98 protein-coding genes, 1 tRNA gene, 1 other RNA gene, 1 pseudogene and 1 riboswitch are annotated in these 106,153 nt (G+C 35.7%); of the genes and pseudogenes, 65 read left to right on the top strand and 36 right to left on the bottom strand.

From position 1 onward, the window contains the following. Nucleotides 1–205: 205 nt before the first annotated feature. Genes D1003_RS09415 through D1003_RS09400 form a run of 4 tightly spaced genes read right to left on the bottom strand, consistent with a single transcriptional unit; the run spans nt 206 to nt 3,306 of the window. A complete protein-coding gene (locus tag D1003_RS09415; protein ID WP_153936707.1) occupies nt 206–976 on the bottom strand; it encodes a TIGR02757 family protein in 771 nt (256 codons plus the stop codon). Then, nucleotides 976–1,890: a ribonuclease Z gene (locus D1003_RS09410; protein WP_311710053.1), complete on the bottom strand. Its 915-nt coding sequence runs from the start codon at nt 1,888–1,890 to the stop codon at nt 976–978. The genes D1003_RS09415 and D1003_RS09410 overlap by 1 nt, the downstream gene beginning before the upstream one ends. A 13-nt stretch (nt 1,891–1,903) precedes the next feature. Then, nucleotides 1,904–2,479, bottom strand: a complete 576-nt coding sequence (gene rdgB / locus D1003_RS09405) for an RdgB/HAM1 family non-canonical purine NTP pyrophosphatase (protein WP_153936705.1) — start codon at nt 2,477–2,479, stop codon at nt 1,904–1,906. Nucleotides 2,480–2,493: 14 nt separating this feature from the next. Then, entirely contained in the window at nt 2,494–3,306 is an 813-nt protein-coding gene (locus D1003_RS09400; protein WP_153936704.1) for a CPBP family intramembrane glutamic endopeptidase, read from the bottom strand. A 136-nt stretch (nt 3,307–3,442) separates the two neighbouring features. Between D1003_RS09400 and D1003_RS09395 the strand changes: the two genes are divergently transcribed. From D1003_RS09395 to obgE, 4 genes are all read left to right on the top strand, one after another. Continuing rightward, nucleotides 3,443–4,459, top strand: coding sequence for a hypothetical protein (locus D1003_RS09395; protein ID WP_153936702.1), 1,017 nt, complete (start codon nt 3,443–3,445; stop codon nt 4,457–4,459). A gap of 50 nt (nt 4,460–4,509) precedes the next feature. Next, nucleotides 4,510–5,067, top strand: a complete 558-nt coding sequence (gene hpt, locus D1003_RS09390) for a hypoxanthine phosphoribosyltransferase (RefSeq protein ID WP_153936699.1) — start codon at nt 4,510–4,512, stop codon at nt 5,065–5,067. Nucleotides 5,068–5,134: 67 nt separating this feature from the next. After that, nucleotides 5,135–5,716 carry an adenylate kinase gene (locus D1003_RS09385; protein ID WP_004919201.1) on the top strand — a complete coding sequence of 194 codons (582 nt, stop codon included), beginning with the start codon at nt 5,135–5,137 and terminating at the stop codon, nt 5,714–5,716. A 98-nt stretch (nt 5,717–5,814) separates the two neighbouring features. Further along, nucleotides 5,815–6,798: a GTPase ObgE gene (gene obgE / locus D1003_RS09380; RefSeq protein ID WP_107046446.1), complete on the top strand. Its 984-nt coding sequence runs from the start codon at nt 5,815–5,817 to the stop codon at nt 6,796–6,798. 23 nt (nt 6,799–6,821) lie between these two features. Here obgE and D1003_RS09375 read toward each other — a convergent pair whose 3' ends face one another. From D1003_RS09375 to D1003_RS09350, 6 genes are all read right to left on the bottom strand, one after another. Continuing rightward, nucleotides 6,822–7,589: a TatD family hydrolase gene (locus D1003_RS09375; RefSeq protein ID WP_153936697.1), complete on the bottom strand. Its 768-nt coding sequence runs from the start codon at nt 7,587–7,589 to the stop codon at nt 6,822–6,824. A gap of 13 nt (nt 7,590–7,602) precedes the next feature. Then, entirely contained in the window at nt 7,603–8,562 is a 960-nt protein-coding gene (locus D1003_RS09370; protein WP_153936695.1) for a GSCFA domain-containing protein, read from the bottom strand. A 12-nt stretch (nt 8,563–8,574) separates the two neighbouring features. Next, on the bottom strand, nt 8,575–9,882 hold the full coding sequence (locus D1003_RS09365) for an FAD-binding oxidoreductase (protein ID WP_153936693.1): 1,308 nt from the start codon (nt 9,880–9,882) through the stop codon (nt 8,575–8,577). Continuing rightward, nucleotides 9,882–10,772: a UbiA prenyltransferase family protein gene (locus D1003_RS09360; protein WP_153936690.1), complete on the bottom strand. Its 891-nt coding sequence runs from the start codon at nt 10,770–10,772 to the stop codon at nt 9,882–9,884. Before D1003_RS09360 ends, D1003_RS09365 begins: the two co-directional genes overlap by 1 nt. 80 nt (nt 10,773–10,852) lie before the next feature. Further along, nucleotides 10,853–11,545 (bottom strand): OmpA family protein, encoded by a 693-nt coding sequence (locus tag D1003_RS09355; RefSeq protein ID WP_014938883.1) that lies wholly within the window; start codon nt 11,543–11,545, stop codon nt 10,853–10,855. Between the two features lie 8 nt (nt 11,546–11,553). Continuing rightward, entirely contained in the window at nt 11,554–12,045 is a 492-nt protein-coding gene (locus tag D1003_RS09350; protein WP_153936688.1) for a lipocalin family protein, read from the bottom strand. A gap of 146 nt (nt 12,046–12,191) precedes the next feature. On the opposite strand from D1003_RS09350, the gene dacB reads away from it, so the two are divergent. Both dacB and D1003_RS09340 read left to right on the top strand, forming a co-directional pair. Further along, nucleotides 12,192–13,592, top strand: coding sequence for a D-alanyl-D-alanine carboxypeptidase/D-alanyl-D-alanine-endopeptidase (gene dacB / locus D1003_RS09345; RefSeq protein ID WP_153936686.1), 1,401 nt, complete (start codon nt 12,192–12,194; stop codon nt 13,590–13,592). Between the two features lie 12 nt (nt 13,593–13,604). Next, the gene (locus D1003_RS09340; protein WP_153936684.1) at nt 13,605–14,765 is read left to right on the top strand and encodes a HAMP domain-containing sensor histidine kinase; all 1,161 of its coding nucleotides are present in this window, start codon (nt 13,605–13,607) and stop codon (nt 14,763–14,765) included. 15 nt (nt 14,766–14,780) lie between these two features. Here the strand turns inward: D1003_RS09340 and D1003_RS09335 are convergent, their stop codons facing one another. Next, nucleotides 14,781–15,902, bottom strand: a complete 1,122-nt coding sequence (locus tag D1003_RS09335) for a DNA polymerase III subunit delta' (RefSeq protein WP_079208307.1) — start codon at nt 15,900–15,902, stop codon at nt 14,781–14,783. A 141-nt stretch (nt 15,903–16,043) separates the two neighbouring features. Between D1003_RS09335 and D1003_RS09330 the strand changes: the two genes are divergently transcribed. The 8 genes from D1003_RS09330 to D1003_RS09295 all read left to right on the top strand — a co-directional run bounded on the left by D1003_RS09330 (nt 16,044) and on the right by D1003_RS09295 (nt 24,028). Next, nucleotides 16,044–17,315 carry a hypothetical protein gene (locus tag D1003_RS09330; protein WP_153936682.1) on the top strand — a complete coding sequence of 424 codons (1,272 nt, stop codon included), beginning with the start codon at nt 16,044–16,046 and terminating at the stop codon, nt 17,313–17,315. 18 nt (nt 17,316–17,333) lie between these two features. Next, a complete protein-coding gene (locus D1003_RS09325; RefSeq protein ID WP_014938877.1) occupies nt 17,334–17,927 on the top strand; it encodes a hypothetical protein in 594 nt (197 codons plus the stop codon). Nucleotides 17,928–18,611: 684 nt separating this feature from the next. After that, nucleotides 18,612–20,222: an FISUMP domain-containing protein gene (locus D1003_RS09320; RefSeq protein ID WP_260393389.1), complete on the top strand. Its 1,611-nt coding sequence runs from the start codon at nt 18,612–18,614 to the stop codon at nt 20,220–20,222. Nucleotides 20,223–20,328: 106 nt separating this feature from the next. Beyond that, complete coding sequence (locus tag D1003_RS09315) at nt 20,329–20,724, top strand: HU family DNA-binding protein (RefSeq protein ID WP_153936680.1); 396 nt, start codon at nt 20,329–20,331, stop codon at nt 20,722–20,724. Nucleotides 20,725–20,927: 203 nt separating this feature from the next. Beyond that, nucleotides 20,928–22,319: a decarboxylase gene (locus D1003_RS09310; protein WP_004919458.1), complete on the top strand. Its 1,392-nt coding sequence runs from the start codon at nt 20,928–20,930 to the stop codon at nt 22,317–22,319. 26 nt (nt 22,320–22,345) lie between these two features. Then, nucleotides 22,346–23,203: an agmatinase gene (gene speB, locus D1003_RS09305; protein ID WP_013447170.1), complete on the top strand. Its 858-nt coding sequence runs from the start codon at nt 22,346–22,348 to the stop codon at nt 23,201–23,203. A gap of 97 nt (nt 23,204–23,300) precedes the next feature. Further along, the gene (locus D1003_RS09300; RefSeq protein WP_153936678.1) at nt 23,301–23,669 is read left to right on the top strand and encodes a DUF1304 domain-containing protein; all 369 of its coding nucleotides are present in this window, start codon (nt 23,301–23,303) and stop codon (nt 23,667–23,669) included. A gap of 5 nt (nt 23,670–23,674) precedes the next feature. After that, the gene (locus D1003_RS09295; protein WP_153936676.1) at nt 23,675–24,028 is read left to right on the top strand and encodes an MmcQ/YjbR family DNA-binding protein; all 354 of its coding nucleotides are present in this window, start codon (nt 23,675–23,677) and stop codon (nt 24,026–24,028) included. A 3-nt stretch (nt 24,029–24,031) separates the two neighbouring features. Here D1003_RS09295 and D1003_RS09290 read toward each other — a convergent pair whose 3' ends face one another. Further along, complete coding sequence (locus tag D1003_RS09290) at nt 24,032–24,952, bottom strand: bifunctional riboflavin kinase/FAD synthetase (RefSeq protein WP_153936674.1); 921 nt, start codon at nt 24,950–24,952, stop codon at nt 24,032–24,034. 140 nt (nt 24,953–25,092) lie between these two features. On the opposite strand from D1003_RS09290, the gene atpD reads away from it, so the two are divergent. Continuing rightward, nucleotides 25,093–26,601, top strand: coding sequence for a F0F1 ATP synthase subunit beta (gene atpD, locus D1003_RS09285; RefSeq protein ID WP_038693403.1), 1,509 nt, complete (start codon nt 25,093–25,095; stop codon nt 26,599–26,601). A 73-nt stretch (nt 26,602–26,674) separates the two neighbouring features. Beyond that, entirely contained in the window at nt 26,675–26,956 is a 282-nt protein-coding gene (locus D1003_RS09280; RefSeq protein WP_014937238.1) for a F0F1 ATP synthase subunit epsilon, read from the top strand. 96 nt (nt 26,957–27,052) lie between these two features. Here D1003_RS09280 and D1003_RS09275 read toward each other — a convergent pair whose 3' ends face one another. Further along, on the bottom strand, nt 27,053–27,472 hold the full coding sequence (locus D1003_RS09275; RefSeq protein WP_013447171.1) for a nucleoside-diphosphate kinase: 420 nt from the start codon (nt 27,470–27,472) through the stop codon (nt 27,053–27,055). Nucleotides 27,473–27,743: 271 nt separating this feature from the next. Beyond that, nucleotides 27,744–28,817, bottom strand: coding sequence for a branched-chain amino acid aminotransferase (locus tag D1003_RS09270; RefSeq protein ID WP_153936672.1), 1,074 nt, complete (start codon nt 28,815–28,817; stop codon nt 27,744–27,746). Between the two features lie 84 nt (nt 28,818–28,901). On the opposite strand from D1003_RS09270, the gene mnmD reads away from it, so the two are divergent. Both mnmD and ffs read left to right on the top strand, forming a co-directional pair. Further along, nucleotides 28,902–29,576, top strand: a complete 675-nt coding sequence (gene mnmD, locus D1003_RS09265; protein ID WP_153936669.1) for a tRNA (5-methylaminomethyl-2-thiouridine)(34)-methyltransferase MnmD — start codon at nt 28,902–28,904, stop codon at nt 29,574–29,576. A 62-nt stretch (nt 29,577–29,638) separates the two neighbouring features. Next, nucleotides 29,639–29,736: signal recognition particle sRNA small type (gene ffs, locus D1003_RS09260), an RNA gene on the top strand. Nucleotides 29,737–29,751: 15 nt separating this feature from the next. Here the strand turns inward: ffs and D1003_RS09255 are convergent. The 5 genes from D1003_RS09255 to D1003_RS09235 all read right to left on the bottom strand — a co-directional run bounded on the left by D1003_RS09255 (nt 29,752) and on the right by D1003_RS09235 (nt 33,083). Continuing rightward, on the bottom strand, nt 29,752–30,393 hold the full coding sequence (locus D1003_RS09255; RefSeq protein ID WP_153936667.1) for a uracil-DNA glycosylase: 642 nt from the start codon (nt 30,391–30,393) through the stop codon (nt 29,752–29,754). 10 nt (nt 30,394–30,403) lie between these two features. Beyond that, nucleotides 30,404–30,889: a TrmH family RNA methyltransferase gene (locus tag D1003_RS09250; protein WP_153936665.1), complete on the bottom strand. Its 486-nt coding sequence runs from the start codon at nt 30,887–30,889 to the stop codon at nt 30,404–30,406. A gap of 15 nt (nt 30,890–30,904) precedes the next feature. Then, nucleotides 30,905–32,242 carry a UDP-N-acetylmuramate--L-alanine ligase gene (gene murC / locus D1003_RS09245; protein ID WP_052910308.1) on the bottom strand — a complete coding sequence of 446 codons (1,338 nt, stop codon included), beginning with the start codon at nt 32,240–32,242 and terminating at the stop codon, nt 30,905–30,907. Between the two features lie 120 nt (nt 32,243–32,362). Then, nucleotides 32,363–32,893, bottom strand: a complete 531-nt coding sequence (locus D1003_RS09240; protein ID WP_153936663.1) for a DUF4136 domain-containing protein — start codon at nt 32,891–32,893, stop codon at nt 32,363–32,365. A 4-nt stretch (nt 32,894–32,897) separates the two neighbouring features. Continuing rightward, nucleotides 32,898–33,083 (bottom strand): DUF5522 domain-containing protein, encoded by a 186-nt coding sequence (locus D1003_RS09235; protein ID WP_153936661.1) that lies wholly within the window; start codon nt 33,081–33,083, stop codon nt 32,898–32,900. 40 nt (nt 33,084–33,123) lie between these two features. Between D1003_RS09235 and D1003_RS09230 the strand changes: the two genes are divergently transcribed. The 10 genes from D1003_RS09230 to D1003_RS09185 all read left to right on the top strand — a co-directional run bounded on the left by D1003_RS09230 (nt 33,124) and on the right by D1003_RS09185 (nt 44,394). Continuing rightward, on the top strand, nt 33,124–33,450 hold the full coding sequence (locus D1003_RS09230) for a hypothetical protein (protein ID WP_153936659.1): 327 nt from the start codon (nt 33,124–33,126) through the stop codon (nt 33,448–33,450). Beyond that, complete coding sequence (locus D1003_RS09225; RefSeq protein WP_153936657.1) at nt 33,450–34,364, top strand: 1-aminocyclopropane-1-carboxylate deaminase/D-cysteine desulfhydrase; 915 nt, start codon at nt 33,450–33,452, stop codon at nt 34,362–34,364. The genes D1003_RS09230 and D1003_RS09225 overlap by 1 nt, the downstream gene beginning before the upstream one ends. Before the next feature lie 110 nt (nt 34,365–34,474). After that, on the top strand, nt 34,475–35,533 hold the full coding sequence (locus tag D1003_RS09220; protein WP_153936655.1) for a glucosaminidase domain-containing protein: 1,059 nt from the start codon (nt 34,475–34,477) through the stop codon (nt 35,531–35,533). A 30-nt stretch (nt 35,534–35,563) separates the two neighbouring features. Next, nucleotides 35,564–36,844: a glutamate-1-semialdehyde 2,1-aminomutase gene (hemL, locus tag D1003_RS09215; protein WP_153936653.1), complete on the top strand. Its 1,281-nt coding sequence runs from the start codon at nt 35,564–35,566 to the stop codon at nt 36,842–36,844. A 110-nt stretch (nt 36,845–36,954) separates the two neighbouring features. Further along, on the top strand, nt 36,955–39,087 hold the full coding sequence (locus D1003_RS09210) for a S9 family peptidase (RefSeq protein WP_153936651.1): 2,133 nt from the start codon (nt 36,955–36,957) through the stop codon (nt 39,085–39,087). A 281-nt stretch (nt 39,088–39,368) separates the two neighbouring features. Beyond that, nucleotides 39,369–40,664, top strand: coding sequence for a site-specific integrase (locus D1003_RS09205; RefSeq protein ID WP_153936649.1), 1,296 nt, complete (start codon nt 39,369–39,371; stop codon nt 40,662–40,664). Nucleotides 40,665–41,198: 534 nt separating this feature from the next. Continuing rightward, nucleotides 41,199–41,474: a helix-turn-helix domain-containing protein gene (locus D1003_RS09200; RefSeq protein ID WP_153936646.1), complete on the top strand. Its 276-nt coding sequence runs from the start codon at nt 41,199–41,201 to the stop codon at nt 41,472–41,474. Between the two features lie 2 nt (nt 41,475–41,476). After that, nucleotides 41,477–41,785 (top strand): hypothetical protein, encoded by a 309-nt coding sequence (locus D1003_RS09195; protein WP_153936645.1) that lies wholly within the window; start codon nt 41,477–41,479, stop codon nt 41,783–41,785. A gap of 16 nt (nt 41,786–41,801) precedes the next feature. After that, complete coding sequence (locus tag D1003_RS09190; protein WP_153936643.1) at nt 41,802–43,322, top strand: hypothetical protein; 1,521 nt, start codon at nt 41,802–41,804, stop codon at nt 43,320–43,322. Between the two features lie 727 nt (nt 43,323–44,049). Beyond that, the gene (locus tag D1003_RS09185; RefSeq protein WP_153936641.1) at nt 44,050–44,394 is read left to right on the top strand and encodes a hypothetical protein; all 345 of its coding nucleotides are present in this window, start codon (nt 44,050–44,052) and stop codon (nt 44,392–44,394) included. Nucleotides 44,395–44,746: 352 nt separating this feature from the next. On the opposite strand, the gene D1003_RS09180 is transcribed toward D1003_RS09185, so the two are convergent. After that, nucleotides 44,747–44,828: transfer RNA gene (locus tag D1003_RS09180), tRNA-Leu, on the bottom strand. Nucleotides 44,829–44,894: 66 nt separating this feature from the next. Beyond that, entirely contained in the window at nt 44,895–45,680 is a 786-nt protein-coding gene (locus tag D1003_RS09175; RefSeq protein WP_153936638.1) for an MBL fold metallo-hydrolase, read from the bottom strand. Nucleotides 45,681–45,717: 37 nt separating this feature from the next. Here D1003_RS09175 and D1003_RS09170 point away from each other — a divergent pair, with 37 nt between their 5' ends. From D1003_RS09170 to D1003_RS09100, 16 genes are all read left to right on the top strand, one after another. Then, on the top strand, nt 45,718–47,151 hold the full coding sequence (locus tag D1003_RS09170) for a TonB-dependent receptor (RefSeq protein ID WP_153936636.1): 1,434 nt from the start codon (nt 45,718–45,720) through the stop codon (nt 47,149–47,151). A 16-nt stretch (nt 47,152–47,167) separates the two neighbouring features. Then, on the top strand, nt 47,168–48,553 hold the full coding sequence (locus D1003_RS09165) for a serine hydrolase (protein ID WP_153936634.1): 1,386 nt from the start codon (nt 47,168–47,170) through the stop codon (nt 48,551–48,553). 184 nt (nt 48,554–48,737) lie between these two features. Beyond that, nucleotides 48,738–49,247, top strand: a complete 510-nt coding sequence (locus tag D1003_RS11110; protein ID WP_221410927.1) for a type I restriction-modification system subunit M N-terminal domain-containing protein — start codon at nt 48,738–48,740, stop codon at nt 49,245–49,247. After that, the gene (locus D1003_RS09160) at nt 49,159–50,793 is read left to right on the top strand and encodes an N-6 DNA methylase (protein WP_221410926.1); all 1,635 of its coding nucleotides are present in this window, start codon (nt 49,159–49,161) and stop codon (nt 50,791–50,793) included. Before D1003_RS11110 ends, D1003_RS09160 begins: the two co-directional genes overlap by 89 nt. Nucleotide 50,794: 1 nt before the next feature. Further along, a complete protein-coding gene (locus D1003_RS09155) occupies nt 50,795–52,024 on the top strand; it encodes a restriction endonuclease subunit S (RefSeq protein WP_153936632.1) in 1,230 nt (409 codons plus the stop codon). A 1-nt stretch (nt 52,025) separates the two neighbouring features. Beyond that, on the top strand, nt 52,026–55,106 hold the full coding sequence (locus D1003_RS09150; protein WP_153936630.1) for a type I restriction endonuclease subunit R: 3,081 nt from the start codon (nt 52,026–52,028) through the stop codon (nt 55,104–55,106). Further along, entirely contained in the window at nt 55,106–55,762 is a 657-nt protein-coding gene (locus D1003_RS09145; protein WP_153936629.1) for a M48 family metallopeptidase, read from the top strand. The genes D1003_RS09150 and D1003_RS09145 overlap by 1 nt, the downstream gene beginning before the upstream one ends. Nucleotides 55,763–55,999: 237 nt before the next feature. Beyond that, on the top strand, nt 56,000–57,070 hold the full coding sequence (locus D1003_RS09140) for a response regulator transcription factor (protein ID WP_153936627.1): 1,071 nt from the start codon (nt 56,000–56,002) through the stop codon (nt 57,068–57,070). A gap of 84 nt (nt 57,071–57,154) precedes the next feature. Beyond that, the gene (locus D1003_RS09135; RefSeq protein WP_153936625.1) at nt 57,155–58,819 is read left to right on the top strand and encodes a hypothetical protein; all 1,665 of its coding nucleotides are present in this window, start codon (nt 57,155–57,157) and stop codon (nt 58,817–58,819) included. A 158-nt stretch (nt 58,820–58,977) separates the two neighbouring features. After that, nucleotides 58,978–60,003: an alpha/beta hydrolase gene (locus D1003_RS09130; RefSeq protein ID WP_153936623.1), complete on the top strand. Its 1,026-nt coding sequence runs from the start codon at nt 58,978–58,980 to the stop codon at nt 60,001–60,003. A 167-nt stretch (nt 60,004–60,170) separates the two neighbouring features. Further along, nucleotides 60,171–62,234, top strand: a complete 2,064-nt coding sequence (locus D1003_RS09125) for a DUF262 domain-containing protein (protein ID WP_153936621.1) — start codon at nt 60,171–60,173, stop codon at nt 62,232–62,234. Between the two features lie 142 nt (nt 62,235–62,376). Further along, nucleotides 62,377–62,787, top strand: coding sequence for a hypothetical protein (locus D1003_RS09120; protein ID WP_153936620.1), 411 nt, complete (start codon nt 62,377–62,379; stop codon nt 62,785–62,787). A 205-nt stretch (nt 62,788–62,992) separates the two neighbouring features. Continuing rightward, the gene (locus D1003_RS09115; protein ID WP_153936618.1) at nt 62,993–63,553 is read left to right on the top strand and encodes a hypothetical protein; all 561 of its coding nucleotides are present in this window, start codon (nt 62,993–62,995) and stop codon (nt 63,551–63,553) included. Between the two features lie 156 nt (nt 63,554–63,709). After that, nucleotides 63,710–64,540, top strand: a complete 831-nt coding sequence (locus tag D1003_RS09110) for a GLPGLI family protein (protein WP_153936616.1) — start codon at nt 63,710–63,712, stop codon at nt 64,538–64,540. A 46-nt stretch (nt 64,541–64,586) separates the two neighbouring features. Next, entirely contained in the window at nt 64,587–65,270 is a 684-nt protein-coding gene (locus D1003_RS09105; RefSeq protein ID WP_153936614.1) for a TlpA disulfide reductase family protein, read from the top strand. Between the two features lie 249 nt (nt 65,271–65,519). Then, nucleotides 65,520–65,990 carry a hypothetical protein gene (locus D1003_RS09100; protein ID WP_153936612.1) on the top strand — a complete coding sequence of 157 codons (471 nt, stop codon included), beginning with the start codon at nt 65,520–65,522 and terminating at the stop codon, nt 65,988–65,990. A gap of 536 nt (nt 65,991–66,526) precedes the next feature. Here the strand turns inward: D1003_RS09100 and D1003_RS09095 are convergent. After that, nucleotides 66,527–66,739, bottom strand: a complete 213-nt coding sequence (locus D1003_RS09095; protein WP_153936611.1) for a hypothetical protein — start codon at nt 66,737–66,739, stop codon at nt 66,527–66,529. Nucleotides 66,740–66,959: 220 nt separating this feature from the next. Here D1003_RS09095 and D1003_RS09090 point away from each other — a divergent pair, with 220 nt between their 5' ends. The 4 genes from D1003_RS09090 (at nt 66,960) to metF (ending at nt 73,171) form a co-directional block, all read left to right on the top strand. Beyond that, entirely contained in the window at nt 66,960–68,132 is a 1,173-nt protein-coding gene (locus D1003_RS09090; protein WP_153936609.1) for a proline dehydrogenase family protein, read from the top strand. A 177-nt stretch (nt 68,133–68,309) separates the two neighbouring features. Beyond that, nucleotides 68,310–68,412: riboswitch (SAM riboswitch) on the top strand. A 68-nt stretch (nt 68,413–68,480) separates the two neighbouring features. Continuing rightward, a complete protein-coding gene (locus tag D1003_RS09085; protein ID WP_153936607.1) occupies nt 68,481–69,494 on the top strand; it encodes a homocysteine S-methyltransferase family protein in 1,014 nt (337 codons plus the stop codon). Further along, nucleotides 69,491–72,181 (top strand): methionine synthase, encoded by a 2,691-nt coding sequence (gene metH, locus D1003_RS09080; protein WP_153936605.1) that lies wholly within the window; start codon nt 69,491–69,493, stop codon nt 72,179–72,181. Before D1003_RS09085 ends, metH begins: the two co-directional genes overlap by 4 nt. Nucleotides 72,182–72,214: 33 nt before the next feature. Further along, nucleotides 72,215–73,171 (top strand): methylenetetrahydrofolate reductase [NAD(P)H], encoded by a 957-nt coding sequence (metF, locus tag D1003_RS09075; RefSeq protein WP_153936603.1) that lies wholly within the window; start codon nt 72,215–72,217, stop codon nt 73,169–73,171. A 46-nt stretch (nt 73,172–73,217) separates the two neighbouring features. Here the strand turns inward: metF and D1003_RS09070 are convergent, their stop codons facing one another. Next, the gene (locus D1003_RS09070; RefSeq protein WP_153936601.1) at nt 73,218–74,402 is read right to left on the bottom strand and encodes a beta-ketoacyl synthase N-terminal-like domain-containing protein; all 1,185 of its coding nucleotides are present in this window, start codon (nt 74,400–74,402) and stop codon (nt 73,218–73,220) included. A 107-nt stretch (nt 74,403–74,509) separates the two neighbouring features. On the opposite strand from D1003_RS09070, the gene D1003_RS09065 reads away from it, so the two are divergent. The 4 genes from D1003_RS09065 (at nt 74,510) to D1003_RS09050 (ending at nt 78,059) form a co-directional block, all read left to right on the top strand. Further along, on the top strand, nt 74,510–75,667 hold the full coding sequence (locus D1003_RS09065) for an 8-amino-7-oxononanoate synthase (RefSeq protein ID WP_153936599.1): 1,158 nt from the start codon (nt 74,510–74,512) through the stop codon (nt 75,665–75,667). Nucleotides 75,668–75,671: 4 nt separating this feature from the next. Then, nucleotides 75,672–76,310 (top strand): dethiobiotin synthase, encoded by a 639-nt coding sequence (gene bioD, locus D1003_RS09060; protein ID WP_153936598.1) that lies wholly within the window; start codon nt 75,672–75,674, stop codon nt 76,308–76,310. After that, on the top strand, nt 76,286–77,566 hold the full coding sequence (gene bioA / locus D1003_RS09055; protein ID WP_153936596.1) for an adenosylmethionine--8-amino-7-oxononanoate transaminase: 1,281 nt from the start codon (nt 76,286–76,288) through the stop codon (nt 77,564–77,566). Before bioD ends, bioA begins: the two co-directional genes overlap by 25 nt. Before the next feature lie 196 nt (nt 77,567–77,762). After that, entirely contained in the window at nt 77,763–78,059 is a 297-nt protein-coding gene (locus D1003_RS09050; RefSeq protein ID WP_153936595.1) for a hypothetical protein, read from the top strand. Here D1003_RS09050 and D1003_RS09045 read toward each other — a convergent pair. The 6 genes from D1003_RS09045 to D1003_RS09020 all read right to left on the bottom strand — a co-directional run bounded on the left by D1003_RS09045 (nt 78,056) and on the right by D1003_RS09020 (nt 84,664). After that, nucleotides 78,056–80,086, bottom strand: a complete 2,031-nt coding sequence (locus D1003_RS09045; protein WP_052911194.1) for a recombinase — start codon at nt 80,084–80,086, stop codon at nt 78,056–78,058. The genes D1003_RS09050 and D1003_RS09045 overlap by 4 nt on opposite strands. Nucleotides 80,087–80,091: 5 nt before the next feature. Then, complete coding sequence (gene mtgA, locus D1003_RS09040) at nt 80,092–80,736, bottom strand: monofunctional biosynthetic peptidoglycan transglycosylase (RefSeq protein ID WP_153936593.1); 645 nt, start codon at nt 80,734–80,736, stop codon at nt 80,092–80,094. A 188-nt stretch (nt 80,737–80,924) separates the two neighbouring features. Further along, nucleotides 80,925–82,130, bottom strand: coding sequence for a metallophosphoesterase (locus tag D1003_RS09035; protein WP_153936591.1), 1,206 nt, complete (start codon nt 82,128–82,130; stop codon nt 80,925–80,927). A gap of 419 nt (nt 82,131–82,549) precedes the next feature. Further along, nucleotides 82,550–83,314, bottom strand: a complete 765-nt coding sequence (locus D1003_RS09030) for a porin family protein (RefSeq protein ID WP_153936589.1) — start codon at nt 83,312–83,314, stop codon at nt 82,550–82,552. A gap of 45 nt (nt 83,315–83,359) precedes the next feature. After that, complete coding sequence (gene ubiE, locus D1003_RS09025) at nt 83,360–84,082, bottom strand: bifunctional demethylmenaquinone methyltransferase/2-methoxy-6-polyprenyl-1,4-benzoquinol methylase UbiE (protein ID WP_153936588.1); 723 nt, start codon at nt 84,080–84,082, stop codon at nt 83,360–83,362. 12 nt (nt 84,083–84,094) lie between these two features. Beyond that, the gene (locus D1003_RS09020) at nt 84,095–84,664 is read right to left on the bottom strand and encodes a hypothetical protein (protein WP_153936587.1); all 570 of its coding nucleotides are present in this window, start codon (nt 84,662–84,664) and stop codon (nt 84,095–84,097) included. Between the two features lie 142 nt (nt 84,665–84,806). Here D1003_RS09020 and D1003_RS09015 point away from each other — a divergent pair, with 142 nt between their 5' ends. Then, nucleotides 84,807–85,874 (top strand): 3-oxoacyl-ACP synthase III family protein, encoded by a 1,068-nt coding sequence (locus D1003_RS09015; protein WP_153936585.1) that lies wholly within the window; start codon nt 84,807–84,809, stop codon nt 85,872–85,874. Nucleotides 85,875–85,886: 12 nt separating this feature from the next. Continuing rightward, nucleotides 85,887–86,231 (top strand): phage holin family protein, encoded by a 345-nt coding sequence (locus D1003_RS09010; protein WP_153936582.1) that lies wholly within the window; start codon nt 85,887–85,889, stop codon nt 86,229–86,231. Nucleotides 86,232–86,236: 5 nt separating this feature from the next. On the opposite strand, the gene D1003_RS09005 is transcribed toward D1003_RS09010, so the two are convergent. Next, nucleotides 86,237–87,523, bottom strand: a complete 1,287-nt coding sequence (locus tag D1003_RS09005) for a M64 family metallopeptidase (RefSeq protein WP_153936580.1) — start codon at nt 87,521–87,523, stop codon at nt 86,237–86,239. A 123-nt stretch (nt 87,524–87,646) separates the two neighbouring features. On the opposite strand from D1003_RS09005, the gene ychF reads away from it, so the two are divergent. Further along, nucleotides 87,647–88,738 carry a redox-regulated ATPase YchF gene (ychF, locus tag D1003_RS09000; protein WP_052911185.1) on the top strand — a complete coding sequence of 364 codons (1,092 nt, stop codon included), beginning with the start codon at nt 87,647–87,649 and terminating at the stop codon, nt 88,736–88,738. A gap of 76 nt (nt 88,739–88,814) precedes the next feature. On the opposite strand, the gene fsa is transcribed toward ychF, so the two are convergent. Continuing rightward, nucleotides 88,815–89,468, bottom strand: coding sequence for a fructose-6-phosphate aldolase (gene fsa, locus D1003_RS08995; RefSeq protein WP_014938906.1), 654 nt, complete (start codon nt 89,466–89,468; stop codon nt 88,815–88,817). A 124-nt stretch (nt 89,469–89,592) separates the two neighbouring features. Here fsa and D1003_RS08990 point away from each other — a divergent pair, with 124 nt between their 5' ends. From D1003_RS08990 to D1003_RS08960, 7 genes and pseudogenes are all read left to right on the top strand, one after another. Beyond that, the gene (locus D1003_RS08990; RefSeq protein WP_153936578.1) at nt 89,593–90,411 is read left to right on the top strand and encodes an enoyl-ACP reductase; all 819 of its coding nucleotides are present in this window, start codon (nt 89,593–89,595) and stop codon (nt 90,409–90,411) included. A 165-nt stretch (nt 90,412–90,576) separates the two neighbouring features. Then, nucleotides 90,577–91,581 (top strand): peptidylprolyl isomerase, encoded by a 1,005-nt coding sequence (locus D1003_RS08985; protein ID WP_014938904.1) that lies wholly within the window; start codon nt 90,577–90,579, stop codon nt 91,579–91,581. Between the two features lie 221 nt (nt 91,582–91,802). Continuing rightward, nucleotides 91,803–92,252 carry a MarR family winged helix-turn-helix transcriptional regulator gene (locus D1003_RS08980; protein WP_004919230.1) on the top strand — a complete coding sequence of 150 codons (450 nt, stop codon included), beginning with the start codon at nt 91,803–91,805 and terminating at the stop codon, nt 92,250–92,252. A 24-nt stretch (nt 92,253–92,276) separates the two neighbouring features. Next, nucleotides 92,277–94,682: a 3-hydroxyacyl-CoA dehydrogenase/enoyl-CoA hydratase family protein gene (locus tag D1003_RS08975; RefSeq protein WP_109474944.1), complete on the top strand. Its 2,406-nt coding sequence runs from the start codon at nt 92,277–92,279 to the stop codon at nt 94,680–94,682. 51 nt (nt 94,683–94,733) lie between these two features. After that, nucleotides 94,734–95,113: pseudogene (locus D1003_RS08970) on the top strand (four helix bundle protein). Nucleotides 95,114–95,134: 21 nt separating this feature from the next. Beyond that, nucleotides 95,135–96,313 (top strand): acetyl-CoA C-acyltransferase, encoded by a 1,179-nt coding sequence (locus tag D1003_RS08965; RefSeq protein WP_079208320.1) that lies wholly within the window; start codon nt 95,135–95,137, stop codon nt 96,311–96,313. Between the two features lie 51 nt (nt 96,314–96,364). After that, nucleotides 96,365–98,143 carry an acyl-CoA dehydrogenase family protein gene (locus D1003_RS08960; protein ID WP_153936576.1) on the top strand — a complete coding sequence of 593 codons (1,779 nt, stop codon included), beginning with the start codon at nt 96,365–96,367 and terminating at the stop codon, nt 98,141–98,143. A 410-nt stretch (nt 98,144–98,553) separates the two neighbouring features. Here the strand turns inward: D1003_RS08960 and D1003_RS08955 are convergent, their stop codons facing one another. From D1003_RS08955 to D1003_RS08945, 3 genes are all read right to left on the bottom strand, one after another. Continuing rightward, nucleotides 98,554–99,273 carry a DNA-binding domain-containing protein gene (locus D1003_RS08955; protein WP_153936574.1) on the bottom strand — a complete coding sequence of 240 codons (720 nt, stop codon included), beginning with the start codon at nt 99,271–99,273 and terminating at the stop codon, nt 98,554–98,556. A 59-nt stretch (nt 99,274–99,332) separates the two neighbouring features. Further along, nucleotides 99,333–100,256, bottom strand: coding sequence for a hypothetical protein (locus tag D1003_RS08950; protein WP_185148344.1), 924 nt, complete (start codon nt 100,254–100,256; stop codon nt 99,333–99,335). Nucleotides 100,257–100,814: 558 nt separating this feature from the next. Beyond that, nucleotides 100,815–101,597 carry a hypothetical protein gene (locus D1003_RS08945; protein ID WP_153936567.1) on the bottom strand — a complete coding sequence of 261 codons (783 nt, stop codon included), beginning with the start codon at nt 101,595–101,597 and terminating at the stop codon, nt 100,815–100,817. 750 nt (nt 101,598–102,347) lie between these two features. Between D1003_RS08945 and lptB the strand changes: the two genes are divergently transcribed. The 3 genes from lptB to D1003_RS08930 are packed head-to-tail and all read left to right on the top strand — an operon-like array spanning nt 102,348 to nt 104,316. Then, entirely contained in the window at nt 102,348–103,076 is a 729-nt protein-coding gene (gene lptB / locus D1003_RS08940; protein ID WP_153936566.1) for an LPS export ABC transporter ATP-binding protein, read from the top strand. Between the two features lie 16 nt (nt 103,077–103,092). Then, nucleotides 103,093–103,665, top strand: coding sequence for a cob(I)yrinic acid a,c-diamide adenosyltransferase (locus D1003_RS08935; RefSeq protein ID WP_153936564.1), 573 nt, complete (start codon nt 103,093–103,095; stop codon nt 103,663–103,665). Nucleotides 103,666–103,671: 6 nt separating this feature from the next. Then, nucleotides 103,672–104,316: a thiamine diphosphokinase gene (locus D1003_RS08930; protein WP_153936561.1), complete on the top strand. Its 645-nt coding sequence runs from the start codon at nt 103,672–103,674 to the stop codon at nt 104,314–104,316. A 358-nt stretch (nt 104,317–104,674) separates the two neighbouring features. Here D1003_RS08930 and D1003_RS08920 read toward each other — a convergent pair whose 3' ends face one another. Continuing rightward, the gene (locus tag D1003_RS08920) at nt 104,675–105,367 is read right to left on the bottom strand and encodes an LrgB family protein (protein ID WP_153936559.1); all 693 of its coding nucleotides are present in this window, start codon (nt 105,365–105,367) and stop codon (nt 104,675–104,677) included. Between the two features lie 2 nt (nt 105,368–105,369). Next, complete coding sequence (locus D1003_RS08915; RefSeq protein ID WP_153936556.1) at nt 105,370–105,717, bottom strand: CidA/LrgA family protein; 348 nt, start codon at nt 105,715–105,717, stop codon at nt 105,370–105,372. Nucleotides 105,718–106,153 lie beyond the last annotated feature (436 nt).

Raw genomic sequence — 106,153 nt, 5'->3', positions numbered from 1 at the left:
TGTGTGTGTGTGTGTGTGTGTGTGTGTGTGTGTGTGTGTGTGTGTGTGTGTGTGTGTTTACGAAATTATTTGAGATAGCCAAATAATTTTGCAACTTTTTTATATTTTCTTGTATGTGGTTGATAACGTATTGCATAAATTGGGGGCAAACATATTACCTTTTGGGGAAGTATGCAAATTTTAGTGGCTAAAAAATAAAATTTACTTATTTAAACTCTCCAGAAACGCCTAGCCCAAAGAGAGCAAAATCGTACTTTGCGGGGTCTTTAGCGTCCCATTTTCTAATGGTGTGGTCTAGTTCTTCCACGGTTTTCCAATCGTTTTGGGTTCTTGTAATCAGTTGGAGCTGCCTTGCGATGTTGCCCGTGTGCACATCTAGTGGGATAGATAGTAGGGCAGGATCTAGCTGTTCCCAAATACCAAAATCTACGCCTTTGTTGTCCTTTCTTACCATCCATCTTAGGAACATCATCAGCCGTTTAGCCGCAGATTTCTTGTAGGTAGAACTGATGTGTTTGTGGCTACGGTGCTGGGTGGTGATATCTAGGAAAGCATTTCTAAAGCGTTCTAGTGCGTGGTAGAAATTGGTTTCGCCGTCTTGGGGGAGTAGTAGCTCTTCCATAGACGAGTGGTTTTGGTAGAGATGCCTAAATCTTTGGATAAAATAGATTAAATCTTCCGAGTTAAAAGTGCGGTGTATGGCTCTAGTGCCTATCTTTTCTAAATCTTTATCGGTATGGTTCAGTACAAAATCCAATGGCGACTGCCCCATGAGCTCCATAATATGGTTAGCACTTTTGATAATAGATTTTCGGTTGCCCCAAGCAATGGTAGCCGCTATAAACCCCGAGATTTCAATATCCTGCTTTAGAGAAAACCTATGCGGTATTTGTATAGGGTCTTGCTCTATAAAATTGGGGTGGTTGTATAGGTCTGCCTTTTCGTTTAGGAAGTCTTTTAACTCGTTGGAATCCATTAGATTTTTATGGTTTCTAGCATTTTGGGTAGAAAGGTATTAGGGAATACCGTTCTTGCTTCATCGGTAAAAACATTTAAGTCGGCATAGCGGTTAGAGAAGTGTCCTAAAATAAGTTTTTTAACCCCTGCTTTTTGGGCAATAGTAGCCGCTTCTAGGGCGGTGGTATGCCCTGTATAGTCTGCCATTTCCTTTAAATCGTGTAAGAAAGTTGCCTCGTGGTAGAGTACATCTACACCTTTGATAATTGGGACGATGCTTTCCAAATAGCGGGTATCACTACAGAAGGCATAAGACACAGAAGGCTGCGGTGGGGTAGTAAGCACCTTATTTTTGAGTACAAAACCATCGGATAGGGTAAAGTCTTTTCCTTTTTTAAGGTTGTGGTAGTCGCAAGTTTCTATTTCAGGATATTTGCTGATTTCCTCCATATTCAGGTGGCGTTCCTTTGGTTTTTCTCTAAAGAGGTAGCCGTTGCAGTAAATTCTATGGTTGAGCGGAATGGTAAAGACTTCCACTTTATGGTCTTCGTAGATTTTTACCGACTGATTGCCTTCTAGCTCGTGGTAAATCACTTCAAAGCCTCTTTGGGTTTCTGTAATTCTAAAAATAGTTTCTAGCATCTCTTGTATTCCCTTCGGACCATAGATGTGCAAAGGGGTTTCTCTCCCCAACAAACGAAACGATGCAATAAGCCCTGGTAAGCCAAAACAATGGTCGCCGTGTAGGTGAGAGATAAATATATGATTGATTTTAGAAAACTTGGCTTTAGCTCTTCTTAGTTGTACTTGTGTCCCTTCGCCACAATCGATTAAGAAGTAGCGTTCTTGCACCTCTAAAAGTTGAGAGGTGGTGGACGAGTTTACGGTAGGAATTGCAGAATTGAAGCCTAATATGGTTAAATGTACACTCACTGCTAGATGAAATTTATTGGGTAATGGTGGTTAAAAACTGGTCTAAGGCGTTTTTTCTGTGGCTAATGGCGTTCTTTTCCTCTGGAGCCATTTCGGCAAAGGTGGTTTCATAGCCGTTAGGTACAAAGATAGGGTCGTAGCCAAAGCCTTGGTGTCCTCGGTCTTCCTCTAGAAGATGTCCATGTACCTTGCCTTCAAAATAGGAGGCTCCGTTTTCATCTACCAAACATAATACAGTAATGAAGTGTGCCGCTCTATTGGTTTTGCCTTGCATTTCTTCTAAAACTTTAGCAATATTGGCTTTAAAATCGTGGTTGCCAGCATATCTCGCCGAGTAAATACCCGGTCTTCCGTCTAAGGCATCTACTACAAGTCCACTATCATCACCCAAACTCGGAATGCCTGTTTTTTGGAAACAATAAGAGGCTTTAATGAATGCGTTTTCCTCAAAAGTGTTGCCGTCTTCTACGATTTCATCATTGAGTTGATAATCGGAAAGGCTTTTTACTATGAAGCCATTACCTAAGATTTGTTGGATTTCTTCTTTTTTATGTTGATTGTGTGTCGCTATTAAGATTTCTTTTTTCATTAGAGTATTGGTTTTTATTTGGTAAAATAGGTTTTTCTATGCATAAATAGATAATAGGCAATTCCGAAGATAACCATACCTATAATAAATGATACTATTTTGTTGATACCTAAAAGTTCATAAGAGTGTTCTGTATCGGCATAGACTAGTATCAGATAAGAGATGAAATTGTTAAAAGCGTGTAGTAAAATAGGGATTACAATAGATTTGGTTTTGAAATAAACTAATCCCAATACTAGCCCCAACAAAAACGCTCCTACAAATTGCCAAGGATTGGCGTGTACAATACCAAACACTAAAGCAGAGATAACAATGGCTTTCTTAGGAGCAACGCCTTTGTTTGTAAGTCCACCTTGTATAATGCCTCTAAATAAAACCTCTTCTAATAGAGGAGCAAGGCATACTACCATAATGGCAAGTCCTACCTTATCGCTAAGCATTCCTTTAAAAACTCCCATAAAAGTATCGTAAAGCTCTCCTAATATGCCGCCTTCCGTTGGGATAAAAGAAGTGAGGACTTCTGCCATCAGTACCATACCTATCATCATCATTAGAGATAAAAGAATATTTTGAGCCGTTACATTACCTACACCTAAACGGAGTGGTTTTTTGGTCTGTGGTCTTACAATAAAAATATCAAACGCTGCAATAGGTAGCCCCAATGAAAGTACAAATGAGACTAAACTCAGCCCCATAGAAGTGGCAACTTCTTCTTTTAAAATAAAGACATTAGCGATAGTGTACACAGCGAGTATAAGCGAAGCAACGATGTAACTCCCTATAAGTACAGCAATGCCGTCAAGCCCTAATTTGAATTTTTGATTCATCTATTAAATATAAATAGGTTTGGATTTCGCAAAGATAATGGATTTAGAATCAAAACACCTAAATATTCCGTTTTGGCTTAGGCTATTTTTATATATTTGTTGGGTGATAAAGAGAGAGAATCTAGAGTAAAAGGTAATGACTAAATATAAAATAGCTTATGTGGAGCTAGACACTCATGCAGAAATAGCTCTTAATTTTAAAGCATTGATGGAGGCATCTAGCAGGGTAGAGGTAGATTATTTTTTTTCTAATAAAATAAAGAAGTTGTTGGGTGAAAATACGCCTAACACTGTAGAAGCAAGTCCTAATACCATACTTAAGTTATTATCAGCCAAAGAGTATGATTTGGTGGTGGTGGGGACGGTGCACCGTTATTTTAATACCTTTGATAAAATAGTTAAAAACTATAAGACCGCCATCATTTGCCATAATCTTAATTTTATTAAAGCGAGTAATATAGACTTGTTAAAAGTCTTATTGAAAGAAGATACTGTTTATAGGCTAAAACTCCTTTTAAAGGAAGGTCTGATGCTGAAAAATAACGTTTACCAAAATTCGGAAAGCTGTTGGGTATTGTCGGAAGATTTGGCTTCTTCTAGATATCAGCATATTCCGCTTTTTTATACAGAATATCAGCAGGAGCTTTCTAATAATAAGGGTTTAACATTGGTTATTCCGGGTATTGTATCACAAAAACGAAGAGATTACAAAGCGGTAGTGGAAAGTCTAAGTAATCACTATTTTAACGAACCTACTGAAGTAGTTTTCTTAGGAAAAGCAATGGGAGAGGAGTTAGGTTGGCTTAAGAGTTTAGAACAAAAAAATCTAAATAATCTGAAAGTAACCTACTTTACAGAGAAAGTACCGCAAGAATTGTTTGATGAGTATTTACTGAAGGCTAGTCTGATTTGGGCACCCATACAGCAGAAAACACACTTTTTTAACATTGCAGAATATTACGGTAAAACGAAGGTAAGTGGTAATAATGGTGATGCGATGAAGTACGGTAAAAAGATTGTTTTTTCTAAAAATATGGAAGAAGTATTAAACTCTCAAAACATTAGAGAAGTGGAGCGTATTTCAAAACAAAAAGCATTAGAAATTACTGAAAACTTAATAGAAAGTGCTATAAACCCAAAAAAACACGAGTGATACAAAGATGAACCACTAAAAATTTCTTAAATTTGCATTTTGGAAAGACAATGGAAAAAGTAAAAATTCACGACAAAACTTTTGTTCCTTATTTAAAGAACGAAGAAATACAAACTTACATAAAGGCATTAGCTCTAAAAGTTTACGAAGATTATAAAGACGAAACTCCTGTATTTATAGGAGTGCTTAATGGGGTAATTATGTTTTTCTCAGACTTTTTAAAACACTACCCAGGGAAGTGTGAGGTAGCCTTTGTTCAGGTAAGTTCTTATCACGGAGGTTTGCAATCTACGGGGATTGTTTACACTAAAATGGAACTTACTAAAGAGGTAGAAGGGCGTCATATTATCCTTATGGAAGATATTGTAGATACAGGAAATACCATAGAAAGTCTTTTTGAATATTTTAAAAATACACACCGCCCTAAGTCGCTTAGAGTGGCTTCTCTTTTATTAAAACCAGAAGTATTTAAGAAAGACTTTACTATAGACTATGTGGCAAGAGAAATTCCTAACAAGTTTGTGTTAGGCTACGGTTTAGACTATGATGAGTTAGGAAGAAATTTACCAGATTTATACCAATTAGAAGAAGGTAGAATTAACCATTAACAAAGAAAACTAACATTGATAAATCGTGTTTTAGCGATTTTAGATATACTAAAAATTAGAAGTAAAGATGATTAACATTGTATTATTTGGTCCTCCGGGAAGTGGTAAGGGTACTCAAGCTCAAAATCTGATTGAAAAGTTCAATTTGAAACAAATATCCACAGGAGATTTGTTCCGTTATAATATGAAAAACGATACTGAGCTAGGGAAATTGGCAAAATCTTATATAGATAAGGGAGAGCTAGTTCCAGACCAAGTTACCATAGATATGCTGATAGACGAGGTGAGAAAACCTACGGATACCAAAGGATTTATATTTGATGGTTTCCCCAGAACAGCAGCACAGACAGAAGCCTTAGAAAAGATTGTAAAAGACGAACTTAATGAGGAGATAAGCATCTGTTTGTCGCTAGTGGTAGAGGACGAAATTTTGGTTCAAAGACTTCTTAAGAGAGGTGAAACTAGTGGTAGAACAGATGATGCAGATGAGTCTATCATTAGAAACAGAATTAAAGAATACTATGCAAAAACTGCTGAAGTGGCAGAACTTTACAAGCAACAAGGAAAATATGTAGAGATAAATGGAGTAGGCGAAATTTCCGAAATTGCAGAAAAACTTTTCTCAGAAGTAGAGAAAATTTTAAAATAATAACAATAGAATGATAATCAAAAAACTATCAGAGTTTTAAGCTTTGATGGTTTTTTGGTTGTTTTATATCGTGTAATAAGCATTTAATTAAATAAGATATGTCAAATTTTGTAGATTATGTAAAAATCCATTGTAAGTCTGGGCACGGAGGTGCAGGGTCAGCTCACCTCAGAAGGGAAAAATACATTCCTAAAGGCGGTCCTGATGGTGGAGATGGTGGGCGTGGTGGTCATATCATTATGAAAGGAAATGCACACGAATGGACTTTATTACCATTGCGTTACACAAGGCATGTTAAGGCAGAAAACGGTCAGCCAGGTGGTAAAAATCAGTTGACGGGTCGTTATGGAGAAGATGTTTATATAGAGGTGCCCATTGGCACTATCGCTAAAAATGAAGAGGGAGAAATCATAGGCGAAATTTTAGAAGATGGGCAAGAGATTATCTTAATGCAAGGCGGTAAGGGTGGTTTAGGAAATGAGCATTTTAAGTCGGCTACTAACCAAACACCTCGTTATGCACAACCGGGGCTTCCTGGGGAAGAAGGGTATATCGTGTTTGAGCTAAAAGTATTAGCAGATGTAGGTTTGGTAGGCTTTCCTAATGCGGGTAAATCCACACTATTGTCTGCAGTATCTGCCGCTAAACCTAAAATTGCCGATTATGCTTTTACAACGCTTACACCTAACTTGGGTATTGTAGATTATCGTAATTACAAGTCTTTTGTGATGGCAGATATACCGGGTATTATAGAAGGAGCTGCCGAAGGTAAAGGGCTAGGGCATCGTTTTTTAAGGCATATAGAGAGAAACTCAATTCTTCTTTTCTTAATTCCTGCAGATGCAGAAGATTATTTCCAAGAGTTTAAAATACTTGAAAACGAGCTTAAAGAATACAATCCTGAGTTGCTAGATAAAGATTTTATCATCTCTATTTCAAAGTCAGATTTATTAGACGAAGAACTCAAAAAAGAAGTTGCAGCCAAATTCCCTGAAAACAGACAACCTTTATTTATTTCTGGAGTTACAGGAGAGGGGCTTACGGAACTTAAAGATGCAATATGGAAAAAATTACACGGATAGATTTTCTACCCGTGTTTTTTTATTTAAGCTAGTCCAAAAATTTGCTTAGCATTGTTAGTAGTTATCTTATCTATTTCGTTGATAGGCATTTGGTAAATATCTACTAATTTACCAATGATTTGTTCTAGATAGGCAGATTCATTTCTTTTTCCTCTGTACGGTACAGGTGCTAGGTAAGGCGAGTCGGTTTCTAAAACGATGTGTTCTAGAGGTATTTCATCTAAAAATTGGTCTATTTTACCATTTTTGAAAGTAACCACACCGCCTATTCCTAAACTGAAATTGAGGTCTATGGCTTGTTTGGCGTGTTCTAGTGTTCCAGTAAAACAATGAAAAATACCTCTTAATTTAGGGTGTCTTTTTTCTTCTAAAACCTCAAAAGTTTCATCAAAACTTTCTCTAGAATGTATCACGATAGGCAAGTCTTTTTCTATTGCCCAATCTATCTGTAGTCTAAAGGCTTCTTTTTGCAGTTCTAGATGGCTTTTATCCCAATAGAGGTCTATCCCAATCTCTCCGATGGCACAAAAATCCCTTTGCTCCAAATAATCTTTTACCAATTTTATTTCTTGGTCATAAGTTTCAGGATTTATATAAGTTGGGTGTAAGCCCATCATTACTGATATTTGGTTAGGATATTCTGCTTCTAGATGGAGCATTTTTTCGTGATATTCAGAATTGATAGCTGGTAGAAAAAAATGAGTAACTCCTTTATCTAATGCTCTTTGTATCATTAAATGTCTATCTTCATCAAATTCCTCTGAATATAAATGAGTATGCGTGTCTATCATAAATAATTGAAAGTTAGAAGTTTGAAAATATTTTAAAATTAACTTTAGCTTGTTGCTCCTTTATTTTCTGTTTGATGTTTTCTGTAAACTTTAGATAATCAAGGTGTTCGGTATGGATTGGACGATGCTTTAAAGCCGAAATAATTTTCTGATTGTCAATGATAAATTTTTGTGTGTCTTCTGTGCAGTAGGCTTTTATAAATTTATCAAAGATGTAATCTATGGCTTGTTCGTTAGGGTGGATTAGGTCTGATTTATAAAATCTGTAATCTCTTAAATCGTCCATTAAAATCTCATAAATAGGCAGATAATGAGCATTTGGGCACATTGCTACCACTTGATGCAGTGCATTGATGAGCCTTGATTTGCTAAGCTGATTTTCAACCATACCATCTTTAGTATGCCTTACGGGAGAGACTGTAAACAAAATATTTACAGTATTAAGACTGTGTTGATTGATGAGTTCTATCGCTTTTTTAATGTAAGTTTGTACTTCTTCATCAGAGAGCATTCTTTTACTAAAAAGAGTGTTTGGTATCTTATGGCAATTAGCCACCTTTTGCCCTTTAGGAAGGTACTCATAAATAAACGAAGTCCCTAAAGTGATAATAACCCAAGAAGCATTTTTTAAAAATAAATGAGCATTGGCTAGCTCTGTGTTTATTTTATCTAAAGTAGCGGTTTCAGAAACACCGTCAAACGAGGTATGATGGTCTAACGAAAGGTAATAACCACGATGATTAACCAAATCTTTCTCGTGATAACATTCAGAATGAACGATTTTTTCTAAAGCATTGGCAATAGAAAACGGATTAAATAGCGTCCCAAAAGGATTATTCAAACATCTTATTTGTCCCTCTGACAGTCGGTTACTCATTTCCGAAGCAAAGCAAGAGCCGATAGAAAAAACTTGATCTGTAATTTCTATTTTTTTTGAGGAAGGCGTAAGATTAACTTCAGTTCTGAAATTCAATTTAGTAAGATTTTAATTCGTAATTCTTTTTCTTTGTAAAGACCTAAATTTATGATTATCTACATTTTTGAGATAGTTAGTCAGTTGAGGATTACTCATACTATCTTTGGTAAGGTAAATTCTGCCACCCAAATCCAATACAATTTGGTCTAAATCTTCAACGAGTTTTTTGAGCTTTTTATTCACTTTAAAATCGAGTGCGAGCGTATAACCTTCAAAAGGGAAGGAGTTGTATGCCTCTGGATTATTCTTTCCAAATAACTTTAGTACCGCTAAAAAAGAGCCATTACCACTATGAGCAATGGTTTTTAAAATTCGTTCCATACCTTCTTTGCCTTTGTCTTTCGGGATTACCATTTGGTATTGTATAAAACCATTTTTACCATAGATTTTATTCCAATTATTGATGACATCTAAAGGGTAGAAAAAGGTTTCATAATCAATGATATTTTTGACGATTTTTTTAGACTGTTTTTTGTAATAAAGCCAATTGAAGATCTTTACAGTCCATTGGTTTAGAATAAAATTTGGAAAATAAAAAGGAACACTTGGTTTTAATTTAGGCTTTAGAACTAAAGGATTTTTAGCTAGCTTAGAAGCAAGTTCGTCTTTTAGAGCGTGTTCTCCTCTCATAAGTATAGATTTACCAATGTCATCTCCTTTCTGTAAACAATCTATCCACGCTACGGTGTAAGTCCAATCTTCACTTTCTTCAAATAGTTGAAAGATTTCGTCTAGGTTTTTTGCTTTGATGCTTTCTTGTCGGATATAAGCCGTATCTATATTTTTAAGCTGAAATTTTGCAGATAAAATAATACCTGTAAGTCCCATTCCGCCAATGGTTGCCCAAAATAGGTCTGTGTTTTGAGTTCTAGAGCATGTTATTACTTGAGCGTTGGCATTCAGTAGTTTAAATTCTAAAACATATTCTGAAAAACAACCTTCTGAATGATGGTTTTTGCCGTGTACATCAGAAGCTATGGCTCCTCCAATGCTAATGTATTTAGTACCTGGAGTTACATACAAAAAGTAACCTTGTGGTACAATAACTTCCAAAACCTCAGAAAGAAGAACACCTGCTTCGCACTCAATAATTCCGTTCAGTCTATCAAAACTAACAAATTTGTTCAGTCTTTTGGTTGAGAAGATATGTTCTCCTAAAGAAGCATCTCCGTAACATCTGCCATTTCCTCTGGCAATAACTTCGGGACGACTTTTAACAAAATCTTTAATTTTTTCAAGATTGTCTTCTGTAACTATTTCCTTTTCTACAATGGGAAAATTTCCCCAGTTAGAAACTTTTTGTATACGATTTTTCATTATTGTTTAGCGTAAATTTGGTAAAGAAAAACAATAATCCATAATACCAATGTAATTTGTATATATCTATCTCTGTAGACTATTTTCGTTGGAGATTCAGTTCTATTGTAGACTAGAGTTTGCTGTAAATATCTTAAGAACGCAAATAAAACAAAAATTACCGTATAGAAAACTCTAGGATGAAACCTAGCCTGTACTTCTGGAGATAAGGTAAACATAAGATAGCAAACAATAGCTAAAGCACAACTAATAGAAAGAGCAATATCTGCAAACTGGATATTATAACCATCTAATGCTTTCCTAGTTTTGCCTGTTAGTTGAGCATTTACCAATTCACCTCTTCTTTTCCCAATGGCTAGAACTAAAGCGAGAACAAAAGTGAGTAAAATGGCCCATTGAGTGATAATAAGTCCTGTAATATAACCTCCTGCTAGTACTCTAAGTACAAAACCAATTGCAATAATGGTAATGTCTAGAATGGCAATATGTTTAAGTTTGAAGGTATAAGCCAAATTCATTACGAAATAAAATAAAATAATACTTCCAAATTTCCATATATTACCAATATTAAATACCGAAAGTCCTATCCATAAACTTCCCAAGATTGATAAAATAAGTCCACTGAAAAGTATTTGAGCTGTAGTTTTTGAAATAGCTCCACTGGCTAGAGGTCTGTTTTTTTTTTCAGGATGTTGTCTGTCAGAATCTATATCCATATAATCGTTGATGATATAGATACTACTTGCAGTAAGTGAAAAAATAAGAAATGCAAAAAAACTAAGATAAAATAAATCCGTTTCAAGTATTTTACCTGAAAATAAAAGAGGAACAAATATAAAAAAGTTTTTTACCCACTGCTCTACTCTAAGTAGATTAAAATATTTCTTCATAAGTTTTGCAAAGCACAAAGATAACCATAAAATAAAAAAACCGCAATTAAATGCGGTTTTGATTTTACATAGAACTTGGATTAGTTCCCTTTTTGAGCCTCTTTTATCATATTTTCATTAGCAGTGATAGCGAACTCTACTCGTCTATTTTTTGCTCTTCCTTCGTCTGTATCGTTACTAGCAATAGGTTCTGCTTCTCCTACACCTTTAGCAATCATTCTGTTAGAAGCTATACCAAGAGAAGAAAGATAGCTTACTACAGCATTAGCTCTTCTTTCAGAAAGCCTTAGGTTATAATCATCAGCACCTCTGCTATCTGTGTGTCCATAAACATTGATGTTGGTATCAGGATTATTCTTAAGAACTTGGGCTAATTTATCCAAATTGGTTTTTGCTACAGAAGTAAGGTTAGCAGAGTCGAACCCGAAATTAACCGTATTTTCATTAAGGGTAATTTTAATACCTTCGTTTACCCTTTCTACTTCCGCACCAGGTAAGGCTTCTTTAATTTCTTTGGCTTGTTTGTCCATCTTGCTACCGATAACATTACCAGCAACACCTCCAATGATACCGCCTAAAACAGCACCAGCAGGAGCGTTTCTGCCATTACCTATATTATTACCTAGTATACCACCTATAACTGCTCCTGCAGCAGCACCTATAGCCGTTCCTTTTTGTTGATTATTAGCGTTTTGAACAGATTCACAACTTGTAAGTAGCAAACTTCCCGATAAAAATAATGCTGCTACATTGGTTTTATTAAATATTTTCATTTTATAGTTTATTTAGATTGATTTACTTTTTGAAATTCATAATACACTTTTATATAGTTACCCTCGAATGGAACATTCTGAACTAATGTAAATGAGTTATCTGTTTGGTTTTGGAATTCTAATACATACCCAGAAACGTTTTGTTTAGCTTTTTCTCCAGAGTGTATTTTTTTAAACTGAAACTGATTTCCGTTTACCACTTCAAATTTGATAGGTTGAGATATCGCAGGACAACCATTATTTCCATTAAGAGTGTAGTTACCAGTCCAATTATTAGGTACTAAAGACCAAGTACTTCCCAAAAAACATTTAGCATCTACACCTTCATCAAAGGGTTTAATTTTATAGTTTTTATCGTAATTAACACTCGAAACTTCCCAAATTCCTTTAAGTTTCATAAAGTTGGAACGCTGATTTTGAGCCTCTTGACCTTTCTGTACTGTGGAGCATGCAGACAAAGATAAAGCTCCTATAAGCCCAGTAAAAAGTAGTTTTTTCATTATTATATTATTTTATACTCTGTTGAGTAGTAAAAATTGTGCCAATTAGCTTTTGAATATTAAAAAAATGGTTTTGTAGGTTGGACTTTTGGGAAATTAAAGTAATTTTTAAAATGATTATCTTTGAAAAACATTAAAATATGAAGATGACTAAATTTTTAATTTTTGTATTAACATTTTTCTACTCTTTAGGAATAGCTCAAAGTATTAAAGATAAGTTAGATAAAGCGACTAAAGCATTTTTAAATTCTCCTAAAATGTACGCGGCTAATATATCTTTTTATGTAGCTGATGAAAATGGAAATTTCATCTATGAATATCAAGGAAATAAAGGGCTTTCTACGGCTAGTACACAGAAGATATTTACTGCTGCTACGGCTTTGGAGCTTTTAGGGAAAAATTATAAATATAAGACTAAAGCCGTTTATGATGGGATTTTAGAAAGGAATATTTTAAAGGGAAATATTTACATTACTTCCAATGGAGACCCTACTCTTGGAAGCTGGAGATATGACGGTTATAAACCCGAAGATTTTCTAGAAAAATTTTATGCAGCTTTAAAAAATCAAGGTATCAAGAAGGTAGAAGGTAATTTAATTATAGATGATACTTATTTTGATTTTCAAACCACGCCAGGAGGTTGGGCTTGGAACGATATAGGTAATTATTATGGTGCAGGCGTTTGGGGTGTTAATTGGAGAGAAAACCAGTTTGATATAGATATTGAGGGAGGAGCTTCTATTGGTAAACCTACAAAAATTAAGTCTTTTTCTTATCCTTTGGTACAGGTAAAATGGTTTAATGAGTTAACTTCAGCGGCTTCAAATTCAGGAGATAAAAGTTTAATTTATACCGCTCCATACAGTACGGTGGCGAGTATTAACGGAACACTTCCTGCTCAAAAAACGACTAAAATTTCGGGAGCAACGCCTAATCCACCGGTTCAGTTGGGGGCAGAAATGGTTAATTGCATTAAATCTAAAGGGATAGAGTTTTTGGGAGAAGTCATAACGGGCAGACAATTACTTTTAGATGGAAAATCTGTTCCGTCTGTTACAGGGAAGTCTTTTTTTGAATACGAATCTCCTGAGTTGAGTAAAATAGTCTATTGGTTTTTGAGAAAAAGTGTTAATCTTTACGGAGAAACTTTTATTAAAACTCTAGGAAAAGAGCAAAATAATGACTCTAGTTTTTCCAGTGGTGTTTCGGTGCTGAAAAACTTTTGGAAGTCTAAAGGTATTCATCCTGCAATGATTAACTTTACAGATGGCAGTGGGTTGTCACCTCAGAACTATGCTTCGGCTAGGGCAGAAGTTCAGGCTTTACTTTGGGCTCAAAAGCAACCTTGGTTTAATGAATTTTATAATGCACTGCCTATTTACAATGATATGAAAATGAAGAGCGGTACAATAAAAGATACCAAAGGATATACAGGTTACCATACGGCTAAAAATGGTAAAAAGTATGTCTTTTCTATTATCGTGAATAATTATGATGGAGATGGAATCAATAATGAACTGTTTTCAATTCTTAATAATCTTAAGTAAGCATTGTATTTGATGAAAAAAAGTAAAAACTTATTCTCTAAAGTTAATTTTTTAGTGGTTTTTCTGCTGTTTAGTTCGGTTGTATTTGCTCTTATCATTTACTCTGTGGTTATCGTGAAAGATTTAAGGCAGAAAGAAACGGCTAATATGACGGTTTTTGCTAAAGCTATGAGGTTTTTACAAGATGAAAATCAGGGAGATGTAAGAATGTTGGAGCTGATTCAGGAAATTATTACCACTAATGATAATATCCCAATTATTGTAACTAATCACCAAGGAGAGCCAATTAAAGAATTTGTTAAAAATATTCCTGATAAAATTAAAGATAATCCAAAGGCTCTTAAGGTTCGCTTAGAGGAGATGAAAGAAGGATACCCTCCTTTTGAGTTGCAAATTTCGGAAGGTAATATACAATATCTTTATTTTGATAATTCAGATTTGATGAATAACCTTAGATATTATCCTGCATTGCTTGGCTTTTTCATTTTATTGTATCTGTTGTTTGCCTATTGGTTTTTTAAAATCGTAAAAAAAACAGACGAAGGTTACCTTTGGGCAGGACTGGCTAAGGAGACAGCCCATCAAATAGGAACGCCACTTTCCTCTATGATAGGTTGGATAGAAATTCTAAGAATGGAGCATGAAAACAGCGTTGGAGTACAGGAGATAGAAAAGGATATACATAGACTTACCACAATATCAGAGCGTTTTTCTAAGGTAGGTTCTGTTCCAGAACTTAACGATTTTAATCTCAATGAAACTTTACAGCAAAACTATGATTATCTTAAAACTCGTATTTCTAAGAAAGTGGAATTCAATATAGTTTTACCATCTAAGGAAGTGCTGATACCTCATAATCGTATTCTGGTGAGCTGGGTTATAGAAAATCTTATTAAAAATGCGGTAGATGCAATGAAAGGTAACGGCAAATTGGAACTAAAACTCTATCAAAAAAATAAAAAAATCATTATAGATATACAGGATACAGGTTGTGGTATGTCTGCAAAACAAGTAAGGAATGTTTTTAATCCAGGATATTCTACTAAAAAGAGAGGTTGGGGATTGGGGTTATCTCTATCTAAAAGAGTGATTAAAGACTACCATAAAGGCGATATAAAAGTTGCCCATACAGAGATTGGTAAAGGAAGTATTTTTAGGATAGAAATGGCTTAGATTTATGACTTTATTCTAAGAACTACTTTTATGAATGTACCTTGTTAGTTTAATTCCCATATCTGTCCATAGAATTTTCGCGTTGGCATTCCTGCTAAGATGATAATCCGCATTAGAAATCTCAGAAAGGATATCCTCTATGTTTGCACCGTGGATAAAGTTAGAAAAAGCCTCCCAATTAAAATTGTTTTTCATTAGTCTTTTATAAACTAAATTTTGGACACCATAATTCTGTAACATTGCCAAACGAAACATCTCGGTACAGTATTCTAAGAAGTTTTTTTGTTTCTCTCTGTTCCATTCGGAAATGCTTTTAGCCCATATAATAAGGTCTTTTAATACTTTAGGATTTTTCTTCGCTTGAAAGGCTAATCTTACCCATCGTATAAAATAGTCTTCATACTCCTCGTCAGAATTTTCTGCGGTAATGAGCTTTAAGGCTGTGTTATAGTTGCCTTGAGCTTGGTGTAGGACTTCTTTAATTTTATCCTCGTTAGAGGTAAGATGCCTGATGCCTTCTTCTAAATCTTGCTCTTCAATCCTAGGAACTTGAATGATTTGACAACGAGAAAGTATCGTTTGGAGCATCACCTCCGAAGAGTTGGCTGTAAGGATAATAATGGTCTTTTCAGGCGGTTCTTCTAAAAATTTAAGGAACTTGTTTGCTGCGTCTTCACGCATTTTATCGGCATTCCAAATGATGAGTATTTTGGTGCCACCCTCAAAACTTTTAAGGCTAAACTTTTCACTTTTATCTAGAATTTCATCTACAGAAATGTAGAGTTGTTTATTTTCAGCATTTAGTTGGTTTACCCAGTTGTGATGTTCGGAGTAAGGGTTTTTAAGCATCATCTCTCGCCAGGTATCAAAGAAGAAACTACTTACAGATTTCCCCTTATCATCTCTAAACACAGGAAAACTGAAATGAATATCCAAATGGTTAAGATGCTCCACTTTGGTAGCGGCGTTTTCGTTTTCTCGTTTTAAGATTTCTTGGGCATAGGCTAAAGCTAGAGCTAAAGTCCCGTAGCCACTTTCTCCTAAAAATAGCTGTGCGTGGCTCACTCTGTTATTATCAATGCTTTCTAGTAGAGTTTGCTTAATTTTATTTTGACCAATAACCGCTTCCCAATTCATGTTCCAAAGATACTAAAATCTCTCTATTTTCCAATTTTTTTAAGTTCTGTAACGCCTTAACAAACTTTAACGCCCTTTAAATTTTCTCATTTCATTTATAATTAGGATATTTGCGTTCTGATTAAGATATTTATATAGATAATGAAGAAAATCATTAACGCATCGTTCATCATTTTTGCAGGATTATTGTCTGCACAGAATATAGGTAATTCGCCCTATGCTGCCTTTGGAATAGGAGATACTAAATATGATAATACTGCGGAAATAAGTGCTATGGCAGGGATTTCTACGGCTTATGTTTGGGACTTTAATAATAGTTTTAACTTTAGCAACCCAGCCGCAAATACCAATTTTGGTTTAACGGCTTTTAAAGTACAGGTAAATAATGACAATCAGTACCTCAAGTCTAACTATAACAACCTAGATGTTACTAAGCATTCTTCTTATTTATCCAACATCTCTATAGCATTTCCACTTTCGGAGAAGGTTAAGTTTGGTTTAGGTTATCAGCCCTATAGTTCTAAGCGTTATGATATTCTTTCTCAAACCACAGAAAACGGAAGCGTAACACAGGCTAATTCTTTTACAGGAGAAGGTACGCTCAATACCATTCAGTCTGCCATAGGGTATCAGATTACGCCGTCTTTCTCTTTAGGTTTAAGAAGTAATTTCTATTTTGGGAAGATTATAGATAGAGAAGAAGTGGCTATTTCTGGAGCAGAACTCATCAACGGTTTTGAAACTTCTAGAAAGATAAAAAGTTGGAACTTTACTTTAGGTTCTGTATATCAAAAGAAATTACCTAAAGATAAAAAAATGACGATAGGGGCTACCTACACTTTCGGAAATATGGGAACTATAGATGCTTCTTACCTCAATAGTACCTATTACTACTATGGTAAAGAAAAGGTGGACGAAACGGTGATTTCTAAGGAAAGCTATAAGGAAAACGATATTATCCCACAAAGAGCCTCATTAGGGCTTGGTCTAGGGCATGATGCTAAGTGGTTTATTTCAGCTCAAATGGATTATACCAAAGGTGGAGCAGTAAAGTTTTCGGGAGCTCCTGCTACGTTTAAAGATGCTTACCGTATAGCAGTGGGAGGGTGGTATCTACCGAACCATAACGATTTTAGAAACTATTTTTCTAGAGTTATCTATCGTTATGGAGCTTACTATGAAAAAGGCAATCTTAACATCAATAATACCAATATCAATGAGTATGGTATCAGCCTTGGAGGGACATTTCCGTTCCAAAATTCTAATGTAATGAGAATGAACGGAATTGATTTAGGAATTGATTTAGGTAAGAGAGGGTCTTTGAGCAATAATCTTATCTCTGAAAGATTTATCAACTTCAAAATAGGGCTTAATTTTGCCGATAAATGGTTTAACAAACGCCAGTACGACTAATATTGGAGTTGGCTATCAATGAAACAAACAATAGCTAAAATATTAACTAAAAGTATAGCTACCCTATCTATGGGGGCTATATTTTTTGTTTCAACCTCTTGCGAGGAAGACCTTACCAAGTACAATCAGAACAAACCGACCAACTTTGCCTCTAGGATTATCTATAACGCAGATATTGTGCAAAGAGATTCTGGAGCGGTAAAAATTAGGTTTAAAGCCCCTCTTTTAGAAGAGTACGAGTTTATAGACACGCCTTATGTGGAAATTAAGAAAGGGCTTTACCTAGAATTTTACGATAAAAAGAAGCCTAAAGTACCAGGTAAATTATGGGCAAACTATGCCAAAATAATACAAAAAAAGGATTTCTACGAAGCTAAAGGTAATGTAAAAGTCATCAATAACGAGGGCCAAACATTTGTAATGCAGTCTATCTATTGGGATAAAAAGAACAATAAAATGTACACCAAAGACACCGTGTTTATTACCGATAAAGACGGCAATACCTTTGTGGCTTCTGGTGGAATGAATGCCAAAGACGACTTCTCCGAATATGTTTTGTATAACAATTCTGGAAACTTTAGTGCTAAGGCTATCCCTGAAATGGGGAAATAGGATAAAAGGGGTTAAGTTTAAATATAGCTTCTACTTTATGGGGGCTATTTTGCTAGGGTAAAAATAATTTTCTTACAAAAACTTGCACACTTCCGTAAAAGATGATAAGTTTGCTCCAGTTTTATGCAACACGATACCAGTAACATACAAAAAATTGAAAAAAAGTGGCACAAAAATTTGGTAGTTCCAAATAATTGTGTAAACACACACACACACACACACACACACACACACACAGAATAGTTACACGCGTACGCGTATTATACTACTTTTTATCTAGATTTTTATCATCAATCATAAATAATGTTCCTTTAGCTTCCGTTGGGGGCGTTTGGTATTTAGCACACGCTAAGTTTTGTTTTCATAAATATCCGCTAGAAGCCCATCTTTTTCATAAGTTAAATTGCTTGTTTGGGTTTAGGGCTTCTAGCGTACAGGAGGAGCGTTCTGTTCTTTCTATTTTAGCCTTTCCTCTCGTTTTGTGTGTGTATAGAGGGGGAAGGCGTTTTCTTATTGGTTTCAGGTTTAAAGTTCAAAGTTTAAAGTTCAAATATTCAAGGTTGAATAAGCGTACATATCCCTTAAACCTTAAACATAGAACCTTGAACAGCTTCAGCTCCTTGAACTTTAAACTTTTTTACAACTTCACAATTTCACAACTTAACATCTATAAACTTTAACATTATGAAAAAAACTTTGTTATATGCGATGTTTCTGCCGATGGCATTACAGGCACAAGAAGATTACAGAAGCAGAGTGGGCATCAATACCACTACGCCCCAAGCCACTCTAGATATTTCTAAGGTGGCAGTAAGTCCTACGATGCCAGCAGATAAGCCACAAGGGGTGTTATTCCCTGAATTGACTACGGCGGAACGCCTTGCCTTTTCGTCTAACACCAAAAAGGGAACTCTAATTTACAATAAGGACAAAAATTGTATAGAAATGTACAAAGGTCTTATCAATGGAGTACATGAGTGGATTTGTACCAACACGAATGCAGGTAGTGAGGTGAGTAACCCCTCTGCCCCAGCAACGGCCACTCTAGGAACGGTACAAGATGTTAAGCTGGTGGTCTTTAAGCACAACGGAAAAGACTACTTGGTACAAGGGAGTAACTTAAAAGAAACAGGCATAGCCAATGAAGAAGAAATCACTGTAAATATCCCTTACAGCGGTGCATTGCCTACTGATGGGGCTTATACCGCTTACGAGCAAACCTTAGCCCTAAAAAATGGGAGTGGCTATATGCAAGACTTTAAGCTGTACTATCCAGCGGGTAATTTTACGGGGACATCGGGTACTATACCCGCTAAGCTGAAAAATGTAAGTGGGGCTACTTACTATCCTGCCTTAGACCCAGAAGATGGTATATACCGCAATGCCATTAGCAATGCCAATTTTTACACCATCAGTCTAAATGGGAGCAGTACTACCACGCTCAAAGTACAAACGATTACAGGCGTTCCTGACCGTTGCTTTGATAAGACCACCTTGGACTGTGTAGGCTATGGAGCGAATGAGAAGGAACACGAGTTTATTTATGTCCCAATAAAAGGTCCCGATGGTAGGGTTTGGTTTAGTAATAATTTAGGTGCAGATTATGCTAGAGTAGGTTCGCCTTGGTTTACCCCAACTTATCAAGCGGGAGCTTTAGATTATACAGACACCTCCTCCGCAGTGCTGCTATCTAATCCAACTGCCGACCAGATTAAAAAAGACTGGCGTGCGTATGGTTCGTTGTTCCAATGGCAGCGTAATCCTGATGGACACGAACTCATCAATTGGTCCAATACTAATACTACAAGTGCATCTAAATATACAAGTACAAATGTTTTATCTAATTCTTGGACAACCCCTGGTCATAACAATTTTATAGTAAATAATAGTGATAGTGGCGCTTGGGTTACTGATACCTTAAATAGTGAAGCTACTAATAAGAACTTATGGAAGTCAGGACAATCTAATAACCCTTGTCCTATGGGGTATCACGTTTCCACTCACGCAGAGCAGGTAGCTTTACATAATGTGATTTTAACATATGATGCAGGTAATGATTATGTTAACTCCAATAAAATGTGGAACGAGCAAGTGCTCCGCCTGCCTGCTAGTGGTTTCCGCGATACCATCCACGGCATGTTCTATACTCATAGCGACTATGGCCTCTTGTGGAGCAGCGATCAGTACAATAGCTACTACTCGATGTACCTATGGTTCCATAGTTACGATAGCAGTGCTGGAGGCGGCAACTACAGGCGTGCATTCGGTATCAGCGTTCGCTGTATTAAGGATTAGTCCAATGGGCTTAGCTTAAGAGGACAGCAAAAAGCAAAAGGATAACACACACCTTATATGTAAAAGTAAATAACTAAAATATATAACTCATAAAAACAAAAGTATTATGCCAGTAAAATTCACAGTGATACAAAAAGGCAATCCTAGTAAGCCCGAAGAGCCTAAGAAGTATTATGCTTCGGCTAAAGCCAGTGGGGAGGTTACTTTCCGAAGTTTAAGTAAAGAGATTGCACAGGGCAGTACCACCGTAAGTGATACCGATGTGCTTGCAGTACTTAACGACCTCACTAAGGTATTGTCTAAACATCTGTCAGATGGTAAAATTGTTCGTTTTGGAGATTTTGGTTCGTTCCAAATTTCTATTTCTTCCGAGGGAGCAGAAACCGAAGACAAGGTAACTGCGGCTAAGATAAAGAGCAATAAAATCCTCTTTCGCCCAGGTATAGAGCTTAGAGAAATGCTGGCGGTAGCCAAATATGAGAAGGCTGCCAAAGGAGAGTAAAATCGTCTAAACGAATGGAGCAAATCGTCTAAAGGTTTTTATAAAATCGTTTAGACGATTTTTTTATGAGGTCTATATCATTTTTTTAGAGCGGGACTGTATTGTTTTTTGGGGAAACTTTTTTACAATAGGTGCTTTTATATCCATTCTTTTTTTGCATTTTTGCACTTAGTTTTAGTAAAATCCAAAGACTTAATAATAGAATGAAAATTAAATATTCGGAACTGATAGACCAAACGCTTTATTTTCCACAAGAAGAGTTTAGCTATGAGAATGAAAGTCTTCATTTTCACGGGATTAACCTAATGGAAGTGGTAGAGAAGTTTGGGACACCTCTAAAGATAAGTTACTTACCAAAGATTTCGCAAAATATCCAAAGGGCAAAAAAATGGTTTTCGGAAGCCATTGCTAAAAACGAGTATCGCAATACGTATCGCTACTGTTACTGTACTAAGTCTAGCCATTTTTCTTTTGTGCTAGAGGAAGCTCTTAAAAACGATATTAGTATGGAGACTTCGTCTGCGTTTGATATGGATATTGTACGAAAACTCTACGATAAAGGCAAAGTAACCAAAGATATAGAAGTGATTTGTAATGGTTTTAAAACCGATGATTATTTAGAGAAAATATCAGATTTAATCAATGAAGGTTTTGAGAACATTACACCTATCCTAGATAATTACAGAGAGCTGGATAAACTTACAGAAAGTATAGACACTACCTTTAATATCGGGATTAGAATTGCTTCCGAAGAAGAACCGAAGTTTGAATTTTATACCTCTAGATTGGGGATAGGTTATAAGGATATTATCCCATATTACAGTCAGAAAATAGCGGAGCACCCTAATGCAAGGCTAAAAATGTTACACTTTTTCATCAATACAGGGATTAAAGACACCGCTTATTATTGGAACGAACTCTTTAAGTGTCTACGAGTGTATGCAAGGCTTAAGAAAATTGCACCAGAGGTAGATTCGCTTAACATAGGTGGTGGGTTTCCTATTAAAACCTCGCTCAACTTTGATTACGACTATGAGTATATGGTGAATGAGATTGTTTCTCAAATTAAAAAATTCTGTGAAGAAGAAGGGGTAGAAGAGCCTAATATCTATACCGAATTTGGGTCTTTTACCGTGGGCGAAAGTGGTGCTAATCTGTACCAAATTATCAGTCAGAAAAGGCAAAACGACCGTGAGAAATGGGATATGATAGACAGTAGTTTTATGACGACTTTGCCAGATACTTGGGCTATTTCTAGACACTTTATTATGTTGCCACTCAACCGTTGGGAGGACAGTTATGAAAGGGTGTTTTTAGGAGGTCTTACTTGTGATTCTGATGACTACTACAACTCCGAACAGCATACTAATGCCATCTATCTCCCTGTATTTAGCGATACCAAGCCTCTTTATATAGGGTTCTTTAATACGGGGGCTTATCAGGAGAGTATTAGTGGCTACGGAGGGGCACACCACTGTTTAATTCCTCAACCAAGACACATTTTAATTACTAAAGATGAAGAAGGCAACTTTGTTTACGAGCTATTTAGAGAAAAACAAAGTCCAGAAGATGTACTTAAGCTGGTAGGCTATTAAGAAATAATAACACAAAATTATATTAAATGAAAACATACGCAGGTATTCCAGAGGAAAATGCAAGTTTAGAAAACTCAAAAGTAATGTTAGTTACCGTTCCTTATGACGGGACATCTACTTGGGGTAAAGGAGCTGATAAAGGTCCAGAACTATTTTTAGATGCTTCCGAAAATATGGAGCTTTATGATATTGAGACAGGTACAGAGCCTTATTTAGAAGGCGTGTATTTAGCAGGTGAGGTAACGGAAGATAGCTCTCCAGAAGCTATGACGGAGGCGGTGTACCAAAAAACAAAAGAACTCCTAAAGCACGAAGATAAATTATTTACTCTTTTTGGTGGGGAGCATTCGGTATCTATAGGCTCTATCCGTGCGGTAGGAGAGAAATATGAGAACCTTACGGTATTACAATTAGATGCTCATACAGACCTTCGCCCAGAGTTTCACGGGTCTACATCTAACCACGCTTGTGCGGTGTTTGAAGCTAGTCAGAAGCATAATCTAGTGCAAGTAGGTATCCGTTCTATGGACGCAGAAGAGATGCAATATGTACCAAAAGGACAGTGTTTTTGGGCTCACGAAATCGCTCAAAATCCTAATTGGATAGATGAGGTATTAGAAAAGGTGTCAGGAAATGTTTACATTACGATAGATTTAGATGCGTTTGACCCTTCTATTGCTCCATCTACAGGGACGCCAGAGCCTGGAGGTTTAGCTTGGTATCCTACTTTAGAGCTTCTAAAAAAGGTGTTTGAAAAATGCAATGTAGTAGCTTTTGATATTGTAGAGCTAATGGATTCTCCAATGGCGAAACCTACGGCATTTTTAGCAGCAAAGCTATATTATAAGATGTTGGCTTATTATCATTTGGCTAATAAGAAATAAATCTATATCTTAATCTAATAATAAAGAGGTTGTCTTTTGAATTTAAGATGACCTCTTTGTTTTATCAAATTTAAGCTCAATAAATAAAAGGTTAAATATGAAAGTAATAGGAGAAATTTTAACGGTTTTAGTAGCAGTAGAGCATCTTTATATTTTGTGGATGGAAATGTTTGCATGGGAAACAGCAGGGAAAAGAGTTTTTGGTAAAAGCCTACCGAAAGAATTATTTAGACCCACTAAGGGGTTGGCAGCCAATCAAGGGTTGTATAACGGGTTTTTAGTCGCAGGTTTGGTGTGGTCTTTTTTGATAGAAAACCCAGAATGGAGTTTTAATGTAAGGGCTTTCTTTCTTGGTTGTGTTATTGTAGCGGGAATTTACGGAGGGCTTACGGCTAGTAAGAAAATTATTCTATTACAAGCTGTACCTGCAATGTTGGCGTTGTTGTTTTGTCTGTTGGCTAGATAAAAATTATGGATATAGAAACTATAAGAGCCTATTGTCTAGAGAAGAAAGGTGTTACCGAAAGTTTTCCTTTTAATGATGAAACTTTGGTATTTAAGGTTTCAGGTAAAGTCTTTTTGTTACTTTCTTTAGATAAAATTCCATTGGCATTTAATGTAAAAACCAATCCCGAATGGAGCGAAGTGTTGAGGGAACAATATCCTCAAATATACGGGGCTTACCACATGAATAAAAAACATTGGAACACGGTGGTGGTAGAAGGTTTACCAAAATCATTATTGTTGGAGTTGTTAGATCACTCTTACGACTTGGTTTTTAGCAAACTCACTAAAAAACAAAAAGAAGAAATATTGAGTTTATAGCTTTTAGAACTCAAAACTTTCGGTTAGAGCTTTATCTTCGTCAAGTTTTTTGATAAGAGCTTCTAGTCCGTCAAACTTAATTTCTTCATGTAGAAAATCTCTAAATTTGATGGTGATGTCTTGGTCGTAAATATCTTTATTAAAGTCTATAATATACACTTCAACAGATAATTCCGTGCCTGATACTGTGGGATTAGTACCTACGCTTAGCATTCCCTTATAGAATAGATTGTCTATCCAAACTTCTACAATATAAGCCCCTTTTTTAGGTAATAATTTAATATTATCAATACTGATATTAGCGGTAGGATAGCCAATGGTTCTTCCTATTTTTTTACCGTGTATCACCTTGCCACTTAGTGGGTAATGGTAGCCCAGCATATCATTAGCACTTTTAAAATCACCACTGGCAATTGCATTCCTAATTTTAGTAGAACTGATGTTTTGGTTTTCTAGCTGTATGGCATCTAATTGCTGAACTTCAAAATCAAATTCGGTTGCCATTTTTTGGAGCAGATTGAAATCTCCTTTTTTATCTTTTCCAAAACGATGGTCGTAACCTATAATAAGATACTTTACATTAAGTTTATCTACCAATATTTTCTTTACAAAATCATCTGCGGAGAGGTTTCTAAAGTCTTCGTCAAAGTTTTGCAAAAAAAGAAAATCCACACCCAAATTCTCTATTAAAGAGGTCTTTTCGGCTAAAGTATTTAGAAGTTTTAAATTTTCATTAGGATTAAATATAGTTCTAGGATGTGGCCAAAAAGTCAGTAGTCCAGAACTGAGATTTTTCTCGTCTGATATTTCCTTTAAATTTTTGATAATGCTTTGATGTCCAAGATGAACACCATCAAACATTCCTATTGAAAGAGCGGTGGGAGAGGTGTTTTTATATTCGGATATGGAGCTTATAACTTTCATAAAATAGGTTTACTGGAATTATTTTAGAACAATAAAATCTTTCCAAATACTTGTTTTGCAAATATGATAAAAATCTTTTTTTTAAGCAATTGGAAATTTGTTAATAATCATTATATTTGCACACAAGAAAAAAATTAGCAATGGCAAACCAAATTAAAGGAAAAATTTCTCAGATTATTGGTCCAGTAATAGATGTCGTTTTTAGCGAAGTAGAAGAGCTTCCAAAGATCTATGATGCACTGGAAATTACTAAAAAAAATGGTGAAAAGCTTGTGCTTGAAGTAGAGCAACATATTGGTGAGGATACAGTAAGATGTATCGCTATGGACGCTACAGATGGTCTTCAAAGAGGGCAGGAAGTAGTAGGGCAAGGTCGCCAAATTACAATGCCTATAGGTGATGAAGTTAACGGAAGACTATTTAATGTAGTGGGTGATGCTATCGATGGATTACAGGATTTATCTAAAGAAGGCGGTTTGCCAATCCACAGAGAAGCACCTAAGTTTGACCAACTTTCTACTTCAGCAGAAGTACTTTATACAGGTATTAAAGTAATTGACCTTATTGAGCCTTATGCAAAAGGAGGTAAAATTGGTTTATTTGGAGGTGCGGGAGTAGGTAAAACAGTACTTATTCAAGAGCTTATCAATAACATTGCAAAAGGGCACGGTGGTCTATCTGTGTTTGCAGGAGTAGGTGAAAGAACCCGTGAGGGGAATGACCTTCTTAGAGAGATGTTAGAGTCTGGTATTATTAAATATGGAGAAGACTTTATGCACTCTATGGAAGAAGGAGGTTGGGACCTTTCTAAGGTAGATACCGAATTAATGAAGGAGTCTAAAGCTGCTTTCGTTTTCGGACAGATGAATGAGCCACCAGGTGCGAGAGCAAGAGTAGCACTTTCTGGTCTTACTTTAGCAGAGTACTACCGTGATGGTGGAGAAACAGGACAAGGTAGAGATGTACTTTTCTTCGTTGATAACATTTTCCGTTTTACACAGGCAGGTTCAGAGGTGTCAGCACTTTTAGGTCGTATGCCTTCTGCGGTGGGTTATCAGCCAACATTAGCATCTGAGATGGGTGCGATGCAGGAGAGAATTACTTCTACTAAAAATGGTTCCATTACTTCAGTACAGGCGGTATATGTTCCTGCGGACGACTTAACTGACCCAGCTCCAGCAACTACCTTCGCTCACTTAGATGCGACTACGGTACTTTCTAGAAAAATTGCTTCTTTAGGTATTTATCCAGCGGTAGATCCACTAGATTCAACTTCCAGAATATTAGCTCCAGAAATTATTGGAGAGGAGCATTACAACTGTGCTCAAAGAGTAAAAGAAATTTTACAAAGATATAAAGCACTACAAGATATCATTGCTATCCTTGGTATGGAAGAACTTTCTGAAGAGGATAAATTGGTGGTTTATCGTGCAAGAAAGGTACAGAGATTCTTATCTCAGCCATTCCATGTAGCGGAACAATTTACAGGTATTCCTGGAGCATTGGTAGATATTAAAGATACTATCAAAGGATTTAATATGATTATTGATGGTGAACTAGACCATTTACCAGAAGCAGCATTTAACCTTAAAGGTACTATAGAGGAAGCTATAGAGGCTGGAGAGAAAATGTTAGCAGAAAATAAATAATTCAGATTTTAAGTGTTGAGTTTTGGAGATTATTCTAGAACTCAACACTTGAAATTTTAAACTGTCTTTTAAAATGAATATAAAAATATTAACACCAGAATATGTAGCTTTTGAGGGAGAGGTAGACTCTGTACTACTTCCAGGGAAGAATGGAGAGTTTCATATTATGAAAAATCACGCAGCTATTGTATCGTCTTTAGTTGGGGGAAAGGTAAAACTTTACCTTGATAAAGTATCAGCAGATTATGCGAAGTATTTTTCTAAAGAAGATGGTAAAGACTCTGTTTATTCGCTTCCGATAAAGAGTGGCGTTATAGAATTTAGTAACGATAAAGGGATTATCCTTTGCGAATAAGAAAGAAGAAAAGTTAGTTTGTTATTGATTTAATGATACAAAAAAGGCTATTTCAGAGATGAGATAGCCTTTTTTGTGATATTGTTTTTATTCTTCTTAGAAAATTTCTCTTCCAGAGAAGTGGAATGCTGATTCTATTTGTGCATTTTCGTCAGAATCAGAGCCGTGTACTGCATTTTCTCCTACACTTCTAGCAAACATTTTTCTTATAGTACCTTCAGCTGCTTCTGCAGGGTTTGTAGCACCAATTAGTTTTCTGAAATCTTCAACTGCATTTTCTTTTTCTAAAACAGCAGCTACAATAGGACCAGAAGACATAAACTCTACTAACTCTCCGTAGAAAGGTCTTTCAGCATGAACTTCATAAAACTTCTTAGCATCTGCTACTGTGAGTTGAGTAAGTTTCATTGCTTTAATTTTAAATCCAGCTTCAGCTATTTTCCCAAGTATAGCTCCTATGTGTCCATCTGCTACTGCATCTGGTTTAATCATCGTAAAAGTAATGTTTCCTGACATTTTATTTTAATTTTAACCGTACAAAAATACGAACTTATTTCTAGTTTTAAAACTTTTTTTGGCACAGCTTTTGATGTAATGATAACGATTCTCATGTTTAATTTGAGTTTTCATGGTTATTAGTTTTTACCCTGATGCTTTCTAAAGTGTCAGGGTTTTTTATTTCAATTTAAAGAGCTGAACTTGAAAATTTGTGTACTTTTAGTCATCATAAAAAAGAGAAGACTATTCTGTTAGTCTTCTCTTTCTTATAACTTATATTTAGATGTTATTATAAAGTATCTACAAATCCTTTCTCTACTTTATATCTCCATCCAAATGGGTCTTCACTTGTATTAGTTTGAATACTTACTAATTGGTTTTTAAGTTTTATTGCAAAACTTTCTTCTTCGCTTAACTGTGGTAAAACCATTTTCTCCTCTTTGTAACCTAACGCTTGGAATACACTTAAAACTACTGCTGTCCCAACACCCCAAACTTCTTTTAAAGTACCTTCTTTGTGTGCTTCAATCACTTTCTTTACGCTAACGGGTTCTACTTTTACCTTTATATTATTGTGTTTGGCTAGTTGTATAAAGCTATCTCTAGTTACACCGTCTAATATTTTATCAGATGTAGGAGGTGTGTAAATAGTATCTCCTATTCTTACAAATACATTCATAGTGCCACTTTCTTCAAAATACTCGTGAGAAGCGTCGTCTGTCCAAATAATCTGCTCATAACCTTCCTCATTAGCTAATTTAGTTGGATAGAAAGAAGCGGCATAGTTTCCAGCTGCCTTAGCTGAACCAACTCCACCACTAGCAGCACGAGAGTAATAGTCTGCGATTTTTACAGAAACAGGTTCTGTATAGTAAGATTTTGCTGGTGCTGCCACTATAGCAAACATATATTTGTCGGCTATTCTTGCTTTAAGAGCTTCTTCTGTAGCAAATAATAAAGGACGAATATATAAAGAGGAGTTTTCTCCGTAAGGAATCCAATCTCTATCAATATCCATGAGTGCTTTTAATCCATTCATGAAAACTTCTTCATGGAGTTCAGGTATTGCTAGTCTTTTTGCAGATTTGTTAATTCTTGCAAAGTTTTTCTCTGGACGGAATAAGTAAACCTCTCCATCTTTATCCTTATAAGCCTTCATACCTTCAAAACAAGCCTGTCCATAGTTAACCCCCATCATAGCGGGAGTAAATGGTAAGGGGCCATAAGGCATAAGTTTAGGTTCTCCCCACTTTCCATTTTCATATTCACATATTACCATATGGTCTATAAAGGTATTCCCGAAAGAAAAATTTTCTGGATTGAAACTATCAATTCTAGGATTTTCTGATTTTTGAATTATCATTTTTGAAAAATTTACTCGTTGTTCACAAAGATAATATAATTTTTGGAATATCCAAATTTTGGTTTATTTTTGAAAAAAAATAGAATGAAAAGAGAGGTTAAATTAACGGAAGATGGTTCTAAAACATTGTTTATAAATGATTTAAGTGAGGGGTATCATTCTCATCATGGAGCACTTCAAGAAGCAAGGCATGTGTTTATTAAGAATGGTTTAGATAGAGTTAATGATTTGGAAATAAATATATTAGAGCTTGGTTTTGGGACGGGGCTGAATGCTTTAGTAACTATGGAAAAAATAAGGGCTTCTAATGATATAAAGAAAATAAATTATTTTACTCTAGAGAAGTATCCTGTGAATTTAAAAGAAATTAAGGAACTATCTTTTCATAATTTATTTAATCTTCCTGATATAGATGTTATCAACACAACTTTACACGAATGTGAATGGGAGCAACCTTGCGAGATATTGCCTAATTTTAATATCACAAAAATTAATACAGATTTTTATGAATTAAAAAACATTGAGTTGCCAAAGATAGATTTGGTGTACTTCGATTGTTTTGGAGCTAGAGTTCAGCCAGATTTGTGGGAGCTACCTCTTATGGAAATGGTGGCAGAGAAAATGAAAGTAGGAGGTTTGTTAACTACATACTCTTCTAAAGGGAGTTTTCAGAGGGTGTTAAAATCGCTTAATTTTAAAGTGGAAAAATTAGAAGGTCCTAAAGGGAAAAGAGAAATGATAAACGCATGGAAAATGTAGTTCTACTGAAGCTATAAATTTTCTGATGTTTTGTATTTTCTGAAAAAGTTGTATATTTGCAACGGCAAGTCCTAAACAACCAGCTCCTGAAAATCCTCCAGGGTGGGAACGCAGCAAAGGTAATCGGTTGTAGCGGTGTGATTTAGGTAGCTTGCCATTTTTTTATTCACTCAAGTTACCATTTAATTTCCTCCTTATTTTTTGATAGAAGATAGCTGTTTATCTTAGAGAAAGGTCTACTACCTAAAAAACCTCTGTGGGCGGATAGAGGAGAAGGGTGAGCGGTCTTTATAATATGATGTTTGTGTGCGTCTATAAATTGAGTTTTCTTTTGTGCAAAAGAACCCCAAAGCACAAAAACAACATTTTCTTTCTTATTTGATATTTCCTTGATGATAAAATCTGTAAAGGTTTCCCAACCTAAATCTTTATGAGAGTTCGCTTCGTGAGCTTTTACGGTAAGAGTAGCATTTAGTAGAAGTACGCCTTGCTTTGCCCAAGAGTCTAGCTCGTTGCTGGTTTTAATTATACCTAAGTCGTCTTGTAATTCTTTAAAAATATTTCTTAGTGATGGTGGTGCGAGTACTTGGTCTGATACAGAAAAACATAATCCATTAGCTTGAAAATCATTATGATAAGGGTCTTGCCCTAAAATTACGACTTTCACTTCTTCAAAAGGAGTAAGTTCAATCGCTCTAAATATTTGTTCTTTGGGAGGAAAGCATTTATACTGATGATATTCCTGTTTTACTTTTTGCCATAAATTTTTAAAATAAGAGGAATTTTTTATAGGTGCTAATACTTCAGTCCAAGTCATATTCTATTTTTTAGGAAACTATTTTTGAAAGTAAAATACCAGTAGCAATAGCTACATTTAGAGAAGTGTTTTTTCCATACATATTGATGTGTAGATGGTCGGTACACTTTTCTAGAGCTTTTTCGGAAACCCCATTTTTTTCGTTACCGCATACGATGGCACAAGGGAAATGGTATTCAAAAGTTGCATAATCTACACTTTTACTTGTTTTTTCTAGTGCGTAAAAACGAGTGTTCTTTTCAAAATGATTGATAGCCTCTTCCCAACTATTTACAAAGATGATATTGAGATTATTTTCTGCACTTCTTGTGGTTCGTTTTATTCTAGGGGAAAGTTGGTGGAAGTTATCAGAAACTATCACAACTTTTTGCACTCCCATAGCTTCAGCCGTTCTAAGGATAAGCCCTATGTTTTCTGGAGATTGTAGGTGCTCCAAGATAAGGCTTATCTCTTTGTGGTGTTTTGGGTTGATGATTTCGTGGTGTTCTAGTTGCATTAAACGCCGAAAGTATTACTGAGTTAAATCTAATCCGCCAAAATTACCACTACTCATCATAAGAAAAGCTCTTTGGGTTTTATCCAAACTTTGCCAATATTGGTGTAATTCTTCCGCATTGGTAAACACTTTTAGATTAGGATTTTTAAATTTCTCCTTGATAAGCTCTGGAGAAATAGTGTCCATTCTTTTTATTTTTAAAGCTTCCTCCGAGTAGAAAACTACCGCTTGGTCTAATAAATCTAAGCTGTGAGCATATTGTTCTAAAAACTCTGGATTTAGAGAAGAGTAAGTGTGAAGTTCTAAGAAACCATATTTAGTGGTGTTAGAAAATTGCTCCGAAAACGCTTTTGTGGTCGCTTTTACTTTGCTAGGAGCGTGGGCAAAATCTTTGTAAAGAATGCCATTATCGTTTCTTTCTACTTTTTCTAATCTTTTAGAGGCACCTTTAAAATTGATAATGGCTTCATAAAAATCTTCCTCCATAATGCCTAATTGTTGGCAAATATGCCTAGCACCTTCCATATTCAGTAAATTATGAGCACCAAAAACAGACAACGGAACTTCTCCCATCTCGGTTTCTAGATAAACTTTTTGGTCTGTGATTTTATATTTTGGAGTTTTGTAAGGGATTTTTCTGAAGTAATTTTCGGCAGCTTCTACTACTTTTACTACTTCTTCGTCTTCTTCATTGTATACCAATACACCACCAGGAGTAATACTTGCCACAAATTTTCTAAATTGCTCTATGTAATCATCAAAAGTTTTAAATACATTGATGTGGTCCCACGCAATCCCAGAAATAAGAGCGATGTTAGGTTGGTACAAAAGAAACTTTGACCTTAAATCTATAGGTGAGGATAAATATTCATCTCCTTCCAAAATCATAAAATCGTTATCTTCTGTGGTTTTTACCATACAATCAAAGCCTTCTAGTTGTGCTCCCACCATATAATCCACCTCTTTTTGATGAAAATTGAGGACATGAAGAATCATAGAGGTAATGGTAGTTTTACCGTGTGAGCCACCAATTACAACACGAGTTTTATCTTTGCTTTGCTCGTATAAAAATTCTGGGTAAGAAAATATTTTAAGTCCCAGTTCTTTAGCTTTAGCTAGTTCGGGATTATCGGCATGAGCGTGCATACCTAGTATTACGGCATCTATATCTGATGTTATTTTTTCTGGAAACCAACCAAGACTTTCAGGGAGTAATCCTTTTTTTTCTAATCTTGATTTTGAGGGTTCAAAAATAGCATCGTCTGAACCTGTTACTACATAACCTTTATCTTTAAGAGCGATGGCAAGGTTGTGCATAGCACTTCCGCCTATAGCAATGAAATGTGTTCTCAATGTTAAAAAATTTATACTCACAAAAGTAAGAATTTTATATTGTTTTTTTAGAACTATTTTGAATTAGACTTGGCCTCTCTAAAAAAAGAGGCTACCTTAAAAAGATAGCCTTATGAATTATTATTTTTTCTGGGGAGGATAGTTCTTTAAAATTCCTTCTACAATTTGAGGTATTTGTTTTTGCTTAGACTTAGGAGCATCTACATTGATGCCACTCCCGATGCCCTGCCAAACCAATTTGTTAGTCTTGGCGTCTATAATGTCTATTACTAAAGTACCTGTGTTGTAGTTAGAAACCCAAGTGCGGTTCATACCCCAACCCCAGCCCCAAGGGCCTCCCCAACCCCACATACCATAAGGGTTGGTGCTTTGTATATCTTCTACCTTTTTATGAGAAGCCTTTACATTGACTATTAAATCTGGGTTTTGGTTAGTACTAAGACCTTTAGCGTTGAATTGCTTTGCAATTTCATTAAGCACTCTGTCCTTGTCCAAATCATTGATTTTTAGATCATCAGTTCGGAACATATAAGTTTTATACTGATTAAACTGAGCAGTTTCTGCATAATCAGTTCTGATGTTAAAAGGACTACAAGAAGTGATACTTAGTGTAGTAGCGGCTGCTAGGATTAAAAAAACATATTTTTTCATTTTGCTATTGTTTTAAAGGTTTTTTACTCTTTATAAATGTGTCAGTTTTCTTGTCATATCCGTATGGGCAATGTTTACAGCCACTTTTGCAGCAGTAGCCTCTTTTGAGGTGGTATTTTTCTGTAAATACCTTGTAGCCTTGTTCGTTATAATAGAAATCTTCATTTTTATTACTGTTGTGTGATGGCATAAGTTAGAATTTATATCTTTGCTCTACTAATTTTATCCTAATGATAATAGTGTGCCAAAAACTGCTTAAAAATACAAAAATTACTGGAATTGCTATTTTTCCATTCATTTTTTTACGCACAAGGGCAGATAAAACTAATAAAAAGTTAGTTAATCACGAGAAAATACACTTAAGACAACAGTTGGAGTTAGGACTTATTTTCTTCTATCTATGGTATGTGTTAGAGTTCTATTATAGATTATATCAATACAAAAATCCTCATTTAGCCTACATCAATATTTGTTTTGAAAGAGAGGCTTATACTAATGAATCTAATTTACATTATCTTAAAGAGAGGAGTTTTTGGGCATTTTTAAAATACAAATAATGAGCAAAGTTGAAATTCCGATAACAAAAATTCCTCATCTTAATAAACAAATTGAACTCTATATTAAGAGAGAGGATTTGGTACATAAAGAAATATCAGGTAATAAATACTGGAAACTACTTTATAACATAGAGAATTACAGGAAAAAACAGGTCGAAAATCCACTGATTATTACTTTTGGCGGTGCTTTTTCTAACCATATTGCTGCAACGTCAGCCTTGGGAAGAGATTTAGAAGTTCCAACTTTAGGGATTATAAGAGGAGAGGAGCTGGTCTATAAGTGGGAAGAAAATCCTACATTAGTAAAGGCTAACGAAGACGGAATGGCTTTTGACTTTGTAACTAGAGAATCTTATAGAGATAAAAATCACCTTACAGAAATTTATCAGGAGCTTTTTCCTAACGCACTTATCATTCCCGAGGGAGGCAGCAATGCTTTAGCGGTGGAGGGTGTTCAATTTATGTTGGATGAAAAGACAATAGAATTTGATTATTTATGCACGGCAGTAGGTACAGGTGGAACGATAGCAGGGCTTTCTAAATTTGCTGAAAAATATCAGAAAGTTTTGGGCTTTAAAGCTGTAAAAGATGATTCTTTAGACGGTAAAATTTTAGAATGGAGCGGAAGAAATAATTTTCAATTGATGGAGACAGGTCAAGGAGGTTATGGTAAAATAACAGACGAAGTAGTGGCTTTTATCAATAAATTTTATCGTAATTATAATATTTTATTGGAACCTATCTATACAGGCAAGATGATGAAACGTTTATGGGAGCTGATAGATGAGGGCTTTTTTGCTTCTGGTAGTAAAATTTTAGCTTTTCATACAGGTGGTTTACAAGGGATAAAAGGAGCTAATGAATTCCTGAAAAACCAAGGCAGACCTACTATTGTTGAGGAAGATGTGGTATAGGTGAGATAGGCTTACATCTACAAATAAAAAGATTATTGTATCTTTGTTGAGTGGCAAGCTGGATTGGTTTGCTGCTTTATTTTTAATAAAAACATAATTTATAAGATATTATGAAAAAGTTTTTGATAGCTTCGACGGTTTTAGTTGTTTCTCAATTTAAGGCTCAGACGTGGGCAACAGATGACCAATATATCCAGCGTTTTGCAGGATATGCCGTAGAAGAAATGGAAAAATATAAAATCCCAGCAAGTATTACTTTAGCACAAGGGATATTGGAAACAGGAGGTGGGCAATCTCGTTTGGCGAAAGAAGGTAATAATCATTTTGGAATTAAATGTAAGGAAGATTGGACAGGCAAAACAATGAGGCATACTGATGATGCTCCTAACGAGTGTTTCCGTGTGTATAACGACCCAAAGGAATCTTATGAAGACCACTCTAAGTTTTTAGCTTATCGCAAATACTATACTAATCTATTTAAACTTGACCCAAAGGATTATAGAGCTTGGGCTCATGGGCTTAAAAAAGCAGGATATGCTACCAATCCTAGGTATGCTTATATTTTGATAGATAAGATAGAAAAGTATAAACTTTACGAGTTTGATAATATTTCGTCCAAAGAAGTTTCTTATACATTATTAAAACTTTATCCAGAGTTGAATGATGATAAGGAGTTTATGGCGAAAATAAACCCTCAAAAAGAGGTTAAAAAGAAGGAAAATGTAACAGTATATGTTCCTTATAGGCAAACTTCTTATGCAGAGCAACAAAAAACAGCAGAGCAATTAAGAAAGGAAAAGTTAGCATTGCTAGAAGGTATGGCAGTACAATCTCATCCTAACGAAGGGTTGAAATATGTAGTGATTCCTGCAGATACTGATGTGGCTTACATTGCCAAAAAATTTGATATGAGAGAAGGAAGATTGTTAAAATGGAATGATTTAAGCGGGAGTAAATTAAAAGCAAACGATATCTTATTTTTGGAACCCAAATCTTCAACAGGAAGTGTAGAAACATACAAGGCTGAAAAGGGAGATACAATGCATAAAATTTCCCAAAAGTTTGGTGTTAAGTTAAGAAAACTTTACTCTAAAAATAGAATGGAGCAGGGAGAACAGCCTAAGGAAGGGCAAATTATTTATTTGCAAAAGAAAGCTCCACGTAGATAATATTTGATAATTAGGAAAAATAAAATTAAAATGTTATATCAAAGAAGTAGTGCTTTATTTCAAGAGGCTAAAAACTATATTCCTGGCGGTGTAAACTCTCCTGTAAGGGCGTTTAAATCGGTGGGTGGGACTCCTGTATTTATGAAGTCGGCCAAAGGGGCTTATCTTACAGATGCAGACGATAAAACTTATATAGATTATATCAATTCGTGGGGACCAGCCATATTAGGGCATACTCACCCCGAAGTGCTGGAGGCTGTAAAGTTACAAGCTGAAAAAGGCTTCTCATTTGGAACACCTACCGAATTAGAAACCGAAATTGCTAAATTCATTACAGTAAATGTACCTAATATAGACCAAATAAGAATGGTGTCGTCTGGTACAGAGGCTTGTATGAGCGCTATTCGTTTGGCTAGAGGTTACACAGGGAGAGATAAAATTATTAAGTTCGAAGGTTGTTATCACGGACATTCAGACTCGTTTCTGATAAAGGCAGGAAGTGGTGCGGCAACTTTTGGAAACCCTAACTCTCCAGGAGTTACACAAGGTACGGCTAAAGACACCTTACTAGCAAGATATAACGATTGGGAACAAATCCAAGATTTATTTCGCCATAACGAAGGGCAAATTGCGGCGGTTATCATAGAGCCAGTGGCTGGTAATATGGGTTGTGTACTTCCTGAAAATAACTTTTTACAAAATCTGAGAGAAATTTGCGACCTTAATGGAACTCTTTTAATTTTTGATGAAGTGATGACGGGCTTTCGTCTAGGATTTGGTGGAGCTCAAGAGGTCTATGGAGTGAGGGCGGACTTGGTAACTTATGGTAAAGTTATCGGTGGAGGTATGCCTGTGGGTGCCTTTGCTGGGCGTCGTGAAATTATGGAATGTCTAGCTCCTAAAGGTGCTGTTTATCAAGCAGGAACGCTTAGTGGTAATCCTATTGCGATGAGAGCGGGACTGACGACACTGCAACTTATTAAAAATGATGAAAACTTTTATCAAAACCTTGATAAGACCACAGAAAAATTAGATTTTGAAATTGCTAAAATCCTTAACGAAAAAGGGATTGAACACCGTATCAATAGAAAAGGCTCTATGATGTCTGTGTTTTTCCATACTAATAGAGTAGCTAATTTTGATGAGGCACAACAGGCCAATCATTCGTTATTTAATACCTTTTTCCATCACTTGTTGGAGAGAGGTGTTTATCTTCCACCTAGTGGGTACGAAACTTGGTTTATTTCTTCTGAAATAAAAGATAATGAGATAGATAAAACTTTAGAAGCAATAAGAAGTTTTCAGTACTAAATACCTAAAATCACTCTAGAACATTGGGGTGATTTTTTATTTTTGATGAAATGTTAAATAGAATAGTTAGTTTTTTTATCTTTGGGACGATTTGTAATAATTATTATGATATGAAAAAAATAGTGATACTAGCATTAGGTTTATTTTTGTCTGTTAATGCCTATAAAGGGCAAGAAATTACATTGGATAAAATCTACTCGGGCTACTATAGAGGTAAAGGTATAGCGGGGATTTCTCCTTTGAAAACAGATGATTATTACGCTGTAATAGAACCAGCAGGAATTGCAAAATATTCTTATAAAACTTTACAAAAAGAAGGTTATATAGTAGAGGGAAGATACGAAGATTATCAACTTTCTAACGATGGTCAAAAGATTTTGTTACAAAAAGCTAGTGAGCCTATTTACAGACATTCTTTTTTAGGTGTTTTTGAAATTAAAGACTTATCAAACGGAAAAATCATTTCTTTATTTGAAGGTAAACCTGTTCAGGAACCTACATTCTCGCCTAATGGTAGTAAAGTGGCTTTTATTTCAGAGAATAACTTGTATTACCAAGACTTAGCATCGGGGCAGGTGGTTCAAATTACAACGGACGGTAAGAAAAATGAAATTTTGAACGGATTGGCAGATTGGGTTTATGAAGAAGAATTTGGTCACGCCAAACAATATGTATGGAATAGTGGCGGTGATGCCATTGTTTTTGTAAAGTCTGACGAAACATCTGTTCCTGAAATGAATATGCCTATCTACGGAAACAATCTATATCCACAAGATTTTAAATTCAAATATCCAAAAGCAGGCGAAAAAAACTCTGAAGTTAGTTTGCACTATTATCAGTTGGATACAAAAAAAATAGCTAAGGTAGATTTAAGTGCTTTTGAGAACTATTACATCCCGCAATTATTTGTGTCTAAGGCATCTGATGAGGTTTTGGTGGCTACAGCTAATAGGCATCAGAACAAGTTAGATATACTAAAACTAAAAACTTCTAGCGGAAAAATAGAAAAACTATTTACGGAAACAGATAAGGCGTGGATAGAAACTGATAATTTGACTTTAGAATTTCTTTCTGATGGAGGTATGTTATGGGCTTCGGAGAGAGATGGTTACCGTCATTTGTATTGGTATGATGCTAAAGGTAAGTTGAAAAAACAAGTTACAAAAGGAAATTGGGAAATTACAGATTATTACGGTTTTGATGCTAAAAATCAAGAGGTTTTTGTGCAAACTACTCAGAATGGAAGTATCAATAAAGTGGTGTCTAAAATCAATATCAATACGGGTAAATCTCAAATTGTTTCGGATTTAGAAGGTAATAATACGGCTTCTTTTAGTCCTAATTTTAATTATTTTATCAATACAACCTCTTCGGCTAAAACACCACACAAATATGTGTTGAAAGATAGAAATGGAAAGATTTTGAAAGAAATACAAAATAATGATGAGCTTTTAACTAAGTTGAAAACGGATAATTGGGTAGAAAAGGAGTTTTTTACTATACCTAATAATGCAGGAGACCAAATGAATGCGTGGATTATGAAACCTAAAAATTTTGACCCTAATAAAAAGTATCCTTTGTTTATGTTTCAGTATTCAGGACCAGGGTCTCAACAGGTAAGTAATTCTTGGGATTCTGGGAATGGCTTATGGTTTAATCACTTAGTTCAGAAAGGATATATTGTAGCCTGTGTAGATGGTAGAGGAACAGGATATAAAGGAACGAAGTACAAAAAATCAACCTATCTTAATTTGGGTAAATACGAAATAGAAGACCAAATAACCGCTGCAAAATGGTTTGGGAAACAGTCTTATATAGATGCGAATAGAATTGGAATTTTTGGTTGGAGTTTCGGAGGCTATATGGCGAGTTTAGCAATGACTAAAGGGGCTGAGGTCTTTAAAATGGGAATTGCAGTAGCACCAGTAACCAATTGGCGTTTTTATGATACGGTTTATACAGAAAGATTTTTGAGAACACCACAAGAAAATACAAAAGGTTATGATGAAAACTCTCCTACAGAATATGCTCATTTATTAAAAGGTAAGTTCTTGATGATACACGGTACAGCAGATGATAATGTGCATTTTCAAAATGCAGCAGTATTTTCCGAGGCACTTATTCAGAATAAAAAGCAGTTTGAGTTTATGACTTATCCAGATAAAAATCATGGTATATATGGAGGAAATACTCGCTCTCAACTTTATGAAAAAATGACACAATTTATATTGAGTAATCTGTAAATTGTCCAGTTTAATAGCTAAAGAGTTACTTGAAAAAAGTAGCTCTTTTTTATTAGTGGAAATAAAAAATGCTATTGAATTCATCAATAGCATTTTACTGTACCCGGAGCCGAAGTAAAACCCTATTTATATTATTTTATAGTAACCCTTTTATTTATCACGCTTAACGCCCAATTTAAGGGAGTTTTAAAATCAATTAAAATATAACGAAATAAAAATAAATAAAAAAAATGTTGGCAATTTGTCGGCAAATTTATAGTTTTGTATAAAATTGATTAGTTATGAAAGTGCGTTATTTTATACTGAAACAAAAAAACCCGTATTCTCAAATTTATATCCGTTTTTGGTGCGGTCGTGAATATGATTTTAAAACTGCTACGGGTATGCGTGTAAAATATAACGACTGGAGCGTGAAAGATGAGAAAGTAAAAAACAAAGTTACCGCAAGTGATAAGGATTTTATTAACTCCAAATTAAACGATTTACGGGGCTTTGTTATTGAGGGCTTTAACAAGGACTATAACAGTGGCGAACCTATCCCGAAAGATTGGCTAAAACGAAAAGTGAAAGCGTTTTTTAACCGTGCCGATATGAGCAAACCCGAAACCGTCTATTTTTTGGATTGGATAAAAGTATTCATAGACAATGCACCCAAACGCTTAATAAAGGGCAAACCATTGAGCCAAAACACAATAAAAAAGTATGTTACCACTTACAACAAAGTGAAAGAATTTGAAGCCCATACAAACAAAAAACTGACCTTTCAAGATATAACAATGCGGTTTTATTATGACTTTGTGGACTACTGCCGTAATGTACAGAAACTGGGGACAAACTCAATATTTACCCATATCAAGGAAATAAGGGTTTTTTGCAATCAGATTGAATTTGAGGGGCTGAATATTCCTAATCATTACAAAAAATTTGATATAACCACCGAGAAGACCGAAGATATATATCTAACTACCGCCGAAATAGACCAAATATTTAACTGCGATTTTAAAGAAAATCTAAGACTAGATAATGCAAGGGACTTGCTAATAATAGGGCTACATACAGGGTTAAGAGTGTCCGACTTTATGCGTTTAAACCTGGACCATATTAAAGATGATACCATTAGAATAACAGCCAAAAAAACGGGTAAGGTGGCAGAAATACCAATGCACCAACAAATAAAAAGCATACTGGAAAAAAGAGGGGGCAAACTACCCCACGCAATAAGTGAGCAAAAATTTAACATTTATATCAAAGAAATAGGGCAAATACTAGGCTTTGACACCCCAACCAAAGGGGCAAAAGTGCAAGTAATAGATGACAAAGGCACGAAGCGAAAAATAAAAGGTACATATCCTAAATATGAACTTATGACCTCGCATATTTGTAGGCGTTCCTTTGCAACTAATCTATACGGAGAAATACCAACCCCGTCAATTATGGCAATAACAGGACACTCTACCGAAACAATGTTTTTAAACTATATTAAAAAGACCTCATCAGAAAATGCCGAAGTATTGCGTAATTTCTACAAAAAACAAAACGAAGCCAAAGGCAGGAAGCCAGTTTTAAAAGTGATTTAAAAGTTCTTTAAAAATAAATTATTTTACGCCCCTATATACTAGGGGTTTTCTTATTTTGTATTTATGTATTTTATATTTATTTTATGTTTTTATTATGTTTTTGTTAATTTTTATAAATAATAAAAATCTAGTGATAAAATTAAAAATACTCTCTTTTTTTTCAAAAAATCAATCACTATAAAAAGTTAAATTATAAAAAAAATCTCTTTTTTGGGTGGACAAAAAGTGTGTTTTTTTAGCCCTTTAAGTGGGGTGTAATAACAACTCAACACCCTTTAAGTGCAAAATTTAGCAAACTGGAGGGGGTGTAATTACATATATTTTAACATTAAAATATTGTTTGTCAGTGATTTAATATAAAAACCCGCCTATTTTCGTTATTTTTTTTGGATATTTCGTTTTGTCGTTCAAAAACCAGCTTGTAAAAAATAAAAACCCGCTATAACTTTATTAAAAACAAAGGGTTTTAACCCTTGTTTTGTAATTGTTTATAATTTAATAAAAATGATAAAATAATATAAATAATATAAAGTTATGGAAAACCTACAAGTAACCCAAGTACAAGGCGTAACCGCAAACGAACTCATCAAAGCAATAGCTACCGCCGTAAAAAATGAGCTACAAACTCCCGAACCTCAACCAGTAGAAAGCCACGATTTAATGCATAAAAAAGAGGTGGCAAAAATGCTAAGGGTTAGTTTAATGACCATAAACAACTGGACTAAACAGGGGCTTTTAACCTCCTATCGTATAGGTAACAGGGTAATGTATAAGAAAGACGAAGTTTTACAATCCTTAAAAGCTAAATAGTAATGCACTCACCAAAAGAGCAAATACTAATGGAGTGTATAGACCTCATCGCAGTAGTGGACTATTTACCCGAAGATGAACACGCCAAAGTATATAGCGAAATAATAGACACGCTAGGCACTTACCCTAATCCCCAAAAGAAAGGAAACCCCGAAGCCCCCACCCCCGAAATACTGGGGGCTTATTTGTGTGCTTCTAGTGTACGCAATGCGTGTAAACTTACCCTACTGGGATATTTAGATAACCGCACCGCAAAAACAACAATAACAGACTACCTAACCAATGCTTTAACTCTTTTAATAGAAAGCTAAACAAACCTATCCCAAATTGATAGACGGCGTTAAAATATTATGTAACCTCAACCCGACCCAATGGACAAATAATAAAAATTTGTCCTTTCGTTCGTGGACTGATGTAACAACGGGAGAGATGCCGTATAATAACAGACACACCGATATTAAAGGTCTGCACCTTTCTATAATTGAAGGCGAAGCGGAAACATATTGCGAAGCTAGAGGGGCTTTGCCTAGATATTATAACAATGGCGACCACAACGCTTTTGATTATGACTATAACGACTTTTTAACCACTTGCGACCTACTAAAAACGGATTTGTCGGTAAGTGCAGAAACCGCCGATTTAAAGCGTTTTGAGTTTGGGCTAAATATTAACCTGCCTTTTGATATTTCTAATGTTTACGAAGCCGTGAAGTGCTATAAAATGAATATTGCAGGTATCAATAAAATAAACGGCAAACGCAACGGGATAAAAATAGACTTCCAACAATACGAAATAAAAATTTATGATAAAGGGCTACACCAAACAAAAAAGCCTTCCCGACTTATGCGTTTTGAGGTGGTTGTTAAGAAAATGGAGTATGCTAAAAAGCTAGGCGTTAAAACTCTAGCCGACCTACAAAATAAAGATGTTTGGCTTAAACTATCGGAAAGAATACTAGAAATATGGAGCGATATTATTTTTATAGATAAAAGTTTGGATTATAGGCAAATGACCGAACACCGACAAAAAAAATACCTCCGTTTTTTTGATGTTCACTACTGGTGCAACCTCAACCGAAACACTTACTATAAGGCTAAGAATGATTTAAAAAAGTTCCAAAGTCTATACAGTAAAGGGATTAACGCCAAAGAGGTAATAACAGGACTGTTTATTGAGAAACTGCAAAAATTAACAACGCTTACACCCGAAGAAATTGGCGACAAATTAACCAAGTTTCAGAACCAAAAAAATAACGAAGATTTTAACCAAAAAGAGCAACGCTTAAAAAATGAAAATTGGCGACAAATTAACCATTTAGATAAAGGGTTAAAAACGGGTAATATTTTACCCGATATACACACTCATTTTTATAAAGAAAATAACTCTAAAAATAACAATACTAATTCTAGTAAAAAAAGCCCTAAAAAAATACCTCAACTTAACCAAAAAAATAGATGTAAATGTATGAACTGTAAAAAAGAATTAACTAACAAACGGGCAAACGCTAAGTTTTGCGGTTTAAAATGCAAAAACCAATACAATGGCAAACGCAGAACCAAAGAAAGGCAAAAAAACAGGGTGCAAGAAATGAAAGCCCTAAAAAAACTCCTGCCAAAATTAGAACGGCTTAATCTTCCTTTGTTGGTAATCTACAAGGCAGACGGGCTACAATATGCCGACCACCTAAGCCAAAGCGAAATACACGCCCCAAAAGACTGGATAAGACAAATAAAAAAAGTTATGATAACTAACGATAAAAACCGTCCTCCGCAAACATTCACGACACTAAGGGCAAAACAGCTAATAAGGGAAATAACGAAGATAAATAAGGGCAGACCACCCGAATAAAGAAAAGCACAAACTAAAATAGTCTGTGCTTTTGACCTAACTGATGCTAGGCGTGTCAGAGGTTTTACGCCCCGACGGTGCAAAGATATAAAAATATTTAAACCAACAAAACAAAAACGATGAGTAAACACAAAGAACGAAACAAAAGAATAATAGACCGCAATAAAAAAATACGGAACAGATACAACACTTTAACTGAAAACTATCCTCATTGGAAAGAGAGCTTTATAATAGAAAAACTTTCGGACGAATTTTATTTATCGCCCTCAACAATAGAGGATATATTATATTCAAGGGGAGTGTATAGCAAAATGTAGCTATACCCAAAGGGTTAAATGTGGTTATTTTGAGCGATTATTTTATACAGGGGCGGTACACCCCCATTAAGCAATATTAAAAACGCTAAAAACCCTGCAAATGCCTTTTGATAAATGGTTTACACAAAATTAGATGAAGCGTTTAATTGAGTGTTAATTGCGTTTTATTTACATTTAATTACCATTTTTACCTCAAAAAATTACGCTTTAATCCCAAAAAACTACAATTTAATTATAAAATAGATGAGGTTTTAGTTATATTTGTAATTCCTAAATACCAAAAATAATGACAAGAAAAACAAACATTTTGCCCGTGTGGTATGGTGGCAGTAGGCGAAAGCCCTGCAACGCTTTTGGTAGCGTAGGACACCTTAGCCGTACGGGTTTAATATTCCTAAATACCAAGAATTATGACCAAAAAAGAAACTGCCGTAATCATCAACGGTAAACCAGTAGAACTAGACCAGTACATTAGTACAATTAAAGAAAAAGGGTTAAAGTGTAGCCCCTTTGACCAAACGCAAAATTTAGGTTGGTTAGTCAAAAACATAATAGGGGTTTGTGCGTGTGCTTTGTATAATCTAGAAGATAACGGCAAAATGACACCAAAACAGCAATACGATACACTCGGTGCAAGTCCGATAGAGGTAGCTAATGTATTGCAATTTGCACAAACACTAATCCCACTCCAAGAGTTGGAACTCATCAGCGAAATAGAAACCGCTTTAAATATAACCCCAACTATAAAACTCTGACCACTGCCCCCAAAATACAGGGGGCTTTTTTGTATTTGCGTATAGACTAAAAGGGCTAAATGTTCATAATCAATAGACTAAAAAGGCTAATGTTTCATAATCAGAGCAATATAGATGAGGTTTGCAGGGGCTTCTGTTATGTATGGCAAATAAAATCACAAGAAAGTTACCATATAAACCTCCTAAGTTATCATACAAGAGTATTAAGTTACCATATTGTTAAGGACAACAAAAAGGGTCTGAATTTTTAGGAAATTTCATTTTTTCGGCAAAAATCGGCAATTCGTCGGCAAAATGGAGAAACAAAAAAGCGTAACTCGTTATAAATTAACAAATTACGCTTTTAAAATCGTACCCAGAGCCGGGATCGAACCGGCACGCCTTTCGGCATTGGTGTTTGAGACCAACGCGTCTACCAATTCCGCCATCTGGGCAAGGGTTGAATTAGAGACTGCAAATATATACTTTTTTTAGATTATACAAAAATATTTTCTAGAATTTTACCAAAAAATTTCCAATCCGTCATAAGCTGGTTTTATGTGCGGAGGTAATAGACTTTCTATTTCATCGTGAAACCCTAATCTATGGCTAATATGTGTGAGGTAAGTCATTTTAGGTTTTAGGATTTCTATAAGATCTAAAACTTGTGGAAGTATAAAGTGAGAAGTATGAGCTTCTTCTGCTCTTAAGCAGTTAATGATTAAAATATCTAAATTTTTTAATTTTTTAAGTTGGACTTCACTAATGAAACTCGCATCGGTGACATAGGCTAGATTTCCTATTTTATAACCAAGTATGGGGAGTTTTCCGTGGAGTACTTCTATAGGTTCTACTAAAGTTTCTAGTAGTTCAAATGATTGGTCAGTAATTTTATACAAGTCAAAACTTGGTGCTCCAGGATATTTTTCCGTAGCGAAGGCATAGGGAAACCTTTGCATAATTTCGTTTGAAACTCTTTCTAAACAATAGATAGGTATGTTTTTATTAGTGTTGAAAATAATGGGACGAAGGTCGTCTAGTCCAATAATATGGTCATTATGCTCGTGCGTTACTAGGAGTGCATCTATGTGAGATTCTCCGAAGGAAAGCATTTGTTGTCTAAAGTCGGGGCCGCAATCTATTAAGATTTTTTTATTAGCATTAGTTGTAATTATGGCGGAAGATCTAAGTCTTTTATCTTTAGGATTTTGAGAAAGACAAACAGGGTGCTTAGATCCTATAACAGGTATGCCTTGCGAAGTGCCTGTGCCTAAAAATTTTAGCTTCATTTTTGAGTTTAAAATCATTTTGGTAAATTTACAAAAAAATATAAATATTGCGAATATGTCGGGAATCAAAGCGGTTTTAACCCCTAAACAAAAAGCATTAGCTGTTAATTTAGACCCTTCAATATACGGGACATTTGCGGAAATTGGAGCGGGGCAGGAGACGGTACGTCATTTCTTTAGAGCAGGAGGAGCTTCCGGTACTATTGCTAAAGCGATGTCTGCTTATGATAAGGAATATAGTAATGCCATCTATGGGCAAGAGGTTAAAAATAGATTCGTTACTCAGAATAGATTAAAAAAAATGCTCAGACACGAGGTGAGCCTTATAGAGGAGCGACTAGATAATACCGAAACTCCAGATAGAAAGTTTTTTTCGTATGCTAATACCGTAACCACGATAAATTACCACAAGACCTTTAAAGGTCATGGTTGGGTAGGATTGATGTTCCAGCACGAGGCAGGAGTGGAGTACAGCGAAATTATTCTGCATATCAGATTTAAAGAAAATGATGCTACGCTTCAGCAGGAAACTTTAGGGAATCTAGGTGTTAATCTCATTTTTGGGGCTTTTAACTATGCTGATAATCCAAGACACTTGATTAACAGCCTTTACGATGATATTTCTATTGATAAAATAGAAATTGATATGATTGATTTTCAGGGGCCTGCGTTTGAATATGTTGATAACCGATTGATGAGCTTACAACTTGTCAAAAAAGGTATGACAGAAGCGGTGATATTTAATTCGGAAGGTAAAAATATGCTTCCTGCAGATATTCTTTACAAAAAAGATGTTTTTGCGGTTAGAGGTAGTTTTAGACCTGTAACATTGGTAAATATAGATATGTTTGAAAATGGGCTAAATCTATTTCTAAAGGATACTAAAGGAAAACCTGAAGATACCGTAATTATCTTTGAAATTACAACGGCTAATCTTAGAGCAACGGGTAAAATAGACGAGAGAGACTTTTTGGATAGGGTAGATGTGTTGGCAAAGTTGGGTTATACTGTAATGGTGTCTAACTTTTCTGAGTATTATCGTTTGGTAGAGTATTTTTACAGCTATAACATTCGCTATCTAGGGGTAGCGATGGGCGTTAATAATTTGTTGATGGTTTTTGATGAAGATTATTACAAAAACTTGCCAGGTGGAATATTGGAAGCGTTTGGTAAATTCTTTAGAAAAGATATGAAAGTTTATTTGTATCCATACAAAGATCCTGAATCTCATGAGGTATTAAATTCTGACAATTTGAAAGTTACCGAAAATCTTAAGGAACTGTATAAGTATTTTAAGCATAATAATAGAATCGTTGATATTGAGACTTATAATCCTAAATATTCCGAAATTTACTCTCGTGAGATTCTGGCTAAAATTGCAAATTGCGAAACAGGTTGGGAATGCCAACTTCCAGAAGGTGTAGCGGATATGATTAAAGACAGAGGAATGTTTGGTTACAAAGAAGCGATAGCTCTAAAGGGTTTTTAAAATAAACTCACATAATATGAAAAAAAGGAGTATTTTAATAGGATTGAGTATTATTTTTTCAACCCTATCATTTGGACAAAATTCCCAAGTGAAGCTATTAGACAGCTTATTTACTACTTTGTATGAAAAGAAAGCTTTCAATGGAAACGTCTTGATTGCGGAAAAGGGTAATATCATCTTTGAAAAAAGTTATGGATATGCCGATGAATCAGCCAAAAGAAAACTTGATAAAAATACAATTTTTGAGTTGGCCTCAGTTTCTAAGCAGTTTACAGCAATGGGGATAGTCATTCTCCAAAAACAAGGCGAACTAAATTACGATGATAAAATATCAAAATACATTCCCGGACTTGCTTTTTATGGGGACATTTCGATAAGGAATTTATTAAATCATACCAGCGGTTTACCTGATTATATGGATTTTTTTGAAGAAAAATGGGATAAAACAAAATTTGCAACCAATCAGGATATAGTAAATGAATTTGCCAAATACAAGCCCAATGTATTGTTCAAACCTAACGAAAAATTTGAATACAGCAATACGGGCTATGCTTTGTTAGGTTTGATTATTGAGCGGGTTTCTAAGAAATCATTTGATAAATTCTTGACGCAATATATTTTCACACCTCTAAAAATGAAGAATACCTTTGTTTATAGAAGTAAATATGAACCCAAGAAGATTGAAAATTATGCTTTGGGATATGTATCAGACAGTTTGGGCAATAAAGTGCGTCCTGATAGTTTGGGAAAAACATTATTTTATTATCTTGATGGGATTGTTGGAGATGGAATGGTTAACTCAACAGTCAGCGATTTATTGATTTGGGACAGAGCTTTATATGAAAATAAATTGGTTGATAAAAATGATAAAAAATTGATTTACCAGCCTTCAAAAACTACAGATGGAAAGGAAAATCCATATGGATTTGGTTGGCGTCTCTCCCAAAATGATAAATACGGTACAATAGTGAATCATTCAGGAGGTTGGGCAGGATACATTACTTTTATCGAAAGACATTTAACTAATGACAAAACAATCATTTTCTTGCAAAATAATGATCTTTCTTCTACAAAACTACCAATCAGAGAAATTAGAAAAATATTGTACAATGAGCCTTTACCGGTAGAAAAATCATTAAAACCGGTTGTTTTACAATCAGAAGATTTGGATAAATACTTAGGTCTTTATACTAATGAGAAATTCCCATTAAAGATACAGATAACCAAGAAAGAGAATGTACTCTATACACAAGCAACAGGACAAGAAGCAATTCCACTGAAAGCTTATGAAGATGATACATTTACCTTTGAACCTGCCGATATAAAAGTAATATTTAATATTAAAGACAATACCTTTGAATTACAGCAGGGAGGAATGAAAATTATATTTAAAAAGGAATAAAAAAACTGGCTATAACAAGGCATTGCCCGTTGGCAATCAGTAAAAAAAGCCAACCGTACAAACAGCACATTTGGTTTTTTCTGACATAAGAGTCAACGCTGAAAAACCAAAGGAGCTGTTCTTTGTCAACGCTCAAACAGAGACAGAAAATAAATTGAATAGATAAAAAAGAACAAGACAATAAATGATAACAAAACAAGCATTAGGAAGTACACTTTTTGGAATGGCCGATATTCTTCGTGACAAGGTTGAAGATTATAAAGCCTACATACTTTCTCTACTCTTCTTCAAACGACTTTCCGACAACTACGAGTGGGAAACTGAAAACGAAATCAAGGAATTTGTAAAACGCGAAGGCAGACAACCCACCGAACGAGAGTTGGAAATCATTATGCGTGAAAAACACGACTTCAAAATTCCTGAAGGCTGTTTTTGGAAAGATGTGCGTGATGCTTCGCCTGATAAGAAAAATGAAAAACTCAACAAGGCTGTAAACGAAATTGCTGATGCTAATGTGGACAGAAACGGCAAAGCCGTTCTAATAAGGAGTTATCAATACCGTGCGTTGGAACGAACCTGCACCAGATGGCTCGGGAAGCAAAAAATTGAGTCCACAAGTCTTGACCGCTTTGGTGAGTTACTTGGATGCCGTAGATTTGAGCAACAAAAACGCTTCCGTAGATGTGTTGGGTGATGCTTATGAATACCTGATTAAGCGTTTCGCTGATGAAAACAAAGGGGACACCACGGCAGGACAATTCTATACCCCACAGGAAGTAGTGGATATTATCGTGCGTTACCTGAAACCGCAAAAAGGAAACACCGTTTACGACCCTACTTGCGGCTCGGGTGGTTTCTTGATTAATGCCGCCAAATACTGCAAAGCCAATTACAATAACGCTAAAGCCATTCGCATTTTTGGGCAGGAAGATGTTTGGAACACCTGGGCGATTGCCAATATCAATATGATTTTACACGGCTTGGATGCCCGCATTGAAAAAGGCGACACCCTGCTCGACCCAAAATTTGTGGAAGAAGATGACGAATTGGCAATTAAGCAATTCGATTTATGTATGGCTAATTTCCCTTTCTCACAAGAGAATTGGACTAAAACAGGAGAGCCCAAAAAAGACAGCAAAGGCAAGGTTAAAAATAAAAAAGACGGCTCACCGCAGTTGGTTTACCCCAAAGAAGGCTATACCGACCCTTATGAGCGTTTGGTCTACGGAACACCACCCTATTCCAACGGAGATTTTGCCTTTTTGCAGCACATTATTGCTTCCATAAAAGAGGATGGCAAAGCAGGTGTGGTTTGTCCGCAGGGGGTTTTGTTTCGTGGGCAACCCGAAAAAACCGAAGAAGAAGACGGACAAAACCGCAAGGCAGATGACGAATATCTAATCCGCAGAGGATTTTTACAGGGTAAAGTAAACGACAACGGCGAGTTTACCGAAATGCACAATATCATTGATGCCATAGTGGTATTGCCCGGCAATTTGTTTTACGGCACTACCATTCCGGGTGCTATTTTGTTTATCAATAAAAACAAACCGGTAGAACGCAAAGACAAAGTGCTGATGGTGTATGCCGCCAAAGAAGGTTGGTACAAGGAAGAAGCTAATATGAATGTGCTTTTGCCTCACGACATACTGCGTATTTCTACCATTTTAGAAAGTTGGGGCGATTTGGAAGTTGCCAAGAATTGGATTGACTCGCAAAAAATCCGCTTAAAAACCCTGATACAGGAAGACCTTGATTTTAAACTCTTGGAAATTGAAGAATACTATGCCGAAGACATAGAAAAACAAAGCGAAAAATTAGCAAATGCCCAAAAAGTAATTGCCGATAAAGCAGCCGAAGGCAAAAACCCTACTAAAACGCATTTGAAAGCCGTAGAAATTGCCCAAAATGCCTTAGATAAACTCACCAATGAGAAAGCCGCCAAAGTAACCGCTGCCCACGAGCAAGCCGAAAAAGAACGCCAAGCCATTGACGCCGTAGAGCAGGAACTTATTACAGTGCTGCAAGACCCCGAACAACGCAAACGCTACTTTGCCATTGCCGATATGGAAGAGTTGGAAGAAAACGAGTTTAACCTAAACATACCTCGCTATGTGGACACCTTTGAACCCGAAGAAGAAATTGACCTAAAACAAGCCATTGCCGAGTTTAAAGCCACGCTCAACCAAGAAACCGCTTTGGATAAAACGATTGATGAACTTTTAAAGGTGTTGAATTAAGATGCAGAAAAGACTTAAAAATATTTGCAAACTATATTATGGGAAAAACCTGCCTGAAAAAGAATTTCAAAATGGCGATTATCCAGTATGTGGGGCGAATGGAATTATCGGATATCACAACCAATTCACGCATACAAATGAAATGCTTCTTGTAAGTTGCCGTGGTGAAAATAGCGGTGTTATTCATATTAGTCCACCCTATTCATTTATTACAAATAATTCAATTATTTGCGAATTTGAAACTGATGATGTTGATACTAAGTTTTTGTATTTCTTCTTAAAGTCCCAAAAAAGGGAGAAGTTAACTTCAGGTTCAGCACAACCCCAAATTACGACCTTTGATTTAGGTAGATTCAAACTACCAGATTTTCCACCCAAACCCGAACAAACCGCCATAGCTACTTTACTTTCCAAAGTAGATGAAGCCATAGCCGTCACCCAAAACAGCATAAAGGCAGCCGAAAAACTCAAAAAAGCCCTGATGCAAAACCTGCTCACCGGCAAACTAAAACCTGATGGCTCGTGGCGTAGCGAAGATGAATTTTATGAAGATGAAAAGTTTGGCAAAGTGCCGAAGGGGTGGGAAGTCGCAAGAGTCAAAGATTACGGTTTTGTCCAAACAGGGAAAACGCCACCAACCGCAGAGCCAAATGTATTTTCAGAAACGGAAAATGAAACCCGTTTTCCATTCATTACCCCAGGTGATTTAGGCGTTTCAAAATATATTTCGGTATCTGAAAGATATGTAACCGAAAAGGGAATTAGACACAGTTTTAAAGTACCTAGCAATTCAGTTTGTGTGGTTTGTATAGGTTCCACAATTGGGAAAATTGGAATCACCAAAATTGATTCCTGTACTAATCAGCAAATAAATACTCTTATCGCAAATGACAATAATTCAGGGGAATTCTTTTACTATATGATGGAATACAGAAAACCCCATTTCAAAGAAATAGCAGGAATAAACGCCACGCCACAAATAAACAAAAGTGGATTTGAAAAATACAAACTACTTCGACCAACTTCAAAAGTAGAGCAAGAAGAAATTGTATTAAAAATTAAATCAACTGATGAAGAATTTATGACAAAACAAACCAAAATCCAAACGCTTCAACGCTTAAAAAAATCCTTGATGCAAAACTTGCTTGCGGGCAAGGTGCGGTTACCGAAGGCGTTTATCGCACAGTTTGAAGCGGTGGAAGAAATTAACAATACTATAAAGACAATATAATATGGGAAATTTATCAGAACTCAACGGAGTAGAAAAACCCGTAACCGAATGGTTGAGCAAAATGGGTTGGTCGTTTAGAAGCCACGAAGACTTAAAGGTCTATGAACGCCCTTTTTCCAAACCCGTTATTGAGCAAATACTCATAGAAAAAACGGCTGCTATAAACGGCATTGACGAAGATGTTGCACAGCGAGCCGTAGATTTGCTCTTGCAAAACCTGAACAATCCTATACCCATTTTCGGCAACAAAGCCTTTTTAAACCAATTGGTTTCGGGCATTACCCTTACCGTAAAAGACCAAGACACCGTAAAAGACCAAGACATTGATGTGCATTTCATTGATTTTGAAACGATTTGGAAAAACGATTTCATCGTTACCAACCAATATTGGGTACAAGGCTACAAAATGGTAAAAACCGATATTGTGCTGTTGGTCAATGGCATTCCCTTAGTTCCCATAGAAGCCAAGCAACGAGCCCGCAAAGGCACCAATTGGATGGAAGGTGTTAAACAGTTTTCTACCTACGACCAACGAGCCGAAAAACTTTTTATGTGTCATTGTTTTGGAGTGGCTTGCAATGGCAGAATTACCAAATACGGTATTCTGGGAGCTTCTTCGTCTTATTTCAACGAGTGGAAAGACACCATTTTAGAGGTAAGTCATCACAACCCAATCCTTGAACCTACAAACGACCTTTGCCCCATCTATCAAGACCAAAAAGACGGACTTTGGAATTTTGATGTAGCCCGCCTGCCCAATGGCGAAGTGTTGGAGCGAATGAAACTCGGGATCATAGGCTTGTTGCAGCCTGCCCGTGTGTTAGACATATTAAAGCACTTCATCGTGTTTGAAGAAGTAGAAGGCAAAATCATAAAAAAAATAGCCCGTTACCAGCAGTTGAGAGCTGCCAACAAAATTGCAGAACGAGTAATTACGGGTGAATTAAACCAAGGCGTTATTTGGCATACCCAAGGCAGTGGCAAAAGTTTAACAATGCTATACACCGCCTACAAATTGCGACAAAGCAAGGAACTGAAAGACCCAACCATTTACATAGTGGTGGACCGCAAGGATTTGCGGGAACAAATTGGCGGCACATTTGACGATTGCGAATTTCCCAATGCCCGAGCCGTTAATAACATAGGCGATTTAAAACACATTATCAAAACCGCACCTTCGGGCGTGTTCATTACCACCGTTCAGAAATTTAATGAATTGGGCAACCTCCAAGATTTGCGGGATAATGTAATTGTGCTTATAGATGAAGCCCACCGCACCCAATACGGCAATTATCAAATGGAATTGCAAGCCGTGTTACCCAATGCCAAACGCTTTGCCTTTACGGGCACACCCATTCCCAAAACCCACCAGGAATTTGGCATTGTTGACCAAGAAAAAGGAAAGCACGAATATTATTTAGACCGTTACAGCATTCAAGATGCGATAGATGATGGAGCTACCAGACCTATTCGCTACACCTTTGGACCTACTGAATGGTTTTTGGATAAAGAGAAACTAAAACAAGGCTATGAAGAAATCACAGCCGAACTCACCGAAGACGAAAAACGAGCCGTTGAAAGACGGGTTTCGGCTTGGAAAGTATTTTTAAAACACCCCGAGCGAATAGAAATTCTTGCCAAAGCTATTGCCACCGATTTTAGAGAAACCGTAGAACCACAAGGCTACAAAGCCCAAATCGTGGCTTGCGACAAAGAAGCCTGTGTTTTGTATTACAACGAGCTATTGAAATACTTTGACCGTTCGGAAATAGCAATTATTTTCTCAACGGGCAATTACGAAGAAGGCGAAAAATACGAACTATACAAAGACCATTACAAAGAAGATGCAGAGCGTAAAAGGTTAATCAAACAGTTTAAGCGAAGAATTACAGAAGAAGAACAAAAGTTGGGGAATAATCTGAAAGTGTTTATTGTCTGCAATATGCTGTTGACAGGCTTTGATGCCCCCATTGAGCAAACAATGTATTTGGATAGTCCTTTGCGAGACCATAACCTTTTACAAGCCGTAGCACGCACCAACCGCCCTTATGATGATAAAGTAACCAAGCTGTCCAAAGAGTTTGGGCGAATAGTGGATTATGTGGGTGTTTTCCAAAATTATAAAGAGGCATTAAATTACGACCCCGAAGACATTGGCGAGTTTGAAGATGTAGAAAGTTTGGTAAAAACCTTCCCGAAAGTTTTGGAAGAAGCATTGAAGCCCTTTGCCGAAATTGTATTAGAAGACAGCTACGAATGTACAATGGCAATCGTGAGAAAACTTTCAGAAATAGACCACGGTAAATTTGAAAACGAGTTTAGAGAAGTAGTTCAGTTGTGGGAATCCATTTCACCACACCCGGCACTTCGGGAAGTTAAAACAAAATATTTGTGGCTAAATGAGATTTACGAAATCTATTTAGAAGAATTCAAACGCTTGGATTTTGATGCAGAAATCTATGCCGCCAAAACTCGGAAGCTGATTCAGGAAAGTGCCAAACTGCTTAACTTTAAAGGACATTTACCTGAAATTGCCATTGATTCGAACTATCTGAACAAGCTCCAAGAAATTAAACTCGACCCTTCGGATAAAGCGGAAAAAATTATTCGAGATATCGAAACGGTCATTCGCCAAAACGAAGTAAACAGTGCCATTTATGTGGAGTTCCAAAACCGTTTAGATGAATTGATTAGACAGAAACAAGAAGAAAGTTTGGCGATTGAAGAAATCCTGAATCAGCTGGGCACACTTTACACCGAATTGGACGAAGTGGCATCACTACCTGCACGAATGGGCTTCCCCGACAAAGGCAGTTTTGAGTTTTATACGATAATCAAAAACCAATCGGGCGAAATATTCAATGAAGAATTGGTAAGAAAATTTTCATTTGAAGCAGCCGAAAAAATCAAAGCCAAAATTTACAACGGATGGCAAGAAGTACCGAGAGAATTCGACCGCTTGAAATATGAAATTTTATTGTTGTCAGTAAATCCAAAATTTGAAAAATTGAAGATAGACCGCAACGAAGAATTGATGGAGCAGATAATGAAAGCCGTTTTACAGAATTACAAGTTAAACTAATGCAGTTACCTGATAACTATATATTAATCCGCAAGGAAGTAAAACACGCCCGCCTTCGAGTTAGTGAAGATGGACGGGTGCGAATTATTGCACCGCCTTCGTTTTCTGATGAGGATATTTCTTCAATGCTAAAAAAGAAAGCCAAATGGATTGACAGCAACTTGAAGTATTTCAACGAAATGTCAAAGATTGAACTACAACGGAACCAATTACTGCTTTTTGGCAATCGTTACAGCTATTTCTATGACACCACCTATGCGCAAAAGGTAATCATAGACCACGAACACAAAACCATCAGAGCAAAGCGAGATTTACTTGATGCCAACATTCAGGAAAATTGGTACAGAGCCATTGCCAAAAAACACCTGACTAAACGGACAAAAGAATTGTCTGCAAAGCTAAAACTGCCTTACAATAAGTTTTTTATTAGAGAATCTAAAACAAAATGGGGCAACTGCTCAAAAGACAAAAACATTTCCCTGAATTGGAAACTGATAAAAGCACCAGACTATGTGATTGATTATTTGATTGTTCACGAGTTGCTTCATACCGTAGTGATGAGTCATACCCATAAATTTTGGACATTATTAAAGTCCTATTATCCCGACTACAAAGAATCAATAAAATGGTTAGAAAAATATGGAAATAGTTTATAGCCAACGCAACAGCCACGCACATTGGCGAGCCGCAACAGCCAACGCTAAAACCCAAACTTGGCAAAGAATGTGTCTGCCCAACCGGACGAACACGAACACCGAAGTGATAACAGCGGATAAAGTGGTAAATCGAAGCTCTGTGCTTCAAAGAAACTTTGTGCTAAATCGAAAGGAAAGTGCTTCTAATCCGCTGCTGCACATACACTCAAATAGTTGTGAATAATTATAAAACCGAGAATGCAACAAAGACAAACTATCAAAATTTTTACATTTTTAATTACTACATTTTTAATCCTCCCGGCTTGTTACGGACAATACAAGATTTCGGGATATATTGACACCGAACAAAAAAAAACAGTGTATTTGAGTTTGCTTAAATATGACGAAGAAACATTAATTACCGAAAATCAAATCCTTTTTTCTACGCAAACCGACAGTATAGGATACTTTGAATTTAAAGGTCAATTGTTATCTGATAAAGACAAACTTTATCGCATTCACTCAAATCTTGATGAAGCAAAAGGCTTGCAGTTAGTAAGCAATGAGGAAAAGAATAATTACCATAATTTTATTTTCTCAAATAAAGACACAATTTATTTTTCAAAATCTGAAAATCATTGGTTTAGCCAACCCAAGAACACCAACCAAACAGATAAAGAATGGAATAACCTGAAACTATTTGAAGAAAAATTACTGCAAGGGTATTCTGAAGTGAAAAATAGAGAAGTACAACAACAAGCCATTAAAGACTTTACGGGAAAAATAAAAGCATATAGCGATGAAAATATTTCACATCCGTTAGTAAAACTTCTTGCATTTTCAGATATAAAAAGAAACAATTTTGACCTGAAAGCTGACTTTGAAAAAAATCCAGACTTCTATAATAACATTCTTTACTCCCTTAAAAGCTACTATTCCGAAACATCCTATTATATCCAATTTCAAGACGAAATTTCAAAAATATCCAATGCAATTGTTCAAAAAAAATATTCATTTCACAAAAACCTCAATTATTTTTTAGGAATATTAACTGTTACATTTGTATTCACTACGTTTTGGCTATTTAGAAAACTAAGGTTAATCCAACCCAAAGAAACCCAACAAGAAATTCACAATTTAGTACTAACCAATCAGGAAGAAAAAATTGCTAAACTGATTTTAGCCAACAAATCAAACAAAGAGATTGCCGATGAACTTTTTATATCGTTGAGTACAGTAAAAACACATATCCGAAATCTTTATGCTAAGCTAAATGTAGCAAACAGGCACGAATTAGCAGAAAAAATCAAAAATCATCCTTGGGATTAGTCCTAATTTCACCCCTGATTAAATCCACTTACCGATATTTTGAACACTACTTTTGCTTCCAAATTTTAAACAATCAAATCGGAAATGAAAAGAGTATTTTTAGTATTGATTTTTTCAATCCCCATACCGTTTGCCAACGCGCAAAAAACGGACATCAACCAAATTTATCAAACGGCAATTGAAAATTACGAAGCGAAAAATTATAAAAAATCAGCAGAGGCTTTTTCTAAATTGATAGAATTGGCAAAAGGAATGGAAAACCTGTCTGATTACGTTTTATTTCAGGGAGCTACAATTTTTGCAGGAAATGACAATCAACAGAAAACGTTTCAGATTTTGGATTATCTGATTGATAACCGTTTTTATTCAGATTTTGAAAAAGCAAATAGTCAAAACGAATTTCAAAAATGGCACACCGCAAAAGAATGGGAAAATGCCATTTTAAAAATCCAAGAAAATAAAGCAACTCAACCTGAGAGAACCCGACAAAACATCAAAGCAAAACTTCTGGAAGCCAAATCAATTTTAGAGAAAGATAATGAGAAACTTTGGGGACATCAAATCTGGAATGACAATATTATTGTGATTGATTATGATAATACCATTTACAGTTTGGCAAAATTATCGAACAGTCAAACACACGATGAAACGTTATACTACAAAACAATGGAAGCGAATACACTCGTTTTTGTAAACACCACTCAGAAATACGAAGAAAATGAATATGCAACAGTTTTAAGCAATTATCTCGGAGATAATAGTTCAACAATCATTCACGAGTTGTTTCATTTATTGCAATTCAAATTCAGGAAATTTAACGGAGATGCAATTGACTATTTAGACGAAACCAACGCAAGAATTTTATTGAGGTTGGAATACGAAGCATTACGAAATTCTTTGAAAGCTATAAACGAAAAGAAAGGAATTGAAGAAGTAAAAAATTATCTAAAAGATGCTGTAACATTTCGAAAAGAAAGGCAAAAACAGTATTTAAACTACCTAAACGATGAATTAGAAATCGAAACATTAGAAGGCTTAGCCAATTACACAGGATTTGTTTTATCCACCTATGAAAACAAATATGATAAGGCAATATCGGAAATCAATCAAAGAGAAAATGCCGAAACCTATACCCGACTATTTCCTTATGCAACTGGGCCAGCTTATGGTCTAATTTTCGACTTCCTGAATATCAGATGGAGAAATGGGTTAGATAAAGTCTACAATTTTGCTGAAATCTATGAAACTCAGATCAGTCAATCGAAACTCAAAATCAACAAAAAAACTTTAGACCAAGCCAAAGCAAGAAACAACTTTGAGGAGATAAATAAGCAGGAAAATGCAAGAGAGGAACATCAGAACAAACTAATTGCTTATTATACCGATTTGCTTATCAATAAACCGACTTTGAAAGTTGTTATCGCAGATTTTGACAATTACGGTCGTTCTTTCAATATGAACGGAACTTTGACCTTAAAGGACATAGGAATTGTATATTCAAGCATACGTGGAAGAGATAAATCTGACGGAAAAAATTTCGGAAATTTTTCAACGATTGAAGGGAAAGATAAACTTGGTGAATCTGGAATTTTAAGTTGCGAAGAAAACGGAACAACTTTCTTTGTATTTCCTTTACCAACTAATATAACTGACCAAAAAATCATCGGAGAGTTTTATGAAATCGAACTTAATCCAAACTGGAAACTCGTAAAGAAGAATGATGGGAATATGGAAATTGTAAAAGAATAACTACCACTAACAAGGTATTGTCAAAAACGGGAATATTTGCATTTTAGAAAAATTTGGTTACTTTTGGGTATGTATTTTAGTTGAAGTTAGGCGCTAAGAAGCCCCATTTTCGGCAATACCAGGACCGTTAGCAGAAATCATAACCAAATACAAATCCAATGAATAAAATATTACTTTTAACTTTTCTGTTTTTTAGTCTAAAAGTCTTTTCGCAAAAGAAAAGCTATTATGAACAGTTTGAACACTATCAAATCATTAAGAAAAATGACACCATAAATTTCCATATTTTTACCAAAAATAAAGAGAATAAAAAAATCTTATTATTCATTCAAGGTTCAGGACCACAATCAATCTATCATATTATAGAGAAAAATGATACTATAAGAAAAGAAAACTCAGATACTTTTGACGTTATAAAAAACAATATTGTTTATTCTTCAAATCCTTTCAGTTTGAAAAATTTCCCAAATGACTATAATCTTGTCATTATTTCAAAAAAAGGATTCAAATTTGAAACAAAAAACAATGATACTATTGCAACAAAATCATATTACCAAAACGAAAATCTAAATTATAGAGTTTGGCAATCCGACGAAGTTGTAAAATATATAACAACAAAAATTATTAAACATCCCACTAAGGTTGTGGCTCTTGGACATTCTGAAGGGACTGATGTCGTTGCAAAATTAGGAACCGTAAATAAGAAAATAACCCATATTGGATATTGGTCTGGTGGGGCAAATACGCAATTTTATGACTTTGCTTTATTGGATAGAAGAAAAGTTTATGAAGGTAAAATGTCTGATGAGGAATACAAAGAAAAATATGACTCATTGGTCAATCAAATGAATAGCATTTTTAGTGACCCAAACAACATTAATAAAGAGTTTTTTGGTTGTACTTATGAAAGATGGTCGGGTTTTTCCGAGCCAGCAATTGAAAATTTATTAAAAATCAATGTGCCAATTTTTGTTGTACACGGAGCCAAAGATGAAAGTGTTCCTGTTGAATCAAGTTTATTAATTCCGTTAGAATTTATCAGAAATAATAAATCGAATCTAACCTATAAATTCTATCCTGATTTAAACCATTCATTGATGACAGTTCCAAATGATAGCAACAAAGAACCAATTAGCAAATGGAACGAAATATTTGACGAATTTATAAAATGGTGCGAAAAATAATAATTTCACGAGATATTGCCGAAGGCAAGGCTTGTGTGCTTTTTTAGAAAAATTTGGTTACTTTTGGGTATATTTTAGTTGAAGTTAGGCGTTAAGAAGCCCCGTCTTTAGCAATTTCGGACCGTTCGGTGTTATTATAAAAACAATACTGCAAAAAAAATGAATAAATGAAAGCAAACGAAACAAAAGTAGAAGACTTTTTATCTTCAAATAAAACACAATTTGTGATTCCGGTTTATCAAAGAAATTACGATTGGTCGACAAGTCAATGTAAACAACTTTTGGACGATATTTTAGAAGTCGGAACTAATAATAAAATGAATGCTCACTTTATTGGTAGTGTTGTTTATGTCCACGATGATGTTTATACATCTTCACGAATTAAAGAATTAACCATAATTGACGGACAGCAAAGATTGACCACGCTGACCTTAATTTATTTAGCTCTTTACCGTTTGGCGATTGAAATTGGAGACGAAGGACTTGAAGCCGAAATTGCAGAAACCTATCTTACGAACAAGTTTGCACCCGAAGAAGAAAAACTAAAACTACGACCAACAGAAAACAACGACAAAGCAATAAAATATCTATTGAGAAGTGATGAGGAGGAAGAATTTAGTAACTTCTCAAAAGTGATTGACAATTTCAATTATTTTAAAAGTAGAATAACTGAAGAAAATTTTGAGTTCGTTATGAAAGGACTTTCAAAATTGATGTTCGTAGAAATTTCACTTGATAGAGAGAAAGACGACCCACAGAGGATTTTTGAGAGCCTAAACTCTACAGGTCTTGAATTATCGCAAGCTGATTTAATTAGAAATTACATTTTAATGGGGCTTAATCGTAAAGACCAAAACAAAATTTATAACAACTATTGGGAAATCATTGAAAAACTGGCTAAAGATGAAACTTTGAATACAAGTAAAGTTTCTGATTTTATAAGAGATTATTTGACTTTAGTTAATAATAAAATCCCGAACAAAAACAAAGTTTATTTGGAGTTTAAAGAAAATTTTCCAACATCAGATTTGCAAGAATTGGAAAATAACCTCTCGCCAATAAAATCACTTGTTAAATTTTACAATAAACTGCTTAATCCAAAGAACGAGGCAGACAAAGACATAAGAGTACAACTTGAATATATAAACAGACTTGAAATAAATGTCGCTTATCCGTTTTTAATGAAAGTTTATGAAGATTATTCAAAAAACATAATTGACAAAGCCACATTTATAAAAGTTTTGGATTTCATACAGTCCTTTGCTTGGAGAAGATTTATTGTTGGATTACCAACAAACGCATTGAACAAAATATTTATGACCCTTTACGAAAAAATAGACAAAAACGACTATTTGTTGTCCTTGCAAAAATGGTTGCTAAAAAGACCTGGAACGCAGCGTTTTCCAAAAAACAAAGAAGTTATTGAAAGTCTTAAACTAAAAGATGTTTATAATATAAAATCCAAAAACAGAACCTACCTACTTGAACGACTTGAGAATTTTGAAAATAACGAACCCGTAATAATTGACGGCAACGCAGATATAACCATAGAACACATTTTTCCACAAAATCCCGACCCGAAATGGAAAGTGGAATTAGGAACAGACGAATACAATTTAATTAAAGAAACCTATTTGAATACAATCGGTAATTTAACATTATCGGGCAATAATGGAAAACTTGGAAATAGACCATTTGTATTCAAAAGAGATTTAGAAAATGCGGGCTACAAGGCTAGTCGTTTATGGTTAAATAAATACTTGTCAACTGCCGAGAAGTGGGATAAAGCAGAAATTGAAAAGCGTTTTGACCTGCTCGTAGAACGATTCTTGAAAATTTGGCAAATACCCAATATTGAATTAGAGGAAAAAGACGAAAACAATGAAGTAAATATTTTTGAAGCAGAAGACCCAAAACATAAAAAATTGGAGTATGCCATTTTCTTCGACCAAAAAATTGAAGTTAACCAAGTATCAAAATTGTATGTAGAAGTGTTTAAGCAACTTTTTGAGTTGCAACCAGAGACCTTTTTCACAACTGATTTGGCAGAAAAGATAACATTAACAAAGACCCCAAAAGAAGGTAATCCAAGACAAGCCGTTCCAATAAATGACACCTATTTCATTGAAGGAAACATAGATAATATTGGGAAATTTGAGAGAATAAAACAGGCATTAACAATTTTTGATTCAGAAGACGAATTGACGATAAAATATGCTGAAAAAGAATAACCAATGCCCAACATCACCTATACACCGCCTGATGTGCTCGTCGCTTCGCGAACTTCGCAAAACCGCCGAGCCGACATTATGCTCCATTAGATAAAAATAAGTTATTGCAAAATCAATAAAATCTGGGAAACAAACTATAAGAATGAAAATGAATAAGGTTGCCATAAAGTTTGGGTTAATTATTATATTATTTGGAAATATTTTTTCTTCGTGTAAGACACCTGAAATATATATTTATATGACACCTGAGTTTAAAGAAAAAGAGAAAAGATTAAGATTTTCATTAGAGGAGGCATCTAATATTTGTAGAGATTATATTAATAAAAACAATATAAAAACCGAGAATGGATATTATAGTTTAGATATAATATATGATGAGAATTATATTTTTAGAACATATTATGAACCTCATAATTTCAAGTCAGGAAACTACAATCTTTCGGGGATATGGATTAATGGTAATACGGGAAAGATAAAAGAAGTCAAAGGGAATAAATATATTAAAGTAATATTTAGGCTTGGACAATTTCATACATATACGAGAAAATATTAAAAGATGATTTTTTATACAGAAAATAAACAAGAGCATAACAAGGTATTGCCATTTGCATTTTAGAAAAATTTGGTTACCTTTGAGGTATGGTATTTCAGTTGAAGTTGGGTGCTAAAAAGCCCAACCTTCGGCAATTTCGGACCGTTATCTGTAATTATAGAAACTGAAACTAAAAAGACATCTAATCAAAATCAAAAAAACTATAATGAGGCTGATATTAATATTTCTTTGTGTGATTAATTTCTCTTGTTCATCTTTTAAATCAGTTAATGAAAATAAAGAGAGAATATTCTTAACAAAAGAAAATATTAAATTGATTGATGGTATTTATTTAAATAATACAGAAGTTAAAGTATTACCAATGGGTTACTTCTGGGGTAAAAATTACAATAATAAAGAATATGAATCTGTTTATAAATTGATTTACGAACAAAAAAAGCCATACTTTATTAAATTAAAGTCATTAACAGAAAAACAAATTGAAATAACAATCTATGTTGAAAATCAAGTCCTGAAGACGTATATTCTTAAAGGAAAATTAAAAAATGGATATTTTGAACAAAGTCAAAAGACTTATGTTATCCCATTGATAATTTTCAATATGTATCATAACTCAAAATTTAGAATTGGAAAACTTAAAAATGACAATTTAGTAACAGACTATTCTGAAAAGTCTTATGCTCACTATGTACTTAAATTTAAGAATAGTAGCAAAAATATAATAAACATTGAACATAGTAAATTGAAAAATGACTCAATAAAATAACTACAGCCAACAAGGTATTGCCGCAAGCGGGGGTTAATTGCTTTTTTAGAAAATTTTGTTTACTTTTGAGGTATGGTATTTTAGTTGAAGTTGTGTGCTGGGGAGCCCCGAATACCCCTACCATTATCTGCAACCATTCAAAAAATGCAAAAAATTATGAAAAGAATATTTTTGATAATTTTCTCTTTGATTTTATGTGATTTATATTTTTCACAGGACTATAAAATAATTTATGAGTTTAAGTGGAAATCGGATAAATCAGACAGCAATTACAATTTAGAATTAATGGCTTTAACTACAAATTCAAAACTTTCCCAGTTTGAGGCTCTGTATAAATTTAAATATGACTCCTTAAAAACGGATTTAAGAAACAAGGATATTAGAAGTGTCCCAAGCCCAAGACATGAATGGAAATTCCAACAGTTGATAGAAAAGGATTTACAGAGTGGAAACATATTGGTAGAGCAGGATATTTTTGATAAAACTTATATCACTAAATACACCTGTAAACCTGAATGGAAAATTTTAAAGGACAAAAGAGAGGTTTTTGGCTACAACTCCCGTAGTGCAGAAACAAATTTTGGTGGAAGGAAATGGATAGCTTGGTTTACTGACGAAATTCCAATTAATGACGGTCCATATAAATTTTATGGACTTCCTGGATTAATTTTAAGAATAAGCGATTCTGAAGAAAACTTTATTTTTGAAGCTAAGGCATTGACACGGGAAAAAAGTGACATATCAAAACGCAACAGAGAATCAGCCATTGTAAAACTAACTCCAAAGCAATGGGAGTCTTTTTGGGAGAAATTTCAGAAAGACCCTTCGAATATTTTTGCAAACCTAAATGAACAAGGTGCGACTTACAGTTATGTTTATAACGGCAAAGATGTGAATACAAAGGAAGCTCGTGAATCTTTCAATAAAGTAGAAAAAGAAAAAATTAATTTCTTTAAAAACCCCATAGATTTAAAAAATTGTGAATAATGCCTGCAGATAACATAGTATTTGCAATAACCAAACACATTTAAATATGAACGACAAATTGAAATTTCTATTTTTTGGTTTATTGGTTTTAGTATGGAACCATTCCTTTGCACAAAGTGAATACTATCGTGTAAATGGAAAAAATCCTATCGATAAATCTCAATATTCTAAACTCAAAGAGGTTTATTTAAAAAGGGGTGAAATTGAAGAGATTTTATTGAAAACTGAGACAAAAAAGGATTCAATAGTTAAGTATGTTAAAATTGGTAACATAGGTAAAACACCAGATGGTAAGGATCCTTATGCCGAAACTAGGAAGTTTATTGGAAGAAAATTTCCAATAGCAAAATTGAAAAATAAAAATTCGAAGGCACTTTCTGAAAAAATTATATTAGGCAAACCGACATTAATAAATTTTTGGTTTACTAAATGTCCTCCTTGTATCAGTGAAATCCCAAGTTTACAGAAACTTAAAGAAAAGTTCGGCGACCGGGTAAATTTTATAAGTGTAACTTTTGAAAATCAAAAATCAATTGATGATTTTGTAAAGAAATATAAATACGATTATAAACATATTCCCAACTCTAAAAATCAAATAGATGAACTAGGAATTGAGGCATACCCTACCAATATAATTTTAGATAAGAATGGAATAATAAAGATTGTACGTGGTGAAATATCCGAGTATAATATTAAAGACATTGAGACAACTCTAAATATATTACTCTGAAATTTCTTCAGATAACATAGTATTTAGTTTCGCTGAATCTTCGATTTGCAAAAGGCGGAGTTCAGGGGATGATAGAAAGTTTAGTAGTTTTTCATCGAAAATGCTTTTCATTCCTACAATTTTGTTTAGTTTCATTGAAATCGAAGATTCGGCGAAGCCAAAAAGCATCTGTTTCGGTTGGACTGAATTGAACTTTAGGTTCATTTCTGTTCCGCTCTTTCGAAAATACTCGGACCGTTACCTGCAAGTATGAAAAAAATCTGTTTAATATTAATAATTTTGGTTTTAAATCAAACTTTAGGTTTTGCACAAACAAAATCCGAAATAGACTTATTATTGAACGGAATTGCGAAAACGGGGGATTCAAAAAAAATTAGAAAAACAGAACAAGCCAAAAAAATAATTTTTTACGGAGAAAAATCTTTACCAATTCTTGCTGATTTTTTCACTAACTCAACTCTGACTAATGTGAAATCGGAATGTCAGAAACGGAATTTAACAAAAGGAGAAATAGCAATTATCATAGCTGACCAAATTAAAAAAATGCCATACGCACTTCTGACTGGAGTTCAAAACTGTCTCTTAGCGTTTTGTGAAAACAATCCAAATGGGGTAGAATATTACTTTGGTTGGATAAAAAATGACGGAATAGAAAGATTTAAAGAAAAATATACAGATTGGCTGACGAGTTATGACAGAAAATCAAAAAATGGAAGGTAAAAAGAAAAAAACAAAATACCAGCAGGTAACAAGGTATTGCCGAAAGCGGGTTGAAGTTGTTTCCTATCAAATTTCCCCCAATACGAAGTAAAGGTGTAAACAATAGAAAGATACTGGTTAGAAAGTTAATAGCTCTAAATATGGAGCTTGGTTGAATATTTTTATCACAATGAAGGCTAAATGAGTCAATTATATTAAAAGCTGATAAGCCTAACACCACAATAATAATTGATATTATTGGGATATCATTAAAGAATAATTTATGCACAACTAACAGTAAAACCGAACAGAGAAACGGTACAATCCGAACATGTACGGTAGTTAAGCTATAGATACGGATATAAAAATCAAGAATTTCCATTCCCCAAATAATAAAAAAAGAGAGAATTAGATTTTAATGAAATGATAAAATAAAACGGGAATTGACTTGCATTTAATACACTGGTAGTTTTTTGAAAAGTGGAAATGGGATTGAACCTTAAAATTAGTTTAGCCTTAACAAATATCTTTTGATACTACTAAGTAAGCGGTTTTTGTCATTCGTCTTGTTCTATTTTTTCATATTCTGGTATTTGTGGATCTCTGCCACGCTCCCAACCTGTTATAAAAATGTATGTAATACCGATTAGAAAAAATAAGATAATAAAGATTATAATTGATAATTTTTCTGTTTTTGTTAATCTTGAACTTCTCAGCACCAAAAAAATCAAAAATAATATAAGTATTAAAGAAGGAATTAAAATGCCCATATAATTGAGTTTTTTATTATAGCTAATAATATCTCATAATCGTAGCAAAGTCATTTTCATTACGGCTAAATTATAAAAATAAATTAAAACTCCATTGGTTTATTTGGAGCATTTGCTATTATCAACGATTATTTGAAAAGGAACTAAATTTTAATAAAGAAATTAGTTTTAAATCAGATAAATTAGATAAATTTGCCGTCATATAAAAAAACAACTAATAATGAGTCTTTTTAACGATACCAAAGTCGCTTTTGCAGATAAAACAACAGAACAGCTAGAGAAAGCAAAGTGGATGTTTACTATGATTAAGTTTCCACAATTGACTAATATGGGGATAAACCTTCTTAACTTTAGTATTAAAAATAATTTCCCTTTTGTGGAGGGGATTGTTGAAAAAACACTATTCCAGCAGTTTTGTGGTGGCGTTACTAGAGAGCAAAGTCAGAAGGTGGTTAATGAGATGTATCAGCGTCATATAGGCAGCATCTTTGATTATGCCATAGAAGGTAAAGAAGAAGAACAAGTCTTTGACCATACTTGTGAAGAAATAAAACAAAATATTCTATACGCTGCGGGTAATCCAGCCATTCCTTTTGTAGTTTTTAAACCAACAGGATTTGGGAGGTTAGATCTATATGCAGAAGTTCAGGCGAAAAAAGAGCTAACAAGTTCAGAAAAAGAAGAGTGGAGCAGGGTAGTGAAACGCTACGAAGAAGTTTGTCAGTTAGCATACGACAAAGGTGTGATAGTAATGGTAGATGCCGAAGAGTCTTGGATACAAACAGCCGTAGATGATTTGGTAAACGAAATGAAATCTCGTTATAATAAGGAGAGAGCCATCGTATGGAATACCATTCAGATGTATAGAACAGGAAGATTGGAGTACCTAGCCGAAGACTTAGAAAGAGCCAAATCTAAAGGTTACTACTTAGGTTATAAGTTTGTGAGAGGGGCTTATATGGAGAAAGAAAGAGAAAGAGCAGAAAAAATGGGCTATCCATCACCTATCCAGCCAACAAAACAGGCATCTGATGACAATTATAATGCAGGGATAGATTTTGTAATGGCTAATTTAGATAAGGTTTCGGCGTTCTTTGGGACTCATAATGAGAAATCTACGGAGCTGGTGATGGATAGAATGAAAGAAAAAGGTCTGCCGAATGATTTCCAACAAATCCATTTTGGACAACTTTATGGAATGAGTGATAACATCACTTACTACCTAGGAAACAAAAAATACAATGCGTGTAAATATCTGCCTTATGGTCCAGTGAAAGATGTAGTGCCATACCTTACAAGAAGAGCCCAAGAGAATACTTCTGTGGCGGGGCAAACAGGTAGAGAGCTATCTCTAATAGAAAGAGAACTTAAAAGAAGAAAAACAGAAAGATAAAATCTATCTAAGATATACAAAAAAGCCAAAGTAAAGCCTTTTACTTTGGCTTTTTTATTTTAGGGCAGGATTATTAGGCCAAAGTTGCACTTGTGTCAAAAAAAGTTTTGTTTCTTTTGGATATTCAAAACCTAAGGTCTATATTTGTGCTGTATTTGTACCTTAACATCATCGGAAATGTTATCAAGAAAGGCGGAGGGACTAGACCCTATGAAGCCTTAGCAACCCTTTCATCAAGAAAGAAGGTGCTACATTCTACCTATTTTGGGATAGATAACTAAAAGATTTCTACTTTATCTTTTTGAGCTTTCTTTTTAACATTTCAATGATTTTTTAAACTTTATTGAAATGGAAACTAACATATTTAATCAGCTCGATGCCTTGCTCCAAAAGAGGATACTTATTTTGGACGGTGCTATGGGCACTATGATACAGCAGTATAATTTTACCGAAGAAGATTATCGTGGCGAACGCTTTAAAGATTGGGAGCACCCTGTTAAAGGGAATAACGACTTGCTATCCCTCACACAGCCACAAGCCATAGAAGAGATACACCGCCTGTATTTGGACGCAGGGGCAGACATTATAGAAACCAACACCTTTTCTAGTACCACCATTGCAATGGCAGACTACGCAATGGAGTCTTTGGTGGAAGAACTCAACTATGAATCAGCTAGAATTGCTAAAAAACTTTGTGAAGTTTACACCGAAAACAATCCTGATAAACCTCGTTTTGTGGCAGGAGCAATGGGACCTACTAACAGAACGGCATCATTGTCTCCAGATGTTAATGACCCTGGGTATAGGGCAATTACCTTTGAAGATTTAAGAAAAGCCTATAAGCAACAGGCAAAAGCATTGCTAGAAGGTGGAGCTGATATTTTACTCGTTGAAACTATCTTTGATACGCTTAACGCCAAAGCCGCTTTGTTTGCCATTGATGAGTTGGCAGAGGAGAGGAATACCAAAATCCCTATTATGGTCTCAGGTACAATTACCGATGCGTCTGGGAGAACCCTTAGCGGACAAACAGCGGAGGCTTTTCTCATTTCGGTTTCTCATTTAGACTTGCTGAGTGTGGGGCTTAATTGTGCTTTGGGAGCTAAGCAGCTTACGCCTTATTTACAGGCTTTGTCAGAACATTCCAACTTTTACATTTCGGTATATCCTAACGCGGGGTTGCCCAATGCTTTTGGAGCGTACGATGAAACGGCAGAACAAACGGCAGAGCAAGTTAAAGAGTATTTAGATAAACGGTTAGCCAATATCATTGGGGGCTGTTGTGGTACAACGCCAGAGCATATCCGTGCCATTGCCGAATTGGTAAAACATTATGAACCTAGAAAACTTAATCTCGTATGAAAGGAAATCATCATCAGTTAGAACTTCCTGCGAGACCACTTAAATTGTCAGGATTAGAGCCGCTTATCATCACTCCCGAATCTAACTTTGTGAATGTTGGGGAAAGAACCAATGTTGCAGGGTCTAAACGATTTTTAAGGCTGGTAAAAGAAGGTAACTATTCCGAAGCATTAGATATTGCAAGGCATCAGGTAGAAGGTGGAGCTCAGATTTTAGATGTCAATATGGATGATGGGCTTATTGACGGTAAGGAAGCTATGGTAAAGTTCTTAAACCTCATTGCTTCCGAGCCTGATATTGCTCGTATTCCGATTATGATAGACTCTTCCAAGTGGGAGATTTTAGAGGCTGGGTTACAGGTCGTACAGGGTAAAGCGGTGGTCAATTCCATTAGTCTTAAAGGTGGCGAAGAAGAATTCATCAATCAAGCTAAAAAAATAAAAAGATACGGTGCGGCGGTTATTGTTATGGCTTTTGATGAAGTGGGACAAGCCGATACTTACGATAGAAGGATAGAAATTGCAGAGCGGTCTTATCGTCTTTTGGTAGATAAAGTCAATTTTGCTCCAGAGGATATTATCTTTGACCTTAATATATTTCCTGTAGCTACAGGAATGGAGGAACACAGACGAAATGCCATAGATTTTATTGAAGCGACGAGATGGGTAAGACAGAATTTACCGTACGCTTCGGTAAGTGGAGGCGTGAGTAATGTTTCGTTTTCTTTTAGAGGTAATGATACCGTGAGGGAAGCTATGCACTCGGTGTTTTTATACCACGCCATACAAGCAGGAATGAATATGGGAATTGTAAACCCTACTATGCTAGAGGTGTATGATGAAATTCCTAAAGAACTTCTGACCCTAGTAGAAGATGTTATATTGGACCGAAAAGATGATGCCACAGAACGCCTACTAGAATATTCAGAGACGCATAAATCTACCAAAAAGGAAAAGGTAGAAGATTTGTCGTGGAGAGAACAATCTTTACAAGAACGAATTACCTACTCACTGGTAAAGGGTATCGACCGCTTCGTAGAGGAAGATATGGACGCCGCACTTAAAGTGAGTGAAAAGCCTTTAGATATTATAGAAAATAACCTTATGACGGGTATGGGTGTAGTGGGTGATTTATTCGGGAGTGGGAAAATGTTTCTGCCTCAAGTGGTAAAATCAGCTAGAGTGATGAAAAAAGCCGTGGCTTACCTTCAGCCTTTTATAGAGCGTGAAAAAGATGCTACACGACCGTCCAATGGTAAAATTTTAATGGCAACCGTAAAGGGAGATGTGCATGATATTGGTAAAAATATTGTGAGTGTAGTATTGGGGTGCAACAATTATGATATTATAGATTTGGGCGTAATGGTACCTGCTGAAAAGATAATCCAAACAGCGATAGACGAAAAGGTAGATGTTATAGGGCTTAGTGGACTGATTACTCCGAGTTTGGACGAGATGGTACACATTGCCTCTGAATTAGAAAGGCAAAATCTAGAATTTCCTTTAATGATAGGAGGGGCTACTACTTCAAAAGCTCATACAGCGGTTAAAATTGCCCCTCAGTATCGCAATACGGTAGTTCATGTTAATGATGCGTCTAGAGCGGTAAATGTGGTAAGTTCTCTACTTAATAAAGAGAAATCCAATGCTTATGCTCTTAATTTGAGAGAGGAGTATGATGAGTTTAGAGAGAAATTTCTTGGGAGAAAAATAGAGAAGGAATATGTCTCAATAGAAGAAGCTAGACAAGAACGCTTTAAAATTGATTGGGAGAAAGAAACTATTTCTCAGCCTAATAGTTTAGGAATAAAGGTGATTGAAAATCAAGATTTGGAAGCATTGTTGCCTTATATAGATTGGTCGCCGTTTTTTAGGAGTTGGGATTTACACGGTAAATATCCACATATTTTAGAAGATGAGGTCGTTGGGGCTCAAGCTCAAGAATTGTATCATGATGCTCAAAAAATGCTCAAAAAAATCTTGAAAGAAAAAACACTTACAGCGAAAGCCGTTTTTGGGATTTTCCCTGCTCAATCTAATAATAAAGACGATATTATCATCAACAAAAATAAGGAAAAAATAGCCTTTAGAACATTAAGGCAACAGCTTAAAAAATCCAAAGGAAAGCCTTACTATGCTTTGTCGGATTTTATTGCTCCAGAAACATCGGGTAAGCAAGATTATTTGGGGTTGTTTTGTGTAACGGCTGGCTTTGGTACGGAAGAATTGGCTAAAGCCTACGAAGCTCAAAATGACGACTATAACGCCATTATGGTAAAGGCTCTTGCGGATAGATTTGCAGAGGCTTTTGCAGAATATCTGCACCGTGAGGTAAGATTAAAATATTGGGGATATGCCCAAGATGAAAGTTTAGATAACGAGGCGCTTATTGCCGAAAAATATAGGGGGATTCGTCCAGCTCCAGGGTATCCTGCGTGTCCAGACCATTTGGAAAAAGAAACCATTTGGGAAGTACTCAAAGTGGAGGAAGAAATAGGGGTTTACCTCACCGAAAGTTTAGCGATGTTTCCTACGGCATCGGTGTCGGGGTATTACTTTGGAAGTTCTCACGCCAAATATTTTGGAGTGGGCAGAATTACAGAAGACCAATTAGAAGATTACGCTAATAGAAAAAACATCAGTATAGAAAAAGCAAGAAAATGGCTTGCTCCTAATTTATCAGAGTAGTTTAGTTTTTGTGTAAAATATTAAAATTTGATTATGAAAGTAACAGAACATATAAAAAAATCAGAAGGTAAAACTCTATTTTCGTTTGAGATATTACCTCCATTAAAAGGTCAGAATATACAATGTATTTTTGATGCCATAGACCCTCTTATTGAGTTTAATCCTAGCTTTATAGATGTTACCTACCATAGAGAAGAGTATGAGTATGTAGAGGTAAGAGATGGCTTGTTAGAAAAAAGAGTGGTAAGAAAACGCCCTGGTACAGTGGGGATTTGTGCTGCGGTACAGAATAAGTATAAGGTAGATGCCATTCCGCATATCCTTTGTGGGGGCTTTAATAGAGAGGATACTGAGAATTTTTTAATTGATTTAGATTTTTTGGGGATAGATAATGTGGTGGCATTGAGGGGAGATGCAGTAAAGTCCGAAATTTATTTTAAACCGGAGAAAAATGGTCATACTTATGCTTCAGATTTGGTAAAGCAGATACAGGATATGAATAAAGGAATTTACTTAGATACTAGTTTGGAGAAAGCGGCTCCTACCAATTTTTCTGTCGGTGTGGCAGGATATCCAGAAAAACATATGGAAGCCGCTAGTTTTTCTCAAGACATCGGTCATCTCAAGAAAAAAGTGGAGGCAGGTGCGGATTATATCGTGACCCAAATGTTTTTTGATAATCAAAAATACTTTGATTTTGTAGATAGATGTCGTTCTGAAGGGATAGAAGTCCCAATTATACCAGGACTTAAGCCTATTGCTACTAAAGCTCAGTTGAGTCTTATTCCGCATAGATTTAAGGTAGATTTGCCAGATGATTTGGTGACAGCTATTACTAAAGCCAATAACAATAATGAAGCTAAAGAAATCGGTGTAGAATGGTGCATAGAGCAAAGTAAGGATTTAATGAAAAACGGAGTGCCTATTCTCCATTATTACTCTATGGGCAGAAGCGAAAGTGTGAGAAAAATAGCAGAAGCTATATTTTAAAATTGATATTGGTTCAGGCTATCTTACGATAGCCTGAACGTTTTTATTAGTCAATTTCTTTTGAAATCAATAGGCTTACAGCATTTCCTCCAAATCCAACGGCATTTACTAGTATATTATTGATTTTATTTTCCTTGGTTATATTTTGTTTTTCAATAAAAGGAACTTCAATGAGTTGCTGGTGTTCTAACATTAGCAAAGCCAATTCTAAACTCAAAATTCCAGAAGCTCCAAAGGTATGCCCTATTTTCCATTTATTAGTGGTAAAGAAAGGAATGTTATGATGAGCAAAAACATCTTCTATGGCAAATCTTTCGGAGGTATCACCTTTAATAGTTCCAGGAGAATGCATCACGATGGCATCTACTTTAGACTTGTCAATATTTCGAGTTGCCATTTCCATCGTCATTCTAAGACATTCAGCCCTTTCGGAAATAGAAATGTTATGGGTTAAAGGCTCCGAAGCAACGCCTATCCCTGTAATATAAGCAAATGGTGGTCTTTCGCTTGTGAGTTTACCAATTGCCATAGCACCAGCACCTTCGCCTAAGACCATCGTATTTTCTGTTTTAGAAATATCTCCAGCAAGGCAAGGATAATTTTTGTCTAGGCGATGAGAGTAGATTTTAAGGGCTTTCATTTGAGCGATACTAAACGGCGTTAAAGAAGCCTCGGCACCACCCACCAGAAACTGATTGGTAAATCCTGCTTTTATCCATGCAATACCGTTGACCACAGAATGCAAAGCCGTGGAGCAAGTAATGGAATGAGAAAAGTCTGGACCTGTAATGCCTAAATCCTGAAGCACCCAAGTTGAGATATTACCCAAAGTGGTAAGTGGAGAGGTTAGGGTAGGAGTTTTTCCTGTTTCTAAAAAGGTTCGGTAGAATTTTTCAAAACTTTCAGTAGCACCTCTGGAGGAGCCTAAATTTACCCCAATATTATCGTTAGTATCCCATTGGGCTTCTCTAAAAGCCATTCTTGAAGCAAGTATGCCGTACAGTACAGAAGGGTCTAGCTTTTTGTAAGAAGGGTGTTCCTCTTTTAAAGCATTCAGATGAGGTATTACGCTATCATGCAGTTTTCCCATTAAGGTAGTCTCTCCGTTGGAAAGTTCTTTTTTTAAGTAGGTTTTGTTATCACAATAGGCACTCCAAATATCTGTTTTGTTCATGCCTAGAGCAGATACACTGCCAAATCCGTAAATACCAATAGCCTCGTCTAGCTTCATCTGTCTAAATCTGTGTTAAGAAAGAGCAAAGATAAAAATATGAGATGGACTGAATCTACTTTTTAGTGATATTTTTGTACTTTAGCCCCAGAATTATTCCCTTTAAAATGAATATTCCCAAAAGATTGTTAGATAAAATTTCCGAACGAAAAGAAAAAAATGCGTGGCGAGTGTTAACGGAATACACAGGCGAATATGTAGATTTTTTTTCTAATGATTATCTAGGTTTTTCTAAAGAAGCTTTGCTAGAAGATGATAAAATCGCTTCGTATCCAAAGACATTAGGAGGTTCTACAGGGTCTAGACTATTGTCTGGCAATTTGTCTATTTTTAGAGAGGTAGAAGAGATTATCAAAGGCTTTCATCAGTCGGAAGCAGCTCTTATTTTCAATTCGGGATATAATGCTAATTTAGGCGTGCTTAGTGCTTTACCTCAAAGGAATGATTGGGTGTTATATGATGAACTTTCTCACGCTTCTATACGAGATGGCATTCGGTTGTCTTACGCACAATCTAAAAAGTTTAAACATAATGATTTAGAAAACTTAGAACATTTGCTTAAAACCAAAAAAGAAACATTGGTTACAGGAGAGATTTACATCGTTACAGAATCTGTTTTCTCTATGGACGGCGATGCTCCTGATATTGAAGCCCTGCTTAATCTTGCTCAACGCTATGGAGCTTATGTTATTATAGACGAGGCTCACGCTTTGGGTGTTTTTGGGGAGTATGGGAGCGGACTGAGCCAAGTATGGTGTCAGCATTCGGCTTTGCTTTGTAGGGTGGTTACTTTTGGTAAAGGTCTAGGGTGTCACGGTGCGGCGGTGCTTTGTTCAGAATTGTTGAGGGAATATCTTATCAACTTTGCGAGGAGTTTTATTTATACTACGGCTTTGGACAGGCATTCGGTGCTCTCTATTTTAAAGGGATATAAAGCACTTAAAACTCAAACCCATCAAAGAGAAAAATTACTCGCGAATATTGCTTTTTTCAAAAGCGAGGTAGAACGCTTAGAGCTTAGTAATTATTTTATTCCTAGTGAGGCTCCTATACAAGGTATGCTGGTACAGGGCAATAGCCAAGCTAAACTATTATCTAGAACTTTAGAAGAAAACGGCTACATTGCCAAAGCAATACTCTCGCCTACCGTTCCCGAGGGCAAAGAACGATTGAGATTTTGCATACACGCTTACAATAAGCCTTCGGAGATAACGAGAGTTTTAGAAATTGCCCATGATTTTATCATTTCTAATTTAAAGAAATAAACTTATGAAACTATTTGTTACAGGCATAGGTACAGAGGTTGGCAAAACTATGATTTCTGCCATATTGGTAGAGGCTTTGGGAGCTGATTATTGGAAACCTATACAAGCAGGAGATTTAGACTTTTCAGATACAGATAAAGTGAGAAGTTTGGTTACTCGTACAGATGTGTCGTTTCACCCAAATGCTTTTGCTCTTAATACACCTGCCAGTCCGCATTATTCGGCAGAATTAGATGGCGTGTCTATCCAACTTGAATCTATGCTAGAACCTCATACCGATAACGATTTGGTGATAGAAGGTGCAGGTGGTGTGATGGTTCCCATCAATAATCAGGATACTTTTTTAGATTTTATTAAGGAAGATTATAAAGTGGTTTTAGTTTCTAGAAATTATTTAGGAAGTATCAATCATACTTTAATGACTTACGAAGTGCTTAAAAATAAAGGTGTTGATTTTTTAGGTATTGTATTTAATGGAGAAACTAATCCTTCTACGGAACAGATTATCATCTCTAAAACTCAACTAGAAGTAATAGGTAGGGTAGCGGAAGAACCAATATGGAATAAAGAAACAGTGCGAAAATACGCTTCTGTGTTTAATACTAATTTTTTCAAAAAATGGATTGGAGCGAAAAGGATTTAGAATACAATTGGCACCCTTACACACAACATAAAGGGCTAAAAGAACTCCCTGTGATTGTGAAGGGCAAAGGCGAGTTTTTATGGGATACCAATGGTAAACGCTATATAGACGGCATTGCCAGTTGGTGGGTTAATCCGTTTGGACATAGTAATTCTGTTTTGGCGGAAGCGATTTATAACCAGCTTAATACTTTAGAACATGTGTTGTTTGGTGGTTTTACGCATACCAAAGCAATTGAACTTTCGGAGCGGTTACTAGGTTTATTGCCTTCTAATCAAAAAAAGGTATTTTACTCGGATAATGGTTCTACGGCGGTGGAAATAGCCATCAAGGCAGCCCTCCAATTTTTTTATAATAAAGGTTTAAAAAAAACAAAGATTATCGCTTTTGAAAATGCTTTTCACGGAGATACCTTTGGAGCGATGGCGGCTAGTGGGATTTCATTTTTTACTGAAGCCTTTAAAAACTCCCTTATAGAAGTGGAAAGGATACCTGTGCCTACCAAAGGAAACGAGGAAAGATGCATTAAACAATTTGAAACTTTGGTAAAAACAGATGGGTTTGCGTGTTTTATTTTTGAACCATTAGTGCTTGGTGCGGCAGGAATGCAAATGTACGATGCAGAGCCTCTCAACCAATTGATTACTATTGCTAAACAAAACCAAGTGTTTACCATAGCCGATGAGGTTATGACGGGTTTTGGTAAAACAGGCAAAACTTTTGCTAGTGAATATCTTTCTCAGCAACCAGATATGATATGCCTTTCCAAAGCTCTAACGGGGGGAACTATACCTATGGCGGTTACTAGCTTTTCGGAGGCGGTGTTTCAAGGGTTTTATGATGATGATGTTAATAAAGCCTTATTTCATGGGCATACTTTCACGGCTAATCCTACGGGCTGTGCGGCGGCTTTAGCAACGATAAATCTCTTGCTTACAGACGAAATGCAAGGGCATATTAAACGGGTTCATCAGTCTCACCTTAAATTTTTGAAACAATTAGAAGGAAAAAAAGTGGCTAATGCTAGAGTACTAGGTGTTATTTTAGCATTTGAGTTAGAGGTAGATGGTGAGCACGATTATTATGGAGATTTAAGAAATAGACTATATCAGTTTTTTATAGAGCAAGGGGTAATTCTTCGTCCAGTAGGTAATACAATTTATGTGTTACCGCCCTATACTATTTCTGATGAAAGTCTCAATATCATTTACCAAAAAATATTGGAGGGTGTAGATAAATTTGGAGAGATTTCTTAAGTAAATTTATTTAATGAAATTCGATTAAAACGACAAGCCATAGAAGACAATGATAAAAACTTCAATCGGATGAAATAGTGTTAATTCTTTGAAACTTCTTTTTGTGAGATTGAATAATAGTTTAAATATCTCGATTTGATAATGTTTTATTTTTGTTGTATTTACTGTGAATTAATGTGTTTTTAAATTGTAATTTATGAAGAATAAGAAAAAAAGGGCTTATCAGTCTTCGGATTTGGTTAAAATTTTTGCGAAGAAATTTGGGTTTGAAGAGAAGCTATTAGCTTTCCAAATCAAAGATTTTTTAGAAGATTATTTGGACGATGAACTTTTTGAAGAAATAGGAGATGTTAATCTTTTGGACAAAACTTTAACCATAAAAGTAAAATCCCCATTGCTAAAAAATGATTTTAGAATGAGGAAAACTTTTTTTATTCAAAAATTTAAAGAAGTAGCAGGTGAAAATGTAGTAGAGGAGGTCTATTTTGTTTAGTTTTTCCCCTCTTTTTCTAGTTCTACTACCATTTTTTCAGCATTGGTATTTACACCAGAAGGTAATGGAATGAAAAATTTAGCTGGATTTTTAACAAAGGTGTTAAAAATTTCTCTGTAGATTAACCCTACTTCTCCAAATTTAACCTTTCTAGAACGGAACGCTAACGACATTGATAGCCCAAAACTTACGATAAAGTTGAAAAATCCGATTAGAAATACTGTAATGAAACTAATCCAAAAAGTTCCCATATCAATATCGAACCCTTTTCCGTATATGGCTAAAGCGAGGTTGCCAGCGGCAAAGGTAATGTGCCTAATATCCAAATCTAATCCTAAAAAGTTACCAATAGGAGCTGTGGCACCTAAGAATACTCCGAACCAAAAGTTAGAAACAACACCCGCCCAGTTTTTAGAATAAAATGCAGAAATGCTTCGGGCAGCCTTTGCTCCAAAGGCTTTGTTAAGGTAAGGATTTTTAATTATTCGTTGAGGAATTTGGTAAAACCTAGAGTTGTTGCTGATATTTCCAGATATAATCCCTGAAATAAATAAAAATACCCCAGCTATACTAGCGTGTAGTATAGCCTTGGATTCTACAGGGTTTAAGTCCCTCAAAAGTTTATTAGCTTTATCTGCTGCCAGGTTTTGTTGGAAGATAATATCCAATCCATAGATAATAAGTAGAGCTACTGGGAAGGCAAGCAATACATTGCCTACAAATGCAATAAATTGCGTTCTGAATAATTTTGATACTAAATCTGCAAAATCAGTGTAGTTTTTAGAAGTGTTTTTATCTTCGGATAATACTTTCGCCATAGTAGCTGCTGTCATAGCAGGTTGTTTAGTCGCCAAAGTGTAGTGCAAGAGATAGATGAGTACAAAGCCCATAGCATAGTTGAACGAGTACAAAAATGCGTGGGTAAATTCACTACCATTACTGTAGCTATAAAGCATCTTGAGTACACATAAAAATCCTACGATGATACCACCTCCGGCCGCTTTTTTAAACATATCCATATACTGCTTATAATTGAAAGCGATATAATGAGTCCCTGCTTGTGCGGTATGGGTAGTAATGAGGTGAGAAAGTTGTAAGGTGCTATCCGCAAATAGTTCGCTGAAATTGTTTCTGTGAGATTTGTACCTAAGAATATTTTCTACCAAAGTTTTAGATTGTTCAAGATGAGCGGTCTTATCCTCTGTAACCAGTAGCGGTAATATTTCAGAAATTCTTACCAGCTGTTGTCTAATTTTCATTAAAGACTGGTTGGTCTTGCTAGATAGCCCGTATTTAGAGGTGTTTTTAAATGCTATTTTAATGAAATCTAAACATTGGTTAAGGTAAACTTTAGCTTGTTTATAATGTTCGTTTTTAGTAGAAATTTTAACTTCTGAAGTTTCTTGAAATAACTCTAGTAGGCGGTCAATTTCATTTTGTAGGGCAATAAAAGGGTTGTCAAAATTTTTATATTCTGGAGCCATTTTAAGTACTTCTACATCTAGGGCATTTCCTATGGCTCTCCAGGCTAAAATGTTGATGGATAAAAATAAATCTTCTTGAACGACCTTTTGTGCAAAAAGACTCTCAAACCCCATAATTTGTAGAAAAGTATTTTTTTCTTCTTTGGAGAGGTTAAGCAGAAAATCAAAATTGGTTTTAGAGCTAAGTAATATTTTTTCTATAACGAAAGAAACTGTGTCTTCATCTTCTACTGCTGGGAGTACTTTCGCAATTACTCTCTTTTTAAACTCTGCAAAGAAAGAATTTTCGGATAAAATATTAGCCTCTGTAAGAGCCAGAACCATTCGTTTTCCTCGGAAAATATTTTTTAGATAATGAGCAAAATTATTCTTTAAATCTTCATTTTGGGTGAGTATATCTAATAAATGGCTGAAGCCTTCCTTTTTAGTAGCTTCGAATATTTCAGACAAAGGTTCTAGTGCAGAGGTTTCGTTCTGAAATTTAAAATATTTTGTAATGAGAGATTCTAGTGATTCTATAGGACGATTACTAAATATATTCATAAAAACTATTTTAAAGAGATAAAGTTCATTTGTCTCATAATCCACTTATGCTTTCTGTTGAGATAAGGTGTGGGGTTTTTAGGGTCATACTTCTTTGGGTTAGGCAATACGGCAGCTATCCAAGCGGCTTCGCTTTTGGTGAGGTCTTTAGCTGGTTTGTTAAAATAGTATTGCGATGCCGCTTCTACCCCAAAAACGCCCTGTCCCATTTCTATAGAGTTAAGGTATCTTTCTAGAATAATATCTTTAGACCAAATCTTTTCAATAATAAAGGTATAGACAGCCTCTAGCCCTTTTCTTATCCAACTTCTGCCATTCCATAAGAAGATGTTTTTGGCAGTTTGTTGAGAAATGGTGCTGCCTCCTTGTATGCTTTTGCCTTTTTCGTTGTGTTTCATAGCCCTTTCAATAGCTTTAAAATCAAAGCCGTTGTGGGTGTAAAAATTTTGGTCTTCGGAGGCTATAACGGCTTTTTTTACATTGTTGCCCATTTCAGAAAATGCAATATAATCTCTATCTAGTTTGTGGTATTTTATCAATCCTTCTACCTGTGTAATGGTAATGATGGGATTGAAAAACCGCCCACTAATTAGCATTAGTATATTTATCAGTACAACTAAAAACAGTATTTTCTTAATGAATTTAAACATAATTGATTTCCAAAAAGTAAAAAATTTCTCACAAAAATAAGGTATAATTTTTAAATACTGCCCCGTCGTGCATTTTAAAAATGGTTTTGTTTTAATGTTATTGACTTTACTACTAAAAGACGGATAGTCGCAACCAGAAACAGTATCTTATCACTAAAAAATAGATAGTCGCGATATTGCCCCTTTTCTTATTCTAAGACAAATAGGGTAATTTCTGGATTGATGCCCACTCTTCCAGAAAATCCTAATACTCCAAAACCTCTGTTTACATAGAGATATTTCCCATTGCTTTCGTAGAGGTCTGCCCATTTAGGATAGCGGTATTTTACGGGAGACCACTTGATGTTTTTTAAATCAATTCCGAACTGCATTCCGTGGGTGTGTCCAGAAAGTGTGAGCTGTATATCTTTGGGGTGATGTTTTACTATGTGGTCAAAGTGGGTAGGGTCGTGGCTCATAAGTATTTTAGTGGCTTCTTCGGGAATGCCTTTAGTCGCTAAGTCTAAATCTCCGAGTTGAGGAAAAGGCAATTCTCCCCAGTTTTCCACGCCGATGAGGTACAGAGAAGCCCCATTTTTATTGATGGTATGGTGTTCATTTCTTAACATTTTGAAACCAGCTTTGTGTTGTAGTTCTATGAGTTTGGGGATATTTTGGGCTTTTTCTTCTTTGGAGTTCCATTGTCCATAATCTCCGTAGTCGTGGTTTCCGAGTACAGAATATTTACCGTCTTTGGCTTTAATTTTAGAAAATAAATCAACGAAAGGTAAAAATTCTTCTGCATAATTATTCACCATATCTCCTGTAAATAGAACCAAATCTGGATTTTGAGAATTGATGAGTTCAATGGCTTTTTGCAATTTTTCGGGCTGACTAAAACTACCACTATGGACATCAGAAATTTGAATGATTTTGTAACCTTTAAATTCTTTCGGTAGATTTTTTAGTTTTAGTCTTACTTGTCTTAAAGTATGGCGGTATTTTCCGAAAATAATCCCGTCAATCACAGAGGCTGAAAACAAAGCTGCTGCACCCATACCGATTAAGGTAATGAAGTTTCTTCTTTCTGGATAGAAAGCGGATTTGGACAAAATGCGTTTAGTCCCAAATTGTAGAACTCTTATAATATCATCAAATAAAATAAAAGCGAGTAGGAGTAGCTTTGGAAGTATAAAAATCATAAGAATACTAGAGATAATAAACACTTTTTTATTATTTCTAGCGGAAGCATCAAAGGTTAGTATTTCAAAAAGTAGCCAACCATATAATGAAATAGTGATAAGCCAGTAGGTGATTTTAAACCAAGGGCTAGAGTAAAGTGTTCTAATGGCATTATAAATGTAAAACTCTAGTAAGAAAAAAATAACAATAAAAGGAACTATGTTTTTTAGCATAATGTTTAGTTTTAATAAGGCAATTTGTAATTAACGATTATCTATTTTTTAGTAAAAACGACTGTTTCTGATTGCGACACTCTATTTTTTAGTGATAAATTATCATTTCCGAACTGCGACGCTCTATTTTTTAGTAAAAATGACTGTTTCCGATTGCGACACTCTATTTTTTAGTAATAAATTATCATTTCCGAACTGCGATGCTCTATTTTTTAGTAATAAATGACTGTTTCCGATTGCGACGCTCTATTTTTTAGTAATAAATGACTGTTTCCGATTGCGATTATCCATTTTTTAGTAATAAACGACTGTAGCCATTAGTAAACATTTAAAGTCAAACTATTTTTAAATGTACAGAGAGTAAAAAAGCACTCTTTTAATATTGTGAGTGCTTTGTATTATTCGGTTATGAGTTATTATTATTCAAATTTAAGTACAAACATAAAACTTCTCCCTTGGGTAGAGGTAAGTGCAGATGTCCAGTAAGGTAGAGTGTTGGCATTATCTCTCACGAGTTCGTTGCCCATAGTGAAAGTGCCTCTAAAGGCTGGCGTAAGTTTAAATTTACTGAAATAAAATTGTATGCCTACCTCTCCAGAATAACCAAAATTGTGGGTGGTACTACGGAAGGTGCCATTGGCATTATCATCTTCGCTACTAGAATTGGATTGTAAATTCACCAGCCAATTAACACCAGCCGCTACATAAGGTCTAGAGTTAAACCATCTGTCGGCGTGTATTTCTAGCAGAAGCGGAATGTCTATTGTAGTTGCCTTAATTTTTCTCACTTTATCTTCTTCGGTAAGTTTTTTTGGAGTGAATGGCGCTTTGGCATCAGTAGCGTAAATATCATTAACTTGGGTATCAAAATACAAATCTCGTTCTATAAATTGCATTCCAGGTTCTAGCCTCAAATCTAGATTTTTGTTGATTCTCATTCTCCCTATCAATCCTGCACCAAAGCTATAAGTAGGCTTGGAGGAAACCAAATTTTTATTTCCTCTAGTGCCGTATTTAGGGTCTAGTACCATTTTGTAATCGTTTTGGCTACCGTTAAGGAAAAATCCGTAGCTGAACTTTTTATCATCAATACCTTCCATTCTGTCCATTCTATCCTTTATTCTAAACTGTGCAGAAGCGACGGCAGTAACACTAATGAGGATTAAAAAAAGTGTTTTTTTCATAAAATAATGTCTTATTGTAAGATATTAAACAGAGAATATGGTTTTTTATTTTGTTGCTTTGTAAATAGTCGCAATACCTAAACTTTGTTTTTTGTATTCTACCTTTCTAAAGCCTACATTTAGCAAGATTTCTTTCATTTTCTCACCATAAGGGAAGGCATTTACAGAATCGGGTAAATAGGTGTATGCACGGCTATCTTTGGAGATAAGTTTGCCTATTCTAGGGAGAATGTTTTTAAAATAAAACATATAGAAAGGAGCCAAGAAGCCTTCTACCTTAGAAAACTCAAGAATGTAGATGCTAGAACCTTCTTTTACCACTCTTCGGAATTCGGACAACCCTTTCTCTAAATTTTCAAAGTTTCTAACGCCAAAGGCAGAAGTTACAGAATCGAACTTATTGTCTTCAAAAGGCAGATTTTCGGCATCGCCCTTCATCATTTTTATTTTGTTAGAGAGGTTTAGTTTCTTAACTTTCTCTATTCCGATGTTCAACATTTGTTGAGATAAGTCTAGACCTACAATTTCGGCTTTAGTCCCTTTTTCCATAGCGATGGCGAGGTCTCCTGTGCCAGTGGCAATGTCTAATATTAGTTTAGGTTGGTCTTTTTTAAGCCAGTTGACGAGGTTTTTTCTCCAAATTAAATCTACTTTTAAAGAGAGAGCTCTATTTAGAAAATCGTACTGTGGAGCTATATTGTCAAACATAGCTTCTATTTCTTTTTTCTTTCCTGCGTCTGTATTATAGGGAGTAACTTGTGTTTTCAATTTTAATGTTTTTTAAAATTTATAATATTCGTTATAATAATTTAGAAAATCTTGTTTTCTGAATAGCTTGGTTCTCGACTCTACTTTCTGTATGTTTTTTACCACAGCATCGTAATCTTCGTTTACATTATAATAGAAATCTTCTATGTATAGTTTGTTGTAATGGGTTACATCGCCTAGATAATCTTTACCGTCTATTACGGTTTTTCCGTGAGATAGTAAAAGAGAATCTTTATTAGGAATATAACCGTAAAATTGCCTATTAACATAGTAGTCTTGATGAGCGATATTAAGTAAGCCTCTTATTTTATTCACTTGAAATGCAGAGTCGTAAATGATTTTTTTGTTGCTATCAAAAACCTGAATATTGTTTTTGCCTTTAGACAAGTCCACCTGCACCGATTGTCCTGCACTTATAATTTGCTCCTCTCCATTATTTAATTTAAAATAATAAGTGTTAGGCGTTGGGTTATCTACCAAATAGTAATTTTTCTTAGCCAAGAAAAAGAAGTAGATAGCAAAAGCTAAAATAACAGCCATAAAGGCGAAAATAAATCCTTTTACAGGTGCGGATAACTTCATAGGTTCAAAAATTTACAGCCACAAAGGTAACATAAAACCACGATTTGAGCAATTTTACTCGTAAAACATAAAACTTTCTCCAAAGTTAAAGTGTTTATCATTATAATTATTAAATTTGCAGTCTAATTTATCCAAAATACTTATGCCAAATACAGTCATTATAGGTTCAGGAAGTTGTGTACCAAGCAATATAATTAAAGGGTCAGATTTTTTAGATTCTATTTTTTTTGATGATAATAAAGAACTAATAGATAAGCCTACACAAGAGGTAATTGATAAGTTTGTGGAAATTACAGAAATAGAAGAACGTCGCTATTGTAATCCAAACGAGTATAATTCTGACTTAGGACTAAAGGCTTCTCTAGAGGCTTTAGAAGACGCAGGTATAGATAAAGAAGAACTAGACTATATTATTTATGCAAGTAATTTTGGTGAGGTAAGTAATAGTGGAGTATCGGATTTTATGCCTAATATGTCTGCAAGGCTAAAGAATAAATTAGGGATTAAAAATCTTAGTTGTATCAATTATGATATGATATTTGGTTGCCCAGGTTGGGTAGAGGGTATGATTTTGGCGGATAGTCTTATTAAGGCAGGGAGAGCTAAATATATTTTGGTTGTAGGCGGGGATACTCTAAGTAAAGTAACCGACCCTTACGATAGAAATAAAATGATTTTTGCAGATGGGGCTGGAGCGGTGGTTGTAAAGGCTGACGAAAGCAAGGATAAAGGTATTATTGCGGATAGTACATTGTGTTTTAATGGGGAAGAACTGAGTTATTTAGAAAACTCGTCTTCGCTTAATCCAGCGGAGCCTCAAGATAAAAATTATATCAGAATGCGTGGGAGAAAAATTTATGAGTTTGCGCTTAAATATGTCCCAGATGCTATAAAATCTACAATAGATAAAGCAGGCTTAAGCATTCAGGATATTGATAAAATTTTAATTCATCAGGCTAATGCTAAGATGGATCACGCTATTATTTCTCGTTTGCATCGCCTTTACGGAATGAAAACTTACGATGAGGCGATAGCACCAATGACGATTCAAAAATTTGGTAATTCTTCGGTAGCTACTGTGCCTACGATGTACAATCTTATTAAGAAAGGGCAGCTAGGCAATCATCAATTTAAACAAGGAGGATATGTAGTATTTGCTTCTGTAGGAGCAGGAATGAATATCAATGCAATTCTTTATAAAATGGACTAATCTTCTATTATTATGAAACTGATTATCAAACTTCTTATTGTAGCGGCAAGTGCTTTTGTACTTCAGAGTGTATTGTCAGGGGTGCATATTGCTTCATTTGGCACTGCGGTGATATTTGCTATTATTTTGGGTCTATTAGACATCACAATAAAACCTATCTTGAAAATTTTAGGCTTTCCATTAACTATCATTACTTTGGGCTTATTTTCGCTAGTCATTAACGCTTGTATTATACTTTTGGCAGAATATCTAGTAGATGGCGTTACGATTGATAGTTTTTGGTGGGCATTAGGGTTTAGTATTGCTTTGTCTGTGGTTACTTCTATACTTAGCAGTTTGTTTTTGAGTAAGAAATAATATTTTTACCTCGTGTAGAATAATATAGTTTCTAGTAGGGCATCTGTACATACAGGGCAGAAATTTTCTGGAGTGTTGGACTTCATTCTGCAATCTTGCACTGGGCTGTAGATACCTTTTGGAGTGTAACCACCGCCTTCAAATACTCCAATACTATTCTTATATAACTCCGTTCTAGGTGTCGGTATAGGTATGTTTTTATTAACCTTATGCTTCCATTTTTTACCAAAATCCACTAGAGTAGTAAGGTTAGGTTCCCACGGCTCTACTTTTAGATTATATAAATCGGTAGTTCCACCAGAATTGTTGTAATATTCATCTCCGAGACCAGCAAAACCGTGTCCAAATTCGTGCACAAATACTTTTTCGGATAGGTAGTTATCCGCTGATACTAAGTTAATCACATTATAAAAACCACCGCCACCATATCTTGGTGTATTTACGATAACAAAAATTTGGTCATAAGGTACATTGGCAGCTATATCCGAAATTTTAAAAGAAGATAAAGCGGTAAGATAGCGAGGCTCTCCGAAGGTATAGAAATGAGAGTTTAAAATGGTGTTTTTATAAATATTTTCTCCAGAAATATCCGTTCCAGACTCTTGGGAGGGCGACTCTACAATATATACATTAAAGTGATTTTTATTTGATTTAAAAGGCTCTACGCTCATCATATAATCAATAAAACGTTGGGCATCTTTTTTAAATTTAGGCATTTCTTCGGTGGTGTAGCCTTCTGCTAAAATAGCAATATCTACCGCATTTTGTGGAGGTTTATGACCGTAAATTTTAGTTGAAGGATAGAAAGAAGGTGTTTCTTTGATGATATCAAACTGATTAGGATTGATGGCTTCTGTAAGAAGATTGGAAAATGAACCATCTCTTTCCCTAGACTGTACTTCAAGAATAATGTTGTGTTTAGGAAAAGGTACTGTAAAGGTGTTTTCAAATGACTTGTATTTGTTTTTAGCTTCTTCGGTGGCTTGCCATTCACTGAATATGGGGCTGAAGCCTTTAGAGAAAATCATTTTTTTGGAAAGTTCATCTTTTATCACAATTCTATAATTACCCAAATCAGGAAAAATAAGCTGTGCTGAAGTCCCACCTCCGTAGTAAGGTTCTTTTTTTAGTTGATGTATTGTAGCTGTTTTGTGGGCGTGGTTACCTGTGAGTAACAAATCTATGCGGAGGCTTCCACTAGTGAAATACTCTTCAAAATTAAGAGTTTGTGCCATACTCATCTGCGATAAGATAAGCATTGCTATAATGAGTAGATGGTGTTTGGTTTTCATAAGAGTAGAATATGATTTGCACAAAGTAAAGAAAAAATATTCAAATAACTTTAAAAAACAGAGGTCTTATTTTTTAATCCAATCTTACTTAACTATATTTGCAGAATTATAATATATCTGATTATGAAATGTGGAATTGTAGGTTTGCCTAATGTAGGAAAATCAACCTTGTTTAACTGTCTTAGTAATGCAAAAGCACAGAGTGCTAACTATCCTTTCTGTACCATAGAACCTAATTTAGGAACGGTATCTGTACCAGACCAAAGATTGTTTGAGTTGGAAAAATTGGTTAATCCAGAGCGAGTTCTTCCTGCAGTGGTGGAGATAGTAGATATAGCGGGACTAGTTAAAGGAGCGAGTAGAGGAGAAGGTTTAGGTAATCAGTTTTTAGCAAATATCCGTGAGTGTGAGGCTATTATCCATGTGTTGAGATGTTTTGATAATGGCAATATTGTGCACGTAGAAGGTTCGGTGGACCCATTAAGAGATAAAGAAATTATAGATATAGAGTTACAACTAAAAGACATAGAAACTCTAACTAAAGCGGTAGAAAAAGCCAAGAAGTTTATAAAATCAGGAAAAAAAGAGGATATTTTAAAATACGAAACATTAAAAAGTATCTTAGAGTTTGTAGAAAGTGGTAGAAATGCTCGTGAGTTTGAGACTGATGATGTTACCCAGCCTATCATAGACGAAATACAACTATTAACTAAAAAGCCTGTACTTTATCTTTGTAATGTAGATGAAAACTCTATTAAAAATGGCAACGAGTGGATAAGCAAAGTAGAGGAAATGGCTCAAAAAGAGGGAGCGGAAGTGTTGGCTTTAGCAGCACAGATAGAGGCAGATATTAACGAACTAGAAACCTACGAAGAACGCCAGATGTTCTTGGAAGAGTTAGGGTTAGAAGAGCCAGGTGTTAACCGCCTTATCCGTAAAGCGTATGAACTTTTAAAGTTACAAACTTATTTCACTGCAGGCGTAAAAGAAGTAAGAGCGTGGACGATAGGTAAAGGTTGGACGGCACCTCAAGCGGCAGGAGTTATCCACACTGATTTTGAGAAAGGGTTTATCCGTGCGGAAGTAATTAAGTACGAAGATTTCATCAATTACGGTTCGGAGGCTAAGGTGAAAGAAGCGGGTAAACTTTCTGTAGAAGGTAAAGAATATGTTGTGCAAGATGGTGATATTATGCATTTTAGATTTAATGTTTAATATCTAAATCAAATAATAAAAAAAATCCTCATAACTTAGTTGTGAGGATTTTGGTTTTTAATTATGATATTGTTTACTAGCCTAATTTCTGTGCGTCTGCTACAAACTGTGCTAAACCATTATCTGTTAAAGGGTGTTTAAGTAAACTTAATATGGGAGCTAGAGGAGACGTGATAACATCAGCACCTATTTTAGCACAATCTATAATGTGCATAGAGTGTCTTATAGAAGCTGCTAGAATTTCAGTTTCAAACATATAGTTATCATATATCGTTCTGATTTCTTCTATTAAATTAAGTCCATCAGTAGAGATGTCGTCCAATCTTCCTAAGAAAGGCGATACATAAGTCGCTCCAGCCTTAGCTGCTAAAAGAGCTTGTCCTGCCGAAAATATTAAAGTGCAGTTAGTCTTAATACCTTTATCAGAAAAATACTTTATAGCCTTTATTCCGTCTTTTATCATTGGTATTTTTACCACGATATTAGGGTGGATGGCTGCTAGTTCTTCGCCTTCTTTTATCATTTCCTCATAAGTTGTAGAAAGTACCTCTGCAGAAATATCTCCATCTACCAATTCGCAAATGGTTTTGTAGTGGTTCATTATAGCTTCTTTCCCTTGTATGCCTTCTTTAGCCATTAGAGAAGGGTTGGTAGTTACGCCATCTAAAATACCTAGATTTTTAGCTTCTTTAATTTGCTCAAGATTAGCGGTGTCGATAAAAAATTTCATTTTTAAATTAGATTTTTGTTTCAGCAAAGATAGTAATTTAATGTAAGAAGTCTAGTCAAATTTAGGGTAGATTGTAATCCCAATCTTATTTTTTTTATTATTTTTGTTGCTAAATAAAATAATTATGTCATACGGATTATTAAAAGGAAAAAAGGGAATTATATTTGGAGCTCTTAACGAGCAATCTATCGCTTGGAAAGTAGCAGAAAGATGTCATGAAGAAGGTGCTGAATTTATCTTATCTAATGCACCTATCGCTATGAGAATGGGAGAATTAAACGCTTTGGCAGAAAAAACAGGAGCAGAGGTCATTGGTGCAGACGCCACTTCTATGGAAGATTTAGAAAAACTTTTTGATGCTACGATAGAAAAATTTGGAAAGCTAGATTTTATTTTACACTCTATAGGAATGTCGGTTAATGTGAGAAAAGGTAAGCCTTATACTGACCTTAATTATAGCTTTTTAGAAAAAGGTTGGGATGTATCGGCAGTTTCTTTTCACAAAGTTATGAAAACCGCTTGGGATAAAGATTGTATGAACGAGTGGGGTTCTATTTTAGCACTCTCTTATATTGCAGCTCAGAGAACTTTCCCAGACTATAATGATATGGCAGATAACAAATCTTATTTGGAGAGTATTGCGAGAAGCTTTGGGTACTATTGGGGTGAAAGAAAAGTAAGAGTAAACACCATATCACAATCTCCAACACCTACAACAGCGGGAAGCGGAGTGAAAGGCTTTGGAGGTTTCTTAGGTTATGCAGAAGATATGTCTCCACTAGGTAATGCAACAGCTTTAGATTGTGCTAACTACTGTGTGGCAATGTTTTCTGATTTAACAAGAAAGGTAACAATGCAAAATCTTTTCAACGACGGAGGATTTAGCAATACTGGGGTTTCTCAGAAGGTGGTAGATAGATATGATCAAAGTAAAGAAGGTTAATCTGCTATAATTGAAATAAAAGTAATACCGAGGCTAGATACTAAAGTTTCGGTATTTCGTTTTAACCATTCCCAAATTAAATTAACGATGAAAAAAGTCTTATCTTTGTGTGTTGCTTTATTAGCAATTTTATCATTAACTAATTGTAATCCTATATACAAAAAAATGAATATCGAAAAAGAATTTTACAACGCTCTTCCAGAGGGTGTTTATGCAAAAATGGAAACTTCTAAAGGAAGTATGATTATCCAGTTTAACGACAAAGAATCTCCTGTAACTGTGGCTAACTTTGTGGGATTAGCACAAGGTACAATAGAAAATAAAGTTAAGAAAAAAGGAAAGCCTTACTATGATGGGATTATTTTTCATAGAGTTATCAAGGATTTTATGATTCAAGGAGGAGACCCTACTGGAACGGGAATGGGAGATCCTGGTTATAAATTTGATGACGAAAAGAATGACCTAAAACACGAGGGTAAAGGTTATCTTTCTATGGCTAATTCTGGTGCTAATACCAATGGTTCTCAGTTTTTTATTACAGAAGTAGCTACACCTTGGTTAGATGGTAAGCATACCGTGTTTGGTAAAGTAATACAAGGTTTAGAAGTTATAGATGCGATTGCGAATGTAGAAATAGGAGCACAACATAAGCCTAAGCAAGATGTAGTAATACAGAAAGTGGAGATTTTCACTAAAGGTGAGTCTTACAAAGATTATGATGCAGCAAAAGTATTTAATGAAGGTAAATCTAAAATCGAAGAAAGAAATAGAGCTTACATAGCTAAAAAAGAAGCAGAGGCTGCTAAGAAATTAGAAGAATTAAAGGCAGGAATGACAGCTACAGCGTCTGGGCTTTTATATAAGATTACAAAATCTACCGAAGGTAAAGCTCCTAAAGCAGGTGATATGGTAGCAGTACACTATGCGGGAAGATTAACTAACGGACAAGAGTTTGATAACTCTTTTAAAAGAGGAGAACCAATAGAGTTTCCTGTTGGAACAGGTAGAGTAATTAAAGGTTGGGACGAAGGTATTATGCTTCTTAAAGAAGGCGAGCAAGCAACATTGCTTATCCCATCTAATTTGGCTTATGGAGAAAGAGGTGCAGGAGGTGTTATTCCGCCTAATGCGTGGCTATTATTTGATGTAGAATTGGTTAAAGTTAAATAACTTATATTTTATTCTCAGATATTAAGGGCTTGGTGGTTTTCATCAAGCCCTTAATTTGTTATAAATCTGATGATTAGTTTCTATGTGGAAACTATTTTATATGTTTTACATATTATTTATAATATTGATTACTATTGATTTAACTTAAATTTAACATTTAATTATTATGCATGCATAGTATTTTGTGTTATATTTGAAGTACAAAGTTTTTAGATATAAAAATGGAATCAAATAAAGACAAAATAGAAAATATAGATTTAATACTTAAATCCACTTGGTTAGCTGTTTCTAGAATGTATTCGGAGAAAGCTCAAGAGCATGATTCAACTACTGTACAGGCACTTACTTTGCTGAAGATAGACCCAAAGAACGGAACTAGAAGCACTAATTTAGGTCCTAAAATGGCGATAGAACCTACTTCGCTTACAAGGATTATTAAACTATTGGAGGATAATGGCTATATCTATAAGGATAAATCTTCTGTAGATAAAAGGGAGGTTATCATTAAATTAACTGAAAAGGGTTTAGAGTCTAGAAATTTATCCAAAGCGATGGTACTTAACTTTAATAAATTAATTCTTGAGAGAATTTCACCCGAAAAACTAGAGGTTTTTAAAGAGGTAACTAATGATATTGTGAAGATTGCCAACGAACTCAATCGTAAAAAATAAATAAAAAATAGAATTATACTTAATATGAAAAGAAGAATTAAACACATTACCGTTCTTGGTTCAGGAATTATGGGTGCTGGTATAGCGGCTCATTTTGCCAATATAGGCGTAGAGGTGCTTATGCTAGATATCGTTCCTTTTGAACTTACAGAAGCGGAGCAGAAAAAAGGTCTTACTAAAGAGGATAAAGCCTTTAGAAATAGAATTGCAACTGAAAATTTGGAGAAACTTAAAAAGGCAAGCCCTGCGTTGCTTTACACTCCAAAATTTGCAGACAGAATAACGGTAGGTAACTTTGATGACGATATGTCTAAAATTAAAAATACCGACTGGATTATTGAGGTAGTAGTAGAGAGATTGGATATTAAAAAATCTGTTTACGAAAAGATAGAACAATACAGAAAAGAAGGTACTTTGGTTTCTTCTAATACATCGGGTATTCCTATCCATCTTCTTACCGAGGGCAGAAGCGATGATTTTAAGAAATATTTTGCAGGGACACACTTTTTTAATCCAGTAAGATATTTACCACTTTTAGAAATTATTCCTACTCCAGAGACCGCTCCAGAAGTAGTAGATTTCTATATGGAATATGGGGCTAAATTTTTAGGGAAAACTACAGTTTTAGCGAAAGATACACCAGCTTTTATTGCCAATAGAATAGGTGTTTTTGGTATGATGGATTTACTTCATAAAGTACAAAAACTAGGGTTAAGTGTATCAGATGTAGATAAACTAACAGGTCCAGTAATTGGTAGACCAAAATCTGCAACATTTAGAACGGCAGATGTGGTGGGGCTAGACACACTTGTACATGTAGCTAATGGAGTTAGAGAAAGTGGAGCAGAGGCAGAGGAGTTCAAGGCAGTATTCCAGTTGCCAGATTATATCCAAAAAATGATGGATAATAATTGGCTGGGTTCTAAAACAGAACAAGGTTTCTTTAAGAAAGTTAAAAATGCTGATGGCAAATCAGAGATATTAGGATTAAACTTAGATACCTTAGAGTACGAATTACAAGATAAGTCTTCTTTCCCTACTTTAGAATTAACTAAAAATATAGACAAACCTATTGATAGATTTAAGGTTTTAATAGGTGGTAAAGATAAAGCAGGAGAGTTATATCGCAGCACTTTGGGAGCATTGTTTGCTTATGTTTCTCATAAAGTTCCAGAAATTTCAGACGAAGTTTATAAGATAGATGATGCTATGCGTGCTGGATTTGGTTGGGAAAATGGACCTTTTGAAATTTGGGACGCTGTAGGTGTTCAGAAAGGTGTAGAATTGGCCAAAGAAGCTGGGTATGAAGTATCAGATTGGGTTAAATCTTTAGCAGAGCAAGGTAAAGCATTTTATCAGGTGAGTGAAGAAGGTCAAACTTTATACTTTGATAAAACTAAGGCAGATTATCAGTCTATACCAGGGCAAGATGCCTTTATCATTTTAGATAATATTAGAAAAAATAAAACGCTTTGGAGCAATTCTGGTTCCGCGATACAGTATTTGGGTGATGGTATTATCAACTTTGAAATTCGTTCTAAGATGAACTCTCTTGGAGGAGAAGTTTTAGACGGTCTTAACAGAGCGATAGACCTAGCAGAAAAGGAATACGATGGTTTAGTAGTGGCTAACCAAGGAGCTAATTTCTCGGTGGGGGCTAACTTGGCTATGATTTTGATGATGGCGATTGACCAAGATTGGGACGATTTGAATATGGCGATTGCTTATTTCCAAAAATCAATGATGAGGCTTCGTTACTCTTCGATACCAGTAGTGGTAGCTCCGTTTGGAATGACGTTAGGTGGTGGTTGCGAGATGACGCTTCACGCTGACCGTGTGGTAGCTGCTGCAGAAACTTACATTGGTCTAGTAGAAGTAGGTGTAGGTGTTATCCCAGGCGGTGGTGGTACTAAAGAAATGACTTTAAGAACTATGAAACAAATGTCTAAAGACGATGTTAAAAACAACCGTCTAAGAGATGCTTTTATGAATATTGCTATGGGTAAAGTAGCCACTTCGGCTTATGAGGCTTACGATATGGATATTCTTCAGCACGGTAAAGACTTTGTGGTAGTCAACAAAAATAGACAGATTGCAGAAGCTAAAAAAGTAGCATTACTAATGGCAGAGCAAGGCTATACACAGCCAGTTTCTGAAAAAGTAAGAGTTTTAGGTAAAGATGCGTTAGGTATGTTCTATGTAGGTACAGACCAAATGCTTACAGGTAATTTCATTTCAGAACACGATAAGAAAATTGCAGATAAGTTAGCTTTTGTAATGGCAGGAGGAAACCTTTCCGAAGAAACTTTAGTTACAGAGCAATACCTTCTTAACTTAGAGAGAGAGACTTTTTTACAGCTTTGTGGAGAGAGAAAAACTTTAGAGCGTATCCAATTTATGCTTCAAAAAGGAAAACCACTAAGAAATTAATTTTTGTTAGATGTTGGATATGAGATTTTAGACGTTGTAAATTGATACTAAATGAGTGCACATCAATTGAATAAATTAGTAGTTTGGCAAAAGGCTATCGCTTTAGCTAAGGAGATTTACCTTATTAGTGAAGCGTTGCCTACGAACGAAAAATTTGGATTGACTTCACAGATGAAAAGGTGTGCTATTCTATACCTTCTAATATTGCAGAAGGAGCGGGAAGAAATAACCCAAAAGAGTTCATTCATTTTCTAGGAATAGCTTCGGGGTCTTGTTACGAACTAGAAACTCAGCTTATTTTATTATCAGAATTACAAATGAAAAACAATCAAGACATAACGCCTACGTTACAACATTTAACAGAAATACAAAAGATGATTTATAAATTAAAATCAAGTTTAACTTCAAAAGGATTAGAATCTAAAATCTAATCTCTAAAATTTAATAAATATATGAAAACAGCATACATAATAAAAGGTTACAGAACGGCTGTAGGCAAAGCACCTAAAGGGTCTTTAAGATTTACAAGACCAGATGTGATGGCAGCTAAAGTAATAGAAAAACTGATGAGCGATGTGCCTCAGTTAGACAAAGATAGAATAGACGACCTCATCGTGGGTAATGCAATGCCAGAGGCAGAACAAGGGCTTAATATAGCGAGGCTGATTTCGCTTATGGGGCTTAATACAGATAAAGTTCCGGGAGTTACGGTGAACAGATACTGTGCTTCAGGATCTGAAGCTATTGCAATTGCTTCGGCTAAAATTCAGGCAGGTATGGCAGATTGCATCATTGCAGGAGGAACGGAATCTATGAGTTTTATCCCAATGGGCGGGTACAAGCCTGTACCAGAGACGGATATAGCTAAGTCTAACCCTGACTACTATTGGGGAATGGGCTATACAGCAGAAGCGGTGGCAAAACAATACAACATCAGTAGAGAGGAGCAAGATTTGTTCGCTTTTGAATCGCACCAAAAAGCATTAAAGGCATTGGCGGAAAACAAATTTGTCAATCAAATTGTGCCTATTCCAGTAGAATATACCTTCCTTGATGAAAACCAAAAGCTACAAACTAAATCTTTTGATTTCTCTGTGGACGAAGGTCCTAGAAAAGATACTTCTTTAGAAGGTTTGGCTAAACTAAGACCTGTATTTGCGAATGGAGGAAGCGTTACGGCAGGTAACTCATCACAAATGTCAGACGGAGCAGCGTTTGTTATTGTAATGTCTGAAGATATGGTAAAAGAGTTAGGCTTACAGCCTGAAGCAAGGTTAGTATCTTATGCAGCAGCAGGTCTAGAGCCGAGAATTATGGGTATGGGACCTGTTTACGCTATTCCAAAAGCACTTAAACAAGCAGGCTTACAACTTAAAGATATAGATTTAATAGAGCTGAACGAGGCATTTGCCTCTCAATCAGTAGCAATTAAAAAGGAGTTAGACCTTAATCCAGAGATTGTAAATGTGAATGGAGGTGCTATTGCATTAGGACACCCGCTAGGTTGTACAGGTACTAAACTTACCGTTCAGCTTTTAGACGAAATGAGACAAAGAGGCAGCAAATACGGTATGGTAACTATGTGCGTAGGAACAGGACAGGGAGCTGCAAGTATTTTTGAGCTTTTATAAGAGTTCAAAAATGATTTAATATTTAATAATACAACACTTAAAATTTACAAAATGAGTACAATACTAAAAGGGGGAGAATTTTTAATTAAAGAAACTCCAGCAACACAAATTTTCTCAATAGAGGAACTGTCAGAAGAACAAAAAATGCTTAGAGACTCTGCTAAGGAGTTTATAGATAGAACTGTAATCCCAAACAGGGAGCGTTTCGAAAAGAAAGATTATGCCTTCACAGAAGAGTGTATGAAAGAAATCGGAGCTATGGGCTTTTTAGGAATTTCGGTTCCTGAGTCTTATGGTGGTTTGGGTATGGGCTTTGTAACCACTATGTTGGCTTGCGATTATCTGTCGGGAGCTACGGGGTCTTTAGCTACGGCGTACGGAGCACATACAGGTATTGGTACACTACCTATTTTACTTTACGGAACGGAAGCTCAAAAACAAAAATACCTACCAGACTTAGCTACGGGGGCTAAATTTGGAGCTTACTGCCTTACAGAACCAGATGCAGGGTCTGATGCCAACAGCGGAAAAACTAAGGCAAGACTTTCGGAAGATGGTAAACATTACATCATCAACGGTCAAAAAATGTGGATTTCTAATGCAGGGTTTGCAGATACCTTCACTTTCTTTGCTAAAATAGATGACGATAAAAATATCACAGGGTTTGTGGTTAATCGTTCCGAGTTAGAAAATCCAGAAAGTCTAACTTTTGGGGAGGAAGAGCATAAACTCGGTATTCGTGCTTCCTCTACGCGTCAGGTATTTTTTAATGATATGAAAGTACCTGTGGAGTGTCTTTTAGGAGAGAGAAACAATGGGTTTAAAATCGCTCTTAATGCTCTTAATGTGGGTAGAATTAAACTTGCTGCGGCTTGTTTAGATGCTCAAAGAAGAATCCTTAACTATTCTATTCAATATGCTAACGAGAGAAAGCAGTTCGGAACTTCTATCTCTACTTTTGGGGCTATTCGTAAGAAAGTAGCTGAAATGGCAACCGGTATATTTGTGAGTGAAGCAGGTTCTTACCGTGCGGCTAAAGATGTTCAGGATAAAATAGATGAACTTGTAGCAGGAGGAATGAACCACCAAGAGGCAGAGCTTAAAGGCGTAGAAGAGTATGCAGTAGAATGTTCTATATTAAAAGTATTCGTGTCCGATTTGTTGCAACACTCGGCTGATGAGGGGATTCAGATTTTTGGAGGAATGGGCTTCTCGGAGGATACGCCAATGGAAGCAGCTTGGAGAGACTCTAGAATTTCTAGAATCTACGAAGGAACCAACGAAATTAACCGACTACTCGCCGTGGGTATGCTGATTAAAAAAGCGATGAAAGGGCAAATAGACCTAATATCTCCAGCAATGGCAGTAGGTAAGGAGCTGATGTCTATCCCGTCTTTTGAAACGCCAGATTATTCTGCATTTATGAGTGAGGAAAAGGCGATGATTGCTAACCTTAAAAAGGTCTTCTTAATGGTTTCAGGAGCGGCTTTACAGAAGTATATGATGGATATTGAAAAACAACAACACCTTCTACTAAATGCATCTGAAATTCTTAACCAAATTTATATGGCAGAGTCTGCTATTTTAAGAGCAGAGAAGCACTATACACCAGATTCTGCAGAAGCAGCAATGGCACAGCTAAACCTTTATAAAGCGATAGAGAAGATTATTGTATCTGCTAAAGAAGGGATTGTATCTTTTGCAGAAGGCGATGAGCAAAGAATGATGCTTTCTGGTCTTAGAAGATTTACTAAATATACCAACACTCCTAATGTAATTGCCCTTACCGAAAAAGTAGCAAAACACTTTATTGAAAAAGGGGGGTATTAAGAGTAAAGTATAAGCAGTTATTGAATTTTTGAAAAATTGAGGTTTTTTATAGAGCCTCAATTTTTTGTATAAAACTGTAAACCAAATACACGAATCCCCTATTGCCTAAGATGAGTCCTTTAAACCCACAATACCTCACCAAAAAGAAAAGCGTATTTCAGAAGATGATGGCTTTTGTAAAAAAGTTTAAAGGCGTGGGTGGCGAACTTTAAAATGGAAAAGAACGACACAACTAAACAATTAAAATCCATATCTACACCACCCCGTTGCCTTACCTAGCAACGCACAGGTGTAGCCTAAGGCAACACAGCGTTGCAGGGTAAAGCAACGCATAGGCGTAAAAAAGAACGCTTCGGTTGGCAATTTGCCAACCGAAGCGTTGCTTTATAAAACCTAGCTGAAAGCCGCTACTATACAATTACTATAGGAGTAGATAAAGTTTCGGTTCTAGGGTCTTTGAGGAGCGTGTTGCCTTTGGTGAACTGTGTAGTGAGGCTTAGCTCGTAATTCCCTGCCTCTAAATCTGTAGGAACGAGAATAAGTAACCTCGACGGCTCATTGAGTACAATACTGTCTTTGGTTAGCTTTACCTCGTTTTGAGTATCTAGGTTTTTGAAGACGATGCCATTTTTAGGGTCATTGCCGTCTATTTTAATGAATGTACCTTTGATTTCCGCATTCTTGCCTTTAGTAAGTGTGCCGTCTGCTTTACCAGTAGCTTTGTCAGTAATGCTAAACACGCTCATTGGGCTGGACTGCTCGCCGAGGATTTCTACTTTGGTATCGTTGGCGGCTTTTCTTAGGTCGGTGCCTTGGTTTACATTTACATATACAGAGTGCTTCTCTTTATCCCAAGTTTTGTCGTAAAACACACCCTTAATGGCAGGACGCATATACACCAGCCCCGTATTTACACTATAGCCATTGAGTACCAACTCCGAGGCTTTACGGTTAAAACGGGTGATAATATCCACCGCTGTTTCGGTTTTTATCTCCATACCCTCTTTTTTAAGGGCATCTATGATTTCTGTAATGCCAAGGCTACCGCCCAAAAGGGGTACGGCTACAAAATCGTTAGGGTCATCTTTGGTGAGTAGGTTGGGACGCAACCACGCTTTTAAAGTATTCATAATATATAGTATTTAAAGGTTAAATATTTTTTATAATAAAGTCTAATTTATAAGGTTGGCTAATCTTTGAGGCAGCGGACACCTACACCGGATGCACGCTTTGCGTATTCTGGCATAGCAGATTGACTTTCATACATAAACAAAATTAGGGTGTATTGCGGATAATTGCTGGTATCACCTGACCAAGCAGTAGCGACTATTGATGGGGCAGTTATTACCCCGTAATCCCATTTACGGTAACCCGAAGCAGGAAATCGGAGATTCATTTCGTTCCACATGGCAGGACTATTGTGCACATTTCTCCAAGCCCATGCGCCTGTTATTGATATATGTAAGTAGTTCAGATAAGAAAAGCTCGGAACTGTATAACCTATAGGACAAGGATTGTTCGAACCATTCACCCCCCAGCTATCTATCATCCCATAGATGGGGTGTATATTGTTGATTTCAGAATTTACCCACGAGTTTTCACCTGACGATTGTCCATTAATCCACAAATTGGTATTCGGGGAAGTCCACGAATTAGACAGGGCAGACGTAGAAGTATACTTAGGCGTGCCGGAAATAGAAGAAGTCCAATTAATCAACTCGTGACCATCAGGCTTTCTCTGCCACTGGAAAAGGGAGCCGTACGCCCGCCAGTCTTTTTTAATCTGGTCGGCAGTAGGGTTAGAAAGCGGTACGGCAGTGGTGGTATTTGTATAATCTAAATCCCCTGCCTGACGTGTCGGGTCAAACCAAGCTGAGCCGTACTTGGCATATTCTGCCCCAAGGTTATTCCCCAGCCACACTCTGCCGTCCGGACCTATAAGAGGCGTATAGACAAAATCGTGCTCCCTTACATTAGCCCCATACCCCACACAGGCAGAAGTGGTCTTCCCAAGGCATCGGTCGGGAATCCCCGTTACCGCATAAAGTTTATATTGGGTATTAGAGGTGGAAAAAGCACCCGCATAACGGTCGGGATAGCTGAAAGCGCCCATCAGTAAGCCTTCCACATCGGCACCAAAACCCATATTCATATCCAGTTTCTTAATCAGCAAATCGCCATCTAACGAACGAATGGTAGCGAAAATATGGGTGGTGTCAGGAGTGCAAATTTGCGGTCCCCACGAAAAGCGGAGGACACGGCTGTTCCCGTCCTCTGTATAGGTGGCAGGTATGGTAATATCTGTACTGTAAGCGGGAAGGATGCCGTTGCCCTGTACCGTTACGGGAATCCCAACCCGAAAGCCTGTGGTAGTGATTTTCCCCTGATGGTCTATCACCAAGGATTCCGGAATGCCGTCCGCAGCAATATCCCTTTGCCAAAGGGCTTCCGAACGGGGGTTAATGTTGTAAGGGAAATAATCGGCATCGTAAATAGAAGCAATGCGTTTCTTGCCGTTCCCCAACGTTACGTCAAGACCTGTATATGCATCTAACGCCCGTAAGACCACTTGAGCTTTTGCCACAAGTGGAAGAAACACCAGCACCAAGCTGTAAAAATAGAATCTATTAAGTTTCATTGGTTTTCTTTTTTATTGGGTTGCTTTTAAGTTTTAGAGGGCGTCCCCCGTTACGGTTACCGAGGAAGCGGTGTCCTTAATAATACCGATAGCCGAATATTGGGTTCTCGTTTTGGTTCCTCTTGCCGATACCCCCGAAACTGTTACCTGCCCCGTATTGTTTTGAACAATCACACAACTGAAACCGACGGGCAAACTGTTTGGAACGCTAATGGTGGTAGGGGAGGTGCTATCCACATACACATAGCCGCCGTTATCGGTTTCCGTAAGGGTAACCGTTCCGCTTGAAGTCGTAACTCTACGAAACCCGCCCGTGGGTGTCCATTGGGTACCGTTCCATACCAATAGCTGCCCCGACTGAGGTGCAGTAGCAGAAACCGCAGAACCTTGGATTTTCGTTACTTTAGTTTCGTTGCTGTTCAAATTGGCGGTAACATCACCCGTTAAAGCCGCCCGTTGAAAGGAAGTCCCGCTTACTTTCACGGTTTCGGAATCGGTATAATCCTTTCGGGAAAGTTTTTGCCACGAGGAGCCGTCAAAATAATAGTACCCTGCATCGGTAACATTCGCCGTTTGTCCCGACGGGGAGGTTTCTGCCTCCGTAACATAGACGATGGCGCCTTGCTGTTCTAGGGTATAAGTTTTAGCTTTTAGCTCCACTCCTTTTAAACGAGGGGGAATAATCCCATCAAGAGCATCAGTATCTAATGCTTTACCCACCACATCTAGCGTGGCTTTGGGGGTAGGAGTATTGATGCCCACTTGTGCCTGTAATGCCAAAGGCAGAAATACCGTGCATAATAAGGTTTTTTTCATAATGTTAAAGTTTATAGATGTTAGATGTTAAGTTGTTAAGTTGTGAAATTGTTAAGTTGTTAATTGCTAGTTGTTGGTTGTTGGTTGTTAAATTGTGAAGTTGTAAAAAAGTTTAAGGAGCTGAAGCTGTTCAAGGTTCTATGTTTAAGGTTTAAGGGATATGTACGCTTATTCAACCTTGAATATTTGAACTTTAAACCTTGAACTCTTGAACTAATGAGAAAACGCCTCCCCCCTCTCAACACACACAAAACGAGGAGGAAGGCTAAAACAGAGAGAATAGAATATCCTCTCTGTAGGCTAGAAGCTCTAAACCCAAACCACCCATTCAGCTGATGAGAAAGACGGACTTCTAGCAGATATTTATGAAAACAAAACTTAGCGTGTGCTAAATGCCAAATGCCCCTAACGGAAGCTAGAGGCACATTATTTATAATTGATGATAAAAATCTAGATAAAAAGTAGTATACTACGCGTACGCGGGTAACTAGTCTGTGTGTGTGTGTGTGTGTGTGTGTGTGTGTGTGTGTGTGTGTTTACACAATTATTTGGAACTACCAAATAATTTTGCAACTTTTTTACACTTGTTTGTATATGGTTGGTATTGTGTGTCATAAACTGGGGCAAATGTATAAAACTATTATGATATGAGCAAGAATAGATAACAAATAAATGAAAAAAAGTATTCCCAATCTTAGTGGATAGCGGTAGAGCTATTTTCATTAAAGAAATATCTCTATATTTGTACTTATGATTTTACGGGGAGATAATTTAATAAAAGAATACGGACCTAAGAAGGTCGTAAAAGGCGTATCTATAGAGGTAAAGCAAGGCGAAATAGTAGGGCTTTTAGGACCTAATGGAGCAGGTAAAACCACCACCTTTTATATGATAGTCGGCTTAGTGAAGCCAACGCAAGGCAACATCTTTCTAGACCAGCACAATATCACAAAAGATGCGATGTACCGCAGAGCCCAAAAGGGGATAGGTTATTTGGCACAAGAGGCTTCGGTGTTTAGAAAACTCTCTGTAGAAGACAACATTATGGGAGTACTGCAACTTACCAAACTTTCTAAAAAAGAGCAACGCCTAAAGTGTGATGCACTTATAGAGGAGTTTTCACTAGAACACGTGAGGAAGAACAGAGGCGACCTGTTATCGGGTGGAGAAAGAAGGCGTACTGAAATCGCAAGGTGCTTAGCTACCAGTCCTAACTTTATTTTACTAGATGAGCCTTTTGCAGGGGTAGACCCTATTGCCGTGGAAGATATACAAAAAATTGTGAGGTCTTTGGTAGAGAAAAATATCGGTATCCTTATTACCGACCATAATGTGCAACAGACTTTAGCTATTACCAATAAAACTTATATTATGTTTGAAGGTAAAATTCTAAAGGAAGGCTTACCAGAAGATTTAGCCAACGACCCAGAGGTAAGACAAGCCTATCTCGGAGAAAACTTTAGGTTTGAAAAGATTTAACATTGATGTTCGCTGAATGAAAATTTATACAAAAACAGGCGATGGTGGAGCTACTTCTCTCTATGGAGGTACAAGAGTTTCTAAAGCCCACCTTAGAGTAGAGGCTTACGGCACTATAGACGAGCTTAATGCGTGTCTAGGTGTGGCAAAATCTTATATTCGAGAGGCAGAAGTTTTAGAGCAACTTAAGGTCATTCAGTTTGATTTGTTTACACTTGGTTCAGAGTCTGCAACACCTGTGGATAAACTTTTCTTAGCTAATGGTAAATCTAGGCTTCCGTTGGTTATAGGTCAAAATGAAATAGAGACCTTGGAGCGTTGGATAGACGCCTTTGATGAACAGCTAGAGCCGTTACAATTCTTTATTTTACCTGGAGGAGGCAAGGCTTCAGCACATCTGCATATAGCAAGAACGGTTTGTAGAAGAGCAGAACGCTATTTAGTCGCTTTAGGTGAGCAGGAAGAAGTAAGAGCAGAACTTATAAAATACCTCAATCGCTTGTCTGATTATCTGTTTGTATTAGCGAGATACATTTCTCACTTACACCACGAACCAGAAGAGTATTGGAATCCTAACGATAGACCATAAACCACAATGGCTAAAGAACCCCAAAAAGCAATTTTATACATCAATGGCGAACCTCCCAAGCAGTTGCCTCCTTATTCGGAAGGGGATATTTGGGCGTGTACCGATGGGGCTTGGAGTTATCTCAAACAAAAAGGCGTTACGGTGGAGCAGTTGGCTTTTATTTCAGGCGATTTTGACTCTGTGGTTTCTTTAGAAGACCTTCCAAGTGAGAAGATAATTTCTACACCCAATCAAGATTTTACCGATTTTTATAAAGCCTTAGACCTTCTTAAACACAAAGGAATTACCAAAGTAGATGTTTACGGAGCGAGTGGCAAAGAGCAAGACCATTTTTTAGGTAATTTAACCGTAGCCTATCAGTTTAAGGAAGCGATAGACATTACTTTCTATGATGATATGGCAACTTACTTCTTTATACCTCAACAGGTGGAACTAAAGGAAGTAAAAGGTAAAACCGTTTCTTTGTATCCTTTCCCAGAGGCTAAATCTATTGTTACCAAAGGGCTTAGGTGGAGCCTTAACAAAGAGGATTTATCTATCACCAGTAGGATAGGTACAAGAAACATAGCCGATGAAGACACTATTTCTATCAGCTATGCTAGTGGGAGTTTACTCGTCTTTTTAAGTAAAAGTAGAGCGCTAAACCCATAAAATCTTATGCTAAAACTTTAAAGGATAATAAGTTTATCCCGGTTTTATGCTACACGATATTACCAGTACCATTAAACAAGCCAAAGTAATTTTTGCTCCTGCTAAAGGGATAAAAGATACCCTAGCGACACTCACCTACGAGAAGGCTTAAGGTAACGCCTAAGCCCCCTTTAAAAAACCGATGCTTATAAGTTTTAGATTTTATAGACATCGGATTTATGAGTTGTCCTTTTGTTTTTGCCTAATCACTGCATTGGGTTTGTTTCAAGGCAAAAGAAGGGAGAGTAAAAGTACAGACAATAAAAAATGATAGAGTTCTTTTGTATTAACGCTTAATCACTACATTAAATTTTAATACTTAAAACAACCAATCTACAATAATAGGAGCTAATAATGCCGTGAAAATCCCATTAAGTATCAGTCCTACACTTGCAAAACCAGCGTGTTTTTCGCTCATTTCTATCGCCATCATTACGCCTAATCCGTGCGAAGAGGCTCCTAACGAAATACTTTGCCCCATTGGGCTATTGATTTTGGTGTACTTTAGAACTTGTAATCCTATAATGCCGCCTACCAACCCTGTAATAATAACGGCAGAAACTGTAAGCGGAACAATACCTCCTACGGTGTTAGAAACTTCTATGGCAAGTGGTGTAGTAATGGATTTTGGAGCTAATGAAATTACTACTTCTCTATTGGCTCCGAGTAATTTAGCTACAGAACAAACACTAATCACTCCCACCACGCTTCCAAACAAATGCGAGATAAGGATAGGGAGGAGTTGTTTCTTAATTCTTTCCAGTTGTAAATATAGCGGGACCGCAAGAGCAACTACAGAAGGTTTAAGCCAAAAATCTATATAGTTGCCTGCCACAGCATAGGTATTGTAAGGGATATTAAATACCACTAGATAGCCAATAATAACAGCAGAGCCAATAAGTACCGGATTGAGAAAAGGCGATTGTACTCTTCGGTTGAGCATAATGGTGCCGTAGTATATCACAAAAGTAAGCCCTAGTAACCAAATTGGATTCTCTAGAAAAGCCATCATACTTATTTTAATTTTTTACGAATGAACTGATAAACCTTGCCTGTTACTAAAATCACCAAAGCACTACTGATAACAATGGATACCATAATAGGAATAATATTATCCCATAACAAATCAAAATAGAGCATTATTGCGACACACACAGGGATAAAAAATAGCCCTAGATTGCCTAAAAGAAAATCCGAAATGCCTTTGACCCATTCTAGTTTTATCCATTTTTTGTGGAGAGCAAAAGTCAGTAGAAACATACCGATAAGGCTTGAGGGGAATTTAATTTCGGTAAGGAAAACTACTAATTCTCCCAACGCTAAAAATCCTAAAATAATGGCACAATATCTAGCTAAAATCATATAAACTTATTTTACTCTGCAAATATAGTATTATTGCTTATATCTTTATGGTTTAGATGTATTTTACTATTCTAGGCTGAAACATCTAGGAAAGATGAAAAAGAGTTATTTGCTAATAACTGCTCTTTCAATAGGGAGGGCTATGTTTCAGGCTGTAAATTTTACTCCTAACATTACTGTGTCTGCAGAGAAGTGCTTGTGAGGAGTCATTGGATATAAAAATTATTGTGCGGCTGAATCTGTTGATTTTGATATTTTTACATTGATGGTGAAAAGTATAGGCACACCTTTATTGTTTAATAGATGGAGGTAAAGGCTTTGCTGATTTTGTTATTTTTAGTTGCTTATGGAATGTTCTAAATAGACTCTTTTTTATTTTCGTGTATTCAGAAAATATGTTTATATTTGTCATCGCTATGCAAATTTTATCAAAATC

The sequence above is a fragment of the Riemerella anatipestifer genome (assembly GCF_009663465.1).
In the GTDB taxonomy this organism is placed as follows: domain Bacteria; phylum Bacteroidota; class Bacteroidia; order Flavobacteriales; family Weeksellaceae; genus Riemerella; species Riemerella anatipestifer_C.
The sequence above is the reverse complement of the archived record's forward strand: the minus strand, read 5'-3'. Positions and strand labels throughout refer to the sequence as shown.

Bases quoted from the DNA above. Each gene is read 5' to 3' on its own strand.
- D1003_RS09415 (WP_153936707.1), bottom strand. From the start codon at position 976: ATGGATTCCAACGAGTTAAAAGACTTCCTAAACGAAAAGGCAGACCTA.
- rdgB (WP_153936705.1), bottom strand. From the start codon at position 2,479: ATGAAAAAAGAAATCTTAATAGCGACACACAATCAACATAAAAAAGAA.
- D1003_RS09400 (WP_153936704.1), bottom strand. From the start codon at position 3,306: ATGAATCAAAAATTCAAATTAGGGCTTGACGGCATTGCTGTACTTATA.
- D1003_RS09395 (WP_153936702.1), top strand. From the start codon at position 3,443: ATGACTAAATATAAAATAGCTTATGTGGAGCTAGACACTCATGCAGAA.
- hpt (WP_153936699.1), top strand. From the start codon at position 4,510: ATGGAAAAAGTAAAAATTCACGACAAAACTTTTGTTCCTTATTTAAAG.
- D1003_RS09385 (WP_004919201.1), top strand. From the start codon at position 5,135: ATGATTAACATTGTATTATTTGGTCCTCCGGGAAGTGGTAAGGGTACT.
- obgE (WP_107046446.1), top strand. From the start codon at position 5,815: ATGTCAAATTTTGTAGATTATGTAAAAATCCATTGTAAGTCTGGGCAC.
- D1003_RS09375 (WP_153936697.1), bottom strand. From the start codon at position 7,589: ATGATAGACACGCATACTCATTTATATTCAGAGGAATTTGATGAAGAT.
- D1003_RS09365 (WP_153936693.1), bottom strand. From the start codon at position 9,882: ATGAAAAATCGTATACAAAAAGTTTCTAACTGGGGAAATTTTCCCATT.
- D1003_RS09360 (WP_153936690.1), bottom strand. From the start codon at position 10,772: ATGAAGAAATATTTTAATCTACTTAGAGTAGAGCAGTGGGTAAAAAAC.
- D1003_RS09355 (WP_014938883.1), bottom strand. From the start codon at position 11,545: ATGAAAATATTTAATAAAACCAATGTAGCAGCATTATTTTTATCGGGA.
- D1003_RS09350 (WP_153936688.1), bottom strand. From the start codon at position 12,045: ATGAAAAAACTACTTTTTACTGGGCTTATAGGAGCTTTATCTTTGTCT.
- dacB (WP_153936686.1), top strand. From the start codon at position 12,192: ATGACTAAATTTTTAATTTTTGTATTAACATTTTTCTACTCTTTAGGA.
- D1003_RS09340 (WP_153936684.1), top strand. From the start codon at position 13,605: ATGAAAAAAAGTAAAAACTTATTCTCTAAAGTTAATTTTTTAGTGGTT.
- D1003_RS09335 (WP_079208307.1), bottom strand. From the start codon at position 15,902: ATGAATTGGGAAGCGGTTATTGGTCAAAATAAAATTAAGCAAACTCTA.
- D1003_RS09330 (WP_153936682.1), top strand. From the start codon at position 16,044: ATGAAGAAAATCATTAACGCATCGTTCATCATTTTTGCAGGATTATTG.
- D1003_RS09325 (WP_014938877.1), top strand. From the start codon at position 17,334: ATGAAACAAACAATAGCTAAAATATTAACTAAAAGTATAGCTACCCTA.
- D1003_RS09320 (WP_260393389.1), top strand. From the start codon at position 18,612: ATGAAAAAAACTTTGTTATATGCGATGTTTCTGCCGATGGCATTACAG.
- D1003_RS09315 (WP_153936680.1), top strand. From the start codon at position 20,329: ATGCCAGTAAAATTCACAGTGATACAAAAAGGCAATCCTAGTAAGCCC.
- D1003_RS09310 (WP_004919458.1), top strand. From the start codon at position 20,928: ATGAAAATTAAATATTCGGAACTGATAGACCAAACGCTTTATTTTCCA.
- speB (WP_013447170.1), top strand. From the start codon at position 22,346: ATGAAAACATACGCAGGTATTCCAGAGGAAAATGCAAGTTTAGAAAAC.
- D1003_RS09300 (WP_153936678.1), top strand. From the start codon at position 23,301: ATGAAAGTAATAGGAGAAATTTTAACGGTTTTAGTAGCAGTAGAGCAT.
- D1003_RS09295 (WP_153936676.1), top strand. From the start codon at position 23,675: ATGGATATAGAAACTATAAGAGCCTATTGTCTAGAGAAGAAAGGTGTT.
- D1003_RS09290 (WP_153936674.1), bottom strand. From the start codon at position 24,952: ATGAAAGTTATAAGCTCCATATCCGAATATAAAAACACCTCTCCCACC.
- atpD (WP_038693403.1), top strand. From the start codon at position 25,093: ATGGCAAACCAAATTAAAGGAAAAATTTCTCAGATTATTGGTCCAGTA.
- D1003_RS09280 (WP_014937238.1), top strand. From the start codon at position 26,675: ATGAATATAAAAATATTAACACCAGAATATGTAGCTTTTGAGGGAGAG.
- D1003_RS09275 (WP_013447171.1), bottom strand. From the start codon at position 27,472: ATGTCAGGAAACATTACTTTTACGATGATTAAACCAGATGCAGTAGCA.
- D1003_RS09270 (WP_153936672.1), bottom strand. From the start codon at position 28,817: ATGATAATTCAAAAATCAGAAAATCCTAGAATTGATAGTTTCAATCCA.
- mnmD (WP_153936669.1), top strand. From the start codon at position 28,902: ATGAAAAGAGAGGTTAAATTAACGGAAGATGGTTCTAAAACATTGTTT.
- D1003_RS09255 (WP_153936667.1), bottom strand. From the start codon at position 30,393: ATGACTTGGACTGAAGTATTAGCACCTATAAAAAATTCCTCTTATTTT.
- D1003_RS09250 (WP_153936665.1), bottom strand. From the start codon at position 30,889: ATGCAACTAGAACACCACGAAATCATCAACCCAAAACACCACAAAGAG.
- D1003_RS09240 (WP_153936663.1), bottom strand. From the start codon at position 32,893: ATGAAAAAATATGTTTTTTTAATCCTAGCAGCCGCTACTACACTAAGT.
- D1003_RS09235 (WP_153936661.1), bottom strand. From the start codon at position 33,083: ATGCCATCACACAACAGTAATAAAAATGAAGATTTCTATTATAACGAA.
- D1003_RS09230 (WP_153936659.1), top strand. From the start codon at position 33,124: ATGATAATAGTGTGCCAAAAACTGCTTAAAAATACAAAAATTACTGGA.
- D1003_RS09225 (WP_153936657.1), top strand. From the start codon at position 33,450: ATGAGCAAAGTTGAAATTCCGATAACAAAAATTCCTCATCTTAATAAA.
- D1003_RS09220 (WP_153936655.1), top strand. From the start codon at position 34,475: ATGAAAAAGTTTTTGATAGCTTCGACGGTTTTAGTTGTTTCTCAATTT.
- hemL (WP_153936653.1), top strand. From the start codon at position 35,564: ATGTTATATCAAAGAAGTAGTGCTTTATTTCAAGAGGCTAAAAACTAT.
- D1003_RS09210 (WP_153936651.1), top strand. From the start codon at position 36,955: ATGAAAAAAATAGTGATACTAGCATTAGGTTTATTTTTGTCTGTTAAT.
- D1003_RS09205 (WP_153936649.1), top strand. From the start codon at position 39,369: ATGAAAGTGCGTTATTTTATACTGAAACAAAAAAACCCGTATTCTCAA.
- D1003_RS09200 (WP_153936646.1), top strand. From the start codon at position 41,199: ATGGAAAACCTACAAGTAACCCAAGTACAAGGCGTAACCGCAAACGAA.
- D1003_RS09195 (WP_153936645.1), top strand. From the start codon at position 41,477: ATGCACTCACCAAAAGAGCAAATACTAATGGAGTGTATAGACCTCATC.
- D1003_RS09185 (WP_153936641.1), top strand. From the start codon at position 44,050: ATGACCAAAAAAGAAACTGCCGTAATCATCAACGGTAAACCAGTAGAA.
- D1003_RS09175 (WP_153936638.1), bottom strand. From the start codon at position 45,680: ATGATTTTAAACTCAAAAATGAAGCTAAAATTTTTAGGCACAGGCACT.
- D1003_RS09170 (WP_153936636.1), top strand. From the start codon at position 45,718: ATGTCGGGAATCAAAGCGGTTTTAACCCCTAAACAAAAAGCATTAGCT.
- D1003_RS09165 (WP_153936634.1), top strand. From the start codon at position 47,168: ATGAAAAAAAGGAGTATTTTAATAGGATTGAGTATTATTTTTTCAACC.
- D1003_RS11110 (WP_221410927.1), top strand. From the start codon at position 48,738: ATGATAACAAAACAAGCATTAGGAAGTACACTTTTTGGAATGGCCGAT.
- D1003_RS09155 (WP_153936632.1), top strand. From the start codon at position 50,795: ATGCAGAAAAGACTTAAAAATATTTGCAAACTATATTATGGGAAAAAC.
- D1003_RS09150 (WP_153936630.1), top strand. From the start codon at position 52,026: ATGGGAAATTTATCAGAACTCAACGGAGTAGAAAAACCCGTAACCGAA.
- D1003_RS09145 (WP_153936629.1), top strand. From the start codon at position 55,106: ATGCAGTTACCTGATAACTATATATTAATCCGCAAGGAAGTAAAACAC.
- D1003_RS09140 (WP_153936627.1), top strand. From the start codon at position 56,000: ATGCAACAAAGACAAACTATCAAAATTTTTACATTTTTAATTACTACA.
- D1003_RS09135 (WP_153936625.1), top strand. From the start codon at position 57,155: ATGAAAAGAGTATTTTTAGTATTGATTTTTTCAATCCCCATACCGTTT.
- D1003_RS09130 (WP_153936623.1), top strand. From the start codon at position 58,978: ATGAATAAAATATTACTTTTAACTTTTCTGTTTTTTAGTCTAAAAGTC.
- D1003_RS09125 (WP_153936621.1), top strand. From the start codon at position 60,171: ATGAAAGCAAACGAAACAAAAGTAGAAGACTTTTTATCTTCAAATAAA.
- D1003_RS09120 (WP_153936620.1), top strand. From the start codon at position 62,377: ATGAAAATGAATAAGGTTGCCATAAAGTTTGGGTTAATTATTATATTA.
- D1003_RS09115 (WP_153936618.1), top strand. From the start codon at position 62,993: ATGAGGCTGATATTAATATTTCTTTGTGTGATTAATTTCTCTTGTTCA.
- D1003_RS09110 (WP_153936616.1), top strand. From the start codon at position 63,710: ATGAAAAGAATATTTTTGATAATTTTCTCTTTGATTTTATGTGATTTA.
- D1003_RS09105 (WP_153936614.1), top strand. From the start codon at position 64,587: ATGAACGACAAATTGAAATTTCTATTTTTTGGTTTATTGGTTTTAGTA.
- D1003_RS09100 (WP_153936612.1), top strand. From the start codon at position 65,520: ATGAAAAAAATCTGTTTAATATTAATAATTTTGGTTTTAAATCAAACT.
- D1003_RS09095 (WP_153936611.1), bottom strand. From the start codon at position 66,739: ATGGGCATTTTAATTCCTTCTTTAATACTTATATTATTTTTGATTTTT.
- D1003_RS09090 (WP_153936609.1), top strand. From the start codon at position 66,960: ATGAGTCTTTTTAACGATACCAAAGTCGCTTTTGCAGATAAAACAACA.
- D1003_RS09085 (WP_153936607.1), top strand. From the start codon at position 68,481: ATGGAAACTAACATATTTAATCAGCTCGATGCCTTGCTCCAAAAGAGG.
- metH (WP_153936605.1), top strand. From the start codon at position 69,491: ATGAAAGGAAATCATCATCAGTTAGAACTTCCTGCGAGACCACTTAAA.
- metF (WP_153936603.1), top strand. From the start codon at position 72,215: ATGAAAGTAACAGAACATATAAAAAAATCAGAAGGTAAAACTCTATTT.
- D1003_RS09070 (WP_153936601.1), bottom strand. From the start codon at position 74,402: ATGAAGCTAGACGAGGCTATTGGTATTTACGGATTTGGCAGTGTATCT.
- D1003_RS09065 (WP_153936599.1), top strand. From the start codon at position 74,510: ATGAATATTCCCAAAAGATTGTTAGATAAAATTTCCGAACGAAAAGAA.
- bioD (WP_153936598.1), top strand. From the start codon at position 75,672: ATGAAACTATTTGTTACAGGCATAGGTACAGAGGTTGGCAAAACTATG.
- bioA (WP_153936596.1), top strand. From the start codon at position 76,286: ATGGATTGGAGCGAAAAGGATTTAGAATACAATTGGCACCCTTACACA.
- D1003_RS09050 (WP_153936595.1), top strand. From the start codon at position 77,763: ATGAAGAATAAGAAAAAAAGGGCTTATCAGTCTTCGGATTTGGTTAAA.
- D1003_RS09045 (WP_052911194.1), bottom strand. From the start codon at position 80,086: ATGAATATATTTAGTAATCGTCCTATAGAATCACTAGAATCTCTCATT.
- mtgA (WP_153936593.1), bottom strand. From the start codon at position 80,736: ATGTTTAAATTCATTAAGAAAATACTGTTTTTAGTTGTACTGATAAAT.
- D1003_RS09035 (WP_153936591.1), bottom strand. From the start codon at position 82,130: ATGCTAAAAAACATAGTTCCTTTTATTGTTATTTTTTTCTTACTAGAG.
- D1003_RS09030 (WP_153936589.1), bottom strand. From the start codon at position 83,314: ATGAAAAAAACACTTTTTTTAATCCTCATTAGTGTTACTGCCGTCGCT.
- D1003_RS09020 (WP_153936587.1), bottom strand. From the start codon at position 84,664: ATGAAGTTATCCGCACCTGTAAAAGGATTTATTTTCGCCTTTATGGCT.
- D1003_RS09015 (WP_153936585.1), top strand. From the start codon at position 84,807: ATGCCAAATACAGTCATTATAGGTTCAGGAAGTTGTGTACCAAGCAAT.
- D1003_RS09010 (WP_153936582.1), top strand. From the start codon at position 85,887: ATGAAACTGATTATCAAACTTCTTATTGTAGCGGCAAGTGCTTTTGTA.
- D1003_RS09005 (WP_153936580.1), bottom strand. From the start codon at position 87,523: ATGAAAACCAAACACCATCTACTCATTATAGCAATGCTTATCTTATCG.
- ychF (WP_052911185.1), top strand. From the start codon at position 87,647: ATGAAATGTGGAATTGTAGGTTTGCCTAATGTAGGAAAATCAACCTTG.
- fsa (WP_014938906.1), bottom strand. From the start codon at position 89,468: ATGAAATTTTTTATCGACACCGCTAATCTTGAGCAAATTAAAGAAGCT.
- D1003_RS08990 (WP_153936578.1), top strand. From the start codon at position 89,593: ATGTCATACGGATTATTAAAAGGAAAAAAGGGAATTATATTTGGAGCT.
- D1003_RS08985 (WP_014938904.1), top strand. From the start codon at position 90,577: ATGAATATCGAAAAAGAATTTTACAACGCTCTTCCAGAGGGTGTTTAT.
- D1003_RS08980 (WP_004919230.1), top strand. From the start codon at position 91,803: ATGGAATCAAATAAAGACAAAATAGAAAATATAGATTTAATACTTAAA.
- D1003_RS08975 (WP_109474944.1), top strand. From the start codon at position 92,277: ATGAAAAGAAGAATTAAACACATTACCGTTCTTGGTTCAGGAATTATG.
- D1003_RS08965 (WP_079208320.1), top strand. From the start codon at position 95,135: ATGAAAACAGCATACATAATAAAAGGTTACAGAACGGCTGTAGGCAAA.
- D1003_RS08960 (WP_153936576.1), top strand. From the start codon at position 96,365: ATGAGTACAATACTAAAAGGGGGAGAATTTTTAATTAAAGAAACTCCA.
- D1003_RS08955 (WP_153936574.1), bottom strand. From the start codon at position 99,273: ATGAATACTTTAAAAGCGTGGTTGCGTCCCAACCTACTCACCAAAGAT.
- D1003_RS08950 (WP_185148344.1), bottom strand. From the start codon at position 100,256: ATGGGCGCTTTCAGCTATCCCGACCGTTATGCGGGTGCTTTTTCCACC.
- D1003_RS08945 (WP_153936567.1), bottom strand. From the start codon at position 101,597: ATGAAAAAAACCTTATTATGCACGGTATTTCTGCCTTTGGCATTACAG.
- lptB (WP_153936566.1), top strand. From the start codon at position 102,348: ATGATTTTACGGGGAGATAATTTAATAAAAGAATACGGACCTAAGAAG.
- D1003_RS08935 (WP_153936564.1), top strand. From the start codon at position 103,093: ATGAAAATTTATACAAAAACAGGCGATGGTGGAGCTACTTCTCTCTAT.
- D1003_RS08930 (WP_153936561.1), top strand. From the start codon at position 103,672: ATGGCTAAAGAACCCCAAAAAGCAATTTTATACATCAATGGCGAACCT.
- D1003_RS08920 (WP_153936559.1), bottom strand. From the start codon at position 105,367: ATGATGGCTTTTCTAGAGAATCCAATTTGGTTACTAGGGCTTACTTTT.
- D1003_RS08915 (WP_153936556.1), bottom strand. From the start codon at position 105,717: ATGATTTTAGCTAGATATTGTGCCATTATTTTAGGATTTTTAGCGTTG.